The organism is Bacillus sp. bc15, assembly GCF_900142585.1.
Classification (GTDB): Bacteria; Bacillota; Bacilli; order Bacillales; family Bacillaceae_G; genus Bacillus_A; species Bacillus_A cereus.
Genome location: NZ_FRBJ01000001.1, coordinates 56,803 through 172,145 on the forward strand (window position 1 = coordinate 56,803; position 115,343 = coordinate 172,145).

A 115,343-nucleotide genomic window follows, 5' to 3' on the forward strand; every position below is an offset into this window, starting at 1 on the left:
ATTATCGCTGATTCGTATAATAATCGCTGGATTATTATTACTTACTGTATTAATCGTGTGCAAAAGAATTTGGCGACAATTTTTCTATAGTAAAAAATTACAAAAAGTACTTATCCCTTTCATCCGAAAAGGAAAACAAATATATATATTGCCGACTACGGAAGTTGCGGCATTTACAATTGGGCTATTTCGTCCGAAAGTTGTCATGTCAGAAGGGATGCTTCAAACATTTTCAGATGAAGAAATGGATGCAATTATTTTCCATGAAGAATATCATCAAAAGAATTGGGATCCGCTAAAATTATTTTGTTTTACGCTATTAGCAGAAGGAATGATGTACATACCAATATTAAAAGGGTTGTTACAGCGATATCATACGTATCAGGAACTAGCTGCTGATAAATATGCGATGCAAAAAATGGAATCCTCACTTGAGTTAGGTAGCGCGTTATTAAAATTAATTAAAATAAAGACAATGGAAAATCGATGCGTTACAGCTTTATTTGCAAAAACAGCAATAAATTTACGAATCGAGCAAGTGTTAAATGAAAAGGTTGTTAAGCTTACTATTCCGTTACATACGAATTCGGTATATGTAACAGTAGGTTTATTCTGTATGTCGGTTGTACTTATTGTCGGAGAGTGCATATAGCCTCTTTTTTTTAGAATAAACACTACTCGTTGTAGTGTTTCAGGGGGAATAAAATGAATGCAGCAGATTTAACAATTTGGCTTGTGGCTGGGGCGGGAGTATTGTCATTTATATCACCGTGCTCTTTACCGCTATATCCATCTTATTTATCTTATATTACAGGTGTGTCTATTCAAGATTTAAAAGAAAATCGTGGGATTATGCAAAAATCAGCGATTATACATACAGTATTTTTTATGATCGGATTTTCGGTTATATTTTACGCGTTAGGTTTATCGGTAAGTTGGATTGGAATAACATTTTCATCTAACCAAAAATTGATTCAACAAATTGGTGGGATTTTTATTGTTTTAATGGGGCTATTTATGACGGGGTTGTTTCAGCCTAAGTGGCTTATGGCAGAGAAAAAGGTGCAGTATAAAAGTAAATCTACTGGATTTATTCGCTCGATTTTAGTCGGTATGACATATGCAGCGGGTTGGACGCCATGTGTTGGACCGATATTTTCAGCTGTACTCATGCTTGGCGCGACGAATCCTGAAGGGGCACTTCTTTATATTACAGCGTATACTCTTGGGTTTGCGGTTCCATTTTTCGTGATGGCATTCTTTATTGGGAAGGTAAAATGGATTGTTACATATGCCAATGTCATGATGAAAATTGGCGGTGGAATGATGATTGTAACGGGTATTTTATTGTATACAAATCAAATGACGAAAATTACAGCATTCTTTATTCGTCTATTCGGTGGATTTACAGGTTTTTAAAAATGAGGAGGAAGAAAAGTGAAGAAACTAATTGCTATTATACTAGTAGGTGCTCTCGTTTGGGCGGGGGTTAACTTTTATAATTCAAAGAAAGAAGAAAAGGAAAGAAAAGCAAAGCAAGCAGAGTTACAGGAGAAAGAAGTATTACCACAAGTCGGTTTTAAAGCACCTAGCATCACATTAAAAGGATTAGACGGAAAGTTGCAGTCGTTAAATGATGCTAAGGGAAAACCATATATTATTAATTTTTGGGCATCATGGTGTGGGCCGTGTGAAATGGAGGCACCTGATTTAGTTCATATGTATGATAAATATAAAAAGGATGTTGAAATTTTTGCGGTGAATGCAACTGTTAGTGACCCAGTACAAGAAGCAAGCGCATTTGCTAATCGCTATGGGTTTGAGTTTCCTGTTCTATTAGATATGGACGGAGTAGCTGGACTAGATTATAAAGTATTCTCTTTACCGACGACATTTTTTGTTAATAAAGATGGAATTATAGTAGATCATGTACGAGGTGTATTACCACCAGATCAATTAGAAAAGAAATTTAAGAAATTGATTGAGAATTAAAAGGAGATTTCGTGACGATGGAGTGGATCGTGAGGTTACAACCCATATCTCTTATAATTGGAAGTCTATTTGGATTTGTGTTGATGAAACGAAAGATGAGGCATCAAAATGTATCATATGAAAAAATGATGGATGCCGTAACAAATGCTTTTCTTATCATCGTATTTGTATGGAAGTTTGCACCATCAATTTTAAATCCTGTATGGGCCTTTGGGGCGCCAGTGCAAGCAATATTAGCTGTTGGAAGTATGCAACATATTGTAGTAGGATGCGTGATTGCGAGTGTATACATTGTTTGGAAAAGTAAAAAGGAGCAATTTTCGCTTCGTATTTTACTTGATGCATTGCCTTTTGGTCTGTGTGTGAGTATTATCTTTTATTTTCTATTACATCATGAAGTAGGTGCACAAACGACACTACCATGGGGAATGAAAATATATGAATCTAAACTTTTATATCACCCTATTTTCGTATATGAGATCAGCCTTGCTCTTTGTATAATGGGCTTGTTATGGATGAAAAATGAAAGGCTCGGAAATGGAAAGAATATAAGTGTTTTTCTAATTATTGAGGGGTTTGCTCATATTATTATTTCGCTTGTTAGTGAACAAAATTCGGTTCTGTTTGGTCTATCAGCAGAGCAAATAATGAGCTTTTGTATTATTAGTTTAGGGATTTTGTTGGTGCCGAAAAAATAAAAGATAGCCATGTACAGAGAGTATATGGCTATCTTTTATAAGCATATTTCTTCATCATATGCTAAATCATTATATTGTAGAAATCTAAAAACCCCTTTATTAGGGGTTTTTAGGTTTCTATAGGTCTGCATGTGTTTCTTGTTTATCTGTATCCCATTTTGGAAGTTGTTTTGCTTGTTGACTTTCAGTAAAATTATTAAATCCAAAAGCAAGTATGCATGTAAAGGTTAAAATAGCTAAACTAATCTTTTTCATTATCTTAGTGCCTCCTTAGTTAATAATTTTTGTTTTGCTTCGTAAGTTTTGAAAAAATATTTTTGAGATTTCTCTATTTTATTCACTTTATGAAATTCTACTGCTAATAATTCGTAATATTCTTGTACATAATCATATAATTCTTTACTGTTAAAATATGTAGTGCCTGCAATAATTGCGTTTTCTAAGTCGTCTAGAATACCAGTGTGTTGTGTTTTTAAGATAGTGAAATGGTGTTTATATTCTTGATTATTTAATTCATTACAAATTTCTAAGCCTTTTTGAACCCAATCGTTTGCAAGTTCTTTTTCATTTAAACTAAAATGTTCTTTGGCTTGTAGAAAATTGGCTTTTAGGTGTTTAGGTAATTTGTTTGTAACTATTGTAAGATGTCTAATAGCAAGGGTTGATAGGTTTTGAGAAGAGTAGAGCCAACCTAAGTTATTTCGAACTTTTAAGATTAGTGTATCGTCTTTCAGCTTTTGTAAAATATTGATTGCTGAATTATAGTTCTCTTCGGCTTGTTCGAATTGTTTTAAATAAACAGAACATGAGCCTAAAATGTTTTCGCATAGAGCTATTTTAATTTCATAACGTGGATATTTTGAGAAAATCTCTTTAGCTTGATTTGCATAATTGATTGCTGTAAGTGGTTTGTTTGTATGGTGATTAAATATAGCGAATTTATATTTATATTCAGCTTCTTCTAGTTCGCCTGGTACATGTTTTAAAAGGGATTCAGCTTTTTCGTATTCTTTTTTTGCTTCATCATAATTTCCAATAATGGTAGCATGTTCAGCTTTAAAAAAGTGATAATAATAAGTAATAAAGTCTTCAGTTATTGGATTGTCTAAACGAACAATTTGACTAAAAGTATCATATTTAATGTTTGTCCAATCGGTTAGGACCTTATATTTAAAGTTTAGTAGGGAGTAGTAAAGCGATAGATTTTGATCAGCTTCAATTTTATTAATCTGTTTCTCTATTTTTTCTTTTAATTGTTTCGCTTCAATTAATTGCTCCGCTACCATTACTTGATATAAAATATTTAATTCGTTGACAATCTGTTCATGCCCTTTTAATAACACACTCATTATATATTCCCCCATTCGATAAAAGTATCCTAATTTAATTATTTCTATAATAGCAAAATAGAAGAAGTATAAGAGTGATTTTACCATATTTTTCAACGAAATTCTGAAAAATTAATTAATTTTTACATTTTTCTTATTTTTATGTGAATATTACAAGTGCCTCTGGTAGTGGTGGGATGAATCTGACTCATGATACGTTAGCATCAATGGGAGGGATAGTTTTACTTGTAAATATGTTTTTAGGAGGATTGTTCGGATTGGGTCCAACTGTTAAGTTTTTAACAAAAATTTCACTTTCTTATTTAATAAAAACAGGATAATCCTCATTTTATAAGAATCATCCTGTTTTTATTGATATATTAAAAAATCGGCGGAGTAACAGAAAATAAGACTATCGCGTTTTTTTCAAAATGATTCACCCATTTATGCTTTAAATAAGCAGGTATTTTTACACTGTCGCCAGTTTCTAATACGTATTCTTCCTCATTTAAATATAATGTGATTTTCCCATCTAAGACAAATGCTAATTCTTCTCCTTTATGTTCTAGCACATTTTCTGATGAAGCTGTATTAGGCGGGACGGTCATAATTGCTGTTGCTAAATTTCCAGTGAAATCAGGTGAAAGCATTTCATATGATAAATTATCAATAATCATTTTCTTTCGTTTATGGGAACGTACAATTAAATCGTCTGTATTTGTATCTTCAAGTAAAAAGCTAAATGTTGGCACATCAAGAGCTTTAGCAAGCACTTTTAATGTTTGGATAGAAGGGTTAGCGGACCCGCGCTCAATTTGACTTAACATTGATGGTGTAATATCGGCCATCTTTGCTAGTTCTTTACTAGTTAAACCCTTTTCTTTTCTTTGTTTTTCAATTTTTTTACCAATATCTATATTTTCCATAATGAAAATCTCCTTAATAATTATTAAATTATATTTAAATAAATTAAATTAAAATTAACCTAATGGGATTATTTGTGTTAAACTATATTAAAATTAATTTAATTATAATTTATTGTATGGTGAGCTACAAGGATATAAGGAGGAAACAAAATGAAAGAAATAGGGGCATTACAAGCAGAATCTCCATTAGTGAATAAGCTTATTGCAACAGAAGAAGTATTTTGGATAAATCCAAACATAGAAAAGTATGAAACAGCAATAAAAGATTCACCACTTAATGAAGAGAATGTAAAAGATGCGGAAGAGAGATTAAAGCGTTTTGCACCATATATTGCGAAAGTTTTTCCTGAAACGAAAGGGGCGAACGGCATAATCGAATCACCTTTAGTGAAAATACCTTCTATGAAAGAAGCTTTAGAGAGAAAATATGAGCAACCTATTTTAGGAGAATTATTATTAAAATGTGATAGTCATCTTCCAATATCAGGATCAATTAAAGCTAGGGGCGGCATTTATGAAGTGTTGAAACATGCTGAGCAACTAGCATTGCAGCACGGAATGGTAACAGAAGAAGATAATTATTCCGTTTTAGATAGTGATACATGTAGAGAGTTTTTCTCGAAATATTCAATTGCAGTAGGTTCTACAGGGAATTTAGGACTTAGCATAGGGATTATGAGTGCGAATCTAGGTTTTAATGTAACTGTTCATATGTCAGCAGATGCAAAAGAATGGAAGAAAGATTTATTAAGAAGTAAAGGTGTAAACGTTATTGAATATGAAGATGATTATAGCAAAGCAGTAGAAGAAGGAAGAAGACAAGCGGATGCGGATCCTAGCTGTTATTTTGTAGACGATGAAAACTCGCATGATTTATTTTTAGGATACGCAGTAGCAGCATCACGATTACAAAAGCAATTAGAAGAGTTAGAGGTTGTAGTAGATGAAAATCATCCTTTATTTGTTTATCTTCCGTGCGGAGTAGGAGGAGGACCTGGCGGAGTAGCATTCGGTTTAAAGTTATTGTATAAAGATAATGTTCATTGTTACTTTGCAGAGCCAACACATTCTCCTTGTATGTTACTCGGCTTAATGACAGGCCTTCATGACAAAATTTCCGTTCAAGATATCGGAATTGATAATGTAACAGATGCGGATGGACTTGCGGTAGGAAGGCCATCTGGATTTGTCGGTAAAACGATGGAACCATTTTTGAGTGGGAATTACACAGTAAGCGATGAAGAGTTATATAGATTGTTAAAAGAGCTAGCTGATACGGAGAATATTTATTTAGAGCCTTCTGCACTAGCAGGTATGATAGGGCCAGTGAAAGTATGTAAAGAAGATGAGTATTTACAAAAGCTACAGTTAACAGAGAAGGTGAAAAAAGGTACTCATATTGTGTGGGGAACGGGTGGAAGTATGGTTCCAAAAGATATAATGGATGAATATTATAGGAAAGGTTTGGAATTAACGATATAAGAAAAATGAGGCTAGTTGTAGCCTCATTTTTTCATGTACATAAAAATCTTTGTTATTTTCACAATAGTTCTTTATAGTATATATAAAGGATAACTAATATTGAATAAATACAACAAAAAAGCTTTATTTTACATAATAAGAGGATGTGTATACGATGTCATTACAGACTAAATATATAGCGGGTATTTCGCTTGGGGTTATGGGTGTCGGCTTTGCGGCTTCTATCCCTTTTCAAGGAACGGTAGCTGGAGAGATTATACAAGGTGGATTTGAAGCTGGATTGGTTGGTGGACTTGCGGATTGGTTCGCGGTTACAGCTTTATTCCGTCATCCGATGGGAATACCAATTCCGCATACAGCTTTGTTACCTAAAAACCGTAAACGGGTAACGAAAGGACTCATTCATACGTTAGAAAATGAATGGCTGACGAAAGAAAGTATTACGAATAAAGTAAAAGAGATGCAGTTAGCACAAATGGTACTGCAAATTGCTGAGAGAGAAATGCAGTCTGATGCTGTGAAAAAGGGGATTGTAACGATTGCAGAGAAAGCAATTGTTACAATAGATACAGAAAAGTTAGCTGTTATTATTGAAAAAGAATTAAAAACATATTTGCATACAATTAATACAAGTAACATTTTACAAGTGCTTGTTGATCAATTAGTTGTGCAAGAATATGATGAAAAGACACTTGATTACATATTGGTGAAGGTAAAAGATTGGACAGCGCAAGATGAAGCTCGTTACCAGCTCGGTAGCTTAGGTATGAAGGCGATGGAAAATATAAAAGTAGATGGATTCTTGCAGTTTACTTTGAAATCATTTATGAATATTGTAGATGAAGATAAAATTGGCGGCATTTTGCAGAAGTTTATCATTAGTAATATTAACAGCTTACAAGAGGCTGATAATAGCACAAGACAACTTATATTAGCGAAGATTCGTCAAGAAATTATCAATGTAAAAGAAAATGAAGCCTTATTACAGGAATTAGAAAATTGGAAAGAAAAGTGGATTGCGAATTGGAATGCTACTGACAAAATAAAAGAGATGCTAGAGCAAGTACAACAAAGAGCAGTTGCTTTTGTAAATAATGAAGAATTTGCTGATAAATATGTTATTCCATTTTTACAAAAACAAATGAACAAAATAAAAGAAGATGAACAAACTGTTCAAAAAATAGAGGAGTGGTTACAAAAGCAAGTTGTTACACTTGTGGAAAAGAACCATTCGAAAATCGGTAAGCTTGTACAAGAAAATCTTGATAAGTTAGATGATAAAACGTTAATCGAAATGATTGAAAATAATGTCGGTAAAGATTTACAGTGGATCCGAGTAAACGGGGCGGTTTGCGGATTTATGATTGGATTAGTGTTAGAAGGAATTAAAGCGATTATATGAGAAAAACCTTCCGCAATTGCGGAAGGTTTTTTATTTTTCGAGAACACTCATATTCAAATTATAAGCTTTCTCAATATTTAACTTGTACGTCCCATTTCCAGTTTTAATCGAATTTTTATACCAATGTTCTTGGTTGTTTAATTCTGGATGTTCTTCTGAAGAAGTATTTTCGTTTTTCGTTAAATCTTCTACTTGTTCCCAAGGTGTGCTTCCATGTGTTTCTTTTTGATTTGTTACTGCTGTTAAAGATACATCACTCTCTTGTGCAAGATGGACAGACACTCTTGAGCTTTCCTGTACAAACCAATTATTTTGTAATTGACCTGGATAAAGAGATAGTTCGTTATTTGAAGCACGGATTTCCACATTTTTATTTTGCGGAAGAACAAGCGTTGGTTTCACCTGTGGTGCTGAATTAAATAACGTATGCTGAACAGGTAATAATTTTAAAGTGATATACATCGTTTCTCCAGCCGTTTGAACTGAAAGGAAATCATCTTGTTTTAAATTGAGTTTTTCATTTGCTTTCGTCGTCATTTCATAAGTTCCCAAAAGGTGAATTTGATTTGTATTATTTCCCTCTATCGTTAGAGGCTGATGACCTGCATCTACTACGATTTTTTTGATAGATTCAGGTATATCAAATTGTCCGTCGGGAATATTACTCGTTTGCCTCGTTGTGTTAATAGAGTGACGAACTTCTTCTAGTAATCCAGTTGATAATAAACAGTAAAAAGCAATTCCGACGCTTCCTAAAACACCGATAAAGAAAATACTAAAAATATCATATTTAATAAATGATTGTTCCTTCTTAGAAAATAGAAGGTATAGTAAAACTTCAGCTCCAAGTATGATAAGTAAAACTGGCCACCATGCAGTTAGTGTATCTAATACTTGAATTCCTTTTACGACTGAAAATAGTAAAAAGCATCCTAACGATATAATAGAAAGCCCCATTGAGAATGTTCCAACACGCCAAGTCCTCATTCGCTTGTCCCACCTTTGTTTTCTTTATTTCCAAGTAACAATTTAAAGCCGCCGCCAATTAAAAGGAGTGCAACGATAGATGTCTGGAAATAGCGATAATATAGTTCACTAAGATGAATATTAAATATAGTTACAAAATAATCATTCAAAATAGGAAGGACTGTTTGATTTAATAAATAATAACCACCGAGTGTAATTAATCCGATACCAATCCATCTTTGATGATTTATAAAATAATCGATAATGGGTTCGTCTTGTACTCGTTCTTTTCCGTATTTTGCTGTTTGCTGTAACGCATCAAAAAAGCTATAGAACCAAATGATTGGTACTAAAAATAAAAACGCAGAAAGTCTTAATAAGTCGAGTAAATAAATAGATAGTAAAAAGGCTGCCATAAGCTGAAGACCACGGCGTTGTAAACCTAAATACATATGACCTGCTCCAGGGAACATCGCTAAAATAGAAGCAAATGTTTTACTTTTCTTTCCTTGCTCTCGATGTTCTTCAAACTCTTCGAAAATAGTACGATCATCTAGTTGCTCGCCACGTTCTTTTTTCTGGAGTTGCTGAACAACATCGAAGAAATTGTAAATCCATAAAACAGGTAATGTAATAAGGAAGATAAGAAAACTTTCTTGCGATGTTAAAAGTGCAACGAAAATAATCATACTTCCGATTCCTGTGCAAGCTACTAAAAACGTAAGACCACGTTGCATAAGTCCTAATTGGAAATGGCCAAGTCCAGGGATGATAGATAGGAGAATGATATAAAATCGTTCGCTCTCTTTAGAGGAATTTATCAATTCTCCAGCTTCTTGTTTTTTCGTTTGTTTTATAATGGTGATAACTAAATCTAGTAAGTTAATTACCCATAGAACAGCTAGTAAAAATAGAGAAAGAAAAGCAATATCACGTTCTCTTACTACTATGGTACAGAATACTGCAAAGGAGAATAGAAATAAAGATCCTCCGCTATATAAAATAAACCGTCCTAGCTTTTTTAAGTATAAATGTCCAAGCCCAGGAATTAGCCCTAATACAAGTGCTAAAAAGGGGTTTTTATTCATGCTTTAAACCTCCGTCCTTTTTTGATGTATCTACCGATTTGTTTACAATTTGTTGTGAGATAGAAGACTCGTTATGTTTTGAAGATTTCTCGAAATTTGATGTCGCTGTAAAAATATATTGGAATAAACCACTTACCATAAAAATAATTGTAGCTGCAGTCGCAATTATGTAGTGAATAATTGTGCGTTTTAGTGAGTTTGTTTTTATATTTTCATTAGGTTGTAGCGTTTCAAAATTAATTTGCGTCATAACTTCGTTCGTAAATGAATCATCATTTATCATTGGAAGGTTTTCATGTTGTTCATCAATACTTTCCATATAAAGTGTTAAACAATGATCACATTCGTAAAGATGTTCTTCCATAGATTCACGTTCATTGCTTTCTATAAAATCTAATGTATAATTGCGCCAATCTTCTTTTGAATAATGCATCATAGAAACTCTTCCTCCTTCCAATGTTTTTTAATCCATTTTCGTGCCCGATACAGTTTCATTTCAACTGTTTTCACTTCGATGTTTTCCTGTAAAGCAATTTCTTGATAGCTTTTTTCTTCTAAGTAATGTGCGAGAACGACGTCACGGTAATTTTCCGGAAGTTCTCTCAGTTTTTGAGCGATGAGTAATTTTTGCTCTTTCGTCAATAATAAATCCTCAATATTATGAGAGGATTTTATATTTCCTTCAGTTTCTTTACATAAGGAGAGTTCTTCGTTTTCTCTAGCTTTCTTCCTCTTATAATCAATAGCGTGATTGGTGGCAATACGCGCCATCCACGTTTTTAATCCGCGAAATTGATAATTAGGGAGAGAGGCGTGAATTTTTACGAATACTTCTTGTGTAACATCTTTCGCATCTTCTTCATGTCTTAAAATAGAAAAGATAACTTGGAAAATATAATGACGATATGTTTGCACAAGGATACGAAAAGCATGTTCGCTTCCTTGTTGTGCTTTTTCAATTAATTGTTTTTCCTCAATGGGTCTCTCCCTCCTTTTTGACGCATTCTATTATATAGACGTAAAGAATGATAAGTCACCCTACACATTTTATAAAAAAAGAATAATATATTTTTTGTAGGAGAGCTAGATGAAAAAAGGTGTGAAAAAATGGTAAAGAGAAGTATATAATGAGCAAGTGGGAAATGTTACACGTAGAAAGGATGTGAATGTTAGTAGGAGGAAGGTCCATACTAACAAACATGAAAATTACAATATTGATAGCAGATGATAACTCTTTTATTAGAGAGGGCATGAAAATTATTTTAAATACATACGAAGAGTTTGAAGTAGTAGATACAGTAAATGATGGGAAGGAAGCAGTGGAGTATTGCAAAAAGAACGACGTTGATATCGCTCTATTAGATGTTCGCATGCCAAATATGAACGGAGTAGAGGCGACGAAATTCATTTGTGAAGAGACGAAAACAAAACCGCTTATTTTAACGACGTTTGATGATGATGAATATATTTTGGATGCAGTAAAAAACGGAGCTAAAGGTTATTTATTAAAAAATAACGATCCGGAGCGGATTCGTGATGCGATAAAAGGAGTATATAACGGTCAAACTGTTATGCAAGATGTTGTCCTCGATAAAATTAAGTCTAATTTAATGGAAAGTAAAGAGGAAGAATGTAAAATTGATAAGAGTCTTTTCACAGAAAGGGAGCTTAGTATTATCGCATTAATTGCAAAAGGTTTCTCAAATAAAGAAATTTCGAAACAGCTTTTTATATCTGAGGGAACAATTGCAAATTATATTACGTCAGTTTTAGGGAAAACTGGACTTGAACATCGCACACAAATTGCGATTTATTACTTAACAGGGAAAGTAGATTAATGATATGGAATTTTGGTTAACTGTAAGTAAATTAATTGTCTTTTTATATATTGTGTTTAGTTATATTTACGCAAATGTAGCAAATTTACCGTGGGTTATATTTACTTTACTTATTTACCTCTCTGTAAACGTAATGATTTCTATATTTAAAAAAGATACGTATAAAAAAATATTAATCTGTATGTCCATTGGCGTAGTTATGTTATTTACATGGAGGATTCATCCATTTTTTATTTTGTTTTTACCTTTGAACTTATACGAAATTATATTCTATTACATAGAAAATAATTGGCCACGCTTTGTCGTTATGATGCTCCCAATTACGATTGCAGATGAAAGTATTCGAATGACTTATGGATTAATTGTTGCATTTTCTTTTCTCGTTTTAACTATTGCAGATCGATATATATCGCGTGTAGTAAAGCTTGAATCGCAAAATGATAAGATGCGGAAAGATATGCAACGACTTACGAAAAGTTTACATGAAAATAAAGAGTACATAAGACAATCTGAATACACATTTAAGCTAGAAGAGAGAAATCGGTTATCACAAGAAATTCATGATAAAATTGGCCACTCGATGACGGGTGCACTAATTCAAATGGAAGCAGCAAAGAGATTAATGGGGATAGATAAAGAAAAATCAGCGGAGTTATTACAAAATGCAATTCACATTTCAAAAGATGGAATTGAAAGTATTCGCATTACGTTAAAAAATATGAAGCCACCAACAGAGCAAATTGGCATTCATCGTATGAAATTATTCATAGAGGAATTTGCCGGTAAGAATGATGTGAATATTCCTTTCGTGTACAAAGGGAACTTAGATATGATTTCTCCCATTCAGTGGAAAATTATCGGTGAGAATGTTACAGAAGCACTAACAAATGCAATGAAATATGCTGATGCGACAGTTATTTCTATAGATATTCATGTGCTTAACAAGATGGTTAAGGTGCAAGTGAAGGATAACGGAAAAGGGGTAGCTCTTGTTAAAAAAGGTCTCGGTATTATGGGGATGGAGGAGCGAACGGCGTCTGTAAACGGAAAAATTATTGTAGATGGGACAAGTGGTTTTTCAGTAACGATGTTGTTGCCAATATAAAGAGAATGGTACGAGGATGAACCATCTCATATGAAAAAAGTGAATATTCTCATGTGAAAAGAATGAACTTCTGCACTGAGCAGGTTCATTCTTTTTGTTTATACTAAAAGCAGAGAAACCGAAATAGGGGTGAAAATGATGAATACATTAGAAATTAAAAATTTAACGAAAAAATTTGGTGATTTCATCGCAGTTGATAATATGTCTTTATCTATTAAAGAAGGAGAAATATTTGGCTTTTTAGGATCAAATGGTGCTGGTAAGAGTACAACGATAAATATGATTGCTGGTTTGTTAAGAAGTAATGAAGGTGAAATTAGCATACTAGGAAAAAATATAAAGAAACATAATCGATTTGCAAAGATGAATATCGGTATTGTTCCACAAGATATTGCGATTTATGAAGAGTTAACTGCCTATGAAAATGTGAAATTCTTTGCTGGATTGTACGGATTACGAGGAGCTGAATTAAAAGCTAGGGTAGAGGAAGCTCTTCAATTTGTAGGACTTAGTGATAAACAGAAAAGCTATCCGAAGAACTTTTCTGGTGGGATGAAAAGAAGATTAAATATTGCTTGTGCAATTGCACATAGACCGAAGTTAATTATTATGGATGAACCGACAGTTGGAATTGATCCGCAGTCAAGGAACTATATTCTTCAGTCTGTCCGGAAGTTAAATGAAATGGGAAGCACTATTATTTACACGAGCCACTACATGGAAGAAGTAGAAGAGATTTGTACGAAAATCGCAATTGTCGACCACGGTAAAGTGATTGCAGAAGGTACGAAAGAACAGTTAAAAGCGATTATTACAGATACGAAAGATATTTGGATTGAAGTGAAGTCAGTAGAAAATTTAGATGTAGAAAAGTTAAAAGAGATAAACGGTGTGAAAGCTGTTCAGATTGAAGAGAACGTAATCAAGGTAAACTCGGATGCAGGATTAAATAATTTAAATCAAATTATTCAGCATTTCATTAATCATGACATTGAAATTCGTTCGTTAGAGGAGCAGGCTCCAAACTTAGAAACAGTATTTCTTACGTTAACCGGAAGAAACTTACGAGATAAATAAAAGGTAAAGGGAGGTTCATCAATTGAACATCTTCAATATTGCAATTATGCATATTAAAAGAGATTTCAGAGACGTAAGAACTTTAGTTTTTATGTTAGCATTTCCGATTGTGCTTATGCTTGTGTTAGGAACAGCGTTAACCAACGCATTTAATAGTGATAGTCATTCGATTAAAGATATACAAGTGCTATATAAAGATGAAGCGAGTAGCACGTTTTCTCAATCATTTGAAGCATTTACGAAAGAAGTGGATAAATCAGGTATTCATTTTAAAAAAGCTTCCGAAGGTATAGATGGGAAAGAAGAAGTGAAGAAAAATAAATATGCTGCTTATGTAGAGTTAAATAAAGATGGTGCAAAATTTTACGGAAGTGACAAAAGTAGTATTGAGGGGAGTATTGTGGAAGGAATGCTTACAACATTTGTTGATAAGTACAATGTAGCGGTCGAAGTTGCAAAAGTAGATCCTACTAAGGTGAGCACAGTTATTTCAAACGGAAATCATAATGATTATATAAAAGAAACATCCTTACAAGCTGCGAAAAAACCAGGTTCTATGGATTACTATGCGGTTGTAATGACAACGATGATTGCACTATATGCTGCGATGGGAGCGAGTTCTTTAATTCGAGGAGAACGAATACGTAAAACAGGAGATCGTCTCATTGCTGCACCTATAAGTAAAGCTGAAATATTCATTGGAAAAGTACTTGGTAGCCTAGTAGCAAATGCCCTGTGCATATTACTCGTCATGTTATTTAGTAAATTTGTTTTTCAAGCGAATTGGGGCGACCATCTTGGAATCATATTTCTTATTTTATTAACACAAGTCTTTCTAGCAATTAGCTTCGGTTTAGGAATCGGATATATTACGAAAACAGCTGAAGCGTCTAGGGCAATTATTATGGTTGTTGTGCAATTAGCTTCTATTTTTGGAGGTGCATATTTCGTAATAGAAGAAAATTTCGTTACGAATTTATCACCATTAACTTGGGCAAATACAGCTGTTATGAAAATTATTTATGCAAATGATGTAGGGGCAGCATTATCAGTCATTTCTTTAAACCTTGGAATTTCAGCACTCTTTTTATTAATTGCAATTATTGCATTACGTAGACGGGAGGGGCTATAGTATGAAGGATATTTTATGGCTCATACAAAAAACGTTATCTGTGCTTTTGAAAAATAAAAAAAGTTTACTCATTATAATTAGCTTGCCGATAATAGGGACGCTCATTTCCTTCTCGATATATGGAAATGCAGGGCAAGGAACGTTAAATATCGGGATTGTAAATAAAGAAAATGAGCCGATAACAAATGATACGATAAAGTTTTTAGAAGGATTAAATCATGTGAATGTGAGTAAGGTTAAGGAGTCTGAAGTAGAAGATAAACTCACTTCCAAAAAACTTGATGGAGTTATTACATTGGATTCTGGTTTTTCAAAAAGTGTTCGAGAAGGGAAACCAGAGCATATTGAAATTTCATCGATTAAAGGTGATCAAGTAACAGGATTTATAAAATCATATTTATATAATTATATTGATAATATAGCAGCTATTAGTAAAGTAGCAGGAACAGATCAAAGTACATTCGACAATATGTACGCAGGGTATCAAAAAGGTTCATTTAAAATGAAAACTGAGACGCTAGAAGATACTTCGAAAAATAAAGATATGACAAATCAAACGATGGGTTACCTTATTATGTTTATGCTGTTTTCAGCAGCTAACTTATCAGGTCATATTTTAAAAGAAAAAGAGAATAGAACGTACTTTAGACTATTATCAACGCCGATAGATGGGAAGAAGTTCATATTATCTAATGTCGGGGTAAATATGATAATACTAACAGTACAAATTTTGATTACAATCCTATTCCTGACGAATGTTTTTCATACGGATATCAATATGTCTTTCATAGTGATGATGGGCGTACTAATGCTATTTGCATTAATCGCAATTGGAATATCATTAGTCCTTGTAGCTTTTTCGAAAAACTCAGCATCGGCAAATGCGATGCAAAATATGATCATTGTACCAACATGCTTACTTGCGGGATGTTATTTCCCATATGATATTATGCCAAGTGCAGTACAAAAAGTAGCTAATTTTCTTCCACAGCGCTGGTTGTTAGATACGATATCAAAACTACAGCAGGGAATACCATTCTCGGAGTTGTATTTAAACATTTTAATTTTATTCGCTTTCGCAATTGCATTCTTCTTAATTGCTATTTATAAGTTTGGAAGAAATAATGATGCGAGAAATTTTGTTTAATGTGAAAAGGTGTGGCTTAATGCCATACCTTTTTTGTTTGAAATTTAGAGTATCTTTTGTAGTATAGGAATGCTTTTGTAGAGCACTTCGTTATGTGAAGCATGCAAAACATATTTATTTCCATCTAGAAGAAAAACGCTATGTAGAACAGCGTTACCGTCACCATGTTTTGTAAGTAAATCACCGACGACTTTGCCGTCTGTCCATTTCAGTTTGGAATGTGAAGGGATGACTTGTAAATATTGAGTTGTTTCCTCTCCATTTCCGGCAATGAGTGTCGTTTCAATATTTCTTTTTTGTATAATAAATCTATTTGTATTTAATGTATCGAGGAAAGGGTTTTTCGTTTTCATCGTACTATAAGGAAGAAATGTAATAGAAGAGTCAGATCTTATAAATAAATAATTTCCGTAATTTTTACAAGGAATAACATCTTGTAATCCTGGAAAGTAAATGTGTATCGCCTCAACTTTATTCATTTTATGTAAGATGCTTAAGTAACAAATATATTGTTCTATATAAAAATGAACGATATTTATTTTAGCAGAGGCATGAAAAGGGAGACTACCTCCAGTCCAATAACTATAATTGGGTGGAGATCCAGCGTTTGGTGTGCAGAGTATTATAAGCTGATTCACATCATTTTTATATTCATCACTTTGAACGTAAGAACGTCCAAGAAGCCCGCCCATACTATGACAAATTAGATTTAGTTTATCGCAACCTGTCATTTTTTTAGCATAGGCAATCGTTTGTAATAAATATTTTTGTGTAGAAAAAACAATACGCTGCCGCCAGTCATAAAAACAGATGAACAAGTTTTTATTTCGTTCGTAGCCCATACTTTCTAGCATCATGATGAATGGTTCGTAAACAAATGCAGAAAGTCCAAAACTCCAATTACCAGTGCCGGGAATAATAATATTGCTCATTGAACCGAAAAGACCTGGGATAAAAACAATAGGAGTTTTTCCTTTTCTCATATTCGTATCTCCTTTAACTGTTTAGTATCAATAAAAATAAGAAATACATTTCGTATGAAAACATATTTAAATGAAACACTACGAAATAGTAAGGAATATGATCGGAAGGAAATCAAAATGATTAAAAAAATATTGCGAGTTACTTCTATTGTTATTGCTATTTTCGTTTTTATTTTAATATGGATGCATATCGATGTTACCTTAGGTAGGAAAATGGAAGCTGGGAAAAACATGCCGACAGAGTATGCGCCTCATTATAGTGACTTTCAATTATATGTAGAAGGGAAGTCTTTTTATAAACAATTATTTACTGATATAAGAGAAGCCAAAAGCTCCATCTACACTTATTTCTTCATTTTGTCGGATGATAAAAGTAGTCATACTTTTTTAAACTTATTAAAAGAGAAGGCAAAAGAAGGAGTAAACGTCTATTTATCAGTTGATCGCATGAATGATTTATCATTTGAAAGAAAGATGATAAATGAATTGCGGGAAAGTGGTGTGCATTTTACATATAGTAGAAAACCTGCATTGCCATTCGGATTTTATTCACTTCACCATCGTAATCATCGCCGTATTACGACGATTGATGGGGAGATTGGCTATACAGGCGGATTTAATATAGGAGATGAGTACTTAGGGAAAGATAAGCGATTTGGATATTGGCGTGATTATCATGTACGGCTTAAAGGAGAAGGAGCAAAAGATTTAGAAGAGCAGTTTGCTTTAGATTGGAAACGAGATACGAAAGAAGAGATAAAGAGGAGTACGAATAAAGCTAGTAAAGGGAATACATTACATACTATGACTAGTTACAATGGGCATTACGTTGCTGAAAAATATATAGAGCTCATAAAACAAGCTCAACACTCCATTGTAATTGCAACGCCGTATTTTATAGCAAAAAATAAAGAATCTATGAATGCTTTAATCGCAGCGCAAAAGCGTGGTGTTACAGTAAAAATACTTTGGTCATATAAACCGGATCTACCTCTTATAAAAGAAGCGGCGTATCCATACATACGTCAAGCTGTTAATAATGGGATTACTGTATATGGTTATAAAAAAGGAATGTTCCATGGTAAATTAATGCTTATTGATAATGAATTAACCGTTATTGGTACAACAAACTTTACTTCGCGTAGCTTCAATATAAATGATGAAATGAATTTTTATATTTATGGTGGTCCTATTGTAGGACAAGTTAATAAGGCGTTAACAGAGGATTTTCATGATTCGAAAGAAATGACGAAAGAGTTTTTTGAAAAGTTATCTTTTTGGGAGCGTTGTAAGGAGAAAGTGGCAGGATTGGTTGACTTCTATTTGTGATGATGAATTAGGAAAGGGTGCCTACAAAAGGCACCCTTTTTGGTGGGGAATTATTATTTTTCATGCACCAGCATCGTAACATCATCATTGATCAACGTCCCCACATGTTCGCCTAAACATATTTTCTTCATGACACCAGGCTCATCAAAGTTAAAGACGTGTGCTGGTAAATTGTAGTCCCGGGCAAGCAGTAATGCCGCTTGATCCATGACTTGTATATTTTGTCTAACGACATCATTATAGTTTAGTTTGCTGTACATTTTTGCTGATTTATTATGCTTTGGATCACTTGTAAAGACGCCATCGACCCCTTGTTTTGCGACTAATATGGCATCACTATTCATCTCGATGGCTCTTTGTACACTTGGATAATCAGTCGTCACGAACGGTTGGCCGTTACCGCCTCCAAAGATAACGATATAACCGTTATCTAAATGGTGGACTGCACGCAAGCGAATGTATGGTTCAGCTACTGCATTAAATGGAATGGAAGTCATAACGCGTACTTCTCTATTTGTTTTACTTGTTAAAACACCGCGAAGCATTAAGCTGTTAATGATTGTACCTAACGTACCGATATTATCAGCTTCTACGCGATCAATTCCCCACTCTTCAGCTAGATGCCCCCTAAAAATGTTACCGCCACCGATGACGATGGATACTTCGATACCTAAATCAACAATGGATAAAATTTCGTTTGCGATATGTTCTAATCGTTTGGAGTTAAAGCTATTTCCAGTTTGATCGGCAAGTGCACCGCCGCTTAATTTAATTAAGACACGTTTATATGGTCTCATAACAATTCCCCCTATATAGATCGCAATAAAAAAGGAACAAAGGCGAATGCCTTTGTTCCTTTTTAAGAAAATGAAAAAGAAAAGAAGAAGATAGGACGAATTGCTTTGTATAGTTTTTCATAACATCCACTCCTTTTCATTTTGATTTGTTTTAAGTATATATCTTTTTGATTATACGAAACAATCTGATTACTTATCAAGTTTATTTTATCGTTTTTTAACAAAATGGTGTCAATGAAAAAAAGAAGAAAAATATATGAATTTTTTGTGACGAACTTGTAGGTTTTTGTATGATTTTGTAGGTTCGCTTATAAGATGTGTGAGTAGCTTTTATAAATTCAAATTGAAAGCGTTCGCATGAAGGGGATGAACATAAATGAAAAAATTCGGATTGGCAACACAAATTTTTGTCGCGCTTGTTTTAGGGATTGTAGTAGGGGCAGTCTTTTATGGCAATAAAACGGCGATTTCTTATATCACACCAATTGGGGATATATTTATTCACCTAATTAAGATGATTGTAGTACCAATTGTTATTTCAGCCTTAATTGTTGCGGTAGCTGGTGTAGGAGATATGAAAAAGCTTGGGAAACTGGGCGGTAAGACAATTCTTTATTTCGAAATTATTACGACGATTGCTATTTTAATGGGATTACTTGCAGCGAATATATTCCAACCAGGTACTGGTGTTGATATGAGTAATTTACAGCAAAGTGATATTTCTTCTTATAAACAAACAGCAGATGCAACGGAGAAGAAAGGTTTTGCTGAGACAATTGTTCACATTGTACCAAAAAACGTATTTGAATCGATTGCACAAGGTGACCTATTACCGATTATATTCTTCTCAGTACTATTCGGCTTAGGAGTTGCGGCAATTGGGGAAAAAGGAAAGCCTGTTTTTAACTTCTTTGAAGGCGTACTCGAAGCAATGTTTTGGGTTACAAATCAAGTTATGAAATTTGCACCATTTGGTGTATTCGCATTAATTGCCGTTACAGTTGCAAAATTTGGTGTAGCAACATTACTTCCGCTAGGAAAACTAGTGCTAGCTGTATACGTAACTGTTATACTATTCGTTGTGATTGTATTAGGTATTAATGCACGAATGGTTGGAGTAAACATTTTTACATTAATAAAAATTTTAAAAGAAGAACTGATTCTTTCGTTTACGACAGCAAGTTCAGAAGCTGTTTTACCTAATATAATGAGAAAAATGGAAGAGTTCGGTTGTCCAAAGGCAGTTGCCTCTTTCGTAATTCCGACAGGTTATACATTTAACTTGACTGGATCGGCTATTTATCAAGCGTTAGCGGCATTGTTTGTTGCACAAATGTACGGTGTGCACATGTCACTAACGGAGCAAATAACGTTATTATTCGTTCTCATGTTAACATCCAAAGGTATGGCGGGAGTTCCAGGTGCATCGTTCGTTGTTGTATTAGCAACGTTAGGTTCAATGGGGCTACCACTAGAAGGTATCGCGTTAATTGCGGGAATTGACCGCATTTTAGATATGATTCGCTCATCTGTCAATGTATTAGGAAATGCATTAGCGGCCATTGTTATGTCGAAGTGGGAAGGCGAATTCGATAATGAGAAAGCAAAACAATATGTAGAAACAGTCAAAGAAACAAAAGCAGCATAAGAAATCGTTAAGGAGTGAATAATCATGGCAACATTAACTGAAGTTAAAAATGGTGTTCGAATTGAAAAAGATTTTTTAGGTGAAAAAGAAGTACCAAACTATGCATACTACGGCGTACAAACAATGCGTGCAGTTGAAAATTTCCCAATTACAGGATACAAAATCCATGAAGGCTTAATTAGAGCGTTCGCAATTGTAAAAAAAGCAGCAGCACTTGCGAATACAGATGTAGGAAGATTGGAATTGAACAAGGGTGGCGTGATTGCAGAAGCTGCTCAAGAAATTCTTGATGGAAAATGGCATGATCATTTCATCGTAGATCCAATTCAAGGCGGAGCAGGTACTTCAATGAACATGAATGCAAATGAAGTCATTGCCAATCGTGCTCTTGAATTATTAGGAATGGAAAAGGGAGACTATCACTATATTAGTCCAAATAGTCATGTAAACATGGCGCAATCAACAAATGATGCATTCCCAACGGCGATTCATATCGCAACGTTAAATGCATTAGAAGGCTTATTACAAACGATGGGTTATATGCATGATGTATTTGAATTAAAAGCAGAACAGTTCGATCATGTGATTAAAATGGGTCGTACACATTTACAAGATGCTGTGCCAATTCGTCTTGGACAAGAGTTTAAAGCATACTCTCGCGTACTTGAACGTGATATGAAACGAATTCAACAATCACGTCAACACTTATATGAAGTGAACATGGGAGCAACTGCAGTTGGTACAGGCTTAAATGCAGACCCAGAATATATTGAAGCAGTTGTAAAACATTTAGCTGCAATTAGTGAACTACCACTAGTTGGTGCAGAAGACTTAGTAGATGCAACGCAAAATACAGATGCATACACAGAAGTATCTGCAGCACTTAAAGTATGTATGATGAATATGTCTAAAATTGCGAATGACCTTCGCTTAATGGCATCAGGTCCACGTGTTGGTTTAGCAGAAATTATGTTACCAGCTCGTCAGCCAGGTTCATCTATTATGCCAGGGAAAGTAAACCCTGTTATGCCAGAAGTTATTAACCAAATTGCGTTCCAAGTAATTGGTAATGACCATACAATTTGCCTTGCTTCAGAAGCAGGACAATTAGAATTAAACGTTATGGAACCAGTACTTGTTTTCAACTTACTGCAATCAATTAGCATTATGAATAACGGTTTCCGTGCCTTTACAGATAATTGCTTAAAAGGAATTGAAGCGAATGAAGATCGCTTAAAAGAGTATGTTGAGAAAAGTGTAGGAATTATTACAGCCGTGAACCCTCATATCGGTTATGAAGCTGCAGCTCGCGTTGCGAAAGAAGCAATCGCGACAGGGCAATCCGTTCGAGAACTTTGTGTGAAAAATGGTGTACTGTCACAAGAAGACTTAGAGTTAATTCTAGATCCATTTGAAATGACACATCCAGGGATTGCAGGAGCAACTCTTTTAAAGAAAAATTAAAAGAAGAGGGGGGACAAGCCCCTCTTTTTTGTTTACAATATAGAAATGCTATATATGAATAGAGGTAGGGATGTTATGAGCAAGTTTACAGTAGCTTCTAATGGTGCATTAGAAACAACATTAAGAGGAGCAGAAGTATTATCAACACCACTTTTAAATAAAGGGGTAGCTTTCACACAAAATGAAAGAGAAGAGTTAGGTTTAAAAGGGTTATTACCGCCAGCGGTTTTAACGTTAGAAGAACAGGCACGCCGAGCATACGAACAATTTAGTTCTCAGCCGGATGATTTATTAAAGAATGTATACTTAACTGCGTTACATGATCGAAATGAAGTATTATTTTATCGTATATTAACAGATCATTTACGTGAAATGTTACCGATTGTATATACACCAACTGTCGGTGTAGCAATTCAAAGATATAGTCATGAATATCGTAAACCACGTGGTGTTTATTTATCGATTAACGATCCATCAGGTATTGAAGAAGCATTCACCAATATTGGTGCAACAGCTGAGAACATTGATTTAGTCGTTGTAACAGATGGAGAAGGCATATTAGGAATTGGTGACTGGGGCGTTGGTGGTATTAACATTGCAATCGGAAAGCTAGCTGTTTATACGGCCGCAGTTGGAATCGATCCTAGCCGCGTATTACCGGTAATTTTAGATGTAGGTACAAACCGTGAGGAACTATTAAACAATCCATTTTATATTGGAAATCGTCACCCTCGTATAACAGGTGAAGCTTACGATGAATTTATTGATACGTTTGTACAAGCGGTAAATAAACAATTCCCGAAAGCACTTTTACATTGGGAAGACTTTAGCTCTCGTAACGCACGAAAAATTTTAGATAAATACCGTCATGACGTTTGTACGTTTAATGATGATATTCAAGGTACAGGTGCAGTTTCACTTGCGGCAGTATTATCGGCAGTGAAAGCTTCTGGTGTACCGCTAAGTGAACACCGCGTTGTTGTATTTGGTGCTGGTACGGCTGGAATCGGTATCGCAGATCAAGTTAGAGATGCGATGGTCCGCGTAGGTGTATCTGAAGAAGAATCATATAAGCGTTTTTGGTGTATTGATCGTAACGGGTTAGTTACAGATAATATGGAAGATCTTCTTGATTTCCAAATTCCGTACGCAAGAAAAGAAGCAGAAGTAAGTGAGTGGAAAGAAAATGATGTGATCGGACTTGCTAAAGTTGTGAAACATGTAAAACCGACAATTTTAATTGGTACATCTACTGTTGCAGGTGCATTTAAAGAAGAGATTATTAAAGAAATGGCTTCTCACGTAGAAAGACCAATCATTTTACCAATGTCGAATCCGACGCCACTTGCTGAAGCAAAACCAGCAGATTTAATCGAGTGGACAGAAGGAAGAGCGTTAGTTGCAACAGGAAGTCCATTTGAACCAGTTACATATAACGGTGTAACGTATGTGATTGGACAATCAAATAATGCACTTATTTTCCCAGGGCTTGGTCTTGGAACAATTGTAGTACGAGCAAGCGTCATGACGGATGGAATGTTCGCAGCGGCTGCTGAAGCAGTTGCAAGTATGGTAGATACAAGTCAGCCAGGAGCATCTATTTTACCAGAGGTCGAAGAATTACGTAATATCTCAGAAATGGTTGCAATTGAAGTAGCGAAAGTTGCAGTTGCAGAAGGTGTTGCAAGAGTGAACTTAAGTGATAACGATATCAAGATGGCAGTGCAAGAAGCAATGTGGAAGCCAGAGTATCGCCAAATAAAAGCGGTAGAAAAGGTTAGAATATAGAAAAAAAGCCCGTTTATAACAATAAGCGGGCTTTCACTTTTACTACTGAAAAAAGTATAGGAAGTGTCACCTTTGAATTGGAATCAATTATGGAAGAAAGATATGTCCCTTTTAATTATATTAATGGTCGTTGTTCCGATTGCTGGGGAGCTGAACTTTCATCCCTTTAATGATACGTTTCGAGTTAGTTTCGGTACACCGCTATTCTTCTTTTTATTATTATTTTTAAGAAGAGTACCAGCAGGAGTTGCAGGTATTCTTGTTGGTATATCTGTAGTCTTATTCCGAGTATGTCTTGACTGGATCATGCAAGGTTCATTTCATATGACAGAATCATTTTATTTGCGTTATCCTGTGTTCTTCTATTATTTTATTTATGGCAGTTTTTTTTCGCTTTGTAGGGTAAATAAGTTCCATCAGAAACCAATCATTATTGGATGCCTTGGAATTTCAATTGAAATTGTTGCAAGTATGTCAGAACTTGCGTTTTATCACATGTTAGTACTAGGTACAACAATAACGATTTCTGAAGTGAATAAACTTATTATTATTGCTATTTTTCGTAGTTTCTTTGCACTTGGTTTTTTAAATATGATGAATTTATATGAAACGAAATTAAAAGAATCGCAAGTTCGAAAAGAAAATGAAAATATGTTAATGCATCTTTCTAATTTATATGTGGAATCTGTTCATTTGAAAAAGACGTTACAAAATGCGGAGTTAATTACACAAGAAGCATATCAACTATATCGAAATTTACAAGTAAGCGCTGATTCAAGTAGTAAAACAGCATTGAAAATAGCGGGGGAAGTGCATGAAATAAAAAAGGATAATCAAAGGATATTTGCAGGATTATCTAAACTGTTATTAGATAAAAATGTGGCTGAATATGTAGAAGGACATGAGTTAGCAGAAATGATTGTTAGAATAAACGAGAAGTATGCTGAAATGCTAGAAAAGGATATACGTTTTTCTAAACATATAGAAGGTGAGCATGCTGCATACCACGTGTATACAGTTCTATCAATTTTTAATAACCTCGCTGCAAATGCAGTTGAAGCAATTGAAGATAAAGGTGTCGTTATTATTAAGCTATATAAAAGAGATCAACATATATTTTTTGAAGTAATTGACGATGGACCTGGTATTGCACAAAAGTATAAGAAATTAGTATTTAAGCCAGGATTTACTTCCAAGTATGATCAAACGGGAACACCGTCAACTGGTATTGGGCTTTCTTACATAAATGAAATGGTAACAGAGCTAGGCGGAGAAGTGAGATTAGAAGGCCGAGAAAATAAAAGAGGATGTAAGTTTATCGTTTGTTTACCAGAGGGTAGTTTAAAGCGGGAAGGGGAATAGATTTGTTTTATTATATCGTAGACGATGATGAAGTTTTCCGTTCGATGCTTTCGCAAATTATTGAAGATGGAGATCTTGGAGAAGTAATTGGTGAGGCGGATGACGGAGCTTTTATTGAAGCGGATCAACTAAATTTTAAAAAAGTAGATATTTTATTTATTGATTTGTTGATGCCGATGAGGGACGGAATTGAAACAGTTCGTCACATTGCGTCAACTTTCACGGGGAAAATCATTATGATTTCTCAAGTGGAATCGAAGCAGCTTATAGGTGAGGCATATACACTTGGTGTAGAATATTATATCACAAAACCATTAAATAAAATCGAAGTTGTATCTGTTGTACGCAAAGTGATGGAGCGTATTAGATTGGAGCGTTCTATACATGATATTCAAAAATCATTGAATAACGTGTTTCAGTGGGAAAAACCGCAATTGCGTACTGAACCAGTGCAAGAAGGAAAAAAGATAGGGGATTTAGGACGCTTTTTACTATCAGAACTCGGTATTGCGGGAGAGAATGGAAGTAAAGATTTACTTAGTATGCTGGAATATTTATATGGTCAAGAAAAGGCACAGACATTTGAGTTTGGCTTTCCTGCGTTAAAAGAAATTTTTCATCATATTACGATAAGGAAATTAGGGGATCTAGCTTTAGGTGCGGATATTGATAAAGAGAAAAAAGCGTCTGAACAAAGAGTACGTCGAGCTATTTATCAGTCGTTAAATCATTTGGCTTCTTTAGGACTAACAGACTTTTCAAATCCAAAATTTGAAAGCTATGCTCCAAAATTTTTCGATTTCACCGTAGTTAGAAAACGGATGACAGAAATGACGAAAGATGAACTCGCATCTTCTGGTCATACGCGAATTAATACGAAGAAGTTTATTCAAGTGTTGTATTTTGAGGCGAAGAGGTTGATGGAGATAGAGTGAAGAAGATGCTTATAAATAAGCATCTTTTTTTGTTAAATCAACATTTTATATTTTCTCGTGGAGCATGTAAAATGTTAAGTAAGAGAAAATGGTTTTATATTAAGGAAGTGTCAAAGCGATGAGTTTCACATTGAATAAATCGATTATTAAAGAAGTGTGCGGAGAGACCTCATATAAAAGAGGTGAAACCTATTATAAATCAAATAAAGTGATAATAGATCATTACGATGAAAATAAAGAAATTTGTGAGGCGACAGTAAAAGGGAACGAGGATTTCCATGTTACAGTAGCAAAAGCCAAAAAGGGTGATGTTGTTGCAAAATGTAGTTGTCCTTCATTAGCGTCTTTTCAAACGTACTGTCAACATGTTGCAGCAGTATTAATACAAATAAACTATAATCAACAAACAGGTGGAATGAGCTCCACTAGTAACAGAAATGATCAATTGACAAGTGGTATGTTTCAGCTGTTTGCAGACAAACCACTGAGGCCAAAAAGTAAACAACACCGTTTTGATACACGTGAAATATTAGATGTTGAGTTTATATGTACACCAGTAGCTACGAGAAGTGGTGGTGCTCTTCTTGGAATTCAATTGAAACTTGCCAAGGTGTATTTCATAAATCATATTAGAGAATTTCTTTCTAAGGTGGAGAAAAGAGAGTCTTTTCATTGTTCAAATGAATTTACATATACACCAGATGTACATAGTTTTAAACAAGAAACGGATGCAATTATTCAGCAGCTCATTAAAATGTATCATAACGAAAAAATGTATGAGGATGCGCTAGAAGTACATGCGAAACAAGATGAAAGTATGATATTTATACCACCAGCTTCATGGAAAGATATGCTCTCTTCACTTTCTAAAGTTGAATATGTACAGCTGAAACAAAATAAACAACTGTTTCAGGGATTACAAGTTTCAAAAGGTTTGTTGCCGTTACACTTTGAATTTACGAAGGGAAATAATGGCGGATTTACACTTCATATAGATGGTCTAAATCGTGTACAAGTTATGGATATGTATAACAATGCACTTTATGGTGGGAAATTATATCACTTACACATTGAAGATTGTATGCGACTTATTGAATTACAAAAGATGATGAGTCGCTCAAATAGTAATCAGTTTTATATTCCAGAAAGTAAGATGGAACATTTCGTCGCGAAAGTTGTACCAGGATTAATGAAGCTCGGAACTGTACACATTGATGAAGTAATATCGGATCGTGTTGAAACACCTTCGCTAAAAGCGAAATTGTATTTAGACCGCGTGAAAAATCGCTTATTAGCAGGTCTTGAATTTCACTATGGGAACGTCATGATTAATCCGCTAGAAGAGGATGGACAGCCGTCTGTTTTTAATCGTGATGAGAAAAAAGAAAAAGAGATTTTAGACATTATGAGTGAAAGTGCCTTTGCAAAAACAGAAGGCGGTTACTTTATGCATAATGAAGAAGCTGAGTATAACTTTTTATATCACGTCGTGCCAACATTAAAAGGTTTAGTTGATATTTATGCGACGACAGCAATCAAATTGCGAATTAGTAAAGGGGATGCAGTTCCTCTTATTAGAGTGAGAAGAAAAGAAAGAATTGATTGGTTGTCATTTCGTTTTGATATAAAAGGAATACCAGAAGCAGAAATTAAAGGTGTATTAGCGGCCCTTGAAGAGAAACGTAAATATTATCGATTGGCGAACGGTTCGTTTTTGTCGCTAGAGAGTAAAGAGTTTAATGAAATTAATCAGTTTATAAAAGAATCAGGTATTCGGAAAGAATTTTTACATGGAGAAGAGGTAAATGTTCCGCTTATTCGGAGTGTAAAATGGATGAACGGACTTCATGAAGGCAATGTTTTAAGTTTGGATGATTCAGTTCAAGAGTTAGTAGAAAACATTCAAAACCCGAAAAAATTAAAGTTTGCTGTGCCAAATACTTTAAATGCAGAAATGAGAAAGTATCAAGTATATGGGTTCGAATGGATGAAAACACTTGCTCATTACCGTTTTGGCGGTATTTTAGCAGATGATATGGGACTTGGAAAAACGTTGCAAAGCATTGCTTTTATAGATTCTGTTTTGACTGAGATTCGAGAAAAGAAACTGCCAATATTAGTCGTTTCACCATCATCTCTTGTTTATAATTGGTTTAGTGAATTGAAAAAATTCGCCCCGCATATTAGAGCAGTTATTGCAGATGGAAACCAAGCAGAGCGCCGGAAAATTTTGAAAGATATAACGGAATTTGATGTCGTAATCACGTCATATCCATTACTGAGAAGAGATATAAGATTATATGCAAGACCATTTCATACACTATTTCTTGATGAAGCACAGGCGTTTAAAAACCCTACAACGCAAACGGCAAGAGCTGTGAAAACAATTCAAGCTGAATACCGTTTCGGACTAACTGGTACACCTGTAGAAAATTCATTAGAAGAGCTATGGTCTATCTTCCATGTCGTCTTCCCGGAATTATTACCAGGAAGAAAAGAGTTCGGTGATTTAAGGCGTGAAGATATAGCGAAGCGAGTGAAACCATTCGTATTAAGACGATTAAAAGGGGACGTATTAAATGAGTTGCCAGAGAAAATAGAGCACTTACAATCATCGGAGTTATTACCCGATCAAAAGAGTCTCTATGCTGCTTATTTAGCGAAGTTAAGGGAAGAAACGTTAAAGCATTTAGACAAAGACACGTTACGTAAAAATAAAATTAGAATTTTAGCTGGTTTAACGAGATTGCGACAAATTTGTTGTCATCCCGCTTTATTTGTTGATGATTACAAAGGAAGTTCAGCTAAATTTGAACAACTGTTAGAGATTTTAGAGGAATGTAGAAGTACAGGGAAGAGAATATTAATTTTTTCTCAATTTACGAAGATGCTTTCCATTATTGGTCGTGAGTTAAATCGACAAGCAATTCCATACTTTTATTTAGACGGGAGTACACCAGCGCAGGATCGTGTAGAGCTGTGCGATCGGTTTAACGAAGGAGAAGGAGATCTATTTCTCATTTCTTTAAAAGCTGGTGGTACCGGACTTAATTTAACTGGTGCAGATACAGTAATATTATATGATTTATGGTGGAATCCAGCTGTTGAACAACAAGCGGCCGATAGGGCGTATCGAATGGGACAAAAAAATACAGTGCAAGTTATAAAGCTAGTAGCTCAGGGAACAATTGAGGAGAAAATGCATGAACTGCAAGAAAGTAAGAAAAATTTAATCGCTGAAGTGATTGAGCCGGGAGAAGAGAAATTGTCCTCAATCACAGAGGAAGAAATTCGAGATATTTTAATGATTTAATATAAAAAAGCTATGCCTTCAAATTTATGAGGGCATAGCTTTTTTGTTGTAATAATTATATTTTGTTTTGTACAAAGTAAAGAAATCAAATGTTATTTAAATTACTTCTTTGTACCTTTACTTTTGTATGGTTTGGCAGCTGCCTTTTTCTTTGCACTTGATTGCCAACGGTTCCATCCTTTACTTCCTGTACCTTGTCCTACACCTTTTTTCGGTTTTGCTTTCGTTTTACTCATATGATCACTCCGTTATATAAAAATCTTATTTGATAATAGTCAATGATTTAGAAAATACTCTTTATAAATGACTATGATTGCTTTAAGTAAAAATAAACTGCTTGAATGCTATAGTATAACATGAATTTGCAAGTAAACTGAAAGGAATTATAAAGAAAATGAAAATAATAAGAAATACTGCAGATTCTATATTCCGAACGATCACATTAATTGTTGTGTATACGTTAGTTTCGGTCAGTGAAACATTTTTTGGATTGACGAGGCAGAAAAAATAAAGATGTTAAATTAACAACAATCAATAAAGCCGTAAAATAAAGAATTGAAAAACATTTTAAAACTTTTTGTTGACTTTCTTTATTTTTTGTATAGAATAATCATTAATAAAATGTTTCAGAGATGTGACAACAAAACGACTATGAAAGGACGAGTAGTAGTAGGACGTAGTTTAAGCGAGTCAGGGGTGGTGTGAGCCTGATACGAAGCCTATTATGAAGAACCTCCTGGAGTTGCTAACCGAAATCCTTTATAGGAAAGTAGACTTAGCCGGGAACTTCGCCGTTACAAGAAGAACAGTATCGAGATATTTCATCTCCGTATTGTATAAGTGAGCAACCTCTGTTGCTAATTTGGGTGGTACCGCGGAACCAAAGCCTTTCGTCCCAGTTTTTTGGGAAAGAAGGGCTTTTTTTGTTGGCTTCTTTTCACAACATCCAAACATTTTAGGAGGAAACCACCATGTATCAATCATTAATGACAGTAAGAGAGACTCAAATCGCAATTAAGGAAGTTAAAACATTCTTCGAGGACCAATTAGCAAAACGCCTTGAACTATTCCGCGTATCTGCACCATTATTCGTAACGAAAAAATCAGGATTAAACGATCACCTAAACGGTGTAGAACGCCCAATTGAATTTGATATGTTACATTCAGGAGAAGAATTAGAAATTGTTCATTCACTAGCGAAATGGAAACGATTTGCATTACATGAATACGGATACGAAGCTGGTGAAGGTTTATATACAAACATGAACGCGATCCGTCGTGATGAAGAACTTGATGCAACGCATTCCATTTACGTTGACCAATGGGATTGGGAAAAAATCGTTCAAAAAGAATGGCGTACTGTCGATTACTTACAAAAAACAGTACAAACAATTTATGGAATATTCAAAGATTTAGAAGATCATTTATTTGAAAAATATCCGTTCCTTGGAAAGTATTTACCAGAAGAGATTGTTTTCATTACTTCCCAAGAACTAGAAGATAAATATCCAGAATTAACACCGAAAGATCGTGAACATGCAATTGCAAAAGAACACGGTGCAGTCTTCATTATCGGAATTGGTGATGCACTTCGTTCAGGTGAAAAGCATGACGGACGCGCAGCTGATTATGACGATTGGAAATTAAACGGTGACATTTTATTCTGGCACCCAGTACTACAATCTTCATTTGAGTTATCATCAATGGGAATTCGTGTTGATAGTAAATCGCTTGATGAGCAGTTAACGAAAACTGGTGAAGACTTCAAACGTGAGTATGATTTCCATAAAGGTATATTAGAAGACGTACTACCATTAACAATCGGCGGTGGCATTGGACAATCAAGAATGTGCATGTACTTCTTACGTAAAGCACATATCGGTGAAGTTCAATCTTCTGTATGGCCTGACGATTTACGTGCAGCTTGTAAAAAAGAAAACATTCATCTGTTTTAATAGAAGTGAGGGAATAGCTTAAATATAGAGCTATTCCCTCTTTTTTAAATTGTGTAAACGAATGGTTTACAGAGAGTTTTACTAATGGTTTCTTTCATTTATATCTCTTTTTATGTAATAATTTGTTAAAGGAGGGGACGTTATGAGCATAGGAGAGCAGCTAAAAAAACTACGAGAATCAAAGGGGTTTTCGCAAGAGGATGTTGCTAAAAAGATTGGTGTGACGAGGCAAGCAGTGTACAAATGGGAAAATGATAAAAGTTATCCTGATATTGATAATCTAATTTTACTAAGCGAAATGTACAATGTTACGCTTGATGAGTTAATAAAAGGGAAACAGAATATTAAAGAAAAAATACATATTGATGAAGAAGATGAGGATTTTGAGAAAGAGAATGATTTTGGTTTTTATATTGGGTTTGGATTGCTAATTATGAGTGCATTCATTGATTATGAAGGAATACAAGTATTTGTATTAGGAGTTGCACTATTCATGATGGTTTTTTATTCGAATGTGAAGAAAGTTATTTTGAATGAATATAGATCGTTTTTTCAAGAGAAAGAGCGAAAAGATATATGTGATAAAAAGTGAGAAGAGTTAGTTATATTTCCTAGGAAAGGGTATAACGAATGTTTTCATTGTATTATAATGATTTTAGGATATCGGTAATATGAAAGCTATTTGGGTAGATCCTTGAAATCTATATGTAAAATGATAATAAAGTTATTTAATTTTAAAAGCTCAAACAAGCATAACCCCGTTCTAAAGCTAGGACGGGGTTCAAAATATAATAATAAAATCGCTTAAGAGTCTACGTTTTATTCAATGATAGTGCCTTTTTATAAAACGTCACTTGCTTATTTATTACCGAGTTCTTCCGCTAAACCGATTAAAATTCCTTCGACTCCACGAATGTAGCAGAGACGATACGAGTTCTCGTACTGAACTACTTCGCCAACGAGCTCTGCACCATGCTTAGTGAGTCTCGATACCATTTCGTCAATATCTTGAACGGTGAACATGACGCGTAGATAACCGAGGGCGTTTACAGGAGCTTTTCGGTGATCTGCTATAGTAGGAGGGGTGAGAAATCGCGAAAGTTCAATTCGGCTGTGGCCATCTGGAGTGACCATCATAGCAATCTCTACGCACTGAGAACCGAGTCCAGTTACGCGACCAGCCCATTCACCTTCGACATTGGCTCGACCTTCGAGATTCAAGCCAATCTCCCCAAAGAAAGAGATTGCGTCATCAAGGGATTCTACAACGATGCTGACATTGTCCATTCGTAGTAATTTGTTTTTTGCCATAGTCTTATCTCCTTATGTATAAAAGTTCATTATTTAATCATCCTCATAATTATACTACTAAGTAGTTACAAATTCCTTTCAGTCAAAAACACCTTGTCACAGTATAGGAAAAATTGACAAGGTGTTTTTTTATATGTCATATAGCATCTTGTTAACGAACAGCTTTTATTTAATAGGAAGGAAGTAGATTAATATGATTTTTTTATAAGTGTTACTGAGCATATCAAATTAGCTCATTTGCACTAAAGGCTCAATTTTCGCCATAAATGATTGATGCAGTGCCTCAACACCTGTTACTAAATGAAGGCGGTCAATAACGACAGACACTTTAATTTCTGATGTACTTACCATTTTAATATGAATATCTTCTTCTTTTAAAGTAGTAAACATATTTGCAGCGACACCAGGGTTAGATACCATGCCAGATCCTACGATTGATACTTTTGCTAAATGATTTTCATATTCTACTGCTTCATAGTGAAGTGCCTCTTGATTTTGTTCCAATACTTCTAATGTTTCTCTTAAATCATTAGAATGGATGGAGAAGGAGAGATGAACAGTTCCTTCATTTGTAATACTTTGAATGATGATATCTACATTAATATGTGCCGCTGCTAATGTAGAGAAAACAGTTGAAAGTGAACCTTGTTCTAATCCTTTCACTGTGATGCGTGTAATATTATCTTCAAATGCAATACCTTTAACGATTGATTGTTGTTCCATGTTACATTCTCCTTTTACAATTGTTCCGTTTTCTTGTTCCATACTTGAGCGAACTTCTAAAATGACATTATGATTTTTAGCAAACTCAACAGCACGCGGGTGTAATACACCAGCACCGAGGTTTGCAAGTTCTAACATTTCGTCATAAGAAATTTCATCTAATTTATAAGCATCTTTTACAACTCGTGGATCCGTCGTATATACGCCGGTCACATCTGTGTAAATATCACATTTTTTTGCGTTTAGTGCAGCAGCTAATGCGACAGCAGTTGTATCAGAACCGCCTCGTCCAAGCGTTGTAATTTCAAAATCTTCACTGACTCCTTGGAAACCAGCTACAATAACAATCGTGCCTTTAGTAAGATAAGACTGAATTCGATCTGTATTAATTTCAGTAATCCGTGCACTACTATGTACAGATTCTGTCGTAATACCAGCTTGCCATCCTGTTAATGAAATCGCGTTATACCCTTTTGCTTGTAGTGCCATCGTTAATAATGAAATAGTTACTTGCTCTCCTGTCGATAGAAGCATATCCATTTCGCGTTTACTTGGATTTTCTGTAATTGCGTTAGCAAGTGCGACAAGTTCATCCGTGCTTTTTCCCATTGCTGAAACGACAGAGACAACGCTATGACCTCGTTCATATTCTTCAATAATTAAATTTGCTACATGTTGAATGCGCTCGACGCTCCCGACAGAAGTGCCACCAAATTTTTGAACAATTGTTTCCATTGCAAATTCCTTCTTTCGTCTATTTTTAAGAATAGATTAGGAAATATATAGATCCCAATATTCCTGTAGTTACCAGAAAGACAAACAAAAAACACCATCTCAAATAAGTGAGGATGGTGCTGTTACAGGAAAAGGGAAACAGAAAACGGAGCTAATAAAAAAACCGCCAAAAAAGGAATATCATAAAAAATGATATCTCTTTTTTGTAGATAGCTCTTCATACATACACGTCTGTACATATGACAGTTCTGTTTCTATTCGAAAACAGCCCCAATTGATAAATGCAGAGAAATTTATCAATTTCGGCAATACTTCCTTTCATCTAAGTTCATAGACATCTCTGTGTCTCCATTAGAATACTCATAAGTATTGCAACCTCTATCTCACGTTTTAGGCGAGAGTGTTTGATTTATGAAGTTGTTGGTAACATTTGTTTTATAATAATTTAAATTTTTCGGGGAATCAAGTGTTTTATATATATTTTAAAAATTCTTTCTTTTTTCTGAGGAAGTTTGTGAAAAATGTAGCAAAATAAATTCATTGCATGTACATTAAACTTATAGTGCATAGGAGGTGGGGAGAATGAAAAGGAAACAGCCTATTTATGTTGCGACAAAAATGAACACGACGATGGGGAAATTATGGGAATATATGCAAGAACCAGATATACATACAGAGTGGGATGCTCGCTTTACTGAAATTTCGTATTTAGAGAAAAAAGAAGGAGAACCACAGAAGTTTTTGTATAAAACAAGGATTGGATTTGGGTTTGAAATAGCTGGAGAAGGGGAATCAATAGGTGAAATAAGAAAAGATATTTTAATGCAGTTATGCAATTGGATGAAAAAGAAAATGAAATTGTAGATTATTTTGGCGAACCACATTTACTCGTTTCTACACTGCATTTTCATATCGATGAGTTAGGTGCAATGCATATTTCTTCAAAGAAACAATGGTTTTATATGTTTGGAAGAAAAATTCCGTTACCAAAATTTTTGTATGGTGAGGCAAAAATTGTTGAAAGTTATGATGCAACACTACAGTGTTTTCGAATTCACGTACAAGTACGAAACCCGTTAATTGGCTCGCTTTTTTCATATAAGGGAACATTTGTGGAAAGGAAATAAACGATATGAAAAATATAATATTTGGGCTTGCTTGTTATGTTGTTTTTCTAATATATGAGTGGTCGAATATAAATCCTGTTGAAGCAATTATATTATTATCTGTTTTATTATTTATACCAATGTCACTTTGTATTATTGATAAAAGAAAAAGAGATGGATCGTATTTATTATTTTATAAATTCGTATCGTTTTTATATCCAATCGCAGCAATTTGTACAATGCTAGCTTTCGTCACAAATCACTATGTATTTGCGCTAGTTTGGTTTGTATATACAGGAATTGTTGCGTTATTTGGTGTAAGTAGATTGCTAGAAAGAGGATGGAAGCCGCTAGAAGAGAACGCCATAGATAGTGCGTATATTTATTTGTTTTTAGGTGGTTTTTGGTTTTTTGCTTCAGTAGCAAAACTTTCAATTATGCATTTTAGCTCTGACATTGTTTTACTCACAGCTGCACATTTTCATTATTCGGCGTTTCTATTGCCATTATCAGCTGGTTTAATAGGGAGAAAAAGAGAAAAGAGAAGTAAAGTATATGATGCTATTATGTTTATCATCATGATTTCACCTATGACAGTTGCAATAGGAATTACATACTCGAGAATATTTGAATTTTTTGCAGTGCTTCTATATTTATGTGCGATTTATGGATATGGATTTTACGTTTGGAGAGCAAAATTTAATGCTATCAGTGCAAAGATTCTTTTAATCGTTTCGTCTAGTACACTCATGGTTACAATTGTGTTCTCACTTATATACTCATACGGGAATTTGAAGCATGTAATGACGATTACAATTGCTCAAATGGTTTGGATTCACGGTGTTGTCAACGGAATTGGAGTAGCGTTACCGGCATTTGTCGGCTGGATGATCGAAAAGAGTGTTCCGAATTATAAATACTATGGGAAACCAATGAGTAAATTAAGAGGAAGTGTGGCAATTGGTGAGGCTTTTTTATATAGCGGCAATTTAGTAGGCAGTAAGGAATACAACGGTTTAGTTGATCAAATAACTGATTTTCATAGTGAGTCATTTGACGTGACGAAGGTACCTTTAAGTATTATTCATTTTTATGAAAATACAACAGAGTATGAGTTGCAATCGAATATTAAATGGGCTCGTTGGTTCCGCCTATTTGCATTTTGTTATGAGAAAATGAGCAAGCATGTAGGACAAATACATTTAGGAATGGGCGACAAGTGGGAAACGATGCATGGCTCTATCATTGGTGTAATGGATGAGGAAGATGGAAGAGAGAATGTAAGGGCTTGGCTAAGGAAAAATGAAGCAGGTGAATCTATTTTTGTAGCTCTTTATTCAAAGCATACAGATAAGGATGAGACATATATGAATATCGTCTTGCCTTTACCTTATTCGAATATGACTGGTATTTTGAGGCTATGTAATGATAATCATGATTTAATTATTACTAGTAAGTTAAGAGAAAATGGCCAGGGAGATGAGGGGATTTATTTACATACTCGGTTCTTAACAATCTGTTTACCGTTAGCAGAGACTTTCATCATTACAGAGGGTAAGGATAAAATGTTAACAGCTCATCATAGCATGTGGCTATTTGGACTTGAATTTTTACATATTCATTATAAGATTGAAAAAATTGCACAGAAGTAAGAAAGGCTTGGATGGGTTTCCAAGCTTTTTTATGTATGGGTAATTGTCATAGAAATTTGTTTATTTAGCTCATTATCCCAAACACGTTGAATTTCAAAAGTGCCTGTTTCAAAAAATAATGGGAATCTTTCTTTAAACCAAGTTTGCATAGGTAGCTTTAGTGCTGTATCGATTGGTATCCATAAGAAAGAATAAGCCCTAAAGAAATTAGGACTTATTCTTCATCAAATACAAATGTTTGTTTCATTTTTTTACCTTCATTTACCGGATGGCCGTTATAAGAGAAATTCTTTTCTTCCCAAGTGATCACAACTTTAAAATTATGACTATTAAAGTCTAATGGGAATACCATGTAGTCAAAGCTTGTATGACTTTTAGAAATATTTTCATTAGGTGTAGTAGGTTTAAAGGTAGCCTTAGAGGTAGGATTGTTATCAAGTATTTCCACGGATACGTTTGATACATCATGACCGATGTTTTTTACGAGTAAACTATACGTATCAAATACACCTTGTTTCGGCTGGATTGCTTGCTTGTTTGAGTTATGAGATTTATCAATTTCGACATACCATTGTTTAGACTTTGATGCAATCGGTAGTGACTGAAATGTGTAAGCACTAGCTTGCATTGGTAGTGCTAAACATATAAGCGTAAAGAGAGTTAATATTTTTCGTTTCATTTTTTTTAGAGCTCCCATTCTTTAATGGATTTACTTGTTATTATCTTCTTTTTACGAGTTAATATACCATATAATGTAAAGTGGTTATTGTGAGTAGTGAATCAATATCTTATTCACTACTCTTATAGCTAGCATAATTACGTATGAAGTAAGAAAGAATAAATTTGTTTTTTCTATACTTAGATTACTGCCCTTTTTAAAAGGGCTATTTTTACGTTTTAATAAAAAGAATATACTAAGAGTTCCGTATAAATTATTTGTTTTAATGTAGTTAAATGTACTTGTATATGTGAAATTAGAGAGGGAAGCTGTGTAGAGATGTTTCTACACAGCTATTTAGGATATGAAAAAATTACCAAAAATATGTTAAAATAACATTGTCATACAACAAGGGGGATTTGTTTTATGGAAAATGGACATCTTGCTAAAGTAGACTTAACGAAAAAAATTGAATCAAAATCTAAGTACAATAAGAAATTAGAAAAATATCAAAGGCACTTATTAGCATTACAGCAAATTTTGAAAGAAGAAAAAATCGCGGTTATGCTTGTTATGGAAGGATGGGATGCGGCTGGTAAAGGTGGGGCAATTAAGCGGGTGACGGAACATCTTGACCCGCGTGGGTTCCAAGTAAATCCAATTGGAGCGCCTGCACCTCATGAAAAACGTTACCATTATTTGCAACGTTTCTGGCGTAAAATTCCACAGTACGGGCAAATCACCATTTTTGATCGCTCATGGTACGGTCGTGTGTTAGTTGAGCGTGTTGAAGGATTTGCTACAAAGGAAGAGTGGATGAGAGCATATGATGAGATTAATGATTTTGAAAAACTACTAACAGATGACCATTACATAATAGGGAAGTTCTTCTACCATATAAGTAAAGAGGAACAGTTAAAGAGATTTAAAGATAGAGAGAAAAATCCTTTGAAAAGATGGAAAATTACAGACGAAGATTGGCGTAATCGTGAAAAATGGGATGAATATGTTGAAGCAATGGAAGACATGTTTGAAAAAACAAGTAAGCCAAATGCGAAGTGGCATATTATTGAAAGTAACGATAAATTGTATGCTCGTGTGAAAACGTTAAAAATTATAATTTTATTCATTGAGGATTATTTCTTAGAACATGGTATAGAATTGCCTTCTTATTATTATGAAATGAAAGAGGATATCGAAGTTTTGCAAGATGTAGGTGTTAAAGAGTAAAAAAGAAAATGGTCCTGTGAATTGGTGAAACCAAATTATGGGGCTTTTTTATTTAGAAACATTTTACAATTAACAGAATAAGGTATATAATCAATAATCATATTAACATTGTTAATATGATTATTGATTATATACTATGTGGGGGTTTTACTTTGAAGGGAAGAGATGTTGTTTTAGGTTTATTAATGGAAAAGGAATTGTCTGGTTACGATATTAAAATTGTGTTTGAAGACGTATTTACTCATTTTTTTGATGGAAGTTTTGGAATGATTTATCCAACGTTACGACAATTGGAGAATGAAGGGAAAATAAAAAAAGAGGTTGTCATGCAAGAGGGAAAACCGAATAAGAAAATGTACTTTATTACAGATGAGGGGCGTGAAGAATTTTATCAATACATGCAGACACCTGTAGAGAAGGATGTTTTACGTTCGGATTTTTTAATGAGAATGTATTTTGGTAACTATAGTGATGATGTAACAATAAAAAAATGGATTAAAGATGAAATTGAAAGAAAAGAAGCGTACATTGCAGATCTTCGATTGAAATATGAAAAGTGGAGAGTAGGTATTACTTTCGTCGAAGAAATTTCACTAGATGTAGGTATTGCATCGTATAGTGCACAAGTGGAGACTTTGAAGAAAAAATTAGAAGAGTTAGAGGCGAAAGAAAACAATAAAACAGAAGAATGAAAAACGCGTTCACAATAAATAAAGGGGTATATAAAGATGGAGCAATCAAAGGGTATTAAGATTGTCTTTTTAATGTGTCTAGGTATCTTTCTTTGTATGATTGATACGACAATTATGAATATAGCTTTACCGGCAATACAATCGAGTGTAAATACTTCGTTAGAAAAGATGTCTTGGGTATTAAATGTTTATACAATGACGATTGCAGTACTTGCCATTCCGTTAGGGCGGATAGCTGATATCTTTGGAAAAGCAAAGATGTATATTCTTGGTCTGGTGATTTTTGGTGGTGGATCGGTACTTTGCGCTTTTGCTAATACAGGTGATTTTCTTATTTTTTCTCGTTTTATACAAAGTATTGGGGCAGCGATTTTATTTCCAACAAGTATGGTAATTGGTGTATCAGCTATGCCATTAGCTAAGAGGCATGTTGCGCTTGCAATTTTAGGAGTAACACAAGGATTGTCAGCTGCTATGGGACCAGTAATAGGTGGAATTATTACGCAAAATTTAGGATGGAGATGGGTGTTCTTCGTTAATGTTCCGGTTTGTATAATAGGAATCGTGTTATGTTGCATCATGCTACAAATAAAAAATGAAGAACGTATTATCTCAAAAATAGATTGGATAGGACTACTATTAAGTAGCACAGCAATTTTTTCATTTACTCTCATATTAGTAAAAGGTAATACATGGGGATGGCAAAGTAATATTGCTTTGTCTTGTTATGCAATTAGCACTATTTCTCTTATTCTATTTGTTTTAGTAGAACGAAAGCTTCATAATCCAATGGTGAATTTAAAGTTATTTCAAGATCGAATGTTTGTCGGAGCGTCTATCGTTGTTATATTAAGTAATTTATTTTTAATTGGAGTTACTGTATTGCTTCCAACGTTCTTGACGAAACTACAAGGTCGAACGGAAATTGAAGCGGCTTTTTTAGTGACACCTATTTCAGCAATGATATTTTTTGTCTCACCAGTTGCAGCAACTTTAATTAAAAAACTCGGAAAAGTAACTATTATTTTGTCAGGATTTCTTATTATGGGGCTTTCCTACTATTGGTTGCAAATGATTGATGTGCATTCAACAAATATAGAAATTATTATTCCATGTATGATATTAGGTGTTGGATATGGTTTAGTAGTGGGGCCAATTACAGTTTTAAGTGCGTCTTCGTTTGAAGGAGAATTGTTAACTGCTTCTCAAAGTGTTGTATCAATGTTACGACAAGTCGGAATTGTATTGGCAGTCGCAATATTTGTCTCTAACTTAACTCACAATTTAACTGTAAATAAAGAAAAAGTATATCGTTATGCAGAAGAAAAGGTGCGTACTATTCATGTGAATAGTACTGAGCAAACTGAAATTTTACAAATGACTAAAGAGAAAATAGAGAATCAAAGTTTAGAGTCGAATATAAATAAGAAACAAAATGCAATGACAATGGGATTAAGTAAAGAGAAAAAGGAAGAATTGATTCGCGACAAGACGGATGAAATATTAAGAAAAGTTCCAGTAGAATATAGAGATGTAAAAAGAGAAGAAGTTATGAGGCAAGTGACAAAAGAAGTTGAAAAACAAGAGGAAAGTATAAAGAAAGAGGTACTCACATTTTCAAATGATGTGAATCATTATGCCAAGAATCAGATGGCTATGAGTTTTACAGATTTATATAAAGCAAGTGTGCCAATTATTTTAATTTGTGCTTTCGTAAGTTTGTTGTTTTGGGAAGGGAAAGCTTTGAGTAAAAAGAGAAGGGGAAGATTAGTAGAAGAAGCGTAAAGAAAAACAGGCTATAGCAGCCTGTTTTTTTCATTGTTTTCTCCTTGCATATTGTGAATATTAGTATTTTTAATATAGCATGGGATAAGTCGAGTATGATTAGAAAGTTTTTTAGAATGAAAGGAAGGAATGGAAAATGCCATTGAATATGTAACGTTATACATAGTACATTAACAAGAGGGATTAATTTTAAAAGGAGGATGGGGAATTGCTAGATAAGGCAGGGGCTTTAATAGATAATCATGTGTACACAGAAGAAGAGCAACAAAAACTATACAAACGAACGTTAATAATCGTCAGCATTTCACAAATGTTTGGCGGTGCAGGACTAGCTGCTGGTATTACAGTGGGAGCACTTCTTGCGCAGCAAATGCTTGGAACAGATGCATTTGCAGGATTACCAACTGCTATGTTTACATTAGGATCGGCATTCGCAGCTTTCATAGTAGGGAAGCTTTCGCAACGATATGGACGCCGGATAGGTCTTGCAACAGGGTTTATAGTAGGCGGATTTGGAGCAATTGGTGTTGTAATGGCAGCTTTAACAAATAGTATTATTCTTTTACTTATTTCTTTACTTATATATGGTGCCGGTACAGCCACGAATCTACAAGCTCGTTATGCAGGTACAGATTTAGCAGATAAGAAGCAGAGAGCAACGGCTGTTAGTATTACGATGGTAATGACGACTTTCGGTGCAGTTGCAGGACCAAATTTAGTAGGGGTAATGGGAAGTTTTGCTCATTCAATTTGAGTTCCTAAACTTGCAGGTCCGTTCATACTATCGGCAGCAGCATTTATACTGGCGGGTCTAGTTCTTTTTGTTATGCTTCGTCCAGATCCTTTGATTATTGCTAACATAATAGAAAGATATAAACAGGAACATACATATAAAGGACAACCAATAACAGAAGAAGCGAAAGAAAATAAACGAGGTATTACAGTTGGAGCAATCGTAATGATACTTACGCAAATAGTGATGGTTGCGATTATGACGATGACGCCAGTTCATATGGGACACCACGGTCACGGTTTAAGTGCAGTAGGACTTGTGATAGGTTTTCATGTAGGTGCAATGTATCTTCCATCTCTCGTTACAGGAATGTTAATTGATAAAATTGGCCGAACTACAATGAGCATAGCTGGTGGAGTGATTTTACTTGCAGCGGGTGTCATAGCTGCGATAGCGCCAAGTGATTCTTTATTATTATTAATCGTTGCTCTGTCTTTACTTGGGCTAGGATGGAACCTCGGATTGATAAGTGGTACAGCACAAATCGTTGATTCCACAACAACGTCTACACGTGCTAAAACACAAGGGAAAATAGATGTTTTTATTGCGCTAGCTGGAGCTTCTGGTGGAGCAATGTCAGGTATGGTAGTAGCGAATTCAAGTTATGCGGCATTGTCATTGGCTGGAGGGGTGTTAGCGTTATTACTTATTCCTGTTGTGATATGGTCTCGAAAAGGGGCAAGAAATTAAATGAAAAAGAGGTTCTAGTTACTGACTAGAGCCTCTTTTTATACACTTAAATTAAATTCCACTCTACAATAAGCCCTAAATGCGTAAGTCCGCCACCAAATCCGTATAGTAAAAGTGTGTCTCCGTTATTTAATTTCCCTTCTTTTATAGCTAAATTTAAAGCGAGTGGAATGGTGACTGAAGAGGTATTCCCCATATATTCCACGCTCGTTAATGTTTTTTGTATTGGAATTTGAGATTTTTCGCAAATAGATTCGATCATTCGTAAGTTAGCGCTGTGGGGTATGAACCAGTCTATATCATCTACTTGCATATTTACGGTATGTAATAAATTTTTTATGCCTTTTGGTACTGTGCGTGTTGCCCATTTATATACTTCTCTTCCATTTTGAACGATTTTTTCATTTGTTTGCAGTGGTGTGCCATTCATAGTAGTAGATAAGTTTGTTCTATATAGATGAATGCCGCCATCACCGTTTGTTCCCATGTGAGCAGCGATAAAGCTTGGGGTGTCTTCATCTCTTTCTAATAAAATAGCTCCAGCACCATCACCGAATAAAATACAGGTCGTTCTATCGCTATAATCAGTAACTTTAGATAATGTCTCTGTCGCTACGACAAGTACTTTTTCATGTGATCCAGAAGTGATTAAGCTATTACCGACGTGTAGTCCATATGTAAAACCAGCACAAGTTGCATTTAAATCAAAAGCTAGTGTATGAGGTATGTTGAAGTATTGTTGTATTTGGCAAGCAACACTAGGGAAAACGTAATCAGCAGTAGTAGTAGCGACAATGATACAGTCGACATCTTCTAAGTTTTTCTTATATGTTGTACATAAATTTTTAATTGCTTTAATGGCTAAGTTTGAGGAGTATTCTTCGTCACTAGCGATTCTTCTTTCCTTTATTCCTGTTCTTTGTACAATCCATTCATCATTCGTATGGACCATCTTTTCTAAATCGTTATTAGACAATATTTGATCTGGAACATAAGTACCAATTGCAGTAATACGAGATTTAGAATGCATAGGAACATCTCCTAACTTTTATTTTTTATAACCTGATACTAATATTAGGTTATAAAAATGTCAATAAAGATTTTTGTTGTATTAAAACGATAATACTTAACTTACTATGAAGGAATTTGGCGAGTGCTGTAAAAATAATATACGAGAAGTTTCTAAAATTGATAATTGCTTTTGTTATTTTTATTGTGAGAAAAATTCGCAAAAAATGACGATTAAAGTAAAAATATAAAGATTTTCTTTAGTGTGATATAGGTTGTTAAACCTTGTGAAAGCGAATTACTTATGCTACACTTTATGTAACTTAAAATGAACGGAGGGGCTTCCTTTGATCTTAATCAGATTACGTCTCAATACTTTGTGCCAATAATTGAATAGCGCTCAAAGGCTCTGTCTGTGTACAGAGTGAACGGGATTGGTCTGCCTATTTTAAAGGAACCCTTTATTAAGCTTATATGTGAAAAAGAGGGAGGGACGAATACGCCCTCTTTTTGTTTTGCCTTTATAAATAGAATGGGATTGTATAAGTGAACACTTACTGTGGATACGTATACAATCTTGGGACTTTTTGACTATAAAATAGGATGAAAGCATAGCTTTCTTCTATTTCTTTGGTGAACCCTTATCCGTTTACGAAAACACAGGCAGCGACCTGTGTTTTTTATTTTACGTAATCGAAATGGAGGAATAAATATATGGAAGAAGTATTACAAAGAGCAGTTTTAGTTGGAGTAAATGTAGGTAATGAAGATGATTTTGCATATTCGATGGAAGAGTTAACAAATCTTGCGGAAGCTTGTGATGTAGAGGTAATTGGGCAAGTAACGCAAAATTTACAACGAGTAAATCCATCGCATTATATCGGAAAAGGAAAGATTGAAGAAGTTGCAGCGTATGTACAAGAAATAGATGCGAATATGGTTATCTTTAATGATGAATTATCTCCTTCACAAATTCGAAATTTAGAAGAGGATTTAGATTGTAAGGTAATTGATCGTACCATTTTAATTTTAGATATTTTTGCGCAACGTGCGAAAACGAAAGAAGCACAGCTACAAGTAGAAGTAGCACACCTTCAGTATATGATGCCTCGTTTAATCGGTCTTCGTGAATCGTTAGGGAGACAGAGCGGCGGCGTTGGTACGAAAAATAAAGGTGTCGGTGAAAAGAAGTTAGAGTTAGACCGTCGTAAAATTGAAGAACAAATTTCAGTTTTGAATAAAGATTTAGAAGCGCTCGTTGCCCAGCGTCAAACGCAGCGAAAGCAGCGTAAGAAAAATGAAATACCTGTTGTAGCATTAGTAGGTTATACGAATGCAGGAAAGTCAACGACGATGAATGCAATGCTTGAAATTTATAATGGTACAGAAGAAAAACAAGTATTTGAAAAAGATATGTTATTCGCGACGTTAGAAACATCTGTACGAAATATTGATTTGCCAGATAATAAATCATTTTTATTAACAGATACAGTTGGATTTGTAAGTAAATTACCACATCATCTTGTGAAGGCGTTCCGTTCAACGTTAGAAGAAGTAGCGGAAGCAGACCTACTTATTCACGTTGTAGATTACGCAAATCCAAATTATGAACAATTAATTGATATTACAAATGAAACGTTAAAGAAAATTGGAGTAGAAAATATTCCAACGATCTATGCTTATAATAAATCAGATATGGTAGATGTTGAAATTCCGAAAGTGCAAGAAGATCGCGTTTATTTATCAGCGAAGAAACATGTTGGAATTGAAGAACTTGTAGAAATGATTCGCTCACACATCTATAAAGAATATACGAAGTGTGAAATGTTAATTCCATATGATCAAGGACAGGTAGTTTCGTATTTCAATAATCATGCACACGTTTTATCTACGAGTTACGAAAACGAAGGTACCAAATTACAAATAGAATGTAAGACGAGTGATTACGAGAAGTATAAGCATTTTGCAATTTAATGTAAGAGGCAACCCAGTATGTGATTGGGTTGTCTTTTTTTGTACTGTTTTACCGCTGAAAGTTACAAGGATGCAAGCCAATGACGGGAGTTAAGTTATATTTCTGGAAAAAGAAATGAAAGCAGTATAGAATAGAAATGTTTCAAAAGTCAGAATTTATTACACCTACTGTAATAAATATATATTTTGTACAGAAAGGGGAGATTCACATATGCAGGCAGTTTCACACAAAAAAACTGTAGAAACACCGACAATATATCGAATTTTATTTGCGATTAGCTTTGGGCATTTTTTAAATGATTCGATGCAAGCAGTTGTGCCGGCGTTGTTTCCTATTTTGGAAAAAACGATGAATTTATCCTATATGCAAGTAGGGTGGATTGCGTTTGCATTAAATATGACGTCATCGATTATGCAACCGGTGTTTGGTATGTATTCAGATAAGAAGCCGTCACCATTTTTATTACCACTCGGCATGTTTTCAAGTATGCTTGGAATGATTGGACTCGCGTTTGCACCAAACTTTATTATTGTTATTATTTCTGTTTTATTTATTGGTTTAGGTTCCGCGGTCTTTCATCCAGAAGGCGCTCGTGTTGCGTATATGGCGGCAGGTGCAAAACGAGGGTTAGCGCAAGCAATTTATCAAGTTGGGGGAAACACGGGGAATTCTCTAGCTCCTATTTTTACAGCGCTAATTTTCGTTCCACTCGGTCAAATTGGTTCATTAGGTTTTACAGCATTTGCAGCAGTAGGAATTGTATTATTAATTTTCGTATCGAATTGGTACAAAAATGAATTAGCAACCGGTGCTGTAAGAAGGAAGAAGAGGGCTGCACTTGAGGCGGAAAATGCAATTGTAAGTACACACATTAAATTCGTTATTATACTTCTTGTTTTTCTTACTTTTGTACGCTCTTGGTACGGTGCTGGTATCGGGAATTTCTATCAATTTTACTTAATAGAGCATTACGGTTTATCTATAAAAAATGCCCAGTATTTCGTATTCGCATTTATGATTGCTGGTGTGTTAGGAACTTTCTTCGGAGGACCGTTAGCAGATCGATTTGGTAAGAAAAATATCATCGTATTTTCAATGTTAGGTTCAGCGCCACTTGCACTGTTATTACCACATGTCTCACTTGTGTGGGTCGTACCGTTATTTTTATGTATCGGTTTTATTAGTTCAAGTAGTTTTAGTGTAATTGTTGTATATGCACAAGAGCTTGTACCTGGAAAAGTGGGAATGGTGTCAGGATTAATCGTAGGTCTTGCGTTTGGACTTGGAGCATTAGGTGCTGTAGTTCTTGGGAAATTAGCAGATATATATAGCCTGCAATTTATTATGCTATTATGTAGTTGTCTACCATTAATTGGACTCACTTCATGGTTACTGCCAAGTGATAAGAAAACGATAGAATAGGGGATGCGCTATGAAATTGTGTGAAAACGTTACGGAATTAATAGGAGATACACCTGTCGTCCGATTATCTAAATTTATTCCGGAAGACGCAGCAGATGTGTATGTGAAACTAGAAATGTTTAATCCATCGCGCAGTGTGAAAGACCGTGCTGCTTATAATTTACTTCACGTTGCAGAAGAAAATGGTCTCATCAAACCAGGAGATACAATTATTGAACCGACAAGCGGGAATACAGGGATTGGTTTAGCGATGAATGCAGCAGCTAAAGGGTATAAAGCGATTTTAATTATGCCAGATAATATGTCAAAAGAGCGTATTAATTTATTGAAAGCATACGGAGCAGAAGTAGTTTTAACACCAGCAGAACAAAGAATGCCAGGAGCAATTGCGAAGGCGTTAGAATTGCAAAAGCAAATACCGAATAGTTTTATTCCGCAACAATTTGAAAACCCAGCTAATCCGAATATTCACCGTTATACGACTGCGCTTGAAATTTACGAACAAATGGATGGAGAGCTGGACGCTTTTGTTGCAACGGCAGGAACAGGCGGAACGATTACAGGGACTGGTGAAACGTTAAAAGAGAAATTACCAAACTTATATATTGCAGTAGTGGAACCGAAAGGATCACCCGTTTTATCAGGTGGTGTGCCAGGTCCTCATAAACTAGTAGGAACAAGCCCAGGGTTTATCCCGAAAAACTTAAATACAGAAGTGTATAACGAAATTATTCAAATTGCAGACGAAGAGGCTTTAACGACAATGAGAAACTTAGCTAGACAAGAGGGATTATTAGTTGGGCCGTCTTCTGGAGCATCTGTTTATGCTGCAATCATGATAGCGAAACGTCTAGGCGCTGGTAAAAAAGTTTTATGTATTGCGCCTGATACAGGTGAACGTTATTTGAGCATGGGGTTATTTGAATAAAAAGGATAGAAACACCTTAATAGTGAATAGCTGCTATTAAGGTGTTTGTTTTATGGAATGAAGAGGGGGAGAAGAACAATGAAACTATTAAAACCAACCCATGAATATAGTGAGCATATTACAGCGTATAGACACGCGTTTTTACACTCAGGGGAACAACCACATGGAAGTAGTTCTTTACAAAACTTTGATTCTCTTGATGAATGGTTTGAAAAAGTGAGTAAACAAGAACTAGGAGAAAATTTACTAGCTAATCGAGTGCCATCTAGTCAGTTTTTAAGTTTTGAAAAAGAGGAACTTATAGGTTTTGTGAATATTAGACATAGATTAAATCCAGAATTATTACGGGAAAGCGGTCATATTGGATATAGTGTCCATCCAAATAAACGTCGCCACGGTTACGCTACGAAACAACTACAACTTGCATTAGCTGAAGCGCAAAAATTAGGATTGCAGAAAGTATTAATAACTTGTGATAAATCCAATATCGGTTCTGCTAAAACGATTCAAAAGGTTGGCGGTGTGTTAGAAAATGAAATAGTTTCTTCTCGTACTGGTGAAGTTATTCAGCGCTTTTGGATAGAAATATGATGTAGTAGGAATTTGAAAAGGTAATGCAAGCTGTAATATCGAAATAGATAAATGAAATATAGGGGATTACTGCAATTTTAGGGGGAAATGAAATGGGATTAAAAGAGAAAGCAATAGAGATGTCAGAGATCTATAGGCAAAATCCGAAAGTAGAAGCCATTATTTTAGCGGGTTCAGTAGCTAGAAAGCTTGAAGATGAACATTCAGATATAGAATTACATATTTTATGGTCAACACCGCCAGAAGATGAGGATCGTAGGGCCCCTATTCATCATATTGATGGGACAATATTATCGTATTATCCGTATGAGGAAGAAGAATGGTCGGAAACGTATTTAACGAAAGAGGGAATTAAATTAGAGATTAGTAACTTTTTAACAGAGACAGTAGAGAAAGTGATTTCGGATGTGGTGAATCAATATGATATAAGTTATGAAAAACAATGTATTGTATCATCCGTTCATGATGGTGTTAGTTTGTATGGAGAAGAGAAAGTGAATGAATTAAAAGATAGAGTAGTGGTATATCCAGATGAACTAGTAAAACGAATGATTTCAGAAAATCTATGGTTAAGTAATCGTTGGCACAATCGAAAGGCGCTTTTAAAACGGAAAGATTGGCTTATGCTTTATGATGTTATTTGCGAAGTACAAAGGAACGTATTCGGTGTTTTATTTGGTTTGAATAAAATGTATGTACATCATCCAGCGTTTAAATGGATGCCTAATAATGTGGAACGAATGACTATTAAACCTGAAAATTTATATGAACGTATGGCGGACACATTAATAGGGAGTCCAGAAAATAGTGTGCAGGAGTTAGAGTTGCTAATAGAAGAAGTGTTGCAACAAGTTCATACATACGCGCCAGGAGTAAATGTGGATGAGCAAGAAAAATCGATTTTTTATTTTGTGAAATAGAAAACAGTAATAAGGGGGAAGTTATGGGTTTTTTTAATAGGTTTTTTAAAAAAGTTGAAAAAGTAAATGAGCAAGAAGCCACTCTTCATGAATTAAGTGAAGAATTGTATGTTGAATCACCGGTAGAGGAAGCGACTAGTTACTGGGTATCAATGGCACAAAATATAATTGTTAATGCTGTAAAGGCGGCTGACAATGATGTGGAACGTGCCTTCGTATTATTGAATTTGAAGAAAGGTGAGGCTTCATTTGATATTTTCTATCAAATAAATGGGCAATTGTATTTCTGGGATCAGCTAGAAAATGAGACGATAAGAAATAGAATTCAGAACGAGTTGTTACCGCAAGCTCCAGAAGTTTCAAATGCAGTAAATGAGCAATTTCATGAAGCTGATCACCCTATAATTTCGTTTGCGCAATTGCAGTTTGAATGGGAAACGAAAGCCTGGTTTTCACATATAATTTGGGAAGATAACCTTGCTGCTCAATTGCCCAAAACTCAAATTCTAAATGAATGGTTTCGTGTAATTAAAGAAGAAACGAAAAATAGACCACTGGATAGTGATGCGAAATTTTCTTGGTATCCATCAAACTCTTAAAAAATTAATACAGAGAGACAGGTTATGTTTCTAGATGATTTGTATTATTGAATAAGTATCAATAATACGTAATTCTTTTTCTATTGCCTGTTAGAATTCGTTATGTACTAATCCACTTGTTTTCTAAACTAAAAACTTATATTTCGAATTTTGAAATAGATTGTAATACATAAAAATTCGAAATATAAGTTGACACTATTTTTAATGTGTGATAAAAATGATAGTAATCAATTCGGAAAATAATATTTGGGCAATGAAAGGGTATAGTAGTGAATATCTCCCTATTTCAGAGAGCTGATGGTTGGTGTGAATCAGTATATAGATTATTCATGAAGTTCGTCCTGGAGCATCTTTCATAAATCTCGCATTATGAGGAAATGAAAGACGGTAGTTTATACCGTTATCAAATAAAGTGGTGAAGATTTTTTCACAACTAGGGTGGTACCGCGATATTTATCGTCCCTACGTATTTACGTAGGGACGTTTTTTATTTAGGTCCTAACTTTGGTGTGTCTTCATAACTAGGGTGGTACCGCGATATTTTATCGTCCCTACGTTTTTGCGTAGGGGCGTTTTTATTTAGGTGGTTTCTTAGTGTTCTTCACAACTAGGGTGGTACCGCGATATTTTTGTCGTCCCTACGTATTTACGTAGGGACGTTTTTTTATTAGGGAGGAAGTGAACGTATTAGAAAAGAGTATTGATAGAACAATATAAATACCGAATTGTAACAAAGAAAAAGAGATAGAGAGGAGATTAACAAATGAATTCACAGCAATGGACATCGAAATTAGGTTTCGTATTAGCTGCAGCAGGTTCGGCAATTGGTCTTGGAGCGATTTGGAAATTCCCATATATGGCCGGCATTGGAGGAGGCGGAGCGTTCTTCCTAATTTTCATCGGTTTCACATTATTAATTGGTTTACCGCTATTATTAGCTGAATTTGTTATTGGAAGAAGTACACAAAAAGAGGCTGTCGATGCATATAGAGAGATTGCTCCTAAAACGTTATGGCCTTGGTTAGGTAAATTAGGAATTGTAACATGTTTCATATTACTTTCTTTCTACAGTGTTGTAGGAGGCTGGATTTTATTATATTTATGGAATGCAATTACAGGTAGACTATGGGAAGGAAATGGAGCATACGAAGCTACGTTTGGTGAAATCATTTCCAATCCATATTTAGCAGTTGGATCACAGCTATTATTCATCCTTATTACTATTTTCATCGTAAGTAAAGGTGTACAAAATGGTGTTGAAAAAGTAAATAAATATTTCATGCCAGCATTATTCGTTTTATTCTTTGTATTAATCGTTCGTGCACTTACATTAGATGGTGCTGGAGAAGGCGTTCGTTTCTTCTTACAACCTGATTTCTCACATGTAACATCAGAAGTTATATTATACGCAATGGGGCAATCGTTCTTCTCATTATCTGTCGGGGTAGCCGTTATGGTAACGTATAGCTCATACTTACCGAAAGAAGAAAGCTTACCACGTTCAGCATTTTCTATCGTAGCCTTAACTCTTGTTATTACATTACTTGCAGGACTTGCAATTTTCCCAGTTGTGTTCGCATTTGGAATGGAACCATCTCAAGGGCCGGGACTATTATTTATCGTGTTGCCAGCTATTTTCAGTAAAATGGCGTTCGGAAAATTATTCTTCATTGTTTTCTTATTACTATTCTTCTTCGCTACGATTACATCAGCAATTTCGATGTTAGAAATTAGTGTTGCATCGTTAACATCAAAAGGTAAAGGGAAACGTGAAAAAATGGCCTTAATCGTAGGGTTATTAATCTTCGTTGTTGGGGTACCATCAGCATTATCATTCGGTATATTAAGTGATCTGAAGATTTTCGGAAAGACAGTCTTTGATTTAGCGGACTATGCAGTAAGTAACGTTTTAATGCCACTTGGTGTATTATTAGTTTCTATCTTTGTTCCTTTAAAAATGAAGAAAGATGTATTAATGAAAGAGCTAGGTGTAAGTAAAAATAAAGGATACAAACTATTTGTGTTATGGTTATTCTTACTTCGTTATATCGCACCAATTGCGATTATTATCGTATTCTTAAATGTACTTGGCATTATATAAAAAGAAAGGTAGCGTATCATACATAGATACGCTACCTTTTTATTTTGCTCTTTTTTGCAATTCATTTACTGTTACGAACTGATAGCCCTTCTTAGATAAAGAATCTAAAATACCTTCAATCGTTTTAAAATTTTCATTAGACTCATCATACATAGAATGCAGTAAAATGATAGAACCTGGTTTTACATTTTTATTAACATATTCAATTTTATCAGCTGCAGATTTATAAAAAGTATCGGGCTCAAGATCCCATATAATGGTTTCGATATTATTTTTATTTAAATAATAGGGTAGTCCGATTAATTTTTTTCCGTTAGGGGGCCTAAAATCAATTTTGTCTGTAAATCCTGTTTGGCGGATTAATGAATTCGTTTTTTCTATTTCATCTTTAATAAAAGAAGGTGTTTTGAAAACCATTCTATTATGAGAATATGTATGGTTTCCAAGTTGGTGCCCAGATTGCGCGATAGCTTCTCCTAACGATAAATTTTGCTCTAATTCATTTCCAATTAAAAAGAAAGTAGCTTTAGCGTTGTATTTATCTAGTAGCGGTAATATTTGTTTTACATTGTTAGTAGGGCCATCATCAAAAGTTAAAGCAATCACTTTTTCATTTGTTTCTACGCGTTGTGTTAAAGCTCCAAATAATTGAAAGCTTCTTGCGTTCATCAATTTGTATGTTCCGAATAATGCCGTGATAATAAAGAATAGTGTAACGATTGTAATGATAATTTTTTTCTTCATAATGTAACCTCACAATGATTTTTAATTCAGTTAAAAAGTATTATATCAAACTAAGTAATTTCGTGCTTTAAGAAGGGTGTGGATGCAAGGAGAAGGAATTTATCATATAATAAAATGCAAAAGGTATATTAGGAGGTGTTTATATGGCGATTATAATTCAATTGCCAGACACTGCAACGTCTCATGCAAAGCCAAGTATGGAAATGGCGATACTTTGCGTGAGGTAGACAAGTAATATACAATCGCCTATATGAGCTCGTATCATTTTTTATATTTGGCTTTGCACCTTATTGAAATGAACCATAAAAAATAAGGGGCGAGCAGAAATGAAATACGTAAAAGCTAATGCTGTTTTACCAGAGAGTTTAATTACTGAAATTCAAAAGTATATACAAGGTGAAACAATTTACATTCCGAAACAAGAAACGAAACATTATAAATGGGGTACACGATCTGGCGGAAGAAAACAACTAGATGAAAGAAATAAAGCAATTAAAGAAGCGTTTAAAAGTGGGATTGCTATTCATCAACTTGCAGAAGAATATTTTCTTTCTGGGGAAACGATTAAAAAGATTGTGTATTCTAAATAAGAGGAAAAGAGTCTGATTCATATATTACTTTGAATCAGACTCTTTTTGTTTTATGTGTATTGGATATATGAGGTGTGAACGGGCATGATAATAGAAAAAATGTGCCGTTTTTTTATTAAATGGTATACAGAGCACTTGAAAAGTAGAAAGGTGAACATATATGAATCATATTGGACAAATAACGATAGAGCTTTTAGTTGGTTTTTTTGTTCTATTAATTGCTACAAAAATATTAGGGAAAACACAAATATCTCAGCTAACGCCATTTGATTTTATTTCTGCAATCGTCCTAGGTGAGCTCGTTGGAAATTCAATATATGATCCTAAAATTAAAGTATGGTCTATTTTATATTCAGTATTTGTTTGGGTAATTTTAATTTATACTATAGAAGTGATAACACAAAAAATAAGAGGAACAAGAAGGTTTTTTGAAGGATATCCTTCAATTATTATTCGTAACGGAAAGATTGATCGTGAACAATTAAGCGTAAATCATTTGGATATAAACCAATTACAACAAATGCTTAGGCAACAAAAAGATATATTTTCAATCCGAGAAGTTGAATATATGATATTGGAACCGAACGGAAACATAAGCGTTCTGAAAAAAAGTAAATACGAATCTCCTACTATAAATGATTTAAGTTTAAAACATAAGCCTGTATACTTACCAATTTCATTAATTAGTGATGGAAAAGTAGTTAAGGATAATTTGAGGGAAGCGGGATTTGATGAAGGATGGCTTTATAAACAAATAAAGCAAAAAGGAATTACTAAATTTGAAGACGTATTATATGCGGAATGGAAAACAGATGATGGCTTCTTTTGTCAGGAAATGCAGCGGTAGAGAATAAGTGATATATGTAATGTTTGTTTCTAAGTTATCTTTTACATATCAAAAAACGTAATCATTGTATACAATAAAACTAGATCAACAATTTGTATGGAGTGATAAAGATGGAAGCGTTTATTAGAAGTGATCAATATAATTTTATAAAATCACAAGCTTATATTTTAGCAAACGGGCATGCAACGGCAAATGATAGAGGTGTAATTCAAGCGTTAAAATCGCTTGCGATTGAAAAGATAATACATGTATTTGAGAATTTAACGGATGAACAGAAAGAGTTAATTGATACGGTATTAACAGTTCAAAATAGAGAAGATGCAGAATCATTTTTAATGAAAATAAATCCGTATGTAATTCCGTTTCAAGAAGTTACAGCACAAACATTAAAAAAATTATTTCCTAAAGCGAAAAAGTTAAAACTTCCTGATATGGAAGAAATGGATATGAAAGAAATATCTTATTTAAGCTGGATTGATAAGGGGTCAAGCAGGAAATTTATTATAGCGAAAAATGATAAAAATAAATTTGTTGGTCTGCAAGGAACGTTCCAAAGTTTAAATAAAAAAAGCATTTGTTCGTTATGTCATGGACATGAAGAAGTAGGAATGTTTTTAGTTGAAATTAAAGGCGATGTACCAGGAACTTTCGTTAAAAAGGGAAACTACATTTGCAAAGATGGTGTAGCTTGCAATCAGAATATGAAATCGCTAGATAAATTGAACGATTTTATTGAACGCTTGAAGAAATAACGAGAAAACCTCTAGTATTTAAACTGGAGGTTTTTATTTTTTGAAGAAGTAAAATAAGCTTTCTTTGTAAATGTAGATTTATAATGAAATTTGATAAAAATATCTATTATGATACAGTTGCTTATATGCAAGGAGGTAAAACATGGATTACCTTTTATCGAAAGAAAAAGTGAAACGATGGCCTAAAGATACGATAGCGGCGGGGCGTTGTCATACAGTTGGCCTGAAATCGGATGGCACGGTAGTAGCGGTGGGCCGGAATAAAGAAGGGGAATGTAATGTAAGTGGCTGGCGAGATATTGAAGCAGTCGCAGTGGGCAATGTTCATATGGCAACGAACACGGGTAATGCTCATACAATCGGTCTTACATGTGACAGTACTGCGGTAGCAGTGGGTTGGAATAAGCATGAACAATGTGATGTAAACGATTGGCATAATATTGTAGCGGTTGCGGCAGGGTGGCGTCGTACTATTGGCCTTAAATCGGATGGCACGGTAGTAGCGGTGGGCCGAAATAAAGAAGGAGAATGCAATGTAAGCAGTTGGCAAGGTATTGTGGCAGTCACAGCGGGTGACTGGCATACAGTCGGTCTTAAATTGGACGGCACATTGACGACTGTGGGGAATAATCGATATGGTCAATGCAATGTAAGTAGCTGGCGAGGTATTGTAGCGGTCAAGGCTGGGTATCTTCATACTGTTGGTCTTAAACGAGACGGTACGGTGACAGCAGTGGGTAATGATAAACATAACCAGTGTGATGTAAGTGGCTGGCGAGATATTGTAGCAATAGCGGCTGGTACGAATCATACAATCGGACTTAAATCAAACGGTACCGTGGTGGCAGTGGGTTGGAATGAGTATGGTCAATGTAACGTAAGTGATTGGAGAGATATTGTAGCGATAGCGGCTGGTTGTGCACATACAGTCGGACTAAAATCAGACGGCACGGTGATTGCGGTAGGTAATAATGAATTTGGCCAATGCGATGTAGGTAGCTGGCGCGACATTCGGTTGCCTGGCAAATAGTCAATTTACAATAAATCATTAGTAATATTATTCTATTTTAGGAGTAATTATGGAATAGGATATGTAGAAAATAATTAAACTTAAATCTGCTGAATAAGAATCTCTTTTGAAAAGGGATTCTTATTATTTTTCATAAAATGAGGGTATAAATGGAATTTTTGAACAAATTTTATTTCAAAATTACAGTAGAAGATATAAATTAAAAAGTGTAGAGGAGATAAAGGAATGCTTAAAAGGTTTTTACTTTCTTTACCGGATGTTTTACTTATATGTATCGTTCTCTACATAATGTACACAAATTCTTTTAGTTTTGGACAGATGCTAGTAATTTCCATTGCAATCGGAATTATTGGTGGTCTTGCTATTAGAATTTGTAAGGATGTATTCACTTATATAAGATGGACAATTAAACAAAGAAAAAATTGAATATGTTTAATAGTTATTAGGAGGGAATGAAATGACTAAGAAAAAGAATAGAGTGAAAAACGAGATAGTACTTTGGTCACTAACAGCAATTGTTCTATTAATTGTATGGTACTTTTATCAAAAATAAAAACGCATCGTACTCAAAAAGCACGATGCGTTTTTATTATTTTTTTTGCCAATTTTCTTTTATAAAGTCTTCACGACCAGATTCCTTTTGCTCAGTAGCATATTTCTCTGGATTCTTTTTATAGAAATGTTGGTGGTATTCCTCTGCTTCGTAAAAAGGTGCAGCAGGACGAATTTCAGTCACGATTGGATCTTTAAACATACCGCTTTCTGCAAGAGCTTGTTTTGATTTTTCAGCAAGCCCTTTTTGTGTTTCGTTATGATAAAAAATAGCGGTACGATAAGATGGACCACGGTCAAAAAATTGTCCACCATCATCAGTTGGGTCGATTTGTGGCCAATATAAGTCTAGTAATTTCTGATAAGGAAAAATAGAAGGATCGAATGTAATTTGAACAACTTCTAAATGTCCAGATGTTCCAGCTTTTACTTGTTCATATGTTGGGTTTTCTACATGACCTCCTGCATAGCCAGAAAGTACTTTATGAATACCAGGAAGTTCATCAAATGGTTTTACCATGCACCAAAAGCAACCGCCTGCGAAGGTTGCGAGTTCGTATGTTTTTTCGGACATTGCTGTAATCCTCCTAAATGTATATGTTTTATATAGTATTATATAAATTGTTTTATTGCGCAATAAAAAAGATTTGAAAATATATGTTTTTTATAAACAAGATCCTCCGCTCACATCAATTAATTGTCCAGTAACCCAGCGGCTGTCTGGAGAAGCAAGGAATGCAGCAGTATCGGCAATGTCTTCTACTTCACCTAAGCGATTGAAAGCGGAAATAGTAGTAGCGTACTGCTTCATCATTGGGTCGCTCAAGAGTTCTGCATTCATATCTGTTTTAATAAATCCTGGAAGTATTGCATTCACCGTTATTCCTCGTGCTCCAAGCTGTTTTGCTAGCGTAAAAGTCATTGTATTAATAGCGCCTTTCGTCATACTATATGCAACAAAATCAGGTAAAGAAATGCGGGTGGCAGCGGATGAAATATTAATAATTCGGCTATTGTCACGTAAACGTGGTAGTGCTAGTTGAATGATAAAGAATGGAGCTTTTGCATTTACTGAAACCATTCTATCAAAAAATTGTTCAGTCGTTTCTTCAATAAAAGCACCAGGACCAATGCCAGCATTGTTTATTAAAATATCAAATTGTGTTTCACCAGTGCGCTTTTGTAATTCAGTATCTAAAGCTTTATAAAGGTTTTCTACACCGTGTAAGGATTCTAAATTTGCGCCGATAGAAAAAGCTTGGCCACCATTTGATTGAATTTCATGAACAGTTTCTTCAGCGTCATCTTTTCGATTACCGTAATGAACAGCAACCAATGCACCGTCATTTGCTAAACGTTTAGCGATTGCTCGTCCAATTCCTCGGCTTGCTCCTGTAACTAACGCTACTTTCCCTTTTAACATAGTTTCCTCATCTCCTCATAAACTTTATAAGTTTTTCTTTATGTAGTAATGTAAACATACTTAAGTAATATATGAGTGTATGTAAGTAATGCATTCCAATTTTGATTTGAGAAAAAATAAATAGAATGAATTTTGATTTTTTTGAAAAAACATGTTGACAAGGAAAAGAACAACGTCCTATAATACGTGTAACAAATAAAAGTTAATTAAGAATTTTCTAACTTTATATGTTGTATATGCAAAGAAGAGGAAAGTAGATGATTATGATCGTTTCAGAGAGCTACTCCAAGGCTGTGAGGGTAGTAACAATCGAATCATTGAAGATCACCTCGGAGCATCGCTTGCGAAAGGGAAACTGAGTAGAGGGCGGCGGCATCGTCTCCGGTAAAAGGACGGAGGTCTGATTGGACCTACAAAGCTTATATTTCGTGAGAAGTATAAGGAAGCTGAGTGGTAACGCGAAACTCTCGCCTCAGCAATCAAAGCTACTAAATTGTAGTAGTTGATTGCTGAGGCGAGAGTTTTTATTTTTAAAAATAGAAGAAGAGAATGCGTAGAAGAGGAGAGTAAATGATAAAGATTGTTTCAGAGAGCTGCCCCGAGGCTGTGAGGGTGGTAACAATTCACTCATTGAAAATCACCTTGGAGCACTACTTTTGAAAACTAGTAAAAAGTAGCGGGGTTGTTCCCGATAGAAAAACAAAAGTCTAATTGGACTTGCAGAGCTTATATTTCGTGAGAAGTATAAGGAAGCTGAGTGGTACCACGATTCCCTCGTCTCAGCAATGGATTGCTACAAGTATGTAAGTAATCGATTGTTGAGACGAGTATATTTTTAAGGTTTATATACTGAATATTCTGTTAAAAACACTCATCTCAGCAATCGATGTAGAAATAGATTGCAAAAAATAGAGAAAAAAAGAGGAGCGATGTGAGATGGGAAACCAGTACATTTACATGAATGGGGAATTTGTAGAAAAAGAAAGGGCAGTTGTTTCAGTATATGATCACGGTTTTTTATACGGAGACGGTGTATTTGAAGGAATTCGTAGTTACGGAGGAAATGTATTTTGTTTAAAAGAACATGTGAAACGATTGTATGAATCAGCGAAATCTATTTTACTAACAATTCCAATGACGGTAGAAGAAATGGAAGAAGCAGTTTTATATACACTCCAAAAAAACGAATATACTGATGCTTACATTCGCTTAATTGTCTCAAGAGGAAAAGGTGACTTAGGGCTCGATCCGAGAAGTTGTGTGAAGCCGAGCGTAATTATCATTGCAGAACAATTAAAGTTATTCCCACAAGAATTTTATGATAATGGGCTAAGCGTTGTATCGGTTGCATCAAGACGTAATACGCCAGATGCGTTAGATCCACGTATTAAGTCAATGAATTATTTAAATAACGTACTTGTAAAAATTGAAGCAGCACAAGCAGGAGTGTTAGAGGCTCTTATGTTAAATCAACAAGGATATGTTTGTGAAGGTTCTGGTGATAATGTTTTCGTTGTGAAAGATGGAAAAGTATTAACCCCGCCATCCTATTTAGGAGCATTAGAAGGTATTACGAGAAATAGTGTTATCGAGCTATGTGAGCGACTGAGTATTCCGTGTGAGGAAAGACCGTTCACTCGCCATGATGTATATGTAGCGGATGAAATATTTTTAACAGGAACAGCAGCGGAGTTAATTCCAGTTGTAAAAGTTGATTCCAGAGAAATTGGAGATGGGAAACCAGGAAGTGTAACGAAACAATTGACCGAAGAATTTAAAAAATTAACGAGAGAAAGAGGAGTACGTGTTCCCGGGCTGACGGAAAGCTTAGCGTAAATAAGGAGAGGAGTTAATGGAAATGAAGCAGCAGTATACAGCGTATGAGAAATTACAGTATGAAGAAATGACAGGCGCTGGGCACGTGATTCAATGTTTGAAGAAATTGGGTGTAACGACCGTTTTCGGCTATCCAGGCGGAGCGATTTTACCAGTATACGATGCGTTATACGAAAGTGGTTTGAAACATGTTTTAACTCGTCATGAACAAGCTGCCATTCATGCGGCTGAAGGATATGCGAGAGCTTCTGGAAAGGTTGGGGTAGTCTTTGCTACCTCTGGCCCAGGGGCGACAAATTTAGTTACGGGTTTAGCAGACGCTTATATGGATTCGATTCCTTTAGTTGTCATTACCGGGCAAGTTGCAACGCCTTTAATTGGTAAAGATGGATTTCAAGAAGCGGATGTTGTCGGAATTACAGTACCTGTTACGAAGCATAATTACCAGGTTCGTGATGTGAATCATGTATCACGAATTGTGCAAGAAGCTTTTTATATCGCCAAAAGCGGGCGCCCGGGACCAGTATTAATTGATATTCCAAAAGATGTTCAAAATGCAAAAGTCACCAGTTTCTTTAATGAAGAAGTTGATATTCCGGGGTACAAACCAGAACTTGTACCAGACAGCATGAAACTTAGAGAGGTGGCTAAAGCAATTTCAAAATCTAAGCGTCCACTTCTTTATATTGGAGGAGGTGTCATTCATTCAGGTGGATCTGATGAACTCTTCGAATTCGCAAGGGAGAACCGTATTCCAGTCGTTTCAACTTTAATGGGACTTGGTGCATATCCACCGGATGATCCATTGTTTCTAGGGATGCTTGGTATGCATGGGACATACGCTGCTAATATGGCGGTAACAGAATGTGATTTACTACTTGCATTAGGTGTTCGCTTCGATGATCGTGTAACAGGAAAATTAGAACTTTTTTCTCCAAACTCGAAAAAAGTACATATTGATATTGATTCTTCTGAGTTTCATAAAAATGTAACTGTAGAACATCCGATTGTTGGTGATGTAAAAAAAGCGTTACACATGCTGTTACATATGTCTATTTATACACAAACAGACGAATGGCTTCAGAAAGTAAAGACATGGAAAGAAGAATATCCACTTTCTTATAAGCAAAAAGAATCTGAGTTAAAACCACAGCATGTGATCAACTTAGTAAGTGAATTAACGAATGGTGAAGCGATTGTCACAACAGAAGTAGGTCAGCATCAAATGTGGGCTGCTCACTTCTATAAAGCAAGAAAACCTCGGACGTTCCTTACCTCTGGAGGATTAGGAACAATGGGGTTTGGTTTTCCAGCAGCAATTGGTGCTCAGCTAGCTAAAAAAGAAGAACTTGTCATTTGTATTGCAGGTGACGCTTCTTTTCAAATGAACATTCAAGAACTACAAACAATTGCTGAAAATAACATCCCTGTAAAATTATTTATCATAAATAACAAATTTTTAGGGATGGTAAGGCAATGGCAAGAAATGTTTTATGAAAATCGTTTATCAGAATCAAAAATTGGATCACCAGATTTTGTGAAAGTAGCAGAAGCTTATGGAGTAAAGGGATTAAGAGCAACAAATTCAACCGAGGCAAAACAAGTGATGTTAGAAGCATTTGCTCACGAAGGTCCTGTCGTAGTTGATTTTTGTGTAGAAGAAGGTGAAAACGTATTTCCGATGGTTCCGCCAAACAAAGGGAATAACGAAATGATTATGAAGAGGTGGGAAGAATGAGTCATACTTTTTCACTCGTTATTCATAACGAGCCAAGCGTCTTATTACGTATAAGTGGGATTTTTGCTCGGCGTGGTTATTATATTTCTTCTTTACATTTAAAAGAAAGAGATACTAGTGGTGTTTCTGAAATGAAACTCACAGCAGTTTGTACTGAAAATGAAGCGACATTACTTGTTAGTCAGTTGAAAAAATTAATTGATGTTCTGCAAGTAAATAAATTATAAGGAGTGTATGGAATATGAAAACATATTATGAAAAAGATGCAAATGTAGAGTTATTACAAGGAAAAACTGTTGCAGTAGTTGGTTATGGATCACAAGGTCATGCGCAAGCACAAAATTTACGTGATTCTGGTGTAGAGGTTGTAGTTGGTGTTCGTCCTGGTAAGTCGTATGAAGTAGCGAAAGCGGATGGATTTGAAGTAATGTCTGTTTCAGAAGCGGTTCGAACCGCACAAGTTGTACAAATGTTATTGCCAGATGAACAGCAAGCTCATGTGTATAAAGCAGAGGTAGAAGAGAATCTTCGTGAAGGACAAATGTTACTTTTCTCACATGGATTTAACATTCACTTCGGACAAATTAATCCGCCAAGTTACGTAGATGTAGCGATGGTCGCGCCAAAAAGTCCAGGTCATCTCGTTCGCCGTGTATTTCAAGAAGGAAATGGTGTTCCAGCATTAGTCGCAGTGCATCAAGATGCGACGGGAACAGCGCTACATGTAGCACTGGCGTATGCAAAAGGTGTAGGGTGTACACGTGCGGGGGTAATTGAAACGACATTCCAAGAAGAAACCGAAACGGATTTATTCGGTGAGCAAGCTGTACTTTGCGGCGGGGTAACTGCACTTGTGAAGGCCGGGTTCGAAACGTTAACGGAAGGTGGATATCGTCCTGAAATTGCATACTTTGAATGTTTGCATGAATTAAAGCTAATTGTTGACTTAATGTACGAAGGTGGATTAACGACTATGCGCCATTCTATTTCAGATACGGCAGAGTTTGGAGATTATGTAACAGGATCGAGAATTGTTACAGATGAAACGAAGAAGGAAATGAAGCGTGTTCTGACAGAAATTCAGCAAGGTGAATTTGCGAAGAAATGGATTTTAGAAAATCAAGCAGGGCGTCCGACGTATAACGCAATGAAAAAAGCAGAACAAAATCATCAATTAGAAAAAGTGGGAGCAGAGCTTCGTGAAATGATGAGCTGGATTCATGCACCGAAAGAATTAGTAAAGAAGTAGAGTAAGAGAGTATAAATGAAAAATATGTAAGAGGGGATTTGACAAGATGAGAAGTGACATGATTAAAAAAGGTTTTGATAAAGCACCGCACCGTAGTTTATTAAAAGCAACTGGTTTGAAAGATGAAGATTTTGATAAACCTTTCATAGCGATTTGTAATTCTTTTATTGAAATTATTCCAGGGCATAAACACTTGAACGAGTTTGGGAAACTTGTAAAAGAGGCAGTTCGCGCGGCAGGTATGGTACCATTCGAATTCAATACAATTGGAGTTGACGATGGTATTGCGATGGGACATATCGGTATGCGTTATTCTCTTCCGAGTCGTGAAATTATTGCAGATTCAGTAGAAACGGTTGTAAATGCACACTGGTTTGACGGCATGATTTGTATCCCAAACTGTGACAAAATTACACCAGGTATGATGATGGCTGCACTACGTATTAATATTCCGACTGTGTTTGTTTCAGGCGGCCCGATGGCAGCAGGAAAAACATCTAAAGGAGAAGTTGTTGATCTGAGTTCCGTTTTTGAAGGAGTAGGAGCTTATCAATCTGGGAAAATTTCAGAAGAAGAATTAAAAGATATTGAAGATCATGGCTGTCCATCTTGTGGCTCTTGTTCGGGTATGTTTACCGCGAACTCTATGAATTGTTTATGTGAAGTGTTAGGTTTAGCTCTTCCTGGTAACGGGAGTATTTTAGCAATTGATCCAAGACGCGAAGAGTTAATTAAACAAGCAGCAGAGAAATTGAAAATTTTAATTGAAAGAGATATTAAGCCGCGTGATATTGTAACAGAAGAAGCAATTGACGATGCTTTTGCACTTGATATGGCGATGGGCGGATCAACGAATACAGTATTACATACGCTAGCACTCGCACAAGAGGCAGGACTAGATTATGATATGAACCGTATTGATGCAGTTTCAAGACGTGTACCTCATTTATGTAAAGTAAGTCCAGCCTCAAATTGGCATATGGAAGATATTGATCGTGCGGGCGGGATTAGTGCAATTTTGAAAGAGATGAGCCGGAAAGAAGGAGTACTTCATCTTGATCGAATAACTGCTACTGGGCAAACATTAAGAGAAAATATTGCTGAGGCAGAGATTAAAGATAAGGAAGTTATTCACTCTCTCGAAAACCCTCATAGTGAGGAAGGAGGATTGCGTATATTAAAAGGCAACCTTGCGAAAGATGGAGCAGTTATTAAAAGCGGTGCAACAGAAGTAAAGCGTTTTGAAGGACCTTGCGTTATTTTTAATTCACAAGATGAGGCACTTGCTGGCATTATGCTTGGGAAAGTGAAAAAAGGAGATGTAGTTGTCATTCGTTATGAAGGACCAAGAGGTGGCCCTGGTATGCCAGAAATGTTAGCACCAACATCAGCAATTGCTGGAATGGGATTAGGTGCTGAGGTTGCATTATTAACGGATGGACGTTTCTCTGGAGCTTCACGTGGAATTTCAGTAGGACATATTTCACCAGAAGCAGCAGCTGGCGGGATGATTGCACTTCTTGAACAAGGGGATATTGTATGTATTGATGTTGAAGAACGCTTACTAGAAGTAAGAGTGAGTGATGAAGAATTAGATAAGCGTAAAAAAGAATGGAAACGACCAGAACCGAAAGTAAAAACTGGCTGGCTCGGACGTTATGCACAAATGGTAACATCGGCGAATACAGGGGCTGTCCTGAAAATCCCACATTTTGATTGAGCCAATTTAAAAGAGATAAGGATGATATATAATGGTGCAAAAGGTAAAGGAGAGAGTGAAAATTGAAGATATCTTAATGGCTCATAATTGCCTGAAAGATATCGTTATTAAAACACCGTTACAACGTGATACAGTTTTATCTGAGAAATATGATTGTGACGTTTATGTAAAACGAGAAGACTTACAATTAATTCGCTCTTTCAAAATTCGTGGTGCGTACAATTTAATTCAAAGCTTACCGAAAGAAAAATTACAAAACGGTGTTGTTTGCGCAAGTGCTGGTAATCATGCGCAAGGAGTTGCTTATACGTGTAATTTATTGAAGATTACGTCAAAAATATTTATGCCCACAACAACACCGAAACAAAAAGTATCACAAGTACAATTTTTCGGTGGTGATTTCGCAGAGATTGTATTAGTTGGTGATACATTCGATAGCTCTTTCCAAGAAGCACAGCGCTATTGTGAAGAAAATAAGATGACATTTGTTCATCCGTTTGATGATCCGTATGTCGTTGCAGGTCAAGGGACAGTGGCAGTTGAAATTATGCATGATATGGAGAAATCAGTTGATTATATCTTTACAGCAATCGGTGGTGGTGGATTAGCATCAGGAGTTGGTACATATGTAAAAGGTGTTAGTCCTACTACAAAGGTTATTGGTGTAGAGCCAATGGGAGCTGCATCTATGAAAGAGGCTTTTCTTCAAAATGAAAATGTAGCATTGGAGAAAATAGATAGCTTTGTTGATGGGGCAGCTGTTAAAAAAGTAGGAAAGTTAACATTTGAAACTTGTAAAGATGTAATTGACGATATTATTTTAGTACCAGAGGGGAAAGTTTGTACGACGATTTTAGAACTGTATAAGAAAAATGCGATTGTAGCTGAACCGGCTGGTGCACTCTCTATTGCAGCGCTTGATTTATATAGAGATGAAATAAAAGGTAAAACAGTTGTATGTACGCTAAGTGGTGGAAATAATGATATTGATAGAATGCAAGAAATGAAAGAGCGTTCGCTCATTTATGAAGGACTGAAACATTACTTTATCATTGAATTTCCGCAGCGTTCAGGTGCGCTAAGAGAATTTCTTGATAAAGGATTAGGACCAGAAGATGACATTACGCGCTTTGAGTATATTAAGAAACATAATAAAGAAAATGGTCCAGCATTAGTCGGCGTAGAATTAAAACATAAAGAAGATTATGAGCAATTAATTACTCGCTTTAAAGAAAATAATATTCAATTTATGGAACTTAATAAAAACCCTGTTTTGTTTGATTTGCTTATTTAATAGAAGGAAAGAGTTAGAATGTAAATAAAAAAGATAGATACAAGCGAGGGAATATAGTGCTTGTTCTATCTTTTTTATAGTTAAACTAGGTACTCATTAAATTCAAGAAGAATAAAGCTAGCTAACCAAAAGAGTATCGCAATACGAATGATTACATACATTGTAAATTCAAAAGGAGTAAGATTTCTCTCTCGCTTTATTTTTTTAAATAGTCTCACAGAATAAAAGGAACATAAAAGTAGAACTGCTATAGAAATTTTATAAACGTTCTCTAACAAACTTACATTTTCTAATAAGTCTTTCAGCATGTTTATCACCTATTCTGTAAAGTATATTACAGAGAAATAGATTTTGAGCTGTCTAGTTTCGTTTGTTTTTTATTTTCCCTGTATCATCAATTTCTACATCAGTTGAAATTGTTTGTAAATATTGAAGAGCTTTTTTCTTTTCTCCCTCATTTACAGGGGAAACTTGGTTGTTGCGAATGATATAAGGATTGAATGACATTTGGACATCCTTTCCTTTAAAAGTTAAAGTTAATACGCCAGTTTCAGCGCTTTTCCCATTCACATAACTCGGGAATAAAAAGTTACCTAATGAGTAAGCGATAGGAACTTTATTATAATACTCAAACCCTTGTAACCAATGTGGATGGCTTCCGACAATTGCGTTAGCTCCTGCTTCAACCATTTTAGGTACATATTGCTTTTGGTATTCTACCGGACGATTTGATTTTTCAACGCCCCAATGCATATAGACGATTAAATAGTCTGCATCTTGTTTTTGTTCTTTAATTGTTTTTGTTACAAGATTTAAATCATAGCCATTCGCAACGCCAGGTTTATTCTCACCAGCTACCCAATTAGAATCAGGCATAAATCGAACGAAGGAAAGAAATTTAAACTTTTTCCCTTTTACGGTCATTTCTCGTGCTGTATATGCATCTTTCGCATTTTTTCCGGCTCCAGTGTAAGGGAACTTTAATTTTTCTACGTGAGAAATCGTATCTAATAATCCATCTTGCCCATAATCAAGTGTGTGGTTATTCCCAATATTTACGATGTCATATCCAGTGTTTTTAATAGCTTGTAGTGTAGATGGATCACTTTTAATCCAAAACAGTTGCCCAGGTGCTTTCTTTTCTTTCGTTGTAAATGCCGACTCTAAATTTACAAAAGAAATATCAGCTTTTTTTATTTCTTCTTTTACATGTTGGAATGGGTAATCAGCCCCATTCTTTTCGATTATAGGACGTAATTGCCAATCGAACATTGTATCACCAGAGAAGGTGAGTGTGATTTCTTGGTCTTCTATTTTCTTTTCGCTTTTTGAAGCGGTTTTACTAGATTTGTTTTGCAAATCGGGTTTGTCTTTTGCTTTTGAAATAAAAGAGTAATTGATTAATAAAACAATCGGTGTAATGAAAAAGGCTATTAACAAAAATCGTTTTAGTAAAGTTTTCATATATACCTTCCCTTTTAATATTATCCCGCAATTAAATTAACACTGAATCTATTAAAGGTAATTAAAGTTACAAAAAATAGCGGGTTATGTAGTGGAAAACATTTGTTAATATTCTCAATATTAAGTTAACATATAGATAACCTGTAAATCAATGTATAAACCAAAATATAGAAATAAAGAATTCGAAGGGTGAAGAATGAGAAATGGTTATATTAGGAGCAGTTGTAAATGGGATTTGTATTATATTTGGTACTTTACTTGGTAAATTATTTAGTAGGATTCCAGAAAGTATGAAAGGGACGATAATGCACGCAATCGGTTTAGCGGTTACTGTGCTTGGGCTTCAAATGGCATTAAAAAGTGAAAACTTTCTTGTTGTCATACTGAGTTTAGTGATTGGTACGGTAATTGGAGAATGGTTACAATTAGAAGAAAAGTTAAAACATTTAGGGGATTGGCTAGAAAATAAAGTTGGATCGAAAGGGAAAGGTAGCATATCAGAAGGTTTTGTAACAGCTACTTTAATTTTTGCAATTGGCGCGATGGGGATACTTGGTGCACTTGACAGTGGGATTCGCGGAAATCATGATATTTTATTTACAAAGGCGATTATCGATGGATTTATTTCTATTATATTAACGACAACTCTAGGAATTGGCGTAGTATTTTCGGCGATTCCAGTTGTTTTATATGAAGGTGGTATTGCAGTTTTTGCAACACAAATTAATAGTTTTGTCCCGAAAGAATTAATGAACCAATTTATAGTGGAGATGACGGCTACGGGCGGCATTATGATATCTGCTATTGGATTGAACTTGCTTAGTATTATTAAAATCAAGGTGGCAAATTTACTTCCAGGTATATTGGTAGTGGGTGTAATTGTTTCAATTATTTATGGTTACGGTTTAATGGATTATTAACCAACTTCATTTAGTGGGAGTTGGTTTTATTATGAAAAAAATGTGGGATTGTAGTGATTTTCACTAGAAAATAGCGGGTTTTGTAGTAAATCTTACATATAAAGCAAATTACTAAACTTTTTACAAGAAAGGGTGTAGAATGGGTATCTAAAGAAAGAAGGTGTGAAAATGGCCAGCTGGAAACGGAATTTAATGATTTGTTGGCTAGGTTGTTTTACCACTGCAGCCGGTATGAGTTTAGTAATTCCTTTCTTATCTTTTTATATTGAGGAATTAGGAGTAACTGGCACTTCAAGCATTGCACAGTGGTCGGGACTTGCATTTGGTGTAACATTTTTAATGGGTGCGATTGTATCACCAATATGGGGGAAGCTTGGTGATATACATGGACGGAAATTGATGCTTATTCGTGCTAGCCTTGGTATGGCGATTATTATGACGCTTATGGGATTTGTAACGGATGTGTATCAACTAGTCGCACTAAGATTTTTAATGGGAGCAGTATCTGGTTTCCTTTCAACAGCGATGACATTTATTGCAGCAGAAACTCCGAAAGAACATTCAGGTTGGGCGATTTCCACAATTTCAACTGGTGGTGTGAGCGGTTCGTTACTTGGCCCGTTACTTGGAGGTTATTTGTCTGAGTTAATTGGAATGCGTCATGTCTTTCTTGTTACAGGAGCTTTTTTATTCCTTTCCTTTCTCATCGTTTTTTTCTTTCTGCATGAAGAAAATCACTCTGCTCAAGCAAAAAAAACACAGCCGAAAAAAGTATGGACGATGGTCCCAGCGAAGCATTTAATTATTAGTTTATTTGTAACAACATTTATTATTCAACTTGCTAATATGTCAGTTCAACCAATTGTTACATTGTACGTGAAAAATTTAGTAGGTCCTCATACTGCACATATTGAAACAATTGCGGGTGCAGTTATGTCAGCGACAGGATTAGCAGTTATTTTGGCAGCACCAAGACTAGGAAGATTATCAGATCATATCGGTCCTCAAAAAACGTTAGTTGTAGCGTTATTTGCAGCAGGAATTATTTTTATCCCGCAAGCATTTGTAACCTCAGCTTGGCAACTATTAATTCTTCGATTTTTATTAGGTATCGCACAAGCAGGATTATTGCCTTCCGTACAAACTCTACTAAAACAACATACACCAACCCATGTTACGGGACGAATATTTGGATATAATCAGTCGTTTCAGTTTTTAGGAAATATGATTGGGCCAGTGCTCGGGGGACAAATTGCAGCGCATGCAGGCTTCCAATATGTTTTCCTCTCTACATCATCACTATTATTTATTGCGTGTATTTGGGTTTATTTTCATAATAAGAACGAAGAAGTATCAGAGAAACAACGTTTGGAAGTTAGTTAACTAAGTGAATGAAAAAGAAAAAGGATGAAGCAACATGTGCTTCATCCTTTTTCTTTAAAATCGAAGACAGAGATAACTTAATGTACCAAGCTCATAACTACGGTGAATGACTTCACCGCTATTCTCGCCACTTCCCATTGCAATAAACAAAGGAACAAAATGCTCTGCTCTTGGTACGGCTAATTGTGCATGAGGAGCATTATTCTCCCAATTAAACAATGCATCTTTATCGTTATTCTGCATATGTTTAATAATCCAATCATCAAATTCAATTGCCCATTTTTCAGGTGTAGTTTGATTCCATTTCAGTGCTCGTAAATTATGAACGGTAACGCCACTACCGATTACTAAAATATCTTCTTGTCCGAGTCCTTTAAGTGCTTCTCCAATTTCAAATTGTTCTTTTGCAGAAAGGAATGGATTTACTGATATTTGCACGACAGGAATATTTGCTTCTGGATACATGCGGTGCAGGAGTGTCCATGAACCATGATCTAAACCTCTGGTCATATTATGATGGACTGAAATACCTTTGTTTCTAAATTTTGTTTCTAACATAGATACAATGCTAGAAGAGCCTTTCGCACGATATTTGATTTCGTATAACTCAGGGGGGAAACCTCCAAAATCATAAATTGTTTCATATTCGTTATCTGATGAGGAAATCGTTAATACTTCAGTTTCCCAGTGAGCAGTGAAAATAACAATTGCTTTCGGTTTATATGTTTCTCCAAGTGTTTTTAAAAATCGTGTATAGTCTGTATCTTGAATAGCGAGCATAGGCGAACCATGTGCTAAAAATAGTGATGGCATCATAATAGTAGAAACCTCCTAAAAATTATATAATTACTTTATGTAAGTAACTATATAATTTTATTTTTGGTTCGTCAAGAGATTAGTTTGAAAGCAAGTCTGAAAAATACATCATTTGTCATAATGAAAGCAATTACATATAATATAAAATAAGAAAAGTGAATGGATATTCATTTTTCTTAAAGGTATACATAATAAATTTGGGGGCTGACGAAATGAATGTACAGGAAAGTTTCGTTACGGCATTGGATGGATCGGAAATTTATTTGCGTAAATGGTTACCAGAAGGAGATCCGAGAGGAATTATTCAGATTGCACATGGCATGACAGAGCATGCAGGGGTGTATACAGAATTTGTAGATGCTTTATTGGAAGCAGGTTATGGTGTTTATGCGCATGATCATAAAGGACATGGGAAAACAGTAAAAATAGAAGAAGATTATGGTCATTTTGAACCAAATATAGGGTGGAATCAAGTTGTATCGGATGTTATCTTTGTTTCAGAAAGGATAAAAGAAGAACAGTCAAGTCCTTTGTTTTTACTTGGACATAGTATGGGTTCTTTTTTATCAAGACGTGCTGTACAACTTAGGGGTGAACTATATGATGGATTTCTAATTTCAGGAACAGGTGGAAATCCAGGGCTTTTAGGAGCTATTGGTCATAAAGTAGCAACAATCGAAATGAAATTGCGCGGGGCAAAAACGAAAAGTCCAATGTTAAACTTTTTATCTTTCGGAAACTTCAATTCGAACTTTAAGCCAAATCGTACAAAATTTGATTGGTTATCTTCAGATAATAATCAAGTTGATAAATATATTGCGGATCCGTTATGTGGTTTCATTTGTACGACGAGTTTTTACCGAGAATTATTTTCTGGAGTATTAGAAGTAAATAAACTAGAAGAATACAAGAAGACGCCAAAGAATCTTCCAATACATATATTCTCTGGTGATCGTGATCCTGTTGGCGATATGGGGAAAGGTGTAAAAGAAGTATATGAAAACTATAAAAAATGTGGTGTGAAAGACGTGACACTACGTTTATATGAAAATGGTAGACATGAAATGTTTCATGAAGTAAATAAGGATGAAGTATTTAAAGATTTAATTTCGTGGTTAGATGCGCATAATAAATGAGAAAGATAATCCCAAACTGTTTGTAGTTTGGGATTATTTATTATACAGAAATAGGGGCAATAAATTCTTAAATTCACTTTACTTAATAAAAAATAAATCTTATTCTATAGTCGTTCAAAAAATAAAGAAATATTGTATGAGAGGAAACCTCACTTTTCTGAAGTGAGGTTTTTTGTAGTAACGAAGTAATAGTGAATAAAACTAATTTTAAAAGTAACTTAAAATCAAACTTTTTATAAAGCAACAGATGCCTGTTCATAATAGTAGTATAATAGTGAATGAGGTGTTAATAGAATGGAAGATAGAACGTTAGGTTTATTACTAGATGTTGTTGGGGAATTATTTTCAGATGAAATTTCAATTGCTGTTTCGAATACGAAAGAATATATTTACTATCGGCCAAGTAAACGAATTGATTTAAAGATTAGTGTCGGGGATCCTATAAAAGAAGGAACGATTGCTCATAAAGCGATGGTGATGAATCAAAAAACCTCTGAGTTTATTAATCGGGATGTTTTGGGTATTCCTTATCATGGAATGGCTGTACCATTTTCAAACAATGGAAAGCTTGAAGGGTGCGTAACGGCAATTTATCCAGCTTTAACGGATGGAAAGTCAGTTGTTACTTTAAAAACAACAGACGGCTGGATTCCGGTTCCTTTTTCAAAGGTTATGTATTTAGAGGCTAAAGATAAAAAGACGTATGTGAATTCAGAAGAGTTATCAGGAACACATAAATACTCTCTGCAAGAATTCGAATACTTGCTTCCGAAAGATTCATTTATTAGATGTCACCGTTCGTTTATTGTAAATGTTAATCATATTAAAGCGATTTATCCTGATACCCATTCTACTTTTGTACTTTCAATGGATAATGGTGAGAGAGTACCAGTTAGTCAATCATACGCTAGTTATTTCCGTAAACTTCTAGGATTCTAAATTTTTCTGCTTTAGAACCTAGATTTGCTGTTCTGTCTGAATTTTCGGCATTGTATACTAAAATCCCTATTTTGATAGTGTTAATGTGTAAAATAATTATGAATATTCAATGAGAGAGGGATTACATATGGAGAACAATTTAGATAGAATCAGAGATCAACGTCTAAAAGATCGGGTAGTTACACCTGAAGAAGCAGCTTCCTGGATTCAAAGTGGAATGACTTTAGGCTTAAGTGGGTTTACACGTGCAGGTGATGTAAAAGCAGTCCCATTTGCGCTTGTAAACCGAGTTAAGAATGATGAATCTTTTAAAGTAAATGTTTATACTGGGGCTTCTTTAGGATCGGATGTAGACAAATTATTTGCTGAGGCAGGAATTTTAGGGAAAAGATTACCTTTCCAAGCTGACGCGACTATGCGAAAAGGAATTAATAACGGAGACTTTTTATTTGTGGATCAACACTTGTCTCATACAGCAGAGTTACTCCGTGCTGACGTTCTGGATATAGATTTCGCCATTGTGGAAGCGGTTGCGATTACAGAGGACGGAATGATTATTCCAACCACTTCAATTGGAAATTCCTTAGCGTTTTCCTTAAATGCTAAGTCTATTATTATTGAAATGAATATGGCTCAATCCGCACAATTAGAGGGGCTACATGATCTATATGAACCAGGTAAACAAGGGGAGAGGCTTCCAATTCCGCTTGTGAAAACAGATGACCGAATTGGAACAATCGGTATTCCAATTGATCCTGAAAAAGTAAAGGGAATTGTGTTTACGAATCAATTGGATTCGCCATCGACAATTGTTCCTCCGGATGAAGAAACTGTTATTATGGCACAGCATTTAATAGAATTCCTTCGAGAAGAAGTCAAAGTAGGCCGATTAACAAATCGTTTAGCGCCGTTACAATCAGGAATTGGTTCAGTGGCTAACGCCGTATTGCATGGAATATTAGATTCAGAATTTGAAGATTTAGAAGTATATTCCGAGGTTTTACAAGATGCAGTTTTTGATCTTATGGATGCTGGAAAAGTCAATTTTGCTTCTTGTTGTTCTATCACGCTTTCTGAAGAGAAAATGCAACAAGTATTTTCTAACTTTGAAAAATATCGTGACAAATTAATGATGCGTCCACAAGAGATTTCCAATCATCCTGAAATTATTCGTCGCCTTGGATTAATCTCAATTAATACTGCATTAGAATTAGATATATACGGAAATGTTAACTCTACTCACGTTTTAGGTACAAAAATGATGAATGGTATTGGTGGGTCTGGCGATTTTGCAAGAAATGCCCGCCTAGCTATCTTTGTTACTAAATCGATTGCGAAAGGTGGTAACATTTCAAGTATCGTTCCTTTCGTTTCTCATGTAGACCATACTGAACATGATGTAGATGTTATCGTCACTGAACAGGGATATGCCGACTTAAGGGGACTTGCGCCAAGAGAAAGAGTGGAACTTATTATTGAGAATTGCGCACATCCAATGTATCGTGAACAGCTACGAGCTTATTACGAAGAAGCAAAAATAAGAGGTGGACAAACTCCTCATATTTTAGAAAAAGCTTTTTCTTGGCATACGAGCTATGCTAAAAATGGAACAATGCTTGAAGCGGTAGTAGAAACTGTATAGGTTTGTATCGTACGAAATAGTAAAACGAATGAGTGAGCTTGAAGATTAAATTTTAGAAAAAGAGAACGCCAACTTTTAGGGATGGCGTTCTTTTTCTTTAAAAAAATTGTTGAAAATCGTACTGATTATAATAAAGATTTATAAAATTAATTTCTAATTTATGGAAATTAAAGGTTTTTTTGAAGTGCTTTCCGAATCAATTTAGTAGTGTACATATTGAAAGTGAGGAAAAAGAATCATGAAGATAAGAGAAGCATTATTAAGTGAAGCAAATGAATTAAGTGAACTCGCACTACATTCAAAAGCAACGTGGAATTATAGTGAAGAATTCATACTTGCTTGTAAGGAAGATTTAACAATTACGGAGGAGTACATAAAAAATAATTTTGTATATGTTTTAGAAAACGATAATGCGAAGATTGGTTTTTTCTCATTTTTACGTAATGATAAAGCTCTCGATTTCTTGTACATTCATCCTCATTACAAAGGAAAAGGTTACGGGAAAATACTTTGGGAGTATGTAATAGAAAAAGCCAATGAACTAGGATTAAAAAGTTTTACAATTGATAGTGATCCGAATGCAAAAGGATATTACTTGAAAATGGGAGCACAGTTAATAGGAGAGACACCATCAACTGTCTTTAAGGGTCGTGTACTGCCTCTTTTGAAATATGATGTGTAAAACTATTAATAGTAGGGGAAGATTAGAATGGATGATGTAAAGGAAAAAAGAATATATGAAGCACTAATAAAATCGTGGTCGATTGAAACGAGTTCAAAGTGGACAATTGAAAACCCAGCAAAGGGACAATGTGGTGTTACAGCTCTTGTCGTTCAAGACATATACGGAGGAGAAATTAAAAAGACAAAAGTAAGAGAGGTATGGCACTTTTATAACTTTATAGATGGGCAGAGATTTGATTTTACAGAGACTCAATTCAATGGGAAATTGAATTATATGGATGAAAAGTCAAATCGGGAAGAAGCATTTGCAGATACAAATGAAAAACAATATAGCATTTTGAAGGGAAAAATAACGAAAGAATTAAAATTATCTTTTGACTCTTAATCTTTAATAAGTTACTATAATGGTGGTAACTTCATTAAAGGGAACTTCATAGAGTTGAAAGGGGAAATACTTTTGAAAACAACTTATGTAAACGCTACAATTGTAACGATGAATGAACAAAACGAAGTGATAGAAAATGGATATATCATTGTAGAAAATGATCAAATTATAGATGTAAAGAGCGGAGAATTTGCAAATGATTTTGAAGTAGATGAAGTAATTGACATGAAAGGAAAGTGGGTTTTACCAGGGCTTGTAAATACACATACACACGTTGTAATGAGTCTCCTAAGAGGTATTGGAGATGATATGTTATTACAGCCATGGCTTGAGACGAGAATTTGGCCACTGGAAAGTCAATTTACTCCAGAGCTTGCGGTCGCTAGTACGGAATTAGGATTACTTGAGATGGTGAAAAGTGGTACAACATCATTCTCTGACATGTTTAATCCAATTGGAGTAGATCAAGACGCAATTATGGAAACGGTATCAAGGAGCGGGATGCGAGCTGCTGTTTCAAGGACTTTATTTAGCTTCGGAACGAAAGACGATGAAAAGAAAGCGATTGAAGAAGCTGAGAAATATGTGAAGCGTTATTATAAAGAAAGTGGCATGTTAACTACGATGGTTGCACCACATAGTCCATATACATGTAGTACAGAATTGTTAGAAGAGTGTGCTCGTATTGCAGTAGAGAATCAAACAATGGTTCATATCCACCTTTCTGAAACAGAGCGTGAAGTACGTGATATTGAAGCACAGTACGGAAAACGTCCAGTAGAATATGCAGCGAGCTGCGGATTGTTTAAACGCCCAACAGTTATTGCACACGGTGTAGTATTAAATGATGATGAGCGTGCATTTTTAGCAGAACATGATGTTCGAGTAGCTCATAATCCGAATAGTAATTTAAAACTAGGTTCTGGTATAGCGAATGTAAAAGCGATGCTAGAAGCAGGAATAAAAGTAGGAATTGCAACAGATAGTGTTGCATCTAACAATAATTTAGACATGTTTGAAGAAATGCGCATAGCGACTTTATTACAAAAAGGTATTCACCAAGATGCAACAGCATTACCAGTTGAAACAGCTCTTTCTCTTGCGACAAAAGGAGCTGCGGAAGTAATCGGGATGAAACAAACAGGGTCACTAGAAGCTGGTAAGTGTGCTGATTTTATTACGATTGACCCGTCTAACAAGCCGCATCTACAACCAGCAGATGAAGTGTTATCACACCTTGTATATGCTGCGAGTGGTAAAGATATAAGCGATGTAATTATTAACGGAAAACGTGTCGTTTGGAATGGTGAATGTAAAACGTTAGATGAAGAGCGTATTATATTTGAAGCAAGTCGTTATAAACGAGGTTTACAAAGATAACTTTTTTAGGCTGTGGAGAGAATCTTCTCCACAGCCTATTTCTAATTTGTAAACCTCACTATATTTTTTAAAACTTTGCAACAGAAGTGATAATGCTAACACTACCCAAAAAATTAGATGTTGACGCTAGTTTTAGAGTACATTGATAGTTAGGACATGTATTTATTTTTGGTTTTTAATAAACTTATTGTATTATTGTGTATTAAATGAACTATTAAGGCGATTAAAGGTAAAGCAGCTCCAATGAGTAAAGTTACTTCACTATTAAATTTATAGTAAGTATAACTTCCAATCCATGAACCAAAGGCTCCTCCCAAAAAGAAAATAGTCATATATAATCCATTAAGTCTGTTTCTTATCTCGGGATTCAAACCAAAGATAATTTTTTGACCTAATAATAAATTTCCTGCTACACCAATATCAATGCAGATACCTGAGATAAGAATTAAAATTATGCTAAATAGTGAATGATCTTGAACAAAGAATAATAGTACGATCGATAATAGTACGAGTGCCAATGATACATTAGTCATTGTAAAAATATAACCTTTATCTGCTATTTTACCAATAGTAGGAGTTAATAAAGCTCCAGCAATTGCAACAAAGCCAAATAATGCAATTTCATTATTTGAAAAATGTAATGGCTCTGATCTTAATAAAATTGGAATAGCTGTCCAATAAAGGCTAAATGCAGCAAATAAACATGCGTGATAAAAAGCTCTTTGTTGTAAAGGAGAAGTATTTATTAGTAGCTTTACCATAGAAGTTATTAAATTTGGATATGTCATGTTACTAGTTGAGATAACTTCATAGTTGGGTAAAAATTTTAGAATTAACAGTAATACGGTAACTAGGGTTATTAATGAAAAAAGAAATACCATTCTCCAGCTAAACCACTCTGTTATTCCGATAGATAATGGGCGAGCAATCATAATCCCAATCAATAAACCACTCATCACTTTACCCACATATTTACCTGCCTCTTCAATTGGCACGATTCTCATTGTTAGTGGAACTAACATTTGAGCTGCACAGGCCCCAATGCCAATTATAGTTGTTAATAGTAAAAAAATAATTCCGTTTGTCGAAATTAGCGTACCAATTAATGAAAAAATAGTTAACCCGATAAGAATTCCTATTATTTTCTTACTTTTCAATAAATCAGCCATCGGTACGATAAAAAATAACCCCAATCCATACCCAATTTGTGTCAAAGTAGTGAGCAATCCAGATAAATCAGAAGAAATGTTCAGATCTTTTGCAATGAATTGTACAATTGGTTGTGCATAATAAATATTTGCAGCAAGTGAACCACAACTAATTGCTAAAATAAATATTAGAAAATTTGTCTTTTTAGTCAATTTTATCATTCCTTTCTTTTTGGAACGTTCATTCCGAAATCATTAAAAAAGAAAGACTATAGGTCTGCAATAGTCTTATCTACTAGATGATAGGCTGAATTTTTCTCTTTTTTATATTTAGACATTACATTCAAACTATGATTTAAACTTAATAAAGAATATGCAACTAATTCAGTATCAACCTCTTGTGAAATTTCTCCTTTCTTTTTTCCTTCTTCGATAACTTGCTTAAATACTTTTTCAAGTTCATTAAAATCATTTATGAGTATTTCTTCTATGGCAGGGTCAATTTGTCCAATAAGCAGTGAAGAATTAGTTATCATACAACCTTTTGGAATTTCACCTGAATAACATTTTTCAATATGTTGATAAAAAAAGGATTTAAGTGATGCTTTTGTGTTTATACCACTAAAAAGTAAATTTCTCTTTTGAGAGCCATAATTTTTATAATGTTCCAAAACTAGTTTAAATAGTGCATCCTTATCTCCAAAGCTATCGTAGAGAGTAGATCGACTTATACCCATCGTTTCAATAAGATCTGATATATATGTAGCATCATAACCTTTTTCCCAGAATAAATGCATAGCTTTATTTAAAGCGTGTTCTTTGTTAAAACTAATACTTCTACCCAATTTATAACACCTCCATTCATGTAACTTAGTATAAATATTCCGGAACGATAAGTCCAGAATATTCGTCTTAATTTCCGAAAGTTTCGTAAAATATCCGTAAATGTTAATTTGGTATTGTGGTATTTAGATGCTATAAAATAGAAAGTATGTATTGAAGCGACAATTAAATTCGATTTTATTGAGGAAAAGTTAAGCTCCTATTAGTTTATATGTTTTTTTCGTTAAAAATCGAAAAGATTCCAAGGTAATCCATATCCTTTTAAAAGGATAGTTTTTTTCTTGAACGAATTAATATTCAAAAGAATGTCGCATCTTTCTGTTAGTATTTCTGCTATAATATATTACGCTTTATAATATTTTATATTTAAGGAGAACAACTCATGAAGCGAAAAAAGAGCCATTTAATGGTAATGGCACTTGTTACATCTTTATTATTAACAGCTTGTAATAATAAAGCGGATAAAAGTGACATAGAGGTTAAAAAACAAGTGTTAAATGTAACAGTATCAGAAGAAATTCCTTCTCTGGACACTGTGAAAACAACAGATGGTACATCAGCACACATTATGCAGAATATATTTGAAGGGTTATATGTATTAAACGATCAAGATCAGCCTACTCCAGCCATAGCAAAATCGTTTAAAAGAAGTGAAGATGGTAAGAAATATACATTTGACTTGCGTAAAGATGCAAAATGGTCAAATGGGGATAATGTAACAGCAAATGATTTTATATTTGCTTGGAAACGTGCAATTAACCCTGAAACAGCCTCTCAATATGCGTCCATGCTCTTTTATGTAAAAAATGCGAAAGAGATCAATAAGGGAACAATGCCTCTTGATGCACTTGGGGTTAAAGCGATAAATAATTATACGTTAGAAGTTGAACTCGAACAGTCAATTCCGTATTTTTTACAGTTGTTAGCACTACCTATATACTTACCACAGCATGAATCATTTTTGAAAGAACAAGGAAACAATTATGCATTGGAACCTAGTAATCTCATATATAACGGTCCATTTGTATTAGAAAAATGGAAGCATGAACAAGAGTTTCAATTAAAGAAGAATGCTACATATTGGGATCGAAAGAAAGTGAAATTAGACGAAATAAACTTTCATATCGTAAAGGATACAATGACAGCTGTAAATTTATATGAAGCCGGAGATTTAGATCGAGTACCTATTAATTCGCAAGTTGTAGACAAGTATAAAGGGAATAAGGAATTACATATGTCGAGTGATCCTGGAATTGCTATGCTTCGTTTTAATGAAAAAAATAACGCGTTAGCAAATAAAAAGGTGCGTCAATCTATTTCATTAGCGTTAAATAAAGATGATTTCGTTGCTTACTTTATTAATAACGGAGCAAAACCTGCAAGTGGACTTGTACCAGTTGGTCATGTAAATGAAGTGACTGGTAAAGATTTTAGAAAAGAAAATGGAGATATTTCCTCATATGATTTGCAAAATGCGAAAAAACTTTGGGAAGAAGCGAAAAAAGAGCTTGGGGTAGAACAAGTAAACCTAGAGTTCTTAACGTTCGAACAAGATAACGCAATACGTATGGCAGAATATATAAAAGGTGATTTAGAGAAGAATTTGCAAGGGTTAACGATACAAATTAAACAACAGCCATTTAAGCAAAAATTACAGTTAGAACAAATAGGTGATTACGATATAACTATGGCAAATTGGGGACCTGACTATAAAGACCCAATTAGTTATTTAGAGTTATTTACGACAGGGAATCCGAATAATAAAATGAATTATTCTAATGTTCGTTACGATGAATTAATAAAGAAAGCGAAAACGGATTTTGTACTAGATACGGAAAAACGATGGGAAGCGTTGCGAGAAGCCGAGCAGGTATTATTAGAAGATGCTGCGGTGGCGCCGCTTTATCATATTGGCTCAGCATATGTACAAAAGGATTATGTAAAAGGAATTGAAAAGCATCAATTTGGTGGTATTTATACTTATAAGAATGCTTATATTGCTAATGAATAAATACAAAAAACCTTACTTTTTAAAAGTAAGGTTTTTTACACATGAATTCTATTAAATCGATTTTAATAAAGCGTAAAAATTCGTATCATATGGGATATCATTTTGATACATATAATTTTTTAGAACACCTTCTTTTTCAAAGCCTAATTTTAATAGTACTTTATTGGAAGCTTCATTTTCAAGAAATACAATTGCTCCAATCCGCTTTAAATGAATCGTATGGAAACCGTATGATATAACCTCAGAAACAGCTTCAGTCGCATATCCTTTTCCCCAGTGTTCAGGCAAAAAGGCATAACTTATATTGGCTCGTTTATGCTCAGAAGACCAATCGTGAAAACCAATGGTACCGATAAGTTCTTTCTTGTCTTTTAATTCGATCCCCCATTTTATACCGCTTCTTGCATTGTAACTCAACTTAAAGTTATGAATGATTTGTTTCACTTGATCAACATCTTGTAACGGTTTTTGGCCATAATAGCGCAGTACATTAGTATTAGAAAAGCATTGTAGTATACGCGGTGCATCTTCTTCGGTAAGTTCTCTTAAAATGAGTCTTTCAGTTTTTAATAAAGGAAACATATTTTCGCTCCTTTTCACATGAAAATAGAATGTATTTGTTATTATATAATTTAATCTGAAAATAAAGATTATTCAAGGCGTAAGGGAATTATTGTCTGGAAATAGATTATATAATTTATCTTAAAAAGAGTTTATAGGATTAATACAAATAATGAATTGAAAAAGGGTATTCCAAATAAAAATTGGAATACCCTTTTTTCATTACCCTACAAATGTTTGATACAGTAAGAAGATATTTAAAACGATAACGAGAGCAGCAATTATCCATGCGATAAATGTTGTTATACGGTGGTTAACGAGTGCACCTATAATCTTTTTATTACTTGTAAACATAATAAGTGGTACAAGTGCAAATGCAATACCGAATGATAAGACAACTTGACTCATAACTAGAGCGTAAGTTGGATTTACACCTAAAGCGATAATAACTAGTGGTGGAATCATTGTAATAAATCGGCGTAAATATAACGGAATATGCATGCGAATGAATCCTTGCATAATAATATCGCCTGACATTGTACCGACAGAAGAGCTTGATAAACCGGCTGATAACAGACCAATTCCAAACAAAGCAGCTGATATAGGACCTACTAAGTTGGTAAATTGAGTGTAAGCAACATCTAAATCTTCAACGTGCATACCATTTTTAAAAAATAGTGCAGCTGCAACAATTAACATACTCGCATTAATTGCTCCAGCGATAACCATTGCAATAATAATATCGATAAATTCGAAACGAAAAATCTTTTTCTTTTGTTCGTCAGTTGTTCCGACCACACGGCGTTGTGTTAATGCAGAATGCAAGTATATTGCATGCGGCATAACTGTCGCACCTAAAATCCCTGCTGCAAGTAATATACTGTCTACACCTTGGAATTTTGGAATAAATAGTCCTGAAAGAAGGGGACTTAATTCTGGTTTTGCATAAAAAACTTGAATCCCAAAAGCAATTACTACAATGAAAATCATTCCTGTAATAATAGCTTCTAGTGGACGAAATCCTCTACGTTGAAATTCAAGGATAATAAATGATCCGGCTGCTGTAATTAAAGCGGCAGGTAGCATCGGGATTCCAAATAGTAAGTAAAGCCCCAAAGCAGCTCCAATAAATTCCGCTAAATCTGTAGCCATAATAACTAGTTCACCTTGTATCCATAAGCCGATAGACACAGGCTTTGGAAAGTTTTCACGAGCTATTTCGGGTAAATTGTTTCCTGTAGCAATTCCTAATTTAGCCGATAAAGTTTGGATTAATACAGCCATTAAGTTAGAAGCGAGTATAACCCATAATAGTAAATATCCATATTGTGAACCAGCTGCGATATTTGTAGCAAAGTTGCCAGGATCAATATAAGCAACGGACGCGATAAAAGCGGGTCCTAAAAATGGTAACAGTCTTTTCCAGCCTTTTGTTTCTCCACTTAAAGCTAAGTGAGCTGATTGTACAGTTGTACTTTCAGAAGGGAGATGTTTATCTTTTGTTATATCTTTATTCATAGTAGTTTTCCCCTTTAAAATGTTAACTTGATGAAATTATTGTATTTATTCTTACTCATTATTTCAATACATTTAAATATGTTATGTGATAATTTCATTTGAACACGAAAGTTTCCTTAATGCAAATTATATGCCTTTATGCAATGGATGGTGTGATAATGTAAAATGAATTGGGAGTTTATGGTGTGATGACATGGGGAAACATAGTGAATTAAAGGGCTGTTTTTGAAATTTATGTGAACATAAAGCTGATAATACAGCATATTAATTGATGGAATTGCAATTGTATGATATATAATATATTGGGATTACAACATAACCATAGTGTTATGATGTGTAATCTTGTTTTTTATTTTTGTTAACTGATAGAAAATAGTATAAAGAAAAGAAAATGGGATTCATTTTCTTATTATATATGTTTTGATATGAACGTTAACTTATACATGATTTTAAAAATTAGATAGGTGGTAGAAATACATTGGCAACTACAAAACCATACAGAGTATTACTATATTACATGTACACAACAATTGAAAACCCAGAAGAATTTGCTGCAGAGCATTTAGCATTTTGTAATTCACTTGAATTAAAAGGAAGAATTCTTGTAGCAAAAGAAGGTATTAACGGAACTTGTTCTGGAACTGTAGAGCAAACAGAGAAATACATGGAAGCAATGAATAATGATCCACGTTTTGATGGTATCGTATTTAAAATAGATGAAGAAGAAGGGCATGCATTCAAGAAAATGCACGTACGTCCTCGTCCAGAATTAGTTACACTTCGTCTAGAAGATGACATTAACCCACACGAAATAACTGGGAAGTATTTAGAGCCAAAAGATTTTTATGAGGCAATGAAACAAGAAGATACAGTTATCATTGATGCACGAAATGATTATGAGTTTGATTTAGGACACTTCAAAGGCGCGATTAAACCTGATATCGAATCATTCCGTGAATTACCAGATTGGATTAGAGAAAACAAAGAAACACTTGAAGGTAAAAAGATTTTAACATACTGTACAGGTGGAATTCGTTGTGAGAAATTCTCTGGTTGGTTAGTTCGTGAAGGTTATGAAGATGTAAGTCAGCTTCACGGCGGAATTGTAACGTACGGAAAAGATCCAGAAGTACAAGGTGAGCTTTGGGATGGGCAATGTTACGTGTTTGATGAACGTATCGCTGTTCCAGTAAACCAAAAAGAACATGTTATCGTTGGTAAAGATCACTTTACAGGTGAACCATGTGAGCGCTATGTAAACTGTTCAAATCCAGAATGTAATAAGAAAATTTTATGTTCTGAAGAAAACGAAGCGAAATATTTACGTGCATGTTCTCATGAATGTCGTGTAAGTCCACGTAACCGCTATGTAATACAACATGAATTAACTGAAGAACAAGTAGCTGCTGCATTAGAGAAAATCGAAGCAGGGAAGTAAGCTGAATTCGTATAATAAAAAGGTACTCCAAGTTTTATTTTGGAGTACCCTTTTTTTATTATCCAGTCCTGTCATTTGTCGTTTTTTGTCGGTAAGTCGATATATTTAAAAAATCGCTGATAAAAATTTCACTTACTGTAGCACACCAAGAATTTGAAAATAACCTTCTTTAGTTTTTATCCTCTTTTTCTTTTACAGCAGACAGTACCGTTTGTTTTACCCAAGCTTTTCTTTGTTTATGCTGTAGACCCCATTGGTATAAACTTTGGGCTCCTAAAATAAGTGAAATGACAATGCCGCTAATCGCAATTAATAGAGCGAAAAATTCAAGAGGTGACGATATTTTGTTTGAATCGGTGTTTCTTAAAAGGTCGATCATAGTAAACCCTAACATTTGGCCCACTACAGAGTAGAGCGTTAAAATTAATAATAAAAGGCTATCTTTTTTAGAGGCGACATTTTCTTGATATTTAAACAAACTATCAAGATTTTGTTTCGCATTCGAGTATAGAACCTCAATATTAAAAAGTTTTCTTAAGCGAAAGAAAATATCTTCACTTTGTGATTGGGATACTAATTCTAAAGAAAAATAATTAGCAGTGAACGAATTGATCGAATAAATTAATTTCTCTATTTCATTAGTATCTTGTTCAATGTTTAGCTCAGCATAGGCGTTTGCCATTTTTAATAAAACAATTTTATGAAATAGGTTTAATAATAAAGCGTAATAAAATTCTCCGAACATTTGACTAGCAAGTTTAGAGATTTCGCGTTCTCCATCATTTGTTACACATGTAAAAATATGTTCTTCCATTATGAAATAACGATTTGGAGCCCATCTCTGGTAAGCGTGTTTTTTTAAATAGTCATGAATGTAAGGAAGGTTATTTGCACTCACATAGGGCTTACCATCACTTGTTAATCCGGAAAGACTAGAAGTACGATAAACATCTACTTCATTAAGTTCCATACCTTCTTTTAGTGACAATAAAGTTTGAACGTACATTCTTTGGTCTTCAAAGAAAGGGAAGGTTTGAAAGTATGAACTTCTTAATCTCTTCTTTTCAAAGAAATCAGTTACACCATGAAATAAATAACCAAAAATGAATTTTTCAACTTGGGAATACTTCTTTCCGTTACATTCAATACAAATAGTCTCATTTGTATCATTTTTAGTTTCAAGTACACGGAAGCGAGCAGCGAATTCGATTGCTTCAGATAAAGTCATGTTTGGAGCAGTGTTTACTTCTGTTCGAATTGTTAAGAAGCCAAGTTCATAAGGACAAAGTGTTACATCAATAGAGTGTATCTTGAATGGAATTGAAATAAGGTTTGTTGTTAAATGTCCAGTTAAGTTAAGGTCCTTTGAATAACGTTGCAAGCCCTTTTGATGCTCTGAATGAGGAAAGAGAATTTTATTTGTAAATGAAAGATAGTATGCTTCCATATTTTGATGTGAAACTTTAAACTCCCCATAATATGTATTTTCATCATCGAGATGATCGAGCCGAAAAGGACGAAAATCGTTTTTTTGTAAGAAAGGGAACATATTTTGTTCATATCCAGCTTTAAACGAAAACGGGAATATAAATTGGAATATAGCTGTTGCTACACCTTTTTCCTCAATTGATTGTATTGCCTCCATCTACATTGTGTCCTTTCCATATATGCTATAGAAACAACATGCCCAAATTTATTTGAAAATAACCACTCTTTTATACTCAATTGAGAGTGAAAATTCAGCTTATTTAGCAGGGAACATGTATAATGTTATGTATACTAAAAGTTATAAAATTGTATTTTGAAAAGGGGGATGCTGTATGCGGATTTTAGTATTAGGCGCTGGTGGAGTCGGAGGATTTTTTGGTGGCAGATTAGTCGAGAAGGGAGAAGATGTCACGTTTCTTGTTCGTAGTAAACGGAAAAAACAATTAGAGGAAAGAGGACTTGTAATCCGAAGTGTTAACGGGGATTTTTCCTTCCGACCGAAATTAATAACGAAAGAAGAGCGAACTTCTCCATTTGATGTCATTTTATTTTCAACAAAAGCGTATCACTTAAACGAGGCAATTCAAGATTTGAAGCCGTTTGTTGGCGAAAATACTGTAATCATTCCATTGTTAAATGGTATCGCTCATTTATCGCTATTACAAAAAGAATTCGGCGAAGAAAAAGTAATTGGCGGTTTATGCTTTATCGAGACGACGTTAAACAATCAAGGAGAAATTGTACAAACTAGCGCTGCCAACAGACTTGTGTTTGGAGAAATTAAGTCTCAAAATTCAGAGAGAGTAAAGCATATTTCTAAAGCATTTTCAGGTACGAAATCTAGTTTTGTTTTAAGTGAAAATATTACGCAAGATATGTGGCATAAATATTTATTTATTACTGTAATGTCAGGTGTGACAACGTTAATGCGTGCACCAATTGGACCAATCCGTGAAAGTGAAGGCGGCCGTGATTTTATCCGTAATGTGTTTGAGGAATCTGTACAAATCATGAGAGTATTAGGAGCTCCAGTAAAGGCTAATATTGCCCAGGAACATATGAAAACGATTGATAAAATTTCGTATGATATGAAGTCATCAATGCAACGTGATATGGAAAAGGGTTCGTTTATTGAAGGGAAGCACTTGCAAGGATATTTACTGGATGTAGCAGAGAAATTTTCTATAGCGGCACCATTATTAGAATCTATATATCAAAATTTAAAGGTGTATGAAGAGATGACCTTTAACAAATCTGTAATAGAATTAGATGTATGAAAAAATAAAAAAGATAGCAATATATAAGTGTATTGCTATCTTTTTTATTTTTTTGTATGACAAATTATTTATTTCTTTTCGTTCTATCTGTCAAATTTATTTCCTGTTCACGTTTACCATATAACTGATTAATTTCATTTGCTACTGCATCTAAATATGAATCGGAAAAAATAGGCTTCTTTTCTTTAGACATATGGGTCTCCTTTGCGGATTTTTAATATTCATTATGTATATTTCTCAGCGGATTATGCGCAATCATTTTAATTTTTTTCTTATTAAAAATTTTTGTTTACTTTTTGAAAATAAAGGAGTATTATAATCCACAGTTTCAATTTTCTAAATCGCTGAAACCGCATGGTACGGGGGACCCGTTTTTACGGATTAGTACATAATCCGATGGGGTGAATCCTTGAAAAAGGTAGGGCTACTCATAGGCCCGAATCCGACAGCTAACCTCGTAAGCGTTATATTGAGAAGGAAGGTGGAGCTTGTGCGACAAAAAAAATAATGTCTACAAGTCTATTTCGCTATGGCTTGTAGACATTTTTTGTTTTCTGAAGAAATAGTTTACTGGCTGTAACAAGCAGAAAAGTTCGTACAAAATTATTGGAGAGTGGACAGCATTGGTTTCATCTATTAAAAGATTTTTAATTGGAAGACCGTTAAAATCAACAGAGCTTGGAGAACAAAAGCTTAATAAAACGAAAGCTTTAGCTATTTTATCTTCTGACGCATTGTCATCAGTTGCTTACGGTCCAGAACAAATTTTAATTGCTTTAGCAGGTGTGGGAGCGATCGCTTATTGGTATTCCATTCCGATCGCTGTTGGGGTATTAGTATTATTGACAGCCCTTATTTTATCTTATCGTCAAATTATTTTTGCTTATCCGCATGGCGGGGGAGCGTATGTTGTATCAAAAGAAAATTTAGGGATGAATCCAGGCTTAATTGCTGGAGGATCTTTATTAGTCGACTATATTTTAACTGTTGCGGTAAGTGTATCTGCAGGTACAGATGCGCTAACATCTGCTTTTCCTAGTTTACATGCACATAATGTAATCATTGCGATTATATTTGTTATATTTATTACCATCTTAAATTTAAGAGGAGTAACGGAATCAGCTTCTGTTTTAGCATATCCTGTTTATTTATTTGTTTTAGCCCTATTTATATTAATTGGTGTAGGCATATATAATATTTTGACTGGTCACGTTTCACCAACTTTACACACGCCGATCGGAACGCCGGTTGCGGGTATTAGTTTGTTTTTACTGTTAAGAGCATTTGCATCAGGTAGTTCTGCTTTAACAGGTGTTGAAGCAATTTCAAACGCAATTCCGAACTTTAAAGATCCTGCGCCAAACAATGCTGCAAAAACATTGCTTGCAATGGGTGCATTACTTGCTGTGTTATTTTCAGGAATTGTATTTTTAGCTTATTATTACGGAGTGACGCCGAGTAAAGAAGTAACAGTTGTTTCTCAAATTGCTGAACAAACATTTGGACGTAATTTCATGTACTATTTCATACAAGGTACAACAGCTTTAATATTAATTCTCGCAGCTAATACAGGCTATTCTGCATTTCCTTTATTAGCGGTTAACCTCGCAAAAGATAAATTTATACCGAGAATGTTTACGATTAGAGGAGACCGTCTAGGTTACTCAAACGGTATTATAATACTTGGAGTTGCTTCGATTATTTTAATTGTAGCTTTCCAAGGACAAACAGAACATTTAATTCCGTTATATGCAGTAGGGGTATTTATTCCATTTACACTTTCTCAAACAGGGATGGTATTAAAGTGGCTTCGCGAAAAACCTGAAGGATGGGTTTTAAAATTAACGGTTAATTTAATTGGTGCAGTTATTAGTTTTATCGTAATGAGCATGTTCTTTTTAACTAAATTTGCACAAGTTTGGTCGATTCTTATTTTCTTACCTGCTATTATCTTCTTGTTTCATCGAATTAAGAAGCATTATGATGCAGTGGGTGATCAATTAAGTTTAAAAACTTGTGAACCTCTTATTCCAATTGAGGGGAATGTAATTGTCGTTCCTGTAGCAGGTATGACGCATGTAGTAGAAAATTCATTGAACTATGCGAAATCTCTTTCGGCAGATCAAGTTATCGCTGTATATGTTGCTTTTGACAGAGAAGAGGAAAAGAAATTTGAAGAGAAATGGAAGGTGTGGCAACCTGAAGTAAGGCTTGTTACATTACATTCTCATTATAGAAGTATTATTCAGCCGCTAACGAAGTTCATTGATACAGTGCAATATAAGGCAAGTGAATCGAATTACCGCGTTACGGTCGTTATACCACAGTTCATTCCGAAAAAAGGTTGGCATAACATTCTTCATAATCAATCCAGTTTACTCATACGTGCGTATTTACTTTATAAAAGAAATGTTGTTATTACGACAGTTCCATATCATTTGAAAAAATAAGAAGATTTTTGAAGGATAGCTTCGTGAAAATGAAGCTATCCTTTTTGTGTATATGCTATGCATAATTGCATATGGATTTAAAAATTATATTAATATAATTTTATCGGTTATTTGCAAGTAGTGTTTTCTGTTGTGATATATAGATATTTCAATCGATAAAGTGAATCGGATTATATTTTGAAATAAGGACATGAAAGCTTGAAAATAAAGGGAATGAAAATACTTCTTTACGTTATATAAACAGCTGTGTTTAAATGACCTTACAGTACAAAACATATATGAAAACAAAACGAAATTTCATATTTACGCATGTTGTTTAGTTTAAAATGAATAATATTTTTAAGTAATATATTCACTATGTGAATGTGAGAATTTCGATGAAATAGAAAATTTATACAATGTTATTCATACTAAACACATATGAAAAATAATAAAATGTTTTGTGACGATAAGTAAGTACTGTAGCAATACGAGAGAGGTGGTTCATACATGGATCACGGTGAGAACGTTCTCTATTTTAATCATCTCAAATTATGGGCAAGAAAATAGAATAATAAAATGCGATAGTAATAGTTGCTAATACATAGGAGGAGTTAAAGTGAAAAAGACTTTAATTACAGGGTTATTGGTTACAGCAGTATCTACGAGTTGCTTCATTCCTGTAAGCGCTTACGCTAAGGAGGGGCAAACAGAAGTGAAAACAGTATATGCGCAAAATGTAATTGCTCCAAATACATTATCCAATTCAATTAGAATGTTAGGATCACAATCACCGCTTATTCAAGCATACGGATTAATTATCTTGCAACAGCCAGACATTAAGGTAAATGCGATGAGTAGCTTAACGAATCATCAAAAGTTTGCAAAGGCGAATGTAAGAGAATGGATTGATGAATATAATCCGAAGCTAATTGACTTAAATCAAGAAATGATGAGATACAGCACTAGATTTAATAGCTATTATAGTAAGCTCTATGAACTAGCAGGAAACGTAAATGAAGATCAGCAAGCAAAAGCAGATTTTATGAGTGCATATGGAAAATTACAATTGCAAGTACAAAGCATCCAAGAGAGTATGGAGCAAGATTTATTAGAGTTAAATAGATTTAAAACAGTATTAGACAAAGATAGTAACAACTTATCAATTAAAGCCGATGAAGCAATAAAAACACTGCAAGGATCAAGTGGAGATATTGTGAAATTAAGAGAAGATATTAAAAGAATTCAAGGGGAAATTCAAGCTGAACTAACTACTATTTTGAATAGACCTCAAGAAATCATTAAAGGTTCTATTAATATCGGTAAACAAGTATTTACAATCACAAATCAAACTGCACAAACGAAAACAATCGATTTTGTTTCTATCGGTACTTTAAGTAATGAAATTGTAAATGCTGCAGATAGTCAAACGAGAGAAGCAGCTCTTCGCATTCAACAAAAGCAAAAAGAGTTATTACCACTTATTCAAAAGTTATCACAAACTGAAGCAGAGGCGACTCAAATTACATTCGTTGAAGATCAAGTAAATAGCTTTACAGAATTAATTGATCGTCAAATTACAACTTTAGAAACGTTATTAACGGATTGGAAAGTTTTAAATAATAATATGATTCAAATTCAAACAAATGTTGAAGAAGGCACGTATACAGACAGTAGTTTACTTCAAAAACATTTCAATCAAATTAAAAAAGTAAGTGATGAAATGAATAAGCAAACAAATCAATTTGAAGATTACGTTACAAACGTTGAAGTACATTAAACAGAAAAATAATTAGCGATATAGGGAGAGAAGAAAAATGACAAAAAAACCTTATAAAGTAATGGCTCTATCAGCACTTATGGCAGTATTTGCAGCAGGAAATATTATGCCGGCTCATACGTATGCAGCTGAAAGTACAGTGAAACAAGCTCCAGTTCATGCGGTAGCAAAAGCTTATAATGACTATGAAGAATACTCATTAGGACCAGAAGGCTTGAAAGATGCAATGGAAAGAACAGGTTCAAATGCTTTAGTAATGGATCTGTACGCTTTAACAATTATTAAACAAGGTAATGTTAACTTTGGAAATGTATCGTCTGTTGATGCGGCTTTAAAAGGGAAAGTAATTCAGCACCAAGATACAGCTAGAGGAAATGCGAAGCAATGGTTAGATGTGTTAAAACCACAGCTTATTTCAACAAATCAAAATATCATTAACTACAATACGAAATTCCAAAACTATTATGATACTTTAGTTGCTGCAGTTGATGCAAAAGATAAAGCGACTCTTACGAAAGGCTTAACTAGATTATCAAGTAGTATTAATGAAAATAAAGCACAAGTGGATCAGTTAGTAGAAGACTTGAAGAAATTCCGAAATAAAATGACTTCGGATACGCAAAACTTCAAGGGTGATGCAAATCAAATTACATCTATATTAGCTAGTCAAGATGCAGGGATTCCGCTTCTGCAAAATCAAATTACAACGTACAATGAAGCAATTAGTAAATATAATGCAATTATTATCGGTTCATCTGTTGCGACAGCTCTAGGACCAATTGCAATTATCGGTGGTGCAGTAGTTATTGCTACGGGCGCAGGAACACCGCTAGGAGTAGCATTAATTGCAGGTGGTGCAGCAGCTGTAGGCGGTGGTACAGCTGGAATCGTATTAGCGAAGAAAGAGCTTGATAATGCACAAGCAGAAATTCAAAAGATAACAGGACAAGTTACAACTGCGCAATTAGAAGTAGCAGGATTAACGAACATTAAAACACAAACAGAGTATTTAACAAATACAATTGATACTGCAATTACAGCGTTACAAAATATTTCAAACCAATGGTACACAATGGGATCAAAATACAATTCTTTACTTCAAAATGTAGATTCTATTAGTCCAAATGACCTAGTTTTCATTAAAGAAGATTTAAACATTGCGAAAGATAGCTGGAAAAACATTAAAGACTATGCAGAAAAGATTTATGCTGAAGATATTAAAGTAGTAGATACGAAAAAAGCATAATCGAATACGAATCGTTAGAGCGTTAAGTGTTGATGAATGATTTGAAGCTCCTGTTCAGTTGTGAGCAGGAGCTTTTGATATCCTTATAAAGAGAATAGGTGAAAAATATGCAGAAACGATTTTATAAAAAATGTCTTTTAGCGGTAATGATTGCTGGGGTGGCAACGAGTAACGCATTTCCTTTACATCCTTTTGCAGCAGAACAAAATGTAAAGGTGCTACAAGAAAATGTGAAAAACTATTCTCTTGGACCAGCTGGATTCCAAGATGTAATGGCACAAACGACATCAAGTATATTTGCAATGGATTCATATGCAAAATTAATTCAAAATCAACAAGAGACGGATTTAAGTAAAATAAGTTCGATTAATAGTGAATTTAAAGGGAATATGATTCAGCATCAAAGAGATGCAAAAATTAATGCAGCATATTGGTTAAATAATATGAAGCCTCAAATTATGAAAACGGATCAAAATATTATAAATTACAATAATACTTTTCAATCGTATTATAATGACATGTTAATAGCGATTGATCAAAAGGATAGCGGAAAATTAAAAGCGGATTTAGAAAAGTTGTATGCGGATATTGTAAAGAATCAAAATGAGGTAGATGGATTGTTAGGAAATTTGAAAAGTTTTCGCGATAGAATGGCGAAAGATACAAATAGTTTCAAAGAGGATACAAATCAGTTAACAGCGATATTGGCAAGTACGAATGCTGGTATTCCAGCTCTAGAGCAACAAATAAATACATATAACGATTCGATTAAAAAGAGTAATGATATGGTCATTGCTGGTGGCGTACTTTGCGTAGCTCTAATAACATGTCTTGCTGGTGGGCCGATGATTGCGGTTGCGAAAAAAGATATCGCAAATGCAGAAAGAGAAATCGCCAATTTAAAAGATAGAATTTCAGGAGCACAAGCAGAAGTCGTAATTTTGACTGATGTAAAAAATAAAACAACAAACATGACAGAAACAATTGATGCAGCAATTACAGCACTACAAAACATATCAAATCAATGGTATACAGTAGGTGCAAAATATAATAATTTACTACAAAACGTAAAAGGAATTACTCCAGAAGAGTTTACGTTTATAAAAGAAGATTTACATACAGCGAAAGATAGCTGGAAAGATGTAAAGGATTATACAGAAAAATTACATGAAGGTGTGGCGAAGTAAACAGTGGACTAGTTCTGCTGTTTATTTTTTTATCCTGTTTTTTTGAGAAATAAATTTTTAAAGAATCATTATAGACTTTTACTTTATTAGTATTAAGTGAAACTTATTCACTTAATTTCCTATCAGAAATTATAAAGTGAAAACAGAACATGAAATACGCAAAAAATATCACAGGGCAGATCCTCAAAATATTTCAAAATCCACCCTGTGATCATATACTCATTTACAAGTGAAAATAATTAATACCCTAAAATATCTACTTCAGCTGCTGAAGCAAATCCATTCTGTCCTTTCGTTACTTCCACTTTTACATACTTTGCAGTAACTGGGGTAAATGTTGCCGTTTTCTTATCACTATTATTTTCCCATGTTCCTGATGATATTTTGTCATACGTAATGCCATCTACACTCGTATAAATATTGTAAGTTAAAATACGGCCATTTTCTGACCAATCTTGCCTTGGAAGATATGCCAATTGTGAAATGGTACGTGTATCACCAAGTTCTAGTGTCAAATTGTAAGGATATTGATTTGGTGTCCAAGTACTATGCCAAAATGTATCTGTTTTTCCATCTATCGCCTTACTAGCTGAGCCCGTTGATTCCTCACTATTTGCACTTGCCTTCATTATTTTTTTTGACAATACAGCAAGTGGTTTAACAGGTTTAGCATCCGTCGCTTCCCATATAGGTGCAATTAATGTTGGGTTGTTTAAAGCTTCTACTTTTTGTCTCGTTTCTTGTGTTGCTTTCAATCCCCATTTATCAAAGAATGGCAGTACATTTTGTTTTGCTATTTTCGATGTATTGTAAATAAATGCCTGTATTTTATCCTCGTCTGTTTTGGGAAGTTGATCCTCTGGTATCTCACGATATAATTTGTGGAGATTTGGATAAAAATCATCCCCATATGCCAAATGAAGTTGCCAAAGCATAACAAGTTTTACAAACAGGTCGTCAATATTTTTATATTCCTTATTTGTTTGTTTTAAATATGCAAAAGCTCTATTATAATCTCCCTCTGTATCTAAACGTGTTGGTATATTTGGGTATATTTTCTTGAATGCAGCTAAAGAATATAGATTATTAGTTACTTCACCCATACCTCTTAAATCATTCCACGTCCATGGATATTGTTGTCGTGCATGTCCCGCTTCATGCATTTGTCCCCACCCAAACTCATTGACATTTAAAGTACTTTTGATAGCTTCACCAGCAGTCGTAAACACGGCTCCATCCCAACTTGCATACATACCCCAACTTTGTGCGTTAGGATTTTCTACAAAGGCCCAAATACGACGAGTTGAACGATGTAAAGGATTAGGATCTGTTTCAGATAGCCCTGCTAACTTGTCTTGCGCTCGAATCATTTCATCATATTTATTTAATAGGGGCACAGGATCTTGATTTACAATATATTTATTGGCACTATCACGAGTTACAGTTAGCACCGCTCGTTCTGATTTCAATTGTACTGCATGTGCATTTGGATAGTTGTTCATCATGGCAATCCAGTCTGCTTTTGTGTGTTTCCCTAATACAAAGAAAGGAATAGGGCTACCGCCTTGCGTTACTTGCACCTTAACTGTTCCTGTGCTTTGAAAATTATCTAACCCTAATACGCCGCCGTTTGGTGAAGAGATGGTATTAGAGCCAGGTGAAAGATCAATTTCTTTTCCCCATTCTTTATCATATTGATGTGTCCCAATAATGGCTCTAATCTTTTGCGTTCCTGATACTGTAATTGTAACCTGTTCATTAGGTTTCACATATATGCCTGTTGGCATATAATTTTTTTGCTCACTTCTTTTTTCTCTTTTTGCTTCATCCCAAAAACTTCCTGTACCTGGAAGGTCAAACTCCCTTTGTTCAAATTGAGTTGCAGTTTGTGCAGTTTCAGCATGTACATCTAAATTGTTTGACATAATAGGTGTAAATAACGTGGTTGCTAAAATAGCAGATGTTGCAAACACCTTTATAGTTTTTTGTAATCTACAATTCTTTCTTCTGTTCATATAGATCAGTCCCTTCGTTAAAATTCATTATTACTTACATACGAAATATTAGTTTTTTCACTAATGCCGAAAGTGGATTTTTTAAATTCACACTTATAAAAAAATGTTGATGATATTTTTAGATGAGTAAAAAAAAGCATAGTAACACTTCAAGTTCCCTTCCTGATTAATTTAGAAACACATTCCCTTCATTGATTTCTTAAATCACTCCTCTAAATAAACAATTAAGATAAATGTCCTATCTCAAAGATCCTTTCCTAATTTTGGGATTACGAATTAAGTATAGTTCAAAAATAAAGTTATACAATTGAGAAAAATTAAAATGTTAAAAAAATACATTCTCGTAAGATTTTTAACATTTACTAAAAAATATTTGTTATAGAGAGGAGATTCACATACCCATCAAGCTAAACTTTTGAAATATCTCCAAAACGAAAATTCTATCTCTTCATAATTATTCATACAATCCGATTCAGTTTTCCTTTCTATGGGGGCAATTTAACTCTTAACTTGATGGGCATGTGGCGTTACCTCTAGGAGATAGCTTCATCTAGATAGGATAATGTAAACATGAAAAAATAGGTAAAGTGGAAACACGTTTGTTTATTTGCAAAATGAATAAAAAGAAAAACCCCTTGCAGATAAATGTAAGGGGGTATTTTGGAGTAGTAATTTCGTATCCATGTGTGCGTAAAAATTTTTCCGTTATCGCTCCCTTTGATAGAATCCATTTTCATATAGGTTTTTTACTGAATTTTTTTAAAATTAAATTTTACGTCTTGATAATTCATTCAAAATGATTTAATCTTATATCAAATGATATGTTTATCTATCAAAAATATTTTTGTAAAGATAAAGGAGTGATTGAGAATGTTAAACGCCCCATTGATGGTAAGTCTTTAGGTACAGCAGCATTGAAAAGATTGGGAAGAACTGAGTGAGCTTTCACAATAAAGAACTCTATAACTTTATGTAGTGTTTGATACCCTTCGATTAGATTTTTTGAAAAACAAATCAATATTAATTGAATCAAAGTTTAGAAATTAAATATATGAGTAGTAGAAAAAATCCATTAGTTGTTATCATGTCCTGATAAAAAAATGTAAAAAATAGAAAATGGAAATTCTGAGAAAACCTGTTCAGAAAGTATGGTATGAAAGTAAGTTAGTGAGGGGAATTCAAAACCAATTTAATAAAAGCGAGGTAAATAATATGACTTTTGAAGAAAAATTACAAGCATATGCAGAACTTACGGTGAAAATCGGTGTCAATATTCAACCAGGGCAATACTTATTAGTCAATACATCAGTGGATGCATTGGATTTCGCCCGTATAGTTGTGAAAGAGGCTTATAAGGCTGGGGCAGGGCGTGTTCATGTTAATTTTTCGGATGAAGAAATGGAACGTGCTTACTTTGATTATGCCTCAGATGAAGAATTTAATCGCTTCCCAGAGTGGATAGTCAAAATGAATGATGAGCTGATCGAACGTAAAGGAGCACTATTAATGATAGATGCTACAGATCCTGATAAATTTACAGGTATTTCATCTGATCGTCTAGCTACCTATCAAAAGGTAGCAGGAGCTGCTCTGAGAAACAATCGCAACGCCGTAATGAAGGATTCAATAGCTTGGTCGATGGTAGCAGTTCCTTCACCAAAGTGGGCATCGAAGGTGTTCCCGGATTTAGCAGCAGAGGATCAAGTACCAGCATTATGGGAGGCTATTTTTAAAGCTGTTCGTATTGGTGAAGGCAGTACTATTGAAAAATGGCGTGAACATGTAACAAATTTAGAATCTCGTGCGGTCCTACTGAACAATAAAAAATATATGAAGCTTCACTATACAGCGCCAGGTACTGATTTAACAATTGCATTAGCACCACAGCATAAATGGGTTACTGGAGGTGGTAAAACTCCTGATGATACTATCTTTATGGCTAATATGCCGACAGAAGAGGTTTATACGTTACCGATGAAACAAGGTGTAAATGGCTATGTAAGCAATACAAAACCATTAGTTTATCAAGGGAATATTATCGATGGCTTTAAACTGACATTTGAAGAAGGAAAAATTGTTAAAGCTGAAGCACAGGTAGGACATGATTTATTACAAGAGCTTATTAATGTGGATGAAGGCTCTTGCTATTTAGGTGAAGTAGCACTTGTACCACATGAATCACCAATTTCAGCATCGGGAATTTTATATTTTAATACATTGTTTGATGAAAATGCATCGAACCATTTAGCGATTGGTAAAGCTTATCCAACTTGCTTAGAGGGTGGAAGAGATCTAGAAAACGATCAGCTTGAAACGTTAGGGGCAAATATTTCAGTAACACATGAGGACTTTATGATTGGCAGCAGTGAGATGGACATCGACGGTATTCTACCAGATGGAACTGTAGAACCAATTTTCCGTAAAGGTAGCTGGGCATTTTAAGTTTTTAATTTGAATAAAGGAGTAGAGTGGATGAAACGATTAGCATAATCGGTGCAACTATATAGGTGTTTCACCTGCTTTTGCTTAGGCTGAAAACAACCTCTTTAATTAGAAGTAAAATGCATGCAAAGGAGATAGGCCAATGAATTTCTGGGAAGTTGTTTTGATAGTAGTGAATTTTAGTCTATTGAGTTGGATACTGTTAATAGGCAGAGAAACGAAAAAGTGGTCTAAATTAGCTACTTTGATTGCCGTTGTAATGGTTACAGTTCAGTTATTGGCAGAAGGTTTTAGGTGGCAGATGATTCCGGCATATGTATCCCCAGTTATCTTAATTTTATGCTATTTATTAACTGGGCAGAAAAAGGGCTTTAGAAGTTCGGGTATATTCATAGTTAAGACTTCGTTACTATGTATCTATTTGTTTGTAGCAGTTGCGCTACCCTTACTTATGCCAGTATTTTCATTTGAAGAACCAACTGGTCCACATAGGATCGGTACGAAGCTATATCATTGGGTTGATCATCAGAGAAATGAACCATATTCGAAAAATCCAAATAATCGGCGCGAACTGATGGTGCAAATTTGGTATCCTGCAGTTGAAAAAAGCAAGGGGGATCCAGAACCTTATATTCGTAACATAAATGAGCTTTCCAAGGGATTGGAAAAAACATTGTCTATTCCTGCATTTGCATTCAGCCACATGGAATTGGTAAAGTCTCATTCGTTTATGGATTTACAACTCTCAGACTCAGAGAATCACTATCCCATATTACTCTTCTCTCATGGTTTTAATGGTTTTCGTAATCAAAACACGTTTCAAGTTGAGGAGTTGGCTAGTCAAGGATATATTGTTCTAAGTATCGATCATACCTTTGATGCTGCAGCTACCGTCTTTCCAGGTGGTCGAACTGCTTACGTACAGCCCATCAATTTAACTGATGAAGGAGATAGCCACATAAAATTATGGGAGGAAGATGTCAGCTTTGTCCTTAATCAGATAGAGAAACTTAACGAAAACGATGAGACCGGTTTCTTTACAGGAAGACTGGATACCTCGCGAATTGGAATGTTTGGCCACTCTTACGGTGGAGCTACCGCAGCACAAATACTTGCAAAAGATTCTCGTGTCAAAGCAGCTATCAATATGGATGGTACATTGTATGGTGAAACCTTGCCTGAAAGTGGCATTGGAAAACCATTTCTGCTCATGAATGCAGAAGAGCCTGATGAAGCAGATCCCTTTGAAGTGAGGGAGCGATACGGACGCGGGTTAGCTGGCGGTGGTATGTCAATGGTCATTCCTCATACGGATCATACAAGCTTTACCGATTTACATTTGTTCTCACCTCTGTTGCAGAGCCCAGGTGAAAATCCAAAGGAAGTTCATCGTATTATTAACGAATTCAGCCTGGCATTTTTTGACCAGTATGTAAAACAGAAGGATGACGGCTCAACCCTTAAAAGGCTGATAACCCAATACCCGGAAGTGAATTTTAAAATAAACCGATAACTTTATGCAGAAAGTAACTCGTACCATTTCCTTTGGCTTTTGTATTTATTACATTAAAGAATTTAATTTCTTCATCGTTATCTAAATAATGAAATGCTAAAAATGAAACATTCAAAGTACTATCAGTTTCAGTAATATAATTCTTTTTGAAAAGCTACATTCAGCAGCTGGACACTTTATTTTAAATTGTTTATTATAATATCAAATGATATATTTATCTATCAAAAATGACGACTTTATACAGAAAAAGGAGAGATTGACGATGAAGAAAGACTTGTCAGCGTTGAAGGAAGCGAGATTTAATGCAATTCTTGATTCGGCTACTATATTGCTTGTTGAAAATCCTACTGCTTCGATGAATGAAATTGCGGAATATGCGGGAATTGGAATTGCTACACTCCATCGCTACGTCGAAAGCAGGGAGAAATTGATGCTGTTCTTGGGCCATCGGGCTATCCAACTGGTAAGTGATACTGTAAACCAGATTCCACTGGATGAGGAAAGAAGTGAAAACTATATCCCGGAACTCATTGAAGCGTTAATCCCTTTAGGTGACAAAATCTATTTTCTAGGTCATGATGCATCTGTATTTAACAACAAAGAATTAGGTGAAGCAGAAGAGAAGCTGAGGGAACCCTTACGACGCGTTATTGAACTGTTACAACAAAGAGGTTACTTTCAGCAAACGGTTAGTAGCGAATGGATTTTAAATACGCTTTATGCTCTGCTTTTCCATACCTGGGAACAGGTACATGAAGGAAATGTGGCTAAAAAATCTGCCGCAGAGCTTGTTTTAAATACATTTTATTATGGTTTCAAAGCTAAGGATGAGTTGAGAGGAGAGTGAACTGATTTAAATCTATGATAATTAATATCAATAATATAGAAAGTGAAAAGGAGCAATAGAAAATGAATCAAATCTCTATTGTAAAGGCTGTTCATCAGTCCATGGTCGGCGCCCAGCTAAATGTAATGGCATTGGAATACATGGCGTTTCCGCTTGCAGGATCTGAGGAGAAGAACACAGTCGAAGGGATATTTTGTAGGCTATGGCGGCAGGGGAACAACCGTTTTAGTCATCAATACGCCTATGAAGCTCAAATGGACGGGAAAACTTTAGGGATGATTACTTGCTATCCCATACCCGTCTTAAATCGTCTTGCCTGGCCCACTTTTAAACAACTGCTTTCGTTCCGAAAGCTGGGGTTTGTTGTTTATAACATTCTGAATATCAAAATGCTTTATTCCATGTTTACCTTGAAGGAGGGAGAAGATGACGAGTTTCACATCGGAACAATTGCCTTACTGCCCGAAAGTCGAGGACTAGGGATAGGTACCAGACTACTTGAGTTTGCCGAGGAACAAGCTTCGCTGCAAGGCTTTTCCAAATGCTCTCTGACAGTAAAGAAAGAGAACCAACTTGCAATTAAATTGTATCAGAGGATAGGCTACCAGATTACAGGTGAAATCAATAAACCAAAGTTATCGTTGTACAGAATGGTCAAAAACGTAGAACCTTACAACCGTTTATAAAAAAGTTGTACAGTATTAGGGTAACGCCACATGCCCATAAACTTAAGGATTCAAAATTACCCCAAATCGAAAAAATGGACTTTTTGCACAAGTTAACACAAGATTTTTAGCTTGATAGTGATGGGGCCTCTATATAAAAAAACACAGTTTACACTCAAACTGTGTTTTTCGACGTACAATGATTTATCAACATCTCTTTATTCTTTAAAATCTGCAACAGAACCAGGATTCCCCCTCAAAGTATAAATTCGAAGGGGAACCGTTTTTTTATTTACTTATATACGTACAGCTGTACCACTGACAGCAACCATTAACATTCCATCACGAACAACTTCGTAATCTACGTCAATACCAACGATAGCGTTCGCACCTTTTTCTTTTGCAAGTTCTTTCATTTCGCCCATTGCAATATCACGAGCGTCTTTTAGCTTACTTTCATAAGCACCAACACGGCCACCGACAACATCACGAACGGAAGCGAATACATCGCGGACAATATTTGCACCCATAATAGCTTCACCATTTACAATATCAATATACTCAATAATCTCTTTACCTTGAATTCCAGAAGTTGTTGTTACAATCATGACTGACACTCTCCTAATATATTATAATTTTTGATTAGCTTTCTTATGCCATAGAAAAAGTATTTTTGGCACTAGAAACAAGTCTAGTTTCTTACAGAATGAAACCAAGGCAATTGTTTAACATGTGTATCGCTATAACATATGCAATGGATCTTTTAGAAATAAGATAAGCCGCAGTAAGTATCAACGATCCAGGTAAATAAATAGCAATATCCGAAAGTTGGTTCGTATGAAGAAGTGTAAAAATCATAATCGAAATGATAGATGCAATAGCAGTACCAATATGGTAAGAAAAACGATTTATTAATATGTGGCGAAACACAATTTCTTCAAGTATTGGACCCAGAATACCAAATACAAGCAATGTAAATACAAGAGGTACCTCTGCACCAGTTTCAAGGAGCTGCTCTTGGTTCTCTGGTTGACCAGTTGCTAGAAAATACATAACACACTGTTCCACAATTAACGTAAATAAAACTACCATAGGAATACTTACTATTTTCAAAATTGTCTTCTCTTTAAAATAAGTAAAACTTTCAATAATTTCTTTCCTAAAGCAAATGATTCCTACAATAGCAGGTACAGTAAAACCGATGGCACTAAGAACAAATTCTGATTCAACTAAATTGACATTAGCTAAAAGTGATATGCCAAATAGTATGTACAAGCCAATTTGAAATGGTACAAACAGTGTAAAGATTATTAGCATAATGATTTCTTTTTTATTCATTTTTATAAAGTTCACTGTATTGCCCCCATAATTAAATTACCTATAATTTTTGATTTTTCTTTCTGCATAACGCTCTCCTTCTAAATATATTTATATAAGATTCTAAACCGGACGGTTCGGTCTGAATCGAAATCTAATGATACTACAAGTTTCTAGTTTTTTAAACCCTTTTTATAAAGTATTAACAAAATCAAAATGGAAAAAAGCAAATATATTTATATTTCAGTTGCTTTGTTACAATTTAATTCCAGTAATCATTAATGGTTAATCTTTTATAGAATGAAGTGAAAGTGGGGGTAGTTCAAACAATTTAGCTAAACATATTAATAAAAATTATATATAATAATCATATGTCTATACGTTAAAATTAACTATATATTTTTACAACTCTACGATTTTAGATAAAATTAGTTGTATAATATGACTGAATTAAACAATTGGTCATGTTATTTTGACAGAAAATTCACTTAAGTTATATAGGTAATACAATTTGATTAACTTCTTTTCAAACTGTATTGTTTGAGGTTTCCATAAGATAGGAATTGATAAGATATTTCTGTTCCAAACTTATTTATACTTACAAAAAAATTAAGAAAATAGAGGGTAAACATTACCTAGAATATTAGGATCGTTTTCATTAGGAGGATTACAAAGCATGACTAAAGTTGATAAGGTTAAAGAAAAAATTATTGAAACATCTTTATATTTATTTAATACTAATGGGATAACTCGCACATCCATCCAGGATATAATGACAGCTACTGAACTACCTAAAGGATCTATTTATCGTAGATTCAAAAGTAAAGAAGAAATTGTCCTTGCTGCCTACGACAAAAGTGGTGAGATTATGTGGAGTCATTTTCATAAAGCAATGGAAAATAAAAAGACAGCAATTGATAAAATCCTTGCAATTTTCCTTGTATATCAAGATGCAGCTAATAATCCTCCTATTGCTGGAGGCTGTCCATTACTTAATAGTGCCATTGAAAGTACTGGAGTATTTCCAGAATTACAAAAAGCAGCAGCAAAAGGTTATGATGATACAGTAATGTTAATGGCTTCTCTCATAAAAGAAGGAATAGAGAAACAAGAATTTAAAGAAGATGTAGACATTATATCACTCGCTTCCTTTCTTGCATCTTCAATGGAGGGGGCTATTATGGCAAGTCGAGTATCTAACGATAATATACACCATCATTATTTTATTGAACAAATAAAACATCATCTTTTCTCCTATTCTAAATAAGTGAGAACTTGCATTGCTTTCATTTAACTTTTATAGACTTAAATTGAATAAACACCCCTCATAAACAGTATCTTCTGTTTATGAGGGGTGTTTGAATAGTTTTTAGACGATGGTTTATGTTTCTTATTGAACGGTTTCATTGTATATAATAAGTGGAATAAAAGTTCAGTTAGATAAAATTCGGTAGTCGAATTTTTTTGCATAAAGCTGTATAATGCTTGTAACGAAAGGGAAATACAGGAAGGGATTTGTAATGAGTTACTATGGAAAAAGATAAACAACAATTAAGCGTTGAAGTTGCAAGATTATATTATCAATCAGATTATAGTCAGCAAGAAATTGCTAACAAATTAAATATTTCAAGACCGACGATTTCTAGATTGTTAAAGTACGCGAAAGAAAAAGGGTTTGTTCAAATTAGCATCGCCGATCCATTTGCGGATTTAGATAACGTTGGGAATTTACTGAAAGAAAAGTACAACTTGTTAGAGGCACATGTTGTGTTTTCTCCAGTACCGGAATATGCAACGATTACAGAGTATATAAGTAAATATGCTGCTGAGTATATGGAAAAGACGGTTAAAAACGGTGATATTGTTGGTGTAAGCTGGGGAATGACGATGTATGAAATTGCTAGAAAAATCGTACCGCAACATGTAAAAGGGGTAGAGGTTGTCCAGCTAAAAGGTGGCATTAGTCATTCGAGTGTAAATACATATGCGAATGAGACGATAGCTTTATTTGCAGATGCTTTTCAAACGACGCCAAGAAATCTACCTCTTCCAGTTATATTTGATAATGCAGTGACAAAAGAATTAGTAGAGCAGGATCGACATATTCATCACATTATCGAAATGGGGAAACAAGCGAATATTGCAGTTTTCACTGTAGGAACAGTGCGAGACGAAGCGCTGTTATTCCGATTAGGTTATTTCGATAAGGATGAAACAAGTTTACTCAAAAAACAATCAGTCGGTGACATTTGTTCACGTTTCTTTGATGGAGACGGAAATATTAGTAGCGAAGAGATTAATCAGCGTACAATTGGAATTGAGTTAGAGGAACTGAAATTAAAGAAACGCTCTATTTTAGTTGCAGGTGGTAATAGAAAAATAAAAGCAATTGATGGTGCGTTACGTGGCGGGTATGCAAATGTATTAATTATCGATCAGCATACAGCAAAAGAACTGTTACATTATCAAAAAGGTTAGAAATAAAAGGAGTTCTCAAAATGTTAATTTTGAGAACTCCTTTTATTTTGTTATGTATGAATGATAGGAGTCTTTTTTGAACACAAATTGCCTTTTTAAAAATAATTATGGATATGGAGATACATACTACCATTGTTAACATAGAAAATTTGATTATATATGAAGTGTTCTTTGTTAGAATGCGCTTTATTTACTACAAGAAAATGCCTTTTAAAAAAGAATGAACAAAATTTCAAAAGTGTATTTACATTTGTTCAACTAAGAGTTAGAATGAAGTTGTTAAAAGACATGAGGAGTGAAGATAATGAACATTGCAAAGTTAATTGACCATACAATTTTAAAAGCTAATACTACTAAAGAAGATGTTATGAAAGTAATCGAAGAAGCAAAGGAATATAAATTCGCTTCTGTTTGTATTAACCCAACATGGGTAAAATTAGCGGCTGATGAACTAGCTGGACATGATGTAGACGTTTGTACGGTAATCGGTTTCCCATTAGGAGCAAGCACTACTGAAACAAAAGCATTTGAAACAAAAGATGCTATCGCAAAAGGTGCAACTGAAGTTGATATGGTAATCAACGTAGGCGCTTTAAAAGATGGTGATAACGAATTTGTTGAAAAAGACATTTATGAAGTAGTACAAGCAGCAAAAGGAAAAGCTCTTGTAAAAGTAATCATTGAAACTTGCCTATTAACAGATGAAGAGAAAGTACGTGCTTGTGAATTATCAGTAAAAGCTGGTGCTGATTTCGTAAAAACTTCAACTGGATTCTCAACTGGCGGAGCAACTGCTGAAGATATCGCATTAATGCGTAAAACAGTAGGACCAAACGTTGGTGTAAAAGCATCTGGCGGTGTTCGTACACGTGAAGATGCAGACAAAATGTTAGCTGCTGGAGCTTCTCGCGTTGGAGCAAGTGCTAGTGTTGCAATCGTATTAAATGATGCAAAAGGTGCTACAGATAACTACTAATCGATAAAAGCTTAAAGCAATAGATATACGTTTAAAGTATATCTATTGCTTTAATAATTGAAAAAAATGTAAGCGGATACGAATGGGAGGAAACGGCTTATGAAATACTTAATCGGTGTTTTTGGCCTCGTATTGATTTTAGGTATCGCTTGGCTTGCTAGTAATGATAGAAAGAAAGTCAAATATCGTCCAATCATAACGATGGTTATATTACAATTCATTTTGGGGTTTCTATTATTAAATACAAGTGTAGGGAATATATTAATTAGCGGAATAGCAGATGGTTTTGGAGAGCTATTAAAATATGCCGCTGACGGTGTGAATTTCGTATTTGGTGGATTAGTAAATCAAAAAGAGTTTTCGTTCTTTTTAAGTGTATTAATGCCAATCGTATTTATATCAGCCTTAATAGGTATTTTGCAACATATTAAAGTATTACCTATTATTGTAAAATCTATCGGTCTAGCATTAAGTAAAGTAAATGGAATGGGGAAACTAGAATCATATAACGCTGTTGCATCTGCGATTTTAGGACAATCTGAAGTATTTATTTCAGTTAAGAAACAACTAGGGTTATTGCCAGAGAAAAGAATGTATACATTATGTGCATCAGCAATGTCTACAGTTTCTATGTCTATCGTTGGATCATATATGGTGTTATTAAAACCACAATATGTTGTAACCGCTTTAGTGCTTAACTTATTCGGTGGTTTCATCATTGCTTCTATCATTAACCCATATGAAGTTACTGAGGAAGAAGATATGTTAGAAGTACAAGAAGAAGAGAAGAAGACCTTCTTTGAAGTATTAGGGGAATACATTATTGATGGATTTAAAGTTGCGATTACAGTAGCAGCTATGTTAGTCGGTTTCGTTGCTCTTATCGCATTCATTAATGCAGTATTTAAAGGTGTAATCGGTATTTCATTCCAAGAAATTCTTGGTTATGCATTTGCACCATTTGCATTTATTATGGGTGTACCTTGGCATGAAGCAGTTAATGCCGGAAATATTATGGCAACAAAATTAGTATCAAATGAATTTGTCGCTATGACAGATTTAGCACAAGGAAACTTTAATTTCTCAGATAGAACGACAGCGATTATCTCTGTATTCTTAGTTTCATTTGCAAACTTCTCTTCAATTGGGATTATTGCAGGGGCAGTTAAGAGCTTAAATGAAAAGCAAGGGAATGTAGTCGCAAGATTTGGTTTGAAATTACTATTCGGTGCAACATTAGTAAGTTTCTTATCAGCAACAATCGTTGGCTTATTATTTTAATAGATTTATATAATATAAAAAGGAATGGTGATTGTAATGAGAATGGTAGATATTATTGCAAAAAAACGTGACGGCAAAGAATTAACGACTGAAGAAATCAAATTCTTTATTAATGGATATACAGACGGAAGTATTCCTGATTATCAAGTGAGTGCGCTTGCAATGGCAATCTTCTTTAAAGATATGACAGATCGCGAACGTGCAGATTTAACGATGGCGATGGTTGAGTCTGGAGAAACGATCGACTTATCAGCAATTGAAGGAATTAAAGTAGACAAACATTCAACTGGCGGTGTTGGTGATACAACAACATTAGTATTAGGACCGTTAGTAGCTGCTTTAGATGTACCAGTAGCAAAAATGTCTGGTCGTGGTTTAGGACATACAGGCGGAACAATTGATAAATTAGAAGCGGTAGAAGGATTCCACGTTGAAATTACGAAAGAACAATTCATTGATATTGTAAACCGTGACAAAGTAGCTGTTATTGGACAAACAGGAAACTTAACACCTGCAGATAAAAAGATTTATGCATTACGCGACGTAACAGGAACTGTTAACTCAATTCCTTTAATCGCAAGTTCAATTATGAGTAAAAAAATTGCAGCTGGTGCTGACGCAATCGTACTTGATGTAAAAACAGGTGCTGGTGCATTTATGAAAACAGAAGAAGATGCAAAAGAATTAGCACATGCAATGGTACGTATCGGAAATAACGTAGGACGTCAAACAATGGCAGTTATTTCAGATATGTCACAACCTCTTGGATTTGCGATTGGTAATGCTCTAGAAGTGAAAGAAGCGATTGATACGTTAAAAGGTGAAGGTCCAGAAGATTTAACAGAATTAGTACTTGTATTAGGAAGTCAAATGGTCGTACTTGCGAAAAAAGCAAATACGTTAGAAGAAGCTCGTGAAATGCTAATTGAAGTGATGAAAAACGGAAAAGCAACTGCGAAATTTAAAGAGTTCTTAAGCAATCAAGGCGGAGATAGCTCAATTGTAGACAATCCAGAAAAAATGCCACAAGCGAAGTATGTAATTGATGTACCTGCAAAAACTTCAGGTGTTATTTCTAACATAGTTGCAGATGAGATTGGTATTGCAGCTATGTTACTTGGTGCAGGTCGTGCAACGAAGGAAGATGAAATCGATTTAGCAGTAGGATTAATGTTACGTAAAAAAGTTGGCGATGCAGTAAAAGAAGGCGAGCCGTTCGTAACAATCTACGCAAATCGTGAAAATGTAGAAGATGTAAAAGCAAAAATTTATGAGAACATCTCTATCGCTGAAACAGCAGTGGCTCCTAAATTAGTTCATACAGTTATTACTGACTAATGATCATTTCATTTACTTTGAGGGGGAAATAATATGGATAAGAAAAAATATATTGAAGAAGCAAACAAGATGTTATCGAAAGCGTATATTCCGTATTCTAAATTTCCTGTTGGCGCAGCGTTAGTTACGAAAGAAGGGAAAATCTATACTGGTTGTAATATAGAAAATGCTTCTTATGGTTTATGTAACTGTGCAGAAAGAACAGCAATATTTAAAGCAGTATCAGAAGGGGAGCGCGATTTTAGTTACTTAGTTATTACAGGAGAAACTGATGGACCGATTTCACCATGTGGTGCGTGTAGACAAGTAATTGCTGAATTCTGTGATCCGAAAATGCCTGTATTACTAACGAATGTAAAAGGTGATGAAAAAGAAGTGACTGTTGAGCAATTACTTCCAGGTGCTTTCACAATTGACGATTTAAAATAAGTTAAAAAGCCATTTTGCAATTATTAATTGCAGAATGGCTTTTTTGTTCATATTCCGTTCATAAACTTTGCGTAAAATGATTGCAGCGAATATGGAAAGTTTACAGCAGGAGGAATATAATGAAGAAATTCTATAATGCGGCATGTAGTTACTTATTGGTTTATGATTTTGCTAAAAAAGTCATTTAAATAGATAGGAGTGGAAAGTATGATAGCACTTTTATCAAGTGTCATAGCGGTTTGTATGGCTGTTGGGGTAATGTTTCTACGTTTTAAAGCAGCGAAAAAGCCGGTAACGAAAAAGAAAATTATATTACCACCAATTTTTATGAGTACAGGCGCGATGATGTACTTTTTACCAGATTTTCGATTAACATCGTTAGAAATAGTCGAGGCAATTAGTATAGGGATTATTTTCTCTATTTTTCTTATTAAAACAACTAAGTTCGAAATAAAAGGCGAACATATATTTATGAAACCGTCAAAAGCATTCATATTCATTTTAGTAGGCTTATTAGCTGTACGCGTGGCATTAAAGTCATATTTAAGCCAATCAATTGATTTGGCAGAGTTAAGCGGCATGTTTTTCTTACTAGCATTTGCGATGATTGTGTCGTGGAGAATTGCGATGTATCGCTCGTTTACTAAATTAGAAAAGACAATAAACAGAGCTGGAATTTCTATATAGGAAATCCAGCTCTGTTTATGTTTTATTGAAATTCTTTAGCGCGGAACTCATTTGCTTAATTTTAAACGTATTTGAGCATCTTGTAATGCAACTGGTGTAACGTTAAGACCATTCGAATCAACAATTTTTGTATTTAATAAAATGGAATCTAGGCTTCCACGAAATGTTTCTGTATAGTTTTGACGTAACATTTGTTGTTCTTGTTTTTCATCAACTGTTAATCCAGATGTTCTTTCTTTTTTTGATAATTCATTAATACGGAATAAAATGTTTTGCATTTGTTTTCACCTCTAGTTAGAATTAATTACATTAGTTACTTACTAATGTATAGTTATTTTAACCTATCTTTCATTAAGTGTCAACGTCTATAAAAATTTCTTTTTTGTAAGAGCATGGAGTGAAAAAGGATGTGAATAACTTAATGATACTTGAAATAGAAAAGATGTTAATATACAATACCGTAGTAGGGTATAAAATTAGTTGTTTTACATTATGAAAGAAATGAGCACAAAGGAGTATGTAATAATGAATGCAGTAATTTCAAAGAAAGAAACAATCATCTCATATACGATTGCTATTTTATTTATTTTAGCCATGGTAACAGCGGGTGTGTTATTAAATGATCCGGAAGTTATTCTGCCGGAAATAGCAGCGATGGCAATTGCTTTATGGGCGTATCGTGAGCCAGGATGGTTAAGGCAACCAGAAAAAATCTTCATTGCACCTTCAATAACAGCTGTGATTGGTTTTATGGTGAATCAAATGGATATTGCTTATTTAGGGAAAGTAAGTTTAACGCTTGTATTCATGATGCTTTTTTTACGTGTAATTCAATCCAATTTAGCACCATCTATTGCGACAGGTTTATTACCATTAGTAACAAATGCGACGGAATGGTCATTTGTTATCGCGGTATTCGCTTTAACATTTATTTTAATGGTTGGTGTTCTTATATTTAAATTGAATAACGGTATTAAGCGAAAAGTGCAAATACAGTATAAATATATGACTGTATTTCTCATACTAAATTTCGTATGGATTAGTTTATGTTGGATAACTGGTTATGAACAATTAGCAGTTATTCCACCAATATTAGTTGTTGTATATGAATCACTTCAAAAGCCGATGTACAATGAAAAAATGGCTTTTAAACAAATAGTAGTATTAACTACATCTGCAACTGTTGGAACAATATTGTACTTTGCGATTGATTCATGGATTGTAGTCACTTTATTAAATATGATATTAATGCTTATTTTATTAAAAATTGCTGGTGTACGTATTCCAGCAGTGTATGCATTTCCATTATTGCCGCTCGTATTTCCAGATGGAATGATAAAGATGTTACCAGTAGCTTCATTTGTTGCGGGAGTATTTTTATTTGGTGCAGTACTACTGTATAAAAAGTGGGAGATGAAGCAAAAGGGCATGGCAATGTAGATAGAGTAAAGATAGCTTTTAATTAGTAAAATAAATAGACACCTGTGAGTGTCTATTTATTTTATGAAAAATTTAGTTTAATTCATTTAAGTAATGAACAAGTTCCGATGCTTTAGAGAAAAATGGAGAATGATCAGCTTCTAAAGTAATAATTTTCTTGCAAGGTGTTTCTGTATTCATTCGGCGCTGAAAATCAATTGGAATCGCTCTATCTAGAGTCGTTTCAATATAAATGCGATCTATGGCTCCAAAGTTTTCTTCAGATATTTTCAGCTCTTGTTGGAAGGGTCCTAATGGTTGAGGACGCATTTGATTAAAAGATGCTTCTTTAATAGAACCGTCTTCTGTAGCATTTAAAAATGTTTGTTCAATTAGATTAGGTATAAGTTCAGCAGTCAAGTCATTTTCATTTATAGTGAATTGCGGGCCATCTTCTCCGTCTAATTTACTACCAAGACTTTCTCCATTTCGTGGTAAGAAAGCACAAAGATATACTAATTTATCGATTTTATTTGGTATAAGTTCAGCAGTTTGAGTAATAACGATTCCACCCATACTATGTCCAACAAGAATAACCTTTTCATTTTGTTGATTTATATTAGCTGTTACTGCATCAACATAGGAATCTAACGTTATATTTTGTGAAGGAGTTGTATCTTTCCCACTTCCAGGTAAGTCTAGTGTAATAACAGTGTGACCTAAAGCCTCTAGTTGAGGTTTTACTAATTCCCATGCCCATTCACCTTGCCATGCTCCATGTACTAAAATGTAAGTACTCATTTAATCAACACTCCTCTAGGGTATATAAGTTTCATCTATTTGTAATATTGATGATGTATACTCAGTGTAAATGAAGTGGTTTCATAAATATAATGAAGGTTATTTATAGATGATATAAATATATTTTATATAAGGAGAACAGAATGAATGTTTTTGATTTTAAAGTCTTTACATATGTGGCTCGTTTAAATAGTATTAGTCTGGCAGCAAAGGAATTACATATGACACAGCCAGCAATAACCCATATTATTAACAAATTAGAGAAACGATATGCTATAACGTTATTTGATCGCTCTAGACAAGGAACGATTCTAACTGAAAATGGCAAAGAATTTTTAGTTGGTGTGAATCGACTTCTAATGGAGTATGAAAAACTTGAGGAAACAGCTTTCCAGTTGAAGAATAAAAGCTTGTATAAAATTGTACTAGCTACGTATCCTTCCGTTACTGTATATTGTTTGGCGGAGTGTATTCAACTAGGGAATATTGATCATAGTCAATATGTACTTGCAGTTCGAGAAGGAAGCTATCAAGAAGTGTTAGATTGGCTATCATCAGGTAGTGCAGATTTTTCTATTTCTATAAAAGAAAATTTAATACAAGGATTTCATTATGATGTCATTGGTGAAGATCCGTATGTTATGGTGTCTTCAAAAAAAGTTCTGCCTAACCTTACTATTAATGATATAAAAAATTATCCTTTTATTATGCCACTTTCTGGTTGCAAAGAAGTGCTCGAACCGTATTTGATGAAAAATGAAATAACAGTTAATAAAGTGATGGAGTCAGAATCAATTAGTTCAGCATTAGCACTTACTATACAAGTTAATGGCATAACAATCGTTCCGTTATCAGGACTACATAAGCAAATTATTCATGACTTCATTGTACAGCCGATAGAAATTACAATTCCACGACAACTTATTATGCAATGGTCACCTAAAAAAGAGAATGACCCGCTGTTTCTCGCGTTTGTTAAGAATTTATTAGCTCAACTACAGCAAAAGAAAAAATGAATATAATATTACAAAAGATAAGCTCATTTCACTAGAGCTTATCTTTTGTATGTATTACCAATAAAGAGCAGTATCATAAAATCCGATTAAAATAAGGAGAAAACCAGCTATACGCTGAATGCTATTTCCTATTTTCCTACTCTTCTTTAGTAATGCCCCGTTTAATCCCAGATAGGAGATGAAGGACATTAATACGACGATAGGAAGCGCAGTTCCTATCGAAAAGAACGTTGGAAACAAGTACCCGTAATTAAATGATAAAGATAAAGGGATTAACGTTCCAAAAAATAGAACGAACATAGTCGGACAAAAAGCTAAGGAAAAGAAGAATCCGAGTAAAAATGAACCAACTTCATTTTGATTTCGTATAAATTTAATCGAGAAGAAATATCTTCTTTTTATAATACCTGACAACAGTAGCCCCATTAAAATTAATAGGGGTCCCATCATTTTTCGTAACCATGGAAAATACAAAGTCAATATTTGCTGAATCTCTTTTCCTAAAAACCATACTAATAGTCCAAGCGTCGTAAAAGCCATTATTTTTCCTAAAATGAATAAAAGTATATGTTTCCATACATGTCCCTTTTGTAAAGATTGGTTGCTATAAAGTGTAATAGCACTAATGTTTCCTGTTAATTGGCAAGGAGCAAGGGTACCTACTATGCCTAATAAAAACGAAAATAAAAGAGGTACAGATTTCGTAGCATTCGCGGCATCCATTAAAGGAGACATGAGTTGATAGCTCCATTCACTTATTGTTGAAAACACGTTATATTCACCCTTCTACTTAAATTGGAATGTTCCTTCATTAGCAATCTGCTTCCACGTATTACCCTCATCTGTAGAGAGGAATACATTTGATTTCATTGTAGCAAATACGATTTCGGCTGAATTTTGAGGGTTTTGTGAAATATACATAATTGCATCTTTAGAATCTAAAGGTGGAATTTGTATGTTTGTTTCTTCATTTGTAGCAATTGATTTCTTCGTTACGATTTGCTTATTAATAGGGGCGTAAATAACATCTTCATTACTTAATGTAATTGCGGTCGATTCAAGTGATTTAGCGAATAGTTCAAATGTATTTCCGTAATCTGTAGATAAGTAAACACCGTCTTTAGCACTTACCGCGACTACACTAGATTGATTCGGATGTACTGAAAAGGAATGAATCGTACTTGAAAGACCTTTTAACTTACTATTTTTCCATTCTTGTCCGTTGTTCGTACTGAAATAAAAACCTTGTTGTAATTTAGAATTAGGGCGTTCGTTGTATAAATAAATTGCTTCCGTATTATATCCGACAGCAAGGTTATGAAAATCGGATTCTCCATAAAACGCTAGCTTTTCAAGGGTATTACCGCCATCAGAACTTTTAAATAATCCTAAAGGATTTTTTAAATTTGCACCTGGTTCAGGGTGACCACTAGCAAAGAATCCGTTCTTCGTTGCCTGAAATCCCATATAATCATGTAGCTCAGTCTTAGTTTTAAACCATTTTCCATTTTGATAAACTTTTATCCCGCTATGAGTGGCGATAGAAATCCCAGACATATTTCCTGCATAACCAATTCCGTGAATGTGCTTGATTTTTCCAGATGTAATTTCTTTATAGAAGTCTTGCGGACTCGTATTTGCTGTTTCTGTATTTTTTGGTTGAGATTGCGCCGTTTCGTTCTTCACTGGTGCTGTTTCGAAGTTGCTAGAACATCCAGAAATTATTAATAAAGAAGTAATTGCTAAACCTGTTGCTACATAATGTTTCAAATTTGTAGACCCCTTTCCTATACATGAGATTTTAAGTATATGGAATAAATATCAAGAAATTGTGGAGTGATATGCATAATTTAGCGTGGAAGGGGCCCTAGTAATGAAAATTCTCCTTTTGCTATGAGTATAATTAATTGACGAAAAATTATAACAATAATAGAATGAATTGTATTGATGATTAGTTTCACAAGCATACATAGAATACTAGGGGGATTATTATGA

General features: G+C 34.6%; 105 protein-coding genes, 4 pseudogenes, 2 riboswitches and 4 other annotated features (2 of these 115 only partly in view). Of the genes and pseudogenes, 75 read left to right on the forward strand and 34 right to left on the reverse strand.

Translation table 11 applies throughout. From position 1 onward, the window contains the following. The 4 genes in view from BUA87_RS00335 to BUA87_RS00350 are tightly spaced (at most 53 nt apart) and all read left to right on the forward strand, a layout consistent with a single transcriptional unit that may run on beyond the window. Nucleotides 1-652, forward strand: partial view of a M56 family metallopeptidase gene (locus BUA87_RS00335; RefSeq protein WP_065228601.1) — the 3' portion only. The gene continues 161 nt to the left of window position 1, outside the view; 652 of the gene's 813 nt are visible here — the last part of the coding sequence; its start codon lies beyond the left edge, outside the window; it ends in the stop codon at nucleotides 650-652. A gap of 53 nt (nucleotides 653-705) precedes the next feature. Beyond that, entirely contained in the window at nucleotides 706-1,419 is a 714-nt protein-coding gene (ccdA, locus tag BUA87_RS00340; RefSeq protein ID WP_071714467.1) for a cytochrome c-type biogenesis protein CcdA, read from the forward strand. Nucleotides 1,420-1,437: 18 nt separating this feature from the next. Next, entirely contained in the window at nucleotides 1,438-1,992 is a 555-nt protein-coding gene (locus tag BUA87_RS00345) for a TlpA family protein disulfide reductase (RefSeq protein ID WP_000733187.1), read from the forward strand. A gap of 17 nt (nucleotides 1,993-2,009) precedes the next feature. Then, nucleotides 2,010-2,690 carry a prolipoprotein diacylglyceryl transferase family protein gene (locus BUA87_RS00350; RefSeq protein ID WP_069355371.1) on the forward strand — a complete coding sequence of 227 codons (681 nt, stop codon included), beginning with the start codon at nucleotides 2,010-2,012 and terminating at the stop codon, nucleotides 2,688-2,690. Between the two features lie 117 nt (nucleotides 2,691-2,807). Here the strand turns inward: BUA87_RS00350 and BUA87_RS31140 are convergent, their stop codons facing one another. Both BUA87_RS31140 and BUA87_RS00355 read right to left on the reverse strand, forming a co-directional pair. Further along, nucleotides 2,808-2,945, reverse strand: coding sequence for a hypothetical protein (locus tag BUA87_RS31140; RefSeq protein WP_000724012.1), 138 nt, complete (start codon nucleotides 2,943-2,945; stop codon nucleotides 2,808-2,810). Continuing rightward, the gene (locus BUA87_RS00355; protein ID WP_069355372.1) at nucleotides 2,945-4,039 is read right to left on the reverse strand and encodes a response regulator aspartate phosphatase; all 1,095 of its coding nucleotides are present in this window, start codon (nucleotides 4,037-4,039) and stop codon (nucleotides 2,945-2,947) included. The genes BUA87_RS31140 and BUA87_RS00355 overlap by 1 nt, the downstream gene beginning before the upstream one ends. Before the next feature lie 143 nt (nucleotides 4,040-4,182). Between BUA87_RS00355 and BUA87_RS00360 the strand changes: the two genes are divergently transcribed. After that, nucleotides 4,183-4,359 carry a hypothetical protein gene (locus BUA87_RS00360; RefSeq protein WP_002025592.1) on the forward strand — a complete coding sequence of 59 codons (177 nt, stop codon included), beginning with the start codon at nucleotides 4,183-4,185 and terminating at the stop codon, nucleotides 4,357-4,359. A 39-nt stretch (nucleotides 4,360-4,398) separates the two neighbouring features. On the opposite strand, the gene BUA87_RS00365 is transcribed toward BUA87_RS00360, so the two are convergent. After that, nucleotides 4,399-4,944: a helix-turn-helix domain-containing protein gene (locus tag BUA87_RS00365; protein ID WP_000427637.1), complete on the reverse strand. Its 546-nt coding sequence runs from the start codon at nucleotides 4,942-4,944 to the stop codon at nucleotides 4,399-4,401. Nucleotides 4,945-5,094: 150 nt separating this feature from the next. On the opposite strand from BUA87_RS00365, the gene BUA87_RS00370 reads away from it, so the two are divergent. Continuing rightward, a complete protein-coding gene (locus tag BUA87_RS00370) occupies nucleotides 5,095-6,426 on the forward strand; it encodes a D-serine ammonia-lyase (RefSeq protein ID WP_071714465.1) in 1,332 nt (443 codons plus the stop codon). A gap of 154 nt (nucleotides 6,427-6,580) precedes the next feature. Then, on the forward strand, nucleotides 6,581-7,828 hold the full coding sequence (locus tag BUA87_RS00375) for a DUF445 domain-containing protein (RefSeq protein WP_000058308.1): 1,248 nt from the start codon (nucleotides 6,581-6,583) through the stop codon (nucleotides 7,826-7,828). Nucleotides 7,829-7,858: 30 nt separating this feature from the next. Here the strand turns inward: BUA87_RS00375 and exsE are convergent, their stop codons facing one another. From exsE to BUA87_RS00395, 4 genes are read right to left on the reverse strand one after another with little or no spacing between them, the layout of a single operon-like run. Next, nucleotides 7,859-8,815 carry an exosporium protein ExsE gene (exsE, locus tag BUA87_RS00380; protein WP_071714464.1) on the reverse strand — a complete coding sequence of 319 codons (957 nt, stop codon included), beginning with the start codon at nucleotides 8,813-8,815 and terminating at the stop codon, nucleotides 7,859-7,861. Next, complete coding sequence (locus tag BUA87_RS00385) at nucleotides 8,812-9,882, reverse strand: hypothetical protein (protein ID WP_001039116.1); 1,071 nt, start codon at nucleotides 9,880-9,882, stop codon at nucleotides 8,812-8,814. The genes exsE and BUA87_RS00385 overlap by 4 nt, the downstream gene beginning before the upstream one ends. Further along, nucleotides 9,875-10,318 (reverse strand): hypothetical protein, encoded by a 444-nt coding sequence (locus BUA87_RS00390; RefSeq protein ID WP_065228606.1) that lies wholly within the window; start codon nucleotides 10,316-10,318, stop codon nucleotides 9,875-9,877. Before BUA87_RS00390 ends, BUA87_RS00385 begins: the two co-directional genes overlap by 8 nt. Beyond that, a complete protein-coding gene (locus BUA87_RS00395; RefSeq protein WP_232339738.1) occupies nucleotides 10,315-10,797 on the reverse strand; it encodes an RNA polymerase sigma factor in 483 nt (160 codons plus the stop codon). Before BUA87_RS00395 ends, BUA87_RS00390 begins: the two co-directional genes overlap by 4 nt. Nucleotides 10,798-11,081: 284 nt before the next feature. On the opposite strand from BUA87_RS00395, the gene BUA87_RS00405 reads away from it, so the two are divergent. The 5 genes from BUA87_RS00405 (at nucleotide 11,082) to BUA87_RS00425 (ending at nucleotide 16,181) form a co-directional block, all read left to right on the forward strand. Next, nucleotides 11,082-11,720: a response regulator transcription factor gene (locus BUA87_RS00405; protein ID WP_000704780.1), complete on the forward strand. Its 639-nt coding sequence runs from the start codon at nucleotides 11,082-11,084 to the stop codon at nucleotides 11,718-11,720. Between the two features lie 4 nt (nucleotides 11,721-11,724). Further along, complete coding sequence (locus BUA87_RS00410; RefSeq protein WP_072938169.1) at nucleotides 11,725-12,825, forward strand: sensor histidine kinase; 1,101 nt, start codon at nucleotides 11,725-11,727, stop codon at nucleotides 12,823-12,825. A 138-nt stretch (nucleotides 12,826-12,963) separates the two neighbouring features. Next, a complete protein-coding gene (locus tag BUA87_RS00415) occupies nucleotides 12,964-13,902 on the forward strand; it encodes an ABC transporter ATP-binding protein (protein WP_001093820.1) in 939 nt (312 codons plus the stop codon). Between the two features lie 22 nt (nucleotides 13,903-13,924). Further along, a complete protein-coding gene (locus BUA87_RS00420) occupies nucleotides 13,925-15,034 on the forward strand; it encodes an ABC transporter permease (RefSeq protein WP_001020153.1) in 1,110 nt (369 codons plus the stop codon). A gap of 1 nt (nucleotide 15,035) precedes the next feature. Continuing rightward, on the forward strand, nucleotides 15,036-16,181 hold the full coding sequence (locus tag BUA87_RS00425; RefSeq protein WP_000651886.1) for an ABC transporter permease: 1,146 nt from the start codon (nucleotides 15,036-15,038) through the stop codon (nucleotides 16,179-16,181). A 44-nt stretch (nucleotides 16,182-16,225) separates the two neighbouring features. On the opposite strand, the gene BUA87_RS00430 is transcribed toward BUA87_RS00425, so the two are convergent. Next, entirely contained in the window at nucleotides 16,226-17,164 is a 939-nt protein-coding gene (locus BUA87_RS00430; protein WP_071714462.1) for an esterase/lipase family protein, read from the reverse strand. Nucleotides 17,165-17,281: 117 nt separating this feature from the next. On the opposite strand from BUA87_RS00430, the gene cls reads away from it, so the two are divergent. Then, nucleotides 17,282-18,493 (forward strand): cardiolipin synthase, encoded by a 1,212-nt coding sequence (gene cls / locus BUA87_RS00435; protein ID WP_071714461.1) that lies wholly within the window; start codon nucleotides 17,282-17,284, stop codon nucleotides 18,491-18,493. Between the two features lie 53 nt (nucleotides 18,494-18,546). On the opposite strand, the gene pyrH is transcribed toward cls, so the two are convergent. Continuing rightward, complete coding sequence (gene pyrH / locus BUA87_RS00440; protein ID WP_001248059.1) at nucleotides 18,547-19,290, reverse strand: UMP kinase; 744 nt, start codon at nucleotides 19,288-19,290, stop codon at nucleotides 18,547-18,549. Nucleotides 19,291-19,666: 376 nt separating this feature from the next. On the opposite strand from pyrH, the gene BUA87_RS00445 reads away from it, so the two are divergent. From BUA87_RS00445 to BUA87_RS00470, 6 genes are all read left to right on the forward strand, one after another. Beyond that, nucleotides 19,667-20,938, forward strand: a complete 1,272-nt coding sequence (locus tag BUA87_RS00445; protein ID WP_000713291.1) for a cation:dicarboxylate symporter family transporter — start codon at nucleotides 19,667-19,669, stop codon at nucleotides 20,936-20,938. A gap of 24 nt (nucleotides 20,939-20,962) precedes the next feature. Then, nucleotides 20,963-22,402: an aspartate ammonia-lyase gene (aspA, locus tag BUA87_RS00450; RefSeq protein ID WP_000224200.1), complete on the forward strand. Its 1,440-nt coding sequence runs from the start codon at nucleotides 20,963-20,965 to the stop codon at nucleotides 22,400-22,402. Between the two features lie 75 nt (nucleotides 22,403-22,477). Then, nucleotides 22,478-24,190, forward strand: coding sequence for an oxaloacetate-decarboxylating malate dehydrogenase (gene malS, locus BUA87_RS00455; protein ID WP_071714495.1), 1,713 nt, complete (start codon nucleotides 22,478-22,480; stop codon nucleotides 24,188-24,190). Nucleotides 24,191-24,253: 63 nt separating this feature from the next. Next, nucleotides 24,254-25,552: a sensor histidine kinase gene (locus tag BUA87_RS00460; RefSeq protein ID WP_002195356.1), complete on the forward strand. Its 1,299-nt coding sequence runs from the start codon at nucleotides 24,254-24,256 to the stop codon at nucleotides 25,550-25,552. A 2-nt stretch (nucleotides 25,553-25,554) separates the two neighbouring features. Next, nucleotides 25,555-26,487, forward strand: a complete 933-nt coding sequence (locus BUA87_RS00465) for a response regulator (protein ID WP_006918521.1) — start codon at nucleotides 25,555-25,557, stop codon at nucleotides 26,485-26,487. 118 nt (nucleotides 26,488-26,605) lie between these two features. Then, nucleotides 26,606-29,800 carry a DEAD/DEAH box helicase gene (locus tag BUA87_RS00470; RefSeq protein WP_071714460.1) on the forward strand — a complete coding sequence of 1,065 codons (3,195 nt, stop codon included), beginning with the start codon at nucleotides 26,606-26,608 and terminating at the stop codon, nucleotides 29,798-29,800. A gap of 101 nt (nucleotides 29,801-29,901) precedes the next feature. Here the strand turns inward: BUA87_RS00470 and BUA87_RS00475 are convergent, their stop codons facing one another. Next, the gene (locus BUA87_RS00475) at nucleotides 29,902-30,036 is read right to left on the reverse strand and encodes a DUF3934 domain-containing protein (RefSeq protein WP_000047588.1); all 135 of its coding nucleotides are present in this window, start codon (nucleotides 30,034-30,036) and stop codon (nucleotides 29,902-29,904) included. A gap of 406 nt (nucleotides 30,037-30,442) precedes the next feature. After that, nucleotides 30,443-30,701: a binding site (T-box leader), on the forward strand. A gap of 70 nt (nucleotides 30,702-30,771) precedes the next feature. Here BUA87_RS00475 and asnA point away from each other — a divergent pair. Then, nucleotides 30,772-31,755: an aspartate--ammonia ligase gene (asnA, locus tag BUA87_RS00485; RefSeq protein WP_000284912.1), complete on the forward strand. Its 984-nt coding sequence runs from the start codon at nucleotides 30,772-30,774 to the stop codon at nucleotides 31,753-31,755. 142 nt (nucleotides 31,756-31,897) lie between these two features. Beyond that, nucleotides 31,898-32,347 (forward strand): helix-turn-helix domain-containing protein, encoded by a 450-nt coding sequence (locus BUA87_RS00490; RefSeq protein ID WP_023521645.1) that lies wholly within the window; start codon nucleotides 31,898-31,900, stop codon nucleotides 32,345-32,347. Nucleotides 32,348-32,613: 266 nt separating this feature from the next. Here the strand turns inward: BUA87_RS00490 and BUA87_RS00495 are convergent, their stop codons facing one another. Then, nucleotides 32,614-33,066, reverse strand: coding sequence for a VOC family protein (locus BUA87_RS00495; RefSeq protein WP_001107254.1), 453 nt, complete (start codon nucleotides 33,064-33,066; stop codon nucleotides 32,614-32,616). A gap of 228 nt (nucleotides 33,067-33,294) precedes the next feature. Further along, nucleotides 33,295-34,524 carry an aspartate kinase gene (locus BUA87_RS00500; protein ID WP_016513037.1) on the reverse strand — a complete coding sequence of 410 codons (1,230 nt, stop codon included), beginning with the start codon at nucleotides 34,522-34,524 and terminating at the stop codon, nucleotides 33,295-33,297. A 202-nt stretch (nucleotides 34,525-34,726) separates the two neighbouring features. Then, a riboswitch (Lysine riboswitch) is annotated at nucleotides 34,727-34,913 on the reverse strand. 193 nt (nucleotides 34,914-35,106) lie between these two features. Between BUA87_RS00500 and BUA87_RS00510 the strand changes: the two are divergent. The 3 genes and pseudogenes from BUA87_RS00510 to BUA87_RS00520 all read left to right on the forward strand — a co-directional run. Next, nucleotides 35,107-35,340: pseudogene (locus BUA87_RS00510) on the forward strand (hypothetical protein); the annotation flags it as partial. Next, nucleotides 35,328-35,651, forward strand: a pseudogene (locus tag BUA87_RS00515) (DUF4166 domain-containing protein); the annotation flags it as partial. The pseudogenes BUA87_RS00510 and BUA87_RS00515, both read left to right, overlap by 13 nt. Nucleotides 35,652-35,656: 5 nt before the next feature. Further along, entirely contained in the window at nucleotides 35,657-37,282 is a 1,626-nt protein-coding gene (locus tag BUA87_RS00520; protein ID WP_072938175.1) for a YndJ family protein, read from the forward strand. 29 nt (nucleotides 37,283-37,311) lie between these two features. Here the strand turns inward: BUA87_RS00520 and BUA87_RS00525 are convergent. Then, a pseudogene (locus tag BUA87_RS00525) lies at nucleotides 37,312-37,467 on the reverse strand (DNA mismatch repair protein MutT); the annotation flags it as partial. A gap of 29 nt (nucleotides 37,468-37,496) precedes the next feature. Beyond that, on the reverse strand, nucleotides 37,497-37,961 hold the full coding sequence (locus BUA87_RS00530; RefSeq protein ID WP_000823335.1) for a hypothetical protein: 465 nt from the start codon (nucleotides 37,959-37,961) through the stop codon (nucleotides 37,497-37,499). Between the two features lie 405 nt (nucleotides 37,962-38,366). Here BUA87_RS00530 and BUA87_RS00535 point away from each other — a divergent pair, with 405 nt between their 5' ends. The 4 genes and pseudogenes from BUA87_RS00535 to BUA87_RS00550 all read left to right on the forward strand — a co-directional run bounded on the left by BUA87_RS00535 (nucleotide 38,367) and on the right by BUA87_RS00550 (nucleotide 43,130). Continuing rightward, the gene (locus BUA87_RS00535; protein WP_072938178.1) at nucleotides 38,367-39,170 is read left to right on the forward strand and encodes a polyphosphate kinase 2 family protein; all 804 of its coding nucleotides are present in this window, start codon (nucleotides 38,367-38,369) and stop codon (nucleotides 39,168-39,170) included. Nucleotides 39,171-39,322: 152 nt separating this feature from the next. Continuing rightward, the gene (locus tag BUA87_RS00540; RefSeq protein WP_000678333.1) at nucleotides 39,323-39,862 is read left to right on the forward strand and encodes a PadR family transcriptional regulator; all 540 of its coding nucleotides are present in this window, start codon (nucleotides 39,323-39,325) and stop codon (nucleotides 39,860-39,862) included. A gap of 36 nt (nucleotides 39,863-39,898) precedes the next feature. Next, complete coding sequence (locus BUA87_RS00545; protein ID WP_071714456.1) at nucleotides 39,899-41,647, forward strand: MDR family MFS transporter; 1,749 nt, start codon at nucleotides 39,899-39,901, stop codon at nucleotides 41,645-41,647. Nucleotides 41,648-41,855: 208 nt separating this feature from the next. Continuing rightward, nucleotides 41,856-43,130, forward strand: a pseudogene (locus BUA87_RS00550) (MFS transporter). A 46-nt stretch (nucleotides 43,131-43,176) separates the two neighbouring features. Here the strand turns inward: BUA87_RS00550 and BUA87_RS00555 are convergent. Continuing rightward, complete coding sequence (locus BUA87_RS00555; RefSeq protein ID WP_071714454.1) at nucleotides 43,177-44,160, reverse strand: ketoacyl-ACP synthase III; 984 nt, start codon at nucleotides 44,158-44,160, stop codon at nucleotides 43,177-43,179. A gap of 692 nt (nucleotides 44,161-44,852) precedes the next feature. On the opposite strand from BUA87_RS00555, the gene hflX reads away from it, so the two are divergent. The 7 genes from hflX to BUA87_RS00590 all read left to right on the forward strand — a co-directional run bounded on the left by hflX (nucleotide 44,853) and on the right by BUA87_RS00590 (nucleotide 52,674). Beyond that, the gene (gene hflX / locus BUA87_RS00560) at nucleotides 44,853-46,112 is read left to right on the forward strand and encodes a GTPase HflX (RefSeq protein ID WP_000393283.1); all 1,260 of its coding nucleotides are present in this window, start codon (nucleotides 44,853-44,855) and stop codon (nucleotides 46,110-46,112) included. 211 nt (nucleotides 46,113-46,323) lie between these two features. After that, the gene (locus BUA87_RS00565; protein ID WP_001149399.1) at nucleotides 46,324-47,535 is read left to right on the forward strand and encodes an MFS transporter; all 1,212 of its coding nucleotides are present in this window, start codon (nucleotides 46,324-46,326) and stop codon (nucleotides 47,533-47,535) included. Between the two features lie 10 nt (nucleotides 47,536-47,545). Continuing rightward, nucleotides 47,546-48,463 carry a cysteine synthase A gene (cysK, locus tag BUA87_RS00570; protein ID WP_000762271.1) on the forward strand — a complete coding sequence of 306 codons (918 nt, stop codon included), beginning with the start codon at nucleotides 47,546-47,548 and terminating at the stop codon, nucleotides 48,461-48,463. A gap of 78 nt (nucleotides 48,464-48,541) precedes the next feature. Further along, nucleotides 48,542-49,054: a GNAT family N-acetyltransferase gene (locus BUA87_RS00575; RefSeq protein ID WP_000771301.1), complete on the forward strand. Its 513-nt coding sequence runs from the start codon at nucleotides 48,542-48,544 to the stop codon at nucleotides 49,052-49,054. 92 nt (nucleotides 49,055-49,146) lie between these two features. Further along, nucleotides 49,147-49,974, forward strand: a complete 828-nt coding sequence (locus tag BUA87_RS00580) for a DUF4037 domain-containing protein (protein WP_071714453.1) — start codon at nucleotides 49,147-49,149, stop codon at nucleotides 49,972-49,974. 23 nt (nucleotides 49,975-49,997) lie between these two features. Then, complete coding sequence (locus BUA87_RS00585) at nucleotides 49,998-50,573, forward strand: hypothetical protein (RefSeq protein ID WP_000505541.1); 576 nt, start codon at nucleotides 49,998-50,000, stop codon at nucleotides 50,571-50,573. Between the two features lie 244 nt (nucleotides 50,574-50,817). Further along, nucleotides 50,818-51,040: a binding site (T-box leader), on the forward strand. A gap of 296 nt (nucleotides 51,041-51,336) precedes the next feature. Further along, complete coding sequence (locus BUA87_RS00590) at nucleotides 51,337-52,674, forward strand: sodium-dependent transporter (protein ID WP_001088187.1); 1,338 nt, start codon at nucleotides 51,337-51,339, stop codon at nucleotides 52,672-52,674. A 39-nt stretch (nucleotides 52,675-52,713) separates the two neighbouring features. On the opposite strand, the gene BUA87_RS00595 is transcribed toward BUA87_RS00590, so the two are convergent. Next, complete coding sequence (locus BUA87_RS00595) at nucleotides 52,714-53,418, reverse strand: polysaccharide deacetylase family protein (RefSeq protein WP_000726855.1); 705 nt, start codon at nucleotides 53,416-53,418, stop codon at nucleotides 52,714-52,716. 326 nt (nucleotides 53,419-53,744) lie between these two features. Between BUA87_RS00595 and BUA87_RS00600 the strand changes: the two genes are divergently transcribed. From BUA87_RS00600 to BUA87_RS00620, 5 genes are all read left to right on the forward strand, one after another. Beyond that, nucleotides 53,745-54,008 (forward strand): CD3324 family protein, encoded by a 264-nt coding sequence (locus BUA87_RS00600; RefSeq protein WP_000878325.1) that lies wholly within the window; start codon nucleotides 53,745-53,747, stop codon nucleotides 54,006-54,008. A gap of 160 nt (nucleotides 54,009-54,168) precedes the next feature. Further along, nucleotides 54,169-54,855 carry a DUF421 domain-containing protein gene (locus BUA87_RS00605; protein WP_001015539.1) on the forward strand — a complete coding sequence of 229 codons (687 nt, stop codon included), beginning with the start codon at nucleotides 54,169-54,171 and terminating at the stop codon, nucleotides 54,853-54,855. 110 nt (nucleotides 54,856-54,965) lie between these two features. Next, entirely contained in the window at nucleotides 54,966-55,607 is a 642-nt protein-coding gene (locus BUA87_RS00610; RefSeq protein ID WP_000387074.1) for a FusB/FusC family EF-G-binding protein, read from the forward strand. Between the two features lie 142 nt (nucleotides 55,608-55,749). Next, nucleotides 55,750-56,637 (forward strand): RCC1 domain-containing protein, encoded by an 888-nt coding sequence (locus tag BUA87_RS00615; protein WP_025118568.1) that lies wholly within the window; start codon nucleotides 55,750-55,752, stop codon nucleotides 56,635-56,637. 225 nt (nucleotides 56,638-56,862) lie between these two features. Continuing rightward, on the forward strand, nucleotides 56,863-57,063 hold the full coding sequence (locus BUA87_RS00620; protein ID WP_000919314.1) for a hypothetical protein: 201 nt from the start codon (nucleotides 56,863-56,865) through the stop codon (nucleotides 57,061-57,063). A 163-nt stretch (nucleotides 57,064-57,226) separates the two neighbouring features. Here BUA87_RS00620 and msrA read toward each other — a convergent pair whose 3' ends face one another. After that, entirely contained in the window at nucleotides 57,227-57,763 is a 537-nt protein-coding gene (gene msrA / locus BUA87_RS00625; protein WP_001291883.1) for a peptide-methionine (S)-S-oxide reductase MsrA, read from the reverse strand. Nucleotides 57,764-57,853: 90 nt separating this feature from the next. Then, entirely contained in the window at nucleotides 57,854-58,612 is a 759-nt protein-coding gene (locus BUA87_RS00630) for an SDR family oxidoreductase (RefSeq protein WP_016513027.1), read from the reverse strand. A gap of 232 nt (nucleotides 58,613-58,844) precedes the next feature. Further along, nucleotides 58,845-59,090: a binding site (T-box leader), on the forward strand. Nucleotides 59,091-59,157: 67 nt separating this feature from the next. Continuing rightward, nucleotides 59,158-59,397: a binding site (T-box leader), on the forward strand. Nucleotides 59,398-59,548: 151 nt separating this feature from the next. On the opposite strand from BUA87_RS00630, the gene ilvE reads away from it, so the two are divergent. Genes ilvE through ilvA form a run of 6 tightly spaced genes read left to right on the forward strand, consistent with a single transcriptional unit; the run spans nucleotide 59,549 to nucleotide 66,449 of the window. Beyond that, complete coding sequence (ilvE, locus tag BUA87_RS00635; protein WP_071714452.1) at nucleotides 59,549-60,448, forward strand: branched-chain-amino-acid transaminase; 900 nt, start codon at nucleotides 59,549-59,551, stop codon at nucleotides 60,446-60,448. Nucleotides 60,449-60,470: 22 nt separating this feature from the next. After that, nucleotides 60,471-62,186 (forward strand): acetolactate synthase large subunit, encoded by a 1,716-nt coding sequence (gene ilvB, locus BUA87_RS00640; RefSeq protein WP_071714494.1) that lies wholly within the window; start codon nucleotides 60,471-60,473, stop codon nucleotides 62,184-62,186. After that, a complete protein-coding gene (locus tag BUA87_RS00645) occupies nucleotides 62,183-62,413 on the forward strand; it encodes an ACT domain-containing protein (protein ID WP_000019909.1) in 231 nt (76 codons plus the stop codon). Before ilvB ends, BUA87_RS00645 begins: the two co-directional genes overlap by 4 nt. A gap of 14 nt (nucleotides 62,414-62,427) precedes the next feature. Next, nucleotides 62,428-63,435, forward strand: a complete 1,008-nt coding sequence (ilvC, locus tag BUA87_RS00650) for a ketol-acid reductoisomerase (protein ID WP_000861143.1) — start codon at nucleotides 62,428-62,430, stop codon at nucleotides 63,433-63,435. A 46-nt stretch (nucleotides 63,436-63,481) separates the two neighbouring features. Further along, nucleotides 63,482-65,155: a dihydroxy-acid dehydratase gene (ilvD, locus tag BUA87_RS00655; protein WP_001255813.1), complete on the forward strand. Its 1,674-nt coding sequence runs from the start codon at nucleotides 63,482-63,484 to the stop codon at nucleotides 65,153-65,155. 31 nt (nucleotides 65,156-65,186) lie between these two features. Then, entirely contained in the window at nucleotides 65,187-66,449 is a 1,263-nt protein-coding gene (gene ilvA / locus BUA87_RS00660) for a threonine ammonia-lyase IlvA (protein ID WP_000250319.1), read from the forward strand. Nucleotides 66,450-66,529: 80 nt separating this feature from the next. Here ilvA and BUA87_RS00665 read toward each other — a convergent pair whose 3' ends face one another. Both BUA87_RS00665 and BUA87_RS00670 read right to left on the reverse strand, forming a co-directional pair. Next, nucleotides 66,530-66,757, reverse strand: a complete 228-nt coding sequence (locus BUA87_RS00665) for a hypothetical protein (protein ID WP_000910229.1) — start codon at nucleotides 66,755-66,757, stop codon at nucleotides 66,530-66,532. A 52-nt stretch (nucleotides 66,758-66,809) separates the two neighbouring features. Continuing rightward, a complete protein-coding gene (locus BUA87_RS00670; RefSeq protein ID WP_071714444.1) occupies nucleotides 66,810-67,913 on the reverse strand; it encodes a CapA family protein in 1,104 nt (367 codons plus the stop codon). Nucleotides 67,914-68,116: 203 nt separating this feature from the next. Here BUA87_RS00670 and BUA87_RS00675 point away from each other — a divergent pair, with 203 nt between their 5' ends. Next, nucleotides 68,117-68,833, forward strand: a complete 717-nt coding sequence (locus BUA87_RS00675) for a DUF554 domain-containing protein (protein ID WP_000236031.1) — start codon at nucleotides 68,117-68,119, stop codon at nucleotides 68,831-68,833. Between the two features lie 168 nt (nucleotides 68,834-69,001). After that, nucleotides 69,002-70,216 (forward strand): multidrug efflux MFS transporter, encoded by a 1,215-nt coding sequence (locus BUA87_RS00680; protein WP_000179302.1) that lies wholly within the window; start codon nucleotides 69,002-69,004, stop codon nucleotides 70,214-70,216. Between the two features lie 54 nt (nucleotides 70,217-70,270). On the opposite strand, the gene BUA87_RS00685 is transcribed toward BUA87_RS00680, so the two are convergent. Then, nucleotides 70,271-71,032 carry a DODA-type extradiol aromatic ring-opening family dioxygenase gene (locus tag BUA87_RS00685; protein WP_072938181.1) on the reverse strand — a complete coding sequence of 254 codons (762 nt, stop codon included), beginning with the start codon at nucleotides 71,030-71,032 and terminating at the stop codon, nucleotides 70,271-70,273. Between the two features lie 212 nt (nucleotides 71,033-71,244). Between BUA87_RS00685 and BUA87_RS00690 the strand changes: the two genes are divergently transcribed. The 6 genes from BUA87_RS00690 to BUA87_RS00715 all read left to right on the forward strand — a co-directional run bounded on the left by BUA87_RS00690 (nucleotide 71,245) and on the right by BUA87_RS00715 (nucleotide 77,198). Next, nucleotides 71,245-72,168, forward strand: a complete 924-nt coding sequence (locus tag BUA87_RS00690; RefSeq protein WP_072938183.1) for an alpha/beta hydrolase — start codon at nucleotides 71,245-71,247, stop codon at nucleotides 72,166-72,168. Between the two features lie 294 nt (nucleotides 72,169-72,462). Beyond that, complete coding sequence (locus tag BUA87_RS00695) at nucleotides 72,463-73,107, forward strand: LytTR family DNA-binding domain-containing protein (RefSeq protein WP_072938186.1); 645 nt, start codon at nucleotides 72,463-72,465, stop codon at nucleotides 73,105-73,107. Nucleotides 73,108-73,234: 127 nt separating this feature from the next. Continuing rightward, complete coding sequence (locus BUA87_RS00700; protein WP_072938189.1) at nucleotides 73,235-74,749, forward strand: acetyl-CoA hydrolase/transferase family protein; 1,515 nt, start codon at nucleotides 73,235-73,237, stop codon at nucleotides 74,747-74,749. Nucleotides 74,750-74,987: 238 nt separating this feature from the next. Then, complete coding sequence (locus BUA87_RS00705) at nucleotides 74,988-75,431, forward strand: GNAT family N-acetyltransferase (RefSeq protein ID WP_000701896.1); 444 nt, start codon at nucleotides 74,988-74,990, stop codon at nucleotides 75,429-75,431. 27 nt (nucleotides 75,432-75,458) lie between these two features. Beyond that, nucleotides 75,459-75,818, forward strand: a complete 360-nt coding sequence (locus tag BUA87_RS00710; RefSeq protein ID WP_000342909.1) for a YunG family protein — start codon at nucleotides 75,459-75,461, stop codon at nucleotides 75,816-75,818. 54 nt (nucleotides 75,819-75,872) lie between these two features. Next, nucleotides 75,873-77,198, forward strand: a complete 1,326-nt coding sequence (locus BUA87_RS00715; RefSeq protein ID WP_002093942.1) for a bifunctional S-methyl-5'-thioadenosine deaminase/S-adenosylhomocysteine deaminase — start codon at nucleotides 75,873-75,875, stop codon at nucleotides 77,196-77,198. Nucleotides 77,199-77,347: 149 nt separating this feature from the next. Here the strand turns inward: BUA87_RS00715 and BUA87_RS00720 are convergent, their stop codons facing one another. Both BUA87_RS00720 and BUA87_RS00725 read right to left on the reverse strand, forming a co-directional pair. Next, complete coding sequence (locus BUA87_RS00720) at nucleotides 77,348-78,568, reverse strand: MFS transporter (protein WP_081367225.1); 1,221 nt, start codon at nucleotides 78,566-78,568, stop codon at nucleotides 77,348-77,350. Between the two features lie 47 nt (nucleotides 78,569-78,615). Next, the gene (locus BUA87_RS00725; RefSeq protein WP_000533752.1) at nucleotides 78,616-79,191 is read right to left on the reverse strand and encodes a TetR/AcrR family transcriptional regulator; all 576 of its coding nucleotides are present in this window, start codon (nucleotides 79,189-79,191) and stop codon (nucleotides 78,616-78,618) included. A 380-nt stretch (nucleotides 79,192-79,571) separates the two neighbouring features. Between BUA87_RS00725 and BUA87_RS00730 the strand changes: the two genes are divergently transcribed. Beyond that, the gene (locus BUA87_RS00730; RefSeq protein WP_072938192.1) at nucleotides 79,572-81,200 is read left to right on the forward strand and encodes a peptide ABC transporter substrate-binding protein; all 1,629 of its coding nucleotides are present in this window, start codon (nucleotides 79,572-79,574) and stop codon (nucleotides 81,198-81,200) included. Between the two features lie 51 nt (nucleotides 81,201-81,251). On the opposite strand, the gene BUA87_RS00735 is transcribed toward BUA87_RS00730, so the two are convergent. Continuing rightward, a complete protein-coding gene (locus tag BUA87_RS00735) occupies nucleotides 81,252-81,782 on the reverse strand; it encodes a GNAT family N-acetyltransferase (protein ID WP_000484226.1) in 531 nt (176 codons plus the stop codon). Between the two features lie 201 nt (nucleotides 81,783-81,983). After that, nucleotides 81,984-83,279, reverse strand: coding sequence for an Nramp family divalent metal transporter (locus tag BUA87_RS00740; protein WP_072938195.1), 1,296 nt, complete (start codon nucleotides 83,277-83,279; stop codon nucleotides 81,984-81,986). A gap of 478 nt (nucleotides 83,280-83,757) precedes the next feature. Here BUA87_RS00740 and BUA87_RS00745 point away from each other — a divergent pair, with 478 nt between their 5' ends. Further along, nucleotides 83,758-84,717, forward strand: a complete 960-nt coding sequence (locus BUA87_RS00745; RefSeq protein ID WP_000246224.1) for an oxygen-dependent tRNA uridine(34) hydroxylase TrhO — start codon at nucleotides 83,758-83,760, stop codon at nucleotides 84,715-84,717. Nucleotides 84,718-84,886: 169 nt separating this feature from the next. On the opposite strand, the gene BUA87_RS00750 is transcribed toward BUA87_RS00745, so the two are convergent. After that, the gene (locus BUA87_RS00750) at nucleotides 84,887-86,362 is read right to left on the reverse strand and encodes a hypothetical protein (RefSeq protein ID WP_000387439.1); all 1,476 of its coding nucleotides are present in this window, start codon (nucleotides 86,360-86,362) and stop codon (nucleotides 84,887-84,889) included. A 175-nt stretch (nucleotides 86,363-86,537) separates the two neighbouring features. On the opposite strand from BUA87_RS00750, the gene panE reads away from it, so the two are divergent. After that, on the forward strand, nucleotides 86,538-87,482 hold the full coding sequence (gene panE / locus BUA87_RS00755; RefSeq protein ID WP_001221913.1) for a 2-dehydropantoate 2-reductase: 945 nt from the start codon (nucleotides 86,538-86,540) through the stop codon (nucleotides 87,480-87,482). A 64-nt stretch (nucleotides 87,483-87,546) separates the two neighbouring features. Here the strand turns inward: panE and BUA87_RS31560 are convergent, their stop codons facing one another. Next, nucleotides 87,547-87,675, reverse strand: coding sequence for a hypothetical protein (locus BUA87_RS31560; protein ID WP_000031873.1), 129 nt, complete (start codon nucleotides 87,673-87,675; stop codon nucleotides 87,547-87,549). Nucleotides 87,676-87,814: 139 nt separating this feature from the next. Then, nucleotides 87,815-87,961, forward strand: a riboswitch (cyclic di-AMP (ydaO/yuaA leader). 144 nt (nucleotides 87,962-88,105) lie between these two features. Between BUA87_RS31560 and BUA87_RS00760 the strand changes: the two genes are divergently transcribed. The 4 genes from BUA87_RS00760 (at nucleotide 88,106) to nheC (ending at nucleotide 94,124) form a co-directional block, all read left to right on the forward strand. Continuing rightward, complete coding sequence (locus BUA87_RS00760; RefSeq protein ID WP_000254901.1) at nucleotides 88,106-89,932, forward strand: APC family permease; 1,827 nt, start codon at nucleotides 88,106-88,108, stop codon at nucleotides 89,930-89,932. Nucleotides 89,933-90,530: 598 nt separating this feature from the next. Further along, on the forward strand, nucleotides 90,531-91,691 hold the full coding sequence (nheA, locus tag BUA87_RS00765; protein ID WP_000751828.1) for a non-hemolytic enterotoxin NHE subunit A: 1,161 nt from the start codon (nucleotides 90,531-90,533) through the stop codon (nucleotides 91,689-91,691). 37 nt (nucleotides 91,692-91,728) lie between these two features. Further along, nucleotides 91,729-92,937: a non-hemolytic enterotoxin NHE subunit B gene (gene nheB / locus BUA87_RS00770; RefSeq protein ID WP_000162968.1), complete on the forward strand. Its 1,209-nt coding sequence runs from the start codon at nucleotides 91,729-91,731 to the stop codon at nucleotides 92,935-92,937. Between the two features lie 107 nt (nucleotides 92,938-93,044). Continuing rightward, nucleotides 93,045-94,124 carry a non-hemolytic enterotoxin NHE subunit C gene (gene nheC, locus BUA87_RS00775; RefSeq protein WP_061660345.1) on the forward strand — a complete coding sequence of 360 codons (1,080 nt, stop codon included), beginning with the start codon at nucleotides 93,045-93,047 and terminating at the stop codon, nucleotides 94,122-94,124. A 239-nt stretch (nucleotides 94,125-94,363) separates the two neighbouring features. Here nheC and BUA87_RS00780 read toward each other — a convergent pair whose 3' ends face one another. After that, nucleotides 94,364-96,139, reverse strand: a complete 1,776-nt coding sequence (locus BUA87_RS00780; protein ID WP_001081793.1) for a M60 family metallopeptidase — start codon at nucleotides 96,137-96,139, stop codon at nucleotides 94,364-94,366. A gap of 1,212 nt (nucleotides 96,140-97,351) precedes the next feature. Between BUA87_RS00780 and BUA87_RS00785 the strand changes: the two genes are divergently transcribed. The 4 genes from BUA87_RS00785 (at nucleotide 97,352) to BUA87_RS00800 (ending at nucleotide 101,627) form a co-directional block, all read left to right on the forward strand. Further along, nucleotides 97,352-98,581, forward strand: coding sequence for an aminopeptidase (locus tag BUA87_RS00785; protein WP_071714438.1), 1,230 nt, complete (start codon nucleotides 97,352-97,354; stop codon nucleotides 98,579-98,581). A 142-nt stretch (nucleotides 98,582-98,723) separates the two neighbouring features. Beyond that, complete coding sequence (locus BUA87_RS00790) at nucleotides 98,724-100,094, forward strand: alpha/beta hydrolase family protein (protein ID WP_072938198.1); 1,371 nt, start codon at nucleotides 98,724-98,726, stop codon at nucleotides 100,092-100,094. 262 nt (nucleotides 100,095-100,356) lie between these two features. Next, a complete protein-coding gene (locus BUA87_RS00795; RefSeq protein ID WP_000710980.1) occupies nucleotides 100,357-100,941 on the forward strand; it encodes a TetR/AcrR family transcriptional regulator in 585 nt (194 codons plus the stop codon). A 62-nt stretch (nucleotides 100,942-101,003) separates the two neighbouring features. After that, nucleotides 101,004-101,627 (forward strand): GNAT family N-acetyltransferase, encoded by a 624-nt coding sequence (locus BUA87_RS00800; protein WP_001071936.1) that lies wholly within the window; start codon nucleotides 101,004-101,006, stop codon nucleotides 101,625-101,627. A gap of 275 nt (nucleotides 101,628-101,902) precedes the next feature. Here BUA87_RS00800 and BUA87_RS00810 read toward each other — a convergent pair whose 3' ends face one another. Together BUA87_RS00810 and BUA87_RS00815 are read right to left on the reverse strand one after the other, a co-directional pair. Further along, on the reverse strand, nucleotides 101,903-102,214 hold the full coding sequence (locus tag BUA87_RS00810; RefSeq protein WP_000637518.1) for a heavy metal-binding domain-containing protein: 312 nt from the start codon (nucleotides 102,212-102,214) through the stop codon (nucleotides 101,903-101,905). A 91-nt stretch (nucleotides 102,215-102,305) separates the two neighbouring features. After that, nucleotides 102,306-102,959: a CPBP family intramembrane glutamic endopeptidase gene (locus BUA87_RS00815; protein WP_001009301.1), complete on the reverse strand. Its 654-nt coding sequence runs from the start codon at nucleotides 102,957-102,959 to the stop codon at nucleotides 102,306-102,308. 640 nt (nucleotides 102,960-103,599) lie between these two features. Here BUA87_RS00815 and BUA87_RS00820 point away from each other — a divergent pair. The 7 genes from BUA87_RS00820 (at nucleotide 103,600) to BUA87_RS00850 (ending at nucleotide 110,112) form a co-directional block, all read left to right on the forward strand. After that, nucleotides 103,600-104,190: a TetR/AcrR family transcriptional regulator gene (locus BUA87_RS00820; RefSeq protein WP_000169649.1), complete on the forward strand. Its 591-nt coding sequence runs from the start codon at nucleotides 103,600-103,602 to the stop codon at nucleotides 104,188-104,190. Nucleotides 104,191-104,453: 263 nt separating this feature from the next. Further along, the gene (locus tag BUA87_RS00825; protein WP_000409787.1) at nucleotides 104,454-105,401 is read left to right on the forward strand and encodes a sugar-binding transcriptional regulator; all 948 of its coding nucleotides are present in this window, start codon (nucleotides 104,454-104,456) and stop codon (nucleotides 105,399-105,401) included. A gap of 304 nt (nucleotides 105,402-105,705) precedes the next feature. Next, nucleotides 105,706-106,377 carry a deoxyribose-phosphate aldolase gene (gene deoC, locus BUA87_RS00830; protein WP_071714436.1) on the forward strand — a complete coding sequence of 224 codons (672 nt, stop codon included), beginning with the start codon at nucleotides 105,706-105,708 and terminating at the stop codon, nucleotides 106,375-106,377. A 99-nt stretch (nucleotides 106,378-106,476) separates the two neighbouring features. Next, a complete protein-coding gene (locus BUA87_RS00835; RefSeq protein WP_000876188.1) occupies nucleotides 106,477-107,658 on the forward strand; it encodes a NupC/NupG family nucleoside CNT transporter in 1,182 nt (393 codons plus the stop codon). Between the two features lie 36 nt (nucleotides 107,659-107,694). Continuing rightward, entirely contained in the window at nucleotides 107,695-108,996 is a 1,302-nt protein-coding gene (locus BUA87_RS00840; RefSeq protein WP_002093946.1) for a pyrimidine-nucleoside phosphorylase, read from the forward strand. Between the two features lie 33 nt (nucleotides 108,997-109,029). Then, on the forward strand, nucleotides 109,030-109,425 hold the full coding sequence (locus BUA87_RS00845) for a cytidine deaminase (protein ID WP_000358533.1): 396 nt from the start codon (nucleotides 109,030-109,032) through the stop codon (nucleotides 109,423-109,425). Between the two features lie 207 nt (nucleotides 109,426-109,632). Continuing rightward, nucleotides 109,633-110,112 (forward strand): CcdC family protein, encoded by a 480-nt coding sequence (locus BUA87_RS00850; protein WP_000561069.1) that lies wholly within the window; start codon nucleotides 109,633-109,635, stop codon nucleotides 110,110-110,112. 47 nt (nucleotides 110,113-110,159) lie between these two features. On the opposite strand, the gene BUA87_RS00855 is transcribed toward BUA87_RS00850, so the two are convergent. Then, complete coding sequence (locus BUA87_RS00855; RefSeq protein ID WP_001179618.1) at nucleotides 110,160-110,390, reverse strand: DUF896 domain-containing protein; 231 nt, start codon at nucleotides 110,388-110,390, stop codon at nucleotides 110,160-110,162. A 247-nt stretch (nucleotides 110,391-110,637) separates the two neighbouring features. Between BUA87_RS00855 and BUA87_RS00860 the strand changes: the two genes are divergently transcribed. Next, nucleotides 110,638-111,552: a membrane protein gene (locus BUA87_RS00860; protein WP_000994723.1), complete on the forward strand. Its 915-nt coding sequence runs from the start codon at nucleotides 110,638-110,640 to the stop codon at nucleotides 111,550-111,552. A 72-nt stretch (nucleotides 111,553-111,624) separates the two neighbouring features. Here the strand turns inward: BUA87_RS00860 and BUA87_RS00865 are convergent, their stop codons facing one another. Further along, nucleotides 111,625-112,332, reverse strand: coding sequence for an alpha/beta fold hydrolase (locus BUA87_RS00865; RefSeq protein ID WP_000109165.1), 708 nt, complete (start codon nucleotides 112,330-112,332; stop codon nucleotides 111,625-111,627). Between the two features lie 143 nt (nucleotides 112,333-112,475). Between BUA87_RS00865 and BUA87_RS00870 the strand changes: the two genes are divergently transcribed. Then, on the forward strand, nucleotides 112,476-113,348 hold the full coding sequence (locus BUA87_RS00870; RefSeq protein ID WP_001100327.1) for a LysR family transcriptional regulator: 873 nt from the start codon (nucleotides 112,476-112,478) through the stop codon (nucleotides 113,346-113,348). A 54-nt stretch (nucleotides 113,349-113,402) separates the two neighbouring features. On the opposite strand, the gene BUA87_RS00875 is transcribed toward BUA87_RS00870, so the two are convergent. Then, the gene (locus BUA87_RS00875) at nucleotides 113,403-114,119 is read right to left on the reverse strand and encodes an urease accessory protein UreH domain-containing protein (protein WP_219993459.1); all 717 of its coding nucleotides are present in this window, start codon (nucleotides 114,117-114,119) and stop codon (nucleotides 113,403-113,405) included. 15 nt (nucleotides 114,120-114,134) lie between these two features. Continuing rightward, entirely contained in the window at nucleotides 114,135-115,118 is a 984-nt protein-coding gene (locus tag BUA87_RS00880) for a F510_1955 family glycosylhydrolase (RefSeq protein ID WP_072938201.1), read from the reverse strand. A 221-nt stretch (nucleotides 115,119-115,339) separates the two neighbouring features. Between BUA87_RS00880 and BUA87_RS00885 the strand changes: the two genes are divergently transcribed. Beyond that, nucleotides 115,340-115,343, forward strand: partial view of an aminopeptidase P family protein gene (locus tag BUA87_RS00885; RefSeq protein WP_061660351.1) — the start only. 1,280 nt of this gene lie beyond the right edge of the window; only the first 4 of its 1,284 coding nucleotides appear in the window; it begins with the start codon at nucleotides 115,340-115,342; its stop codon lies off the right edge, out of view.

Excerpts from the sequence above, each read along its gene's own strand:
- ccdA (WP_071714467.1), top strand. The coding sequence starts at position 706 with ATGAATGCAGCAGATTTAACAATTTGGCTTGTGGCTGGGGCGGGAGTA.
- BUA87_RS00350 (WP_069355371.1), top strand. The coding sequence starts at position 2,010 with ATGGAGTGGATCGTGAGGTTACAACCCATATCTCTTATAATTGGAAGT.
- BUA87_RS31140 (WP_000724012.1), bottom strand. The coding sequence starts at position 2,945 with ATGAAAAAGATTAGTTTAGCTATTTTAACCTTTACATGCATACTTGCT.
- BUA87_RS00355 (WP_069355372.1), bottom strand. The coding sequence starts at position 4,039 with ATGAGTGTGTTATTAAAAGGGCATGAACAGATTGTCAACGAATTAAAT.
- BUA87_RS00365 (WP_000427637.1), bottom strand. The coding sequence starts at position 4,944 with ATGGAAAATATAGATATTGGTAAAAAAATTGAAAAACAAAGAAAAGAA.
- BUA87_RS00370 (WP_071714465.1), top strand. The coding sequence starts at position 5,095 with ATGAAAGAAATAGGGGCATTACAAGCAGAATCTCCATTAGTGAATAAG.
- BUA87_RS00375 (WP_000058308.1), top strand. The coding sequence starts at position 6,581 with ATGTCATTACAGACTAAATATATAGCGGGTATTTCGCTTGGGGTTATG.
- exsE (WP_071714464.1), bottom strand. The coding sequence starts at position 8,815 with ATGAGGACTTGGCGTGTTGGAACATTCTCAATGGGGCTTTCTATTATA.
- BUA87_RS00385 (WP_001039116.1), bottom strand. The coding sequence starts at position 9,882 with ATGAATAAAAACCCCTTTTTAGCACTTGTATTAGGGCTAATTCCTGGG.
- BUA87_RS00390 (WP_065228606.1), bottom strand. The coding sequence starts at position 10,318 with ATGATGCATTATTCAAAAGAAGATTGGCGCAATTATACATTAGATTTT.
- BUA87_RS00405 (WP_000704780.1), top strand. The coding sequence starts at position 11,082 with ATGAAAATTACAATATTGATAGCAGATGATAACTCTTTTATTAGAGAG.
- BUA87_RS00410 (WP_072938169.1), top strand. The coding sequence starts at position 11,725 with ATGGAATTTTGGTTAACTGTAAGTAAATTAATTGTCTTTTTATATATT.
- BUA87_RS00415 (WP_001093820.1), top strand. The coding sequence starts at position 12,964 with ATGAATACATTAGAAATTAAAAATTTAACGAAAAAATTTGGTGATTTC.
- BUA87_RS00425 (WP_000651886.1), top strand. The coding sequence starts at position 15,036 with ATGAAGGATATTTTATGGCTCATACAAAAAACGTTATCTGTGCTTTTG.
- BUA87_RS00430 (WP_071714462.1), bottom strand. The coding sequence starts at position 17,164 with ATGAGAAAAGGAAAAACTCCTATTGTTTTTATCCCAGGTCTTTTCGGT.
- cls (WP_071714461.1), top strand. The coding sequence starts at position 17,282 with ATGATTAAAAAAATATTGCGAGTTACTTCTATTGTTATTGCTATTTTC.
- pyrH (WP_001248059.1), bottom strand. The coding sequence starts at position 19,290 with ATGAGACCATATAAACGTGTCTTAATTAAATTAAGCGGCGGTGCACTT.
- BUA87_RS00445 (WP_000713291.1), top strand. The coding sequence starts at position 19,667 with ATGAAAAAATTCGGATTGGCAACACAAATTTTTGTCGCGCTTGTTTTA.
- aspA (WP_000224200.1), top strand. The coding sequence starts at position 20,963 with ATGGCAACATTAACTGAAGTTAAAAATGGTGTTCGAATTGAAAAAGAT.
- malS (WP_071714495.1), top strand. The coding sequence starts at position 22,478 with ATGAGCAAGTTTACAGTAGCTTCTAATGGTGCATTAGAAACAACATTA.
- BUA87_RS00470 (WP_071714460.1), top strand. The coding sequence starts at position 26,606 with ATGAGTTTCACATTGAATAAATCGATTATTAAAGAAGTGTGCGGAGAG.
- BUA87_RS00475 (WP_000047588.1), bottom strand. The coding sequence starts at position 30,036 with ATGAGTAAAACGAAAGCAAAACCGAAAAAAGGTGTAGGACAAGGTACA.
- asnA (WP_000284912.1), top strand. The coding sequence starts at position 30,772 with ATGTATCAATCATTAATGACAGTAAGAGAGACTCAAATCGCAATTAAG.
- BUA87_RS00490 (WP_023521645.1), top strand. The coding sequence starts at position 31,898 with ATGAGCATAGGAGAGCAGCTAAAAAAACTACGAGAATCAAAGGGGTTT.
- BUA87_RS00495 (WP_001107254.1), bottom strand. The coding sequence starts at position 33,066 with ATGGCAAAAAACAAATTACTACGAATGGACAATGTCAGCATCGTTGTA.
- BUA87_RS00500 (WP_016513037.1), bottom strand. The coding sequence starts at position 34,524 with ATGGAAACAATTGTTCAAAAATTTGGTGGCACTTCTGTCGGGAGCGTC.
- BUA87_RS00520 (WP_072938175.1), top strand. The coding sequence starts at position 35,657 with ATGAAAAATATAATATTTGGGCTTGCTTGTTATGTTGTTTTTCTAATA.
- BUA87_RS00530 (WP_000823335.1), bottom strand. The coding sequence starts at position 37,961 with ATGAAACGAAAAATATTAACTCTCTTTACGCTTATATGTTTAGCACTA.
- BUA87_RS00535 (WP_072938178.1), top strand. The coding sequence starts at position 38,367 with ATGGAAAATGGACATCTTGCTAAAGTAGACTTAACGAAAAAAATTGAA.
- BUA87_RS00545 (WP_071714456.1), top strand. The coding sequence starts at position 39,899 with ATGGAGCAATCAAAGGGTATTAAGATTGTCTTTTTAATGTGTCTAGGT.
- BUA87_RS00555 (WP_071714454.1), bottom strand. The coding sequence starts at position 44,160 with ATGCATTCTAAATCTCGTATTACTGCAATTGGTACTTATGTTCCAGAT.
- hflX (WP_000393283.1), top strand. The coding sequence starts at position 44,853 with ATGGAAGAAGTATTACAAAGAGCAGTTTTAGTTGGAGTAAATGTAGGT.
- BUA87_RS00565 (WP_001149399.1), top strand. The coding sequence starts at position 46,324 with ATGCAGGCAGTTTCACACAAAAAAACTGTAGAAACACCGACAATATAT.
- cysK (WP_000762271.1), top strand. The coding sequence starts at position 47,546 with ATGAAATTGTGTGAAAACGTTACGGAATTAATAGGAGATACACCTGTC.
- BUA87_RS00575 (WP_000771301.1), top strand. The coding sequence starts at position 48,542 with ATGAAACTATTAAAACCAACCCATGAATATAGTGAGCATATTACAGCG.
- BUA87_RS00580 (WP_071714453.1), top strand. The coding sequence starts at position 49,147 with ATGGGATTAAAAGAGAAAGCAATAGAGATGTCAGAGATCTATAGGCAA.
- BUA87_RS00585 (WP_000505541.1), top strand. The coding sequence starts at position 49,998 with ATGGGTTTTTTTAATAGGTTTTTTAAAAAAGTTGAAAAAGTAAATGAG.
- BUA87_RS00590 (WP_001088187.1), top strand. The coding sequence starts at position 51,337 with ATGAATTCACAGCAATGGACATCGAAATTAGGTTTCGTATTAGCTGCA.
- BUA87_RS00595 (WP_000726855.1), bottom strand. The coding sequence starts at position 53,418 with ATGAAGAAAAAAATTATCATTACAATCGTTACACTATTCTTTATTATC.
- BUA87_RS00600 (WP_000878325.1), top strand. The coding sequence starts at position 53,745 with ATGAAATACGTAAAAGCTAATGCTGTTTTACCAGAGAGTTTAATTACT.
- BUA87_RS00605 (WP_001015539.1), top strand. The coding sequence starts at position 54,169 with ATGAATCATATTGGACAAATAACGATAGAGCTTTTAGTTGGTTTTTTT.
- BUA87_RS00610 (WP_000387074.1), top strand. The coding sequence starts at position 54,966 with ATGGAAGCGTTTATTAGAAGTGATCAATATAATTTTATAAAATCACAA.
- BUA87_RS00615 (WP_025118568.1), top strand. The coding sequence starts at position 55,750 with ATGGATTACCTTTTATCGAAAGAAAAAGTGAAACGATGGCCTAAAGAT.
- BUA87_RS00620 (WP_000919314.1), top strand. The coding sequence starts at position 56,863 with ATGCTTAAAAGGTTTTTACTTTCTTTACCGGATGTTTTACTTATATGT.
- msrA (WP_001291883.1), bottom strand. The coding sequence starts at position 57,763 with ATGTCCGAAAAAACATACGAACTCGCAACCTTCGCAGGCGGTTGCTTT.
- BUA87_RS00630 (WP_016513027.1), bottom strand. The coding sequence starts at position 58,612 with ATGTTAAAAGGGAAAGTAGCGTTAGTTACAGGAGCAAGCCGAGGAATT.
- ilvE (WP_071714452.1), top strand. The coding sequence starts at position 59,549 with ATGGGAAACCAGTACATTTACATGAATGGGGAATTTGTAGAAAAAGAA.
- ilvB (WP_071714494.1), top strand. The coding sequence starts at position 60,471 with ATGAAGCAGCAGTATACAGCGTATGAGAAATTACAGTATGAAGAAATG.
- BUA87_RS00645 (WP_000019909.1), top strand. The coding sequence starts at position 62,183 with ATGAGTCATACTTTTTCACTCGTTATTCATAACGAGCCAAGCGTCTTA.
- ilvC (WP_000861143.1), top strand. The coding sequence starts at position 62,428 with ATGAAAACATATTATGAAAAAGATGCAAATGTAGAGTTATTACAAGGA.
- ilvD (WP_001255813.1), top strand. The coding sequence starts at position 63,482 with ATGAGAAGTGACATGATTAAAAAAGGTTTTGATAAAGCACCGCACCGT.
- ilvA (WP_000250319.1), top strand. The coding sequence starts at position 65,187 with ATGGTGCAAAAGGTAAAGGAGAGAGTGAAAATTGAAGATATCTTAATG.
- BUA87_RS00665 (WP_000910229.1), bottom strand. The coding sequence starts at position 66,757 with ATGCTGAAAGACTTATTAGAAAATGTAAGTTTGTTAGAGAACGTTTAT.
- BUA87_RS00670 (WP_071714444.1), bottom strand. The coding sequence starts at position 67,913 with ATGAAAACTTTACTAAAACGATTTTTGTTAATAGCCTTTTTCATTACA.
- BUA87_RS00675 (WP_000236031.1), top strand. The coding sequence starts at position 68,117 with ATGGTTATATTAGGAGCAGTTGTAAATGGGATTTGTATTATATTTGGT.
- BUA87_RS00680 (WP_000179302.1), top strand. The coding sequence starts at position 69,002 with ATGGCCAGCTGGAAACGGAATTTAATGATTTGTTGGCTAGGTTGTTTT.
- BUA87_RS00685 (WP_072938181.1), bottom strand. The coding sequence starts at position 71,032 with ATGATGCCATCACTATTTTTAGCACATGGTTCGCCTATGCTCGCTATT.
- BUA87_RS00690 (WP_072938183.1), top strand. The coding sequence starts at position 71,245 with ATGAATGTACAGGAAAGTTTCGTTACGGCATTGGATGGATCGGAAATT.
- BUA87_RS00695 (WP_072938186.1), top strand. The coding sequence starts at position 72,463 with ATGGAAGATAGAACGTTAGGTTTATTACTAGATGTTGTTGGGGAATTA.
- BUA87_RS00700 (WP_072938189.1), top strand. The coding sequence starts at position 73,235 with ATGGAGAACAATTTAGATAGAATCAGAGATCAACGTCTAAAAGATCGG.
- BUA87_RS00705 (WP_000701896.1), top strand. The coding sequence starts at position 74,988 with ATGAAGATAAGAGAAGCATTATTAAGTGAAGCAAATGAATTAAGTGAA.
- BUA87_RS00710 (WP_000342909.1), top strand. The coding sequence starts at position 75,459 with ATGGATGATGTAAAGGAAAAAAGAATATATGAAGCACTAATAAAATCG.
- BUA87_RS00720 (WP_081367225.1), bottom strand. The coding sequence starts at position 78,568 with ATGATAAAATTGACTAAAAAGACAAATTTTCTAATATTTATTTTAGCA.
- BUA87_RS00730 (WP_072938192.1), top strand. The coding sequence starts at position 79,572 with ATGAAGCGAAAAAAGAGCCATTTAATGGTAATGGCACTTGTTACATCT.
- BUA87_RS00735 (WP_000484226.1), bottom strand. The coding sequence starts at position 81,782 with ATGTTTCCTTTATTAAAAACTGAAAGACTCATTTTAAGAGAACTTACC.
- BUA87_RS00740 (WP_072938195.1), bottom strand. The coding sequence starts at position 83,279 with ATGAATAAAGATATAACAAAAGATAAACATCTCCCTTCTGAAAGTACA.
- BUA87_RS00750 (WP_000387439.1), bottom strand. The coding sequence starts at position 86,362 with ATGGAGGCAATACAATCAATTGAGGAAAAAGGTGTAGCAACAGCTATA.
- panE (WP_001221913.1), top strand. The coding sequence starts at position 86,538 with ATGCGGATTTTAGTATTAGGCGCTGGTGGAGTCGGAGGATTTTTTGGT.
- BUA87_RS31560 (WP_000031873.1), bottom strand. The coding sequence starts at position 87,675 with ATGTCTAAAGAAAAGAAGCCTATTTTTTCCGATTCATATTTAGATGCA.
- nheB (WP_000162968.1), top strand. The coding sequence starts at position 91,729 with ATGACAAAAAAACCTTATAAAGTAATGGCTCTATCAGCACTTATGGCA.
- nheC (WP_061660345.1), top strand. The coding sequence starts at position 93,045 with ATGCAGAAACGATTTTATAAAAAATGTCTTTTAGCGGTAATGATTGCT.
- BUA87_RS00780 (WP_001081793.1), bottom strand. The coding sequence starts at position 96,139 with ATGAACAGAAGAAAGAATTGTAGATTACAAAAAACTATAAAGGTGTTT.
- BUA87_RS00785 (WP_071714438.1), top strand. The coding sequence starts at position 97,352 with ATGACTTTTGAAGAAAAATTACAAGCATATGCAGAACTTACGGTGAAA.
- BUA87_RS00790 (WP_072938198.1), top strand. The coding sequence starts at position 98,724 with ATGAATTTCTGGGAAGTTGTTTTGATAGTAGTGAATTTTAGTCTATTG.
- BUA87_RS00795 (WP_000710980.1), top strand. The coding sequence starts at position 100,357 with ATGAAGAAAGACTTGTCAGCGTTGAAGGAAGCGAGATTTAATGCAATT.
- BUA87_RS00800 (WP_001071936.1), top strand. The coding sequence starts at position 101,004 with ATGAATCAAATCTCTATTGTAAAGGCTGTTCATCAGTCCATGGTCGGC.
- BUA87_RS00810 (WP_000637518.1), bottom strand. The coding sequence starts at position 102,214 with ATGATTGTAACAACAACTTCTGGAATTCAAGGTAAAGAGATTATTGAG.
- BUA87_RS00820 (WP_000169649.1), top strand. The coding sequence starts at position 103,600 with ATGACTAAAGTTGATAAGGTTAAAGAAAAAATTATTGAAACATCTTTA.
- BUA87_RS00825 (WP_000409787.1), top strand. The coding sequence starts at position 104,454 with ATGGAAAAAGATAAACAACAATTAAGCGTTGAAGTTGCAAGATTATAT.
- deoC (WP_071714436.1), top strand. The coding sequence starts at position 105,706 with ATGAACATTGCAAAGTTAATTGACCATACAATTTTAAAAGCTAATACT.
- BUA87_RS00835 (WP_000876188.1), top strand. The coding sequence starts at position 106,477 with ATGAAATACTTAATCGGTGTTTTTGGCCTCGTATTGATTTTAGGTATC.
- BUA87_RS00840 (WP_002093946.1), top strand. The coding sequence starts at position 107,695 with ATGAGAATGGTAGATATTATTGCAAAAAAACGTGACGGCAAAGAATTA.
- BUA87_RS00845 (WP_000358533.1), top strand. The coding sequence starts at position 109,030 with ATGGATAAGAAAAAATATATTGAAGAAGCAAACAAGATGTTATCGAAA.
- BUA87_RS00850 (WP_000561069.1), top strand. The coding sequence starts at position 109,633 with ATGATAGCACTTTTATCAAGTGTCATAGCGGTTTGTATGGCTGTTGGG.
- BUA87_RS00855 (WP_001179618.1), bottom strand. The coding sequence starts at position 110,390 with ATGCAAAACATTTTATTCCGTATTAATGAATTATCAAAAAAAGAAAGA.
- BUA87_RS00860 (WP_000994723.1), top strand. The coding sequence starts at position 110,638 with ATGAATGCAGTAATTTCAAAGAAAGAAACAATCATCTCATATACGATT.
- BUA87_RS00865 (WP_000109165.1), bottom strand. The coding sequence starts at position 112,332 with ATGAGTACTTACATTTTAGTACATGGAGCATGGCAAGGTGAATGGGCA.
- BUA87_RS00870 (WP_001100327.1), top strand. The coding sequence starts at position 112,476 with ATGAATGTTTTTGATTTTAAAGTCTTTACATATGTGGCTCGTTTAAAT.